The organism is Mycobacterium paraterrae (genome assembly GCF_022430545.2).
In the GTDB taxonomy this organism is placed as follows: domain Bacteria; phylum Actinomycetota; class Actinomycetes; order Mycobacteriales; family Mycobacteriaceae; genus Mycobacterium; species Mycobacterium paraterrae.
The window spans coordinates 4,852,157-4,965,957 of the sequence record NZ_CP092488.2 but is presented as its reverse complement, the minus strand read 5'-3'; the positions used below and the strand labels follow the sequence as shown (position 1 = coordinate 4,965,957).

General features: G+C 65.2%; 113 protein-coding genes, 1 tRNA gene and 3 pseudogenes (2 of these 117 running past the window's edge). 87 read left to right on the top strand and 30 right to left on the bottom strand.

Translation table 11 applies throughout. The features are described 5' to 3' along the window. Positions 1–296, bottom strand: a pseudogene (locus MKK62_RS23895) (acetyl-CoA acetyltransferase); its annotated part reaches 73 nt to the left of the window's first position; the annotation flags it as partial. Positions 297–571: 275 nt separating this feature from the next. Between MKK62_RS23895 and MKK62_RS23890 the strand changes: the two are divergent. The 5 genes and pseudogenes from MKK62_RS23890 to MKK62_RS23870 all read left to right on the top strand — a co-directional run. Beyond that, complete coding sequence (locus tag MKK62_RS23890; protein WP_008256180.1) at positions 572–1,096, top strand: TetR/AcrR family transcriptional regulator; 525 nt, start codon at positions 572–574, stop codon at positions 1,094–1,096. A gap of 53 nt (positions 1,097–1,149) precedes the next feature. Then, positions 1,150–1,587, top strand: a complete 438-nt coding sequence (locus tag MKK62_RS23885) for a PaaI family thioesterase (protein WP_046286743.1) — start codon at positions 1,150–1,152, stop codon at positions 1,585–1,587. Beyond that, positions 1,587–2,498: an alpha/beta fold hydrolase gene (locus MKK62_RS23880; RefSeq protein WP_046286740.1), complete on the top strand. Its 912-nt coding sequence runs from the start codon at positions 1,587–1,589 to the stop codon at positions 2,496–2,498. Before MKK62_RS23885 ends, MKK62_RS23880 begins: the two co-directional genes overlap by 1 nt. 92 nt (positions 2,499–2,590) lie before the next feature. Further along, positions 2,591–3,169 (top strand): TetR/AcrR family transcriptional regulator, encoded by a 579-nt coding sequence (locus MKK62_RS23875; protein ID WP_174682934.1) that lies wholly within the window; start codon positions 2,591–2,593, stop codon positions 3,167–3,169. Positions 3,170–3,316: 147 nt separating this feature from the next. Next, positions 3,317–3,741: pseudogene (locus tag MKK62_RS23870) on the top strand (IS1380 family transposase); the annotation flags it as partial. A gap of 68 nt (positions 3,742–3,809) precedes the next feature. Here the strand turns inward: MKK62_RS23870 and MKK62_RS23865 are convergent. Continuing rightward, entirely contained in the window at positions 3,810–4,775 is a 966-nt protein-coding gene (locus MKK62_RS23865; protein ID WP_059087303.1) for a helix-turn-helix transcriptional regulator, read from the bottom strand. Between the two features lie 162 nt (positions 4,776–4,937). Here MKK62_RS23865 and MKK62_RS23860 point away from each other — a divergent pair, with 162 nt between their 5' ends. The 7 genes from MKK62_RS23860 to MKK62_RS23830 all read left to right on the top strand — a co-directional run bounded on the left by MKK62_RS23860 (position 4,938) and on the right by MKK62_RS23830 (position 12,737). Continuing rightward, entirely contained in the window at positions 4,938–5,258 is a 321-nt protein-coding gene (locus tag MKK62_RS23860) for a 2Fe-2S iron-sulfur cluster-binding protein (RefSeq protein ID WP_012394830.1), read from the top strand. Positions 5,259–5,329: 71 nt separating this feature from the next. Next, positions 5,330–6,670 (top strand): cytochrome P450, encoded by a 1,341-nt coding sequence (locus MKK62_RS23855; RefSeq protein WP_046285458.1) that lies wholly within the window; start codon positions 5,330–5,332, stop codon positions 6,668–6,670. Next, on the top strand, positions 6,667–7,869 hold the full coding sequence (locus MKK62_RS23850) for an NAD(P)/FAD-dependent oxidoreductase (RefSeq protein ID WP_046285459.1): 1,203 nt from the start codon (positions 6,667–6,669) through the stop codon (positions 7,867–7,869). The genes MKK62_RS23855 and MKK62_RS23850 overlap by 4 nt, the downstream gene beginning before the upstream one ends. A 261-nt stretch (positions 7,870–8,130) precedes the next feature. Next, entirely contained in the window at positions 8,131–8,541 is a 411-nt protein-coding gene (locus tag MKK62_RS23845) for an SCP2 sterol-binding domain-containing protein (RefSeq protein WP_016889191.1), read from the top strand. A 48-nt stretch (positions 8,542–8,589) separates the two neighbouring features. Further along, entirely contained in the window at positions 8,590–10,206 is a 1,617-nt protein-coding gene (locus MKK62_RS23840) for a fatty acid--CoA ligase (RefSeq protein WP_081288818.1), read from the top strand. 46 nt (positions 10,207–10,252) lie between these two features. Next, positions 10,253–11,359: an NDMA-dependent alcohol dehydrogenase gene (locus MKK62_RS23835; protein ID WP_046188899.1), complete on the top strand. Its 1,107-nt coding sequence runs from the start codon at positions 10,253–10,255 to the stop codon at positions 11,357–11,359. A gap of 277 nt (positions 11,360–11,636) precedes the next feature. Continuing rightward, positions 11,637–12,737: a BtrH N-terminal domain-containing protein gene (locus MKK62_RS23830; protein WP_046188921.1), complete on the top strand. Its 1,101-nt coding sequence runs from the start codon at positions 11,637–11,639 to the stop codon at positions 12,735–12,737. Positions 12,738–13,070: 333 nt separating this feature from the next. On the opposite strand, the gene MKK62_RS26545 is transcribed toward MKK62_RS23830, so the two are convergent. Further along, entirely contained in the window at positions 13,071–13,355 is a 285-nt protein-coding gene (locus tag MKK62_RS26545; protein WP_012394823.1) for a hypothetical protein, read from the bottom strand. A 36-nt stretch (positions 13,356–13,391) separates the two neighbouring features. Between MKK62_RS26545 and MKK62_RS26540 the strand changes: the two genes are divergently transcribed. Further along, positions 13,392–13,700, top strand: coding sequence for a PaaI family thioesterase (locus MKK62_RS26540; RefSeq protein WP_012394822.1), 309 nt, complete (start codon positions 13,392–13,394; stop codon positions 13,698–13,700). A 162-nt stretch (positions 13,701–13,862) separates the two neighbouring features. On the opposite strand, the gene MKK62_RS23820 is transcribed toward MKK62_RS26540, so the two are convergent. After that, positions 13,863–14,552 carry a TetR/AcrR family transcriptional regulator gene (locus MKK62_RS23820; RefSeq protein WP_012394821.1) on the bottom strand — a complete coding sequence of 230 codons (690 nt, stop codon included), beginning with the start codon at positions 14,550–14,552 and terminating at the stop codon, positions 13,863–13,865. Positions 14,553–14,691: 139 nt separating this feature from the next. Here MKK62_RS23820 and MKK62_RS23815 point away from each other — a divergent pair, with 139 nt between their 5' ends. Then, positions 14,692–15,495, top strand: coding sequence for a metal-dependent hydrolase (locus MKK62_RS23815; RefSeq protein WP_016889186.1), 804 nt, complete (start codon positions 14,692–14,694; stop codon positions 15,493–15,495). 166 nt (positions 15,496–15,661) lie between these two features. Here the strand turns inward: MKK62_RS23815 and MKK62_RS23810 are convergent, their stop codons facing one another. Continuing rightward, positions 15,662–16,294: a TetR/AcrR family transcriptional regulator gene (locus tag MKK62_RS23810; protein ID WP_109370774.1), complete on the bottom strand. Its 633-nt coding sequence runs from the start codon at positions 16,292–16,294 to the stop codon at positions 15,662–15,664. Between the two features lie 129 nt (positions 16,295–16,423). Between MKK62_RS23810 and MKK62_RS23805 the strand changes: the two genes are divergently transcribed. The 10 genes from MKK62_RS23805 (at position 16,424) to MKK62_RS23760 (ending at position 28,888) form a co-directional block, all read left to right on the top strand. After that, positions 16,424–17,290, top strand: coding sequence for an SDR family NAD(P)-dependent oxidoreductase (locus MKK62_RS23805; RefSeq protein WP_012394818.1), 867 nt, complete (start codon positions 16,424–16,426; stop codon positions 17,288–17,290). Position 17,291: 1 nt separating this feature from the next. Further along, the gene (locus MKK62_RS23800; RefSeq protein ID WP_012394817.1) at positions 17,292–18,215 is read left to right on the top strand and encodes a hypothetical protein; all 924 of its coding nucleotides are present in this window, start codon (positions 17,292–17,294) and stop codon (positions 18,213–18,215) included. Further along, complete coding sequence (locus MKK62_RS23795) at positions 18,212–19,711, top strand: flavin-containing monooxygenase (protein ID WP_046189498.1); 1,500 nt, start codon at positions 18,212–18,214, stop codon at positions 19,709–19,711. Before MKK62_RS23800 ends, MKK62_RS23795 begins: the two co-directional genes overlap by 4 nt. Before the next feature lie 49 nt (positions 19,712–19,760). Beyond that, the gene (locus MKK62_RS23790) at positions 19,761–21,278 is read left to right on the top strand and encodes a flavin-containing monooxygenase (protein WP_046189499.1); all 1,518 of its coding nucleotides are present in this window, start codon (positions 19,761–19,763) and stop codon (positions 21,276–21,278) included. Then, positions 21,275–22,240 carry an alpha/beta hydrolase gene (locus MKK62_RS23785; RefSeq protein ID WP_083070860.1) on the top strand — a complete coding sequence of 322 codons (966 nt, stop codon included), beginning with the start codon at positions 21,275–21,277 and terminating at the stop codon, positions 22,238–22,240. The genes MKK62_RS23790 and MKK62_RS23785 overlap by 4 nt, the downstream gene beginning before the upstream one ends. Before the next feature lie 61 nt (positions 22,241–22,301). Beyond that, the gene (locus MKK62_RS23780) at positions 22,302–23,837 is read left to right on the top strand and encodes a flavin-containing monooxygenase (RefSeq protein WP_046190475.1); all 1,536 of its coding nucleotides are present in this window, start codon (positions 22,302–22,304) and stop codon (positions 23,835–23,837) included. A 115-nt stretch (positions 23,838–23,952) separates the two neighbouring features. Then, positions 23,953–25,410, top strand: coding sequence for a cytochrome P450 (locus MKK62_RS23775; RefSeq protein ID WP_046190476.1), 1,458 nt, complete (start codon positions 23,953–23,955; stop codon positions 25,408–25,410). After that, on the top strand, positions 25,407–26,060 hold the full coding sequence (locus MKK62_RS23770; RefSeq protein WP_046190477.1) for a transglutaminase-like domain-containing protein: 654 nt from the start codon (positions 25,407–25,409) through the stop codon (positions 26,058–26,060). Before MKK62_RS23775 ends, MKK62_RS23770 begins: the two co-directional genes overlap by 4 nt. Before the next feature lie 14 nt (positions 26,061–26,074). After that, a complete protein-coding gene (locus tag MKK62_RS23765; protein WP_046190478.1) occupies positions 26,075–27,700 on the top strand; it encodes a fatty acid--CoA ligase in 1,626 nt (541 codons plus the stop codon). A gap of 66 nt (positions 27,701–27,766) precedes the next feature. Then, entirely contained in the window at positions 27,767–28,888 is a 1,122-nt protein-coding gene (locus MKK62_RS23760; RefSeq protein ID WP_016889182.1) for an acyl-CoA dehydrogenase family protein, read from the top strand. Between the two features lie 139 nt (positions 28,889–29,027). Here the strand turns inward: MKK62_RS23760 and MKK62_RS26615 are convergent, their stop codons facing one another. Further along, positions 29,028–29,327, bottom strand: a complete 300-nt coding sequence (locus MKK62_RS26615; RefSeq protein ID WP_231743115.1) for a transposase — start codon at positions 29,325–29,327, stop codon at positions 29,028–29,030. 519 nt (positions 29,328–29,846) lie between these two features. On the opposite strand from MKK62_RS26615, the gene MKK62_RS23750 reads away from it, so the two are divergent. Further along, positions 29,847–30,383, top strand: coding sequence for an HD domain-containing protein (locus tag MKK62_RS23750; protein ID WP_046190487.1), 537 nt, complete (start codon positions 29,847–29,849; stop codon positions 30,381–30,383). A gap of 10 nt (positions 30,384–30,393) precedes the next feature. On the opposite strand, the gene MKK62_RS23745 is transcribed toward MKK62_RS23750, so the two are convergent. Next, positions 30,394–30,861, bottom strand: coding sequence for an NUDIX hydrolase (locus tag MKK62_RS23745; RefSeq protein WP_046190479.1), 468 nt, complete (start codon positions 30,859–30,861; stop codon positions 30,394–30,396). Between the two features lie 6 nt (positions 30,862–30,867). Further along, positions 30,868–31,671, bottom strand: coding sequence for an XRE family transcriptional regulator (locus MKK62_RS23740; RefSeq protein WP_046190480.1), 804 nt, complete (start codon positions 31,669–31,671; stop codon positions 30,868–30,870). A 254-nt stretch (positions 31,672–31,925) separates the two neighbouring features. Here MKK62_RS23740 and MKK62_RS23735 point away from each other — a divergent pair, with 254 nt between their 5' ends. The 4 genes from MKK62_RS23735 to MKK62_RS23720 all read left to right on the top strand — a co-directional run bounded on the left by MKK62_RS23735 (position 31,926) and on the right by MKK62_RS23720 (position 37,128). Next, entirely contained in the window at positions 31,926–32,270 is a 345-nt protein-coding gene (locus tag MKK62_RS23735; protein WP_011893911.1) for an SCO3933 family regulatory protein, read from the top strand. 89 nt (positions 32,271–32,359) lie between these two features. Next, positions 32,360–33,793: an FtsK/SpoIIIE domain-containing protein gene (locus MKK62_RS23730; protein ID WP_012394805.1), complete on the top strand. Its 1,434-nt coding sequence runs from the start codon at positions 32,360–32,362 to the stop codon at positions 33,791–33,793. Continuing rightward, on the top strand, positions 33,790–35,295 hold the full coding sequence (locus MKK62_RS23725; protein ID WP_012394804.1) for a replication initiator: 1,506 nt from the start codon (positions 33,790–33,792) through the stop codon (positions 35,293–35,295). The genes MKK62_RS23730 and MKK62_RS23725 overlap by 4 nt, the downstream gene beginning before the upstream one ends. A gap of 186 nt (positions 35,296–35,481) precedes the next feature. Next, positions 35,482–37,128: a recombinase family protein gene (locus MKK62_RS23720; RefSeq protein WP_082698416.1), complete on the top strand. Its 1,647-nt coding sequence runs from the start codon at positions 35,482–35,484 to the stop codon at positions 37,126–37,128. On the opposite strand, the gene MKK62_RS23715 is transcribed toward MKK62_RS23720, so the two are convergent. Next, a tRNA-Leu gene (locus MKK62_RS23715) sits at positions 37,110–37,195 on the bottom strand. The genes MKK62_RS23720 and MKK62_RS23715 overlap by 19 nt on opposite strands. Before the next feature lie 135 nt (positions 37,196–37,330). On the opposite strand from MKK62_RS23715, the gene MKK62_RS23710 reads away from it, so the two are divergent. Both MKK62_RS23710 and MKK62_RS23705 read left to right on the top strand, forming a co-directional pair. Then, positions 37,331–38,644 (top strand): M20/M25/M40 family metallo-hydrolase, encoded by a 1,314-nt coding sequence (locus MKK62_RS23710; RefSeq protein ID WP_240263964.1) that lies wholly within the window; start codon positions 37,331–37,333, stop codon positions 38,642–38,644. A gap of 26 nt (positions 38,645–38,670) precedes the next feature. Beyond that, complete coding sequence (locus MKK62_RS23705; RefSeq protein WP_240263416.1) at positions 38,671–39,201, top strand: YbhB/YbcL family Raf kinase inhibitor-like protein; 531 nt, start codon at positions 38,671–38,673, stop codon at positions 39,199–39,201. A 5-nt stretch (positions 39,202–39,206) separates the two neighbouring features. On the opposite strand, the gene MKK62_RS23700 is transcribed toward MKK62_RS23705, so the two are convergent. Genes MKK62_RS23700 through MKK62_RS23690 form a run of 3 tightly spaced genes read right to left on the bottom strand, consistent with a single transcriptional unit; the run spans position 39,207 to position 41,520 of the window. Continuing rightward, entirely contained in the window at positions 39,207–40,280 is a 1,074-nt protein-coding gene (locus MKK62_RS23700; protein ID WP_434084988.1) for a quinone-dependent dihydroorotate dehydrogenase, read from the bottom strand. Between the two features lie 2 nt (positions 40,281–40,282). Further along, positions 40,283–40,534 (bottom strand): DUF5703 family protein, encoded by a 252-nt coding sequence (locus MKK62_RS23695; RefSeq protein ID WP_240263417.1) that lies wholly within the window; start codon positions 40,532–40,534, stop codon positions 40,283–40,285. After that, positions 40,531–41,520: a YncE family protein gene (locus MKK62_RS23690; protein ID WP_240263966.1), complete on the bottom strand. Its 990-nt coding sequence runs from the start codon at positions 41,518–41,520 to the stop codon at positions 40,531–40,533. Before MKK62_RS23690 ends, MKK62_RS23695 begins: the two co-directional genes overlap by 4 nt. Before the next feature lie 186 nt (positions 41,521–41,706). Here MKK62_RS23690 and MKK62_RS23685 point away from each other — a divergent pair, with 186 nt between their 5' ends. From MKK62_RS23685 to MKK62_RS23645, 9 genes are all read left to right on the top strand, one after another. After that, positions 41,707–42,021: a hypothetical protein gene (locus MKK62_RS23685; protein ID WP_240263418.1), complete on the top strand. Its 315-nt coding sequence runs from the start codon at positions 41,707–41,709 to the stop codon at positions 42,019–42,021. Positions 42,022–42,092: 71 nt separating this feature from the next. Further along, a complete protein-coding gene (locus tag MKK62_RS23680) occupies positions 42,093–42,923 on the top strand; it encodes an undecaprenyl-diphosphate phosphatase (RefSeq protein WP_240263967.1) in 831 nt (276 codons plus the stop codon). Positions 42,924–42,981: 58 nt separating this feature from the next. Then, positions 42,982–43,674, top strand: a complete 693-nt coding sequence (locus MKK62_RS23675) for a histidine phosphatase family protein (protein WP_240263419.1) — start codon at positions 42,982–42,984, stop codon at positions 43,672–43,674. A gap of 71 nt (positions 43,675–43,745) precedes the next feature. Beyond that, positions 43,746–44,333, top strand: a complete 588-nt coding sequence (locus tag MKK62_RS23670; RefSeq protein ID WP_240263420.1) for a DUF3090 domain-containing protein — start codon at positions 43,746–43,748, stop codon at positions 44,331–44,333. After that, positions 44,317–45,132, top strand: a complete 816-nt coding sequence (locus MKK62_RS23665) for an SCO1664 family protein (RefSeq protein ID WP_240263421.1) — start codon at positions 44,317–44,319, stop codon at positions 45,130–45,132. Before MKK62_RS23670 ends, MKK62_RS23665 begins: the two co-directional genes overlap by 17 nt. Positions 45,133–45,143: 11 nt before the next feature. After that, a complete protein-coding gene (locus MKK62_RS23660; RefSeq protein WP_240263422.1) occupies positions 45,144–45,650 on the top strand; it encodes a DUF2505 domain-containing protein in 507 nt (168 codons plus the stop codon). 22 nt (positions 45,651–45,672) lie between these two features. After that, positions 45,673–46,452 carry a 3'(2'),5'-bisphosphate nucleotidase CysQ gene (locus tag MKK62_RS23655; RefSeq protein ID WP_240263424.1) on the top strand — a complete coding sequence of 260 codons (780 nt, stop codon included), beginning with the start codon at positions 45,673–45,675 and terminating at the stop codon, positions 46,450–46,452. A 165-nt stretch (positions 46,453–46,617) separates the two neighbouring features. Further along, complete coding sequence (gene mshC, locus MKK62_RS23650) at positions 46,618–47,871, top strand: cysteine--1-D-myo-inosityl 2-amino-2-deoxy-alpha-D-glucopyranoside ligase (RefSeq protein WP_240263425.1); 1,254 nt, start codon at positions 46,618–46,620, stop codon at positions 47,869–47,871. Positions 47,872–47,887: 16 nt separating this feature from the next. Beyond that, the gene (locus MKK62_RS23645) at positions 47,888–48,769 is read left to right on the top strand and encodes an SDR family oxidoreductase (RefSeq protein ID WP_240263426.1); all 882 of its coding nucleotides are present in this window, start codon (positions 47,888–47,890) and stop codon (positions 48,767–48,769) included. A gap of 120 nt (positions 48,770–48,889) precedes the next feature. Here the strand turns inward: MKK62_RS23645 and MKK62_RS23640 are convergent, their stop codons facing one another. Next, positions 48,890–49,768, bottom strand: a complete 879-nt coding sequence (locus MKK62_RS23640; RefSeq protein ID WP_240263428.1) for a PAC2 family protein — start codon at positions 49,766–49,768, stop codon at positions 48,890–48,892. A gap of 479 nt (positions 49,769–50,247) precedes the next feature. Between MKK62_RS23640 and metH the strand changes: the two genes are divergently transcribed. From metH to MKK62_RS23610, 6 genes are all read left to right on the top strand, one after another. Then, positions 50,248–53,997 carry a methionine synthase gene (metH, locus tag MKK62_RS23635; protein WP_240263430.1) on the top strand — a complete coding sequence of 1,250 codons (3,750 nt, stop codon included), beginning with the start codon at positions 50,248–50,250 and terminating at the stop codon, positions 53,995–53,997. 60 nt (positions 53,998–54,057) lie between these two features. Then, positions 54,058–55,491, top strand: a complete 1,434-nt coding sequence (locus MKK62_RS23630; protein WP_240263968.1) for a sugar porter family MFS transporter — start codon at positions 54,058–54,060, stop codon at positions 55,489–55,491. A gap of 27 nt (positions 55,492–55,518) precedes the next feature. Next, complete coding sequence (locus MKK62_RS23625; RefSeq protein WP_240263432.1) at positions 55,519–55,800, top strand: phosphoribosyl-ATP diphosphatase; 282 nt, start codon at positions 55,519–55,521, stop codon at positions 55,798–55,800. Beyond that, entirely contained in the window at positions 55,801–56,682 is an 882-nt protein-coding gene (gene hisG, locus MKK62_RS23620; protein ID WP_240263433.1) for an ATP phosphoribosyltransferase, read from the top strand. It abuts the gene before it with no gap. Positions 56,683–56,767: 85 nt separating this feature from the next. Next, positions 56,768–57,256 carry a DUF4126 family protein gene (locus MKK62_RS23615; RefSeq protein ID WP_240263434.1) on the top strand — a complete coding sequence of 163 codons (489 nt, stop codon included), beginning with the start codon at positions 56,768–56,770 and terminating at the stop codon, positions 57,254–57,256. Further along, positions 57,253–58,623 carry an FAD-containing oxidoreductase gene (locus tag MKK62_RS23610; protein WP_240263436.1) on the top strand — a complete coding sequence of 457 codons (1,371 nt, stop codon included), beginning with the start codon at positions 57,253–57,255 and terminating at the stop codon, positions 58,621–58,623. Before MKK62_RS23615 ends, MKK62_RS23610 begins: the two co-directional genes overlap by 4 nt. Before the next feature lie 4 nt (positions 58,624–58,627). Here MKK62_RS23610 and MKK62_RS23605 read toward each other — a convergent pair whose 3' ends face one another. After that, positions 58,628–59,512 carry a RecB family exonuclease gene (locus MKK62_RS23605; RefSeq protein ID WP_240263437.1) on the bottom strand — a complete coding sequence of 295 codons (885 nt, stop codon included), beginning with the start codon at positions 59,510–59,512 and terminating at the stop codon, positions 58,628–58,630. A gap of 74 nt (positions 59,513–59,586) precedes the next feature. Between MKK62_RS23605 and MKK62_RS23600 the strand changes: the two genes are divergently transcribed. Further along, on the top strand, positions 59,587–60,444 hold the full coding sequence (locus tag MKK62_RS23600) for a tRNA (adenine-N1)-methyltransferase (protein WP_240263438.1): 858 nt from the start codon (positions 59,587–59,589) through the stop codon (positions 60,442–60,444). Between the two features lie 3 nt (positions 60,445–60,447). Here MKK62_RS23600 and MKK62_RS23595 read toward each other — a convergent pair whose 3' ends face one another. From MKK62_RS23595 to MKK62_RS23585, 3 genes are read right to left on the bottom strand one after another with little or no spacing between them, the layout of a single operon-like run. Next, complete coding sequence (locus tag MKK62_RS23595) at positions 60,448–60,741, bottom strand: DUF503 domain-containing protein (RefSeq protein ID WP_240263439.1); 294 nt, start codon at positions 60,739–60,741, stop codon at positions 60,448–60,450. A 6-nt stretch (positions 60,742–60,747) separates the two neighbouring features. Next, positions 60,748–61,290, bottom strand: coding sequence for a lipoprotein LppK (gene lppK, locus MKK62_RS23590; protein ID WP_240263440.1), 543 nt, complete (start codon positions 61,288–61,290; stop codon positions 60,748–60,750). A gap of 10 nt (positions 61,291–61,300) precedes the next feature. Continuing rightward, positions 61,301–61,801, bottom strand: a complete 501-nt coding sequence (locus MKK62_RS23585) for an MTB12 family secreted protein (protein WP_491562399.1) — start codon at positions 61,799–61,801, stop codon at positions 61,301–61,303. Positions 61,802–61,953: 152 nt separating this feature from the next. Here MKK62_RS23585 and arc point away from each other — a divergent pair, with 152 nt between their 5' ends. Further along, the gene (gene arc / locus MKK62_RS23580) at positions 61,954–63,780 is read left to right on the top strand and encodes a proteasome ATPase (RefSeq protein ID WP_240263442.1); all 1,827 of its coding nucleotides are present in this window, start codon (positions 61,954–61,956) and stop codon (positions 63,778–63,780) included. A gap of 87 nt (positions 63,781–63,867) precedes the next feature. On the opposite strand, the gene MKK62_RS23575 is transcribed toward arc, so the two are convergent. Together MKK62_RS23575 and MKK62_RS23570 are read right to left on the bottom strand one after the other, a co-directional pair. Further along, complete coding sequence (locus tag MKK62_RS23575) at positions 63,868–64,506, bottom strand: hypothetical protein (RefSeq protein ID WP_434085116.1); 639 nt, start codon at positions 64,504–64,506, stop codon at positions 63,868–63,870. Positions 64,507–64,530: 24 nt separating this feature from the next. Continuing rightward, positions 64,531–64,710: a hypothetical protein gene (locus tag MKK62_RS23570; protein ID WP_240263443.1), complete on the bottom strand. Its 180-nt coding sequence runs from the start codon at positions 64,708–64,710 to the stop codon at positions 64,531–64,533. A 15-nt stretch (positions 64,711–64,725) separates the two neighbouring features. Between MKK62_RS23570 and dop the strand changes: the two genes are divergently transcribed. The 5 genes from dop to MKK62_RS23545 all read left to right on the top strand — a co-directional run bounded on the left by dop (position 64,726) and on the right by MKK62_RS23545 (position 69,041). After that, positions 64,726–66,234 carry a pup deamidase/depupylase gene (gene dop / locus MKK62_RS23565; protein ID WP_240263444.1) on the top strand — a complete coding sequence of 503 codons (1,509 nt, stop codon included), beginning with the start codon at positions 64,726–64,728 and terminating at the stop codon, positions 66,232–66,234. 105 nt (positions 66,235–66,339) lie between these two features. After that, positions 66,340–66,534: a ubiquitin-like protein Pup gene (locus MKK62_RS23560; RefSeq protein ID WP_062540654.1), complete on the top strand. Its 195-nt coding sequence runs from the start codon at positions 66,340–66,342 to the stop codon at positions 66,532–66,534. Next, a complete protein-coding gene (gene prcB / locus MKK62_RS23555; protein ID WP_240263445.1) occupies positions 66,531–67,421 on the top strand; it encodes a proteasome subunit beta in 891 nt (296 codons plus the stop codon). The genes MKK62_RS23560 and prcB overlap by 4 nt, the downstream gene beginning before the upstream one ends. Continuing rightward, complete coding sequence (gene prcA, locus MKK62_RS23550) at positions 67,418–68,179, top strand: proteasome subunit alpha (RefSeq protein WP_240263446.1); 762 nt, start codon at positions 67,418–67,420, stop codon at positions 68,177–68,179. The genes prcB and prcA overlap by 4 nt, the downstream gene beginning before the upstream one ends. Positions 68,180–68,189: 10 nt before the next feature. Then, positions 68,190–69,041 (top strand): DMT family transporter, encoded by an 852-nt coding sequence (locus MKK62_RS23545; RefSeq protein WP_240263447.1) that lies wholly within the window; start codon positions 68,190–68,192, stop codon positions 69,039–69,041. A gap of 15 nt (positions 69,042–69,056) precedes the next feature. Here the strand turns inward: MKK62_RS23545 and MKK62_RS23540 are convergent, their stop codons facing one another. Further along, positions 69,057–70,592: a PE-PPE domain-containing protein gene (locus tag MKK62_RS23540; RefSeq protein ID WP_240263448.1), complete on the bottom strand. Its 1,536-nt coding sequence runs from the start codon at positions 70,590–70,592 to the stop codon at positions 69,057–69,059. 240 nt (positions 70,593–70,832) lie between these two features. Between MKK62_RS23540 and pafA the strand changes: the two genes are divergently transcribed. Next, a complete protein-coding gene (gene pafA / locus MKK62_RS23535) occupies positions 70,833–72,191 on the top strand; it encodes a Pup--protein ligase (RefSeq protein ID WP_240263449.1) in 1,359 nt (452 codons plus the stop codon). A gap of 72 nt (positions 72,192–72,263) precedes the next feature. On the opposite strand, the gene MKK62_RS23530 is transcribed toward pafA, so the two are convergent. Beyond that, positions 72,264–72,911: a TetR/AcrR family transcriptional regulator gene (locus tag MKK62_RS23530; protein WP_240263970.1), complete on the bottom strand. Its 648-nt coding sequence runs from the start codon at positions 72,909–72,911 to the stop codon at positions 72,264–72,266. Between the two features lie 110 nt (positions 72,912–73,021). Between MKK62_RS23530 and MKK62_RS23525 the strand changes: the two genes are divergently transcribed. From MKK62_RS23525 to MKK62_RS23495, 7 genes are all read left to right on the top strand, one after another. Continuing rightward, the gene (locus MKK62_RS23525; RefSeq protein ID WP_260060451.1) at positions 73,022–73,300 is read left to right on the top strand and encodes a WhiB family transcriptional regulator; all 279 of its coding nucleotides are present in this window, start codon (positions 73,022–73,024) and stop codon (positions 73,298–73,300) included. A 36-nt stretch (positions 73,301–73,336) separates the two neighbouring features. Then, a complete protein-coding gene (locus MKK62_RS23520; RefSeq protein WP_240263451.1) occupies positions 73,337–74,335 on the top strand; it encodes a helix-turn-helix transcriptional regulator in 999 nt (332 codons plus the stop codon). Beyond that, positions 74,332–75,303, top strand: coding sequence for a helix-turn-helix transcriptional regulator (locus MKK62_RS23515; protein ID WP_240263452.1), 972 nt, complete (start codon positions 74,332–74,334; stop codon positions 75,301–75,303). Before MKK62_RS23520 ends, MKK62_RS23515 begins: the two co-directional genes overlap by 4 nt. Positions 75,304–75,353: 50 nt before the next feature. Further along, the gene (tatA, locus tag MKK62_RS23510; RefSeq protein ID WP_240263453.1) at positions 75,354–75,596 is read left to right on the top strand and encodes a Sec-independent protein translocase subunit TatA; all 243 of its coding nucleotides are present in this window, start codon (positions 75,354–75,356) and stop codon (positions 75,594–75,596) included. A gap of 39 nt (positions 75,597–75,635) precedes the next feature. After that, a complete protein-coding gene (tatC, locus tag MKK62_RS23505) occupies positions 75,636–76,595 on the top strand; it encodes a twin-arginine translocase subunit TatC (protein WP_240263454.1) in 960 nt (319 codons plus the stop codon). Continuing rightward, complete coding sequence (locus MKK62_RS23500; RefSeq protein ID WP_240263455.1) at positions 76,579–79,356, top strand: DEAD/DEAH box helicase; 2,778 nt, start codon at positions 76,579–76,581, stop codon at positions 79,354–79,356. The genes tatC and MKK62_RS23500 overlap by 17 nt, the downstream gene beginning before the upstream one ends. Before the next feature lie 73 nt (positions 79,357–79,429). After that, positions 79,430–80,203, top strand: a complete 774-nt coding sequence (locus MKK62_RS23495) for a DUF4333 domain-containing protein (RefSeq protein ID WP_240263456.1) — start codon at positions 79,430–79,432, stop codon at positions 80,201–80,203. Here the strand turns inward: MKK62_RS23495 and MKK62_RS23490 are convergent, their stop codons facing one another. Further along, on the bottom strand, positions 80,204–81,163 hold the full coding sequence (locus tag MKK62_RS23490; protein ID WP_240263457.1) for a 5'-3' exonuclease: 960 nt from the start codon (positions 81,161–81,163) through the stop codon (positions 80,204–80,206). It abuts the gene before it with no gap. Positions 81,164–81,196: 33 nt separating this feature from the next. On the opposite strand from MKK62_RS23490, the gene MKK62_RS23485 reads away from it, so the two are divergent. Both MKK62_RS23485 and MKK62_RS23480 read left to right on the top strand, forming a co-directional pair. After that, positions 81,197–82,330 carry a M24 family metallopeptidase gene (locus MKK62_RS23485; RefSeq protein WP_240263458.1) on the top strand — a complete coding sequence of 378 codons (1,134 nt, stop codon included), beginning with the start codon at positions 81,197–81,199 and terminating at the stop codon, positions 82,328–82,330. A gap of 38 nt (positions 82,331–82,368) precedes the next feature. Further along, positions 82,369–83,034, top strand: coding sequence for a GNAT family N-acetyltransferase (locus tag MKK62_RS23480; protein WP_240263459.1), 666 nt, complete (start codon positions 82,369–82,371; stop codon positions 83,032–83,034). A gap of 4 nt (positions 83,035–83,038) precedes the next feature. Here the strand turns inward: MKK62_RS23480 and MKK62_RS23475 are convergent, their stop codons facing one another. Beyond that, entirely contained in the window at positions 83,039–83,452 is a 414-nt protein-coding gene (locus MKK62_RS23475) for a F420-dependent biliverdin reductase (RefSeq protein ID WP_240263460.1), read from the bottom strand. Positions 83,453–83,487: 35 nt separating this feature from the next. Here MKK62_RS23475 and dprE2 point away from each other — a divergent pair, with 35 nt between their 5' ends. Beyond that, complete coding sequence (gene dprE2, locus MKK62_RS23470; RefSeq protein WP_240263461.1) at positions 83,488–84,237, top strand: decaprenylphospho-beta-D-erythro-pentofuranosid-2-ulose 2-reductase; 750 nt, start codon at positions 83,488–83,490, stop codon at positions 84,235–84,237. Positions 84,238–84,248: 11 nt separating this feature from the next. Here the strand turns inward: dprE2 and MKK62_RS23465 are convergent, their stop codons facing one another. Both MKK62_RS23465 and MKK62_RS23460 read right to left on the bottom strand, forming a co-directional pair. Continuing rightward, positions 84,249–85,586: a lipase family protein gene (locus MKK62_RS23465; RefSeq protein WP_240263462.1), complete on the bottom strand. Its 1,338-nt coding sequence runs from the start codon at positions 85,584–85,586 to the stop codon at positions 84,249–84,251. A 61-nt stretch (positions 85,587–85,647) separates the two neighbouring features. Then, on the bottom strand, positions 85,648–86,358 hold the full coding sequence (locus tag MKK62_RS23460; RefSeq protein ID WP_240263463.1) for an NUDIX hydrolase: 711 nt from the start codon (positions 86,356–86,358) through the stop codon (positions 85,648–85,650). A 50-nt stretch (positions 86,359–86,408) separates the two neighbouring features. Here MKK62_RS23460 and nadA point away from each other — a divergent pair, with 50 nt between their 5' ends. From nadA to MKK62_RS23440, 4 genes are read left to right on the top strand one after another with little or no spacing between them, the layout of a single operon-like run. Continuing rightward, positions 86,409–87,482: a quinolinate synthase NadA gene (nadA, locus tag MKK62_RS23455; RefSeq protein ID WP_240263464.1), complete on the top strand. Its 1,074-nt coding sequence runs from the start codon at positions 86,409–86,411 to the stop codon at positions 87,480–87,482. After that, entirely contained in the window at positions 87,479–89,065 is a 1,587-nt protein-coding gene (locus tag MKK62_RS23450; RefSeq protein ID WP_240263465.1) for an L-aspartate oxidase, read from the top strand. The genes nadA and MKK62_RS23450 overlap by 4 nt, the downstream gene beginning before the upstream one ends. Then, positions 89,065–89,922, top strand: a complete 858-nt coding sequence (gene nadC, locus MKK62_RS23445) for a carboxylating nicotinate-nucleotide diphosphorylase (RefSeq protein ID WP_240263466.1) — start codon at positions 89,065–89,067, stop codon at positions 89,920–89,922. The genes MKK62_RS23450 and nadC overlap by 1 nt, the downstream gene beginning before the upstream one ends. Before the next feature lie 23 nt (positions 89,923–89,945). Beyond that, positions 89,946–90,974 carry an alcohol dehydrogenase catalytic domain-containing protein gene (locus tag MKK62_RS23440; protein WP_240263467.1) on the top strand — a complete coding sequence of 343 codons (1,029 nt, stop codon included), beginning with the start codon at positions 89,946–89,948 and terminating at the stop codon, positions 90,972–90,974. An 8-nt stretch (positions 90,975–90,982) separates the two neighbouring features. Here MKK62_RS23440 and MKK62_RS23435 read toward each other — a convergent pair whose 3' ends face one another. After that, complete coding sequence (locus MKK62_RS23435) at positions 90,983–91,393, bottom strand: nitroreductase family deazaflavin-dependent oxidoreductase (RefSeq protein WP_240263468.1); 411 nt, start codon at positions 91,391–91,393, stop codon at positions 90,983–90,985. 84 nt (positions 91,394–91,477) lie between these two features. Here MKK62_RS23435 and hisD point away from each other — a divergent pair, with 84 nt between their 5' ends. The 9 genes from hisD to MKK62_RS23390 all read left to right on the top strand — a co-directional run bounded on the left by hisD (position 91,478) and on the right by MKK62_RS23390 (position 100,373). Then, positions 91,478–92,803 (top strand): histidinol dehydrogenase, encoded by a 1,326-nt coding sequence (hisD, locus tag MKK62_RS23430; RefSeq protein ID WP_240263971.1) that lies wholly within the window; start codon positions 91,478–91,480, stop codon positions 92,801–92,803. After that, positions 92,803–93,927, top strand: a complete 1,125-nt coding sequence (locus MKK62_RS23425; protein ID WP_240263469.1) for a histidinol-phosphate transaminase — start codon at positions 92,803–92,805, stop codon at positions 93,925–93,927. Before hisD ends, MKK62_RS23425 begins: the two co-directional genes overlap by 1 nt. Next, positions 93,924–94,538, top strand: coding sequence for an imidazoleglycerol-phosphate dehydratase HisB (gene hisB, locus MKK62_RS23420; protein WP_240263470.1), 615 nt, complete (start codon positions 93,924–93,926; stop codon positions 94,536–94,538). The genes MKK62_RS23425 and hisB overlap by 4 nt, the downstream gene beginning before the upstream one ends. Beyond that, positions 94,535–95,155 carry an imidazole glycerol phosphate synthase subunit HisH gene (hisH, locus tag MKK62_RS23415; protein ID WP_240263471.1) on the top strand — a complete coding sequence of 207 codons (621 nt, stop codon included), beginning with the start codon at positions 94,535–94,537 and terminating at the stop codon, positions 95,153–95,155. Before hisB ends, hisH begins: the two co-directional genes overlap by 4 nt. A gap of 1 nt (position 95,156) precedes the next feature. Next, positions 95,157–95,891: a bifunctional 1-(5-phosphoribosyl)-5-((5-phosphoribosylamino)methylideneamino)imidazole-4-carboxamide isomerase/phosphoribosylanthranilate isomerase PriA gene (gene priA / locus MKK62_RS23410; protein ID WP_240263472.1), complete on the top strand. Its 735-nt coding sequence runs from the start codon at positions 95,157–95,159 to the stop codon at positions 95,889–95,891. A 7-nt stretch (positions 95,892–95,898) separates the two neighbouring features. Then, positions 95,899–96,711: an inositol monophosphatase family protein gene (locus tag MKK62_RS23405; RefSeq protein ID WP_240263473.1), complete on the top strand. Its 813-nt coding sequence runs from the start codon at positions 95,899–95,901 to the stop codon at positions 96,709–96,711. After that, a complete protein-coding gene (gene hisF, locus MKK62_RS23400) occupies positions 96,701–97,498 on the top strand; it encodes an imidazole glycerol phosphate synthase subunit HisF (protein WP_240263474.1) in 798 nt (265 codons plus the stop codon). Before MKK62_RS23405 ends, hisF begins: the two co-directional genes overlap by 11 nt. Beyond that, positions 97,495–97,842: a phosphoribosyl-AMP cyclohydrolase gene (hisI, locus tag MKK62_RS23395; protein ID WP_240263475.1), complete on the top strand. Its 348-nt coding sequence runs from the start codon at positions 97,495–97,497 to the stop codon at positions 97,840–97,842. Before hisF ends, hisI begins: the two co-directional genes overlap by 4 nt. A 191-nt stretch (positions 97,843–98,033) precedes the next feature. After that, positions 98,034–100,373, top strand: coding sequence for a putative bifunctional diguanylate cyclase/phosphodiesterase (locus tag MKK62_RS23390; protein WP_260060450.1), 2,340 nt, complete (start codon positions 98,034–98,036; stop codon positions 100,371–100,373). A 15-nt stretch (positions 100,374–100,388) separates the two neighbouring features. Here MKK62_RS23390 and MKK62_RS23385 read toward each other — a convergent pair whose 3' ends face one another. Next, positions 100,389–100,847, bottom strand: coding sequence for a peroxiredoxin (locus MKK62_RS23385; protein ID WP_240263477.1), 459 nt, complete (start codon positions 100,845–100,847; stop codon positions 100,389–100,391). Positions 100,848–100,905: 58 nt separating this feature from the next. Between MKK62_RS23385 and MKK62_RS23380 the strand changes: the two genes are divergently transcribed. The 10 genes and pseudogenes from MKK62_RS23380 to MKK62_RS23335 all read left to right on the top strand — a co-directional run bounded on the left by MKK62_RS23380 (position 100,906) and on the right by MKK62_RS23335 (position 111,570). Then, a complete protein-coding gene (locus MKK62_RS23380) occupies positions 100,906–102,447 on the top strand; it encodes an anthranilate synthase component I (RefSeq protein ID WP_240263972.1) in 1,542 nt (513 codons plus the stop codon). Then, entirely contained in the window at positions 102,440–103,069 is a 630-nt protein-coding gene (locus MKK62_RS23375) for a TIGR02234 family membrane protein (RefSeq protein ID WP_240263478.1), read from the top strand. The genes MKK62_RS23380 and MKK62_RS23375 overlap by 8 nt, the downstream gene beginning before the upstream one ends. Before the next feature lie 95 nt (positions 103,070–103,164). Further along, positions 103,165–103,983: an indole-3-glycerol phosphate synthase TrpC gene (gene trpC / locus MKK62_RS23370; RefSeq protein WP_240263479.1), complete on the top strand. Its 819-nt coding sequence runs from the start codon at positions 103,165–103,167 to the stop codon at positions 103,981–103,983. Positions 103,984–104,034: 51 nt separating this feature from the next. Next, positions 104,035–105,303: a tryptophan synthase subunit beta gene (gene trpB / locus MKK62_RS23365; protein WP_240263480.1), complete on the top strand. Its 1,269-nt coding sequence runs from the start codon at positions 104,035–104,037 to the stop codon at positions 105,301–105,303. Next, a complete protein-coding gene (gene trpA, locus MKK62_RS23360; RefSeq protein ID WP_240263481.1) occupies positions 105,300–106,112 on the top strand; it encodes a tryptophan synthase subunit alpha in 813 nt (270 codons plus the stop codon). Before trpB ends, trpA begins: the two co-directional genes overlap by 4 nt. Next, positions 106,109–107,299, top strand: a pseudogene (locus tag MKK62_RS23355) (prolipoprotein diacylglyceryl transferase); the annotation flags it as partial. The gene trpA and the pseudogene MKK62_RS23355, both read left to right, overlap by 4 nt. 2 nt (positions 107,300–107,301) lie before the next feature. Next, a complete protein-coding gene (locus MKK62_RS23350) occupies positions 107,302–107,733 on the top strand; it encodes a DUF2752 domain-containing protein (protein ID WP_240263482.1) in 432 nt (143 codons plus the stop codon). 59 nt (positions 107,734–107,792) lie between these two features. Next, positions 107,793–109,211: a pyruvate kinase gene (pyk, locus tag MKK62_RS23345; protein WP_240263483.1), complete on the top strand. Its 1,419-nt coding sequence runs from the start codon at positions 107,793–107,795 to the stop codon at positions 109,209–109,211. A gap of 25 nt (positions 109,212–109,236) precedes the next feature. After that, positions 109,237–110,097, top strand: coding sequence for an acyl-CoA thioesterase II (locus tag MKK62_RS23340; RefSeq protein WP_240263484.1), 861 nt, complete (start codon positions 109,237–109,239; stop codon positions 110,095–110,097). Between the two features lie 78 nt (positions 110,098–110,175). Further along, positions 110,176–111,570 (top strand): bifunctional lysylphosphatidylglycerol flippase/synthetase MprF, encoded by a 1,395-nt coding sequence (locus MKK62_RS23335; protein WP_240263485.1) that lies wholly within the window; start codon positions 110,176–110,178, stop codon positions 111,568–111,570. Between the two features lie 4 nt (positions 111,571–111,574). Here MKK62_RS23335 and MKK62_RS23330 read toward each other — a convergent pair whose 3' ends face one another. From MKK62_RS23330 to MKK62_RS23320, 3 genes are all read right to left on the bottom strand, one after another. Then, a complete protein-coding gene (locus MKK62_RS23330) occupies positions 111,575–112,084 on the bottom strand; it encodes a DUF4190 domain-containing protein (protein WP_240263486.1) in 510 nt (169 codons plus the stop codon). Between the two features lie 118 nt (positions 112,085–112,202). Continuing rightward, positions 112,203–112,775, bottom strand: a complete 573-nt coding sequence (locus tag MKK62_RS23325) for an HdeD family acid-resistance protein (RefSeq protein ID WP_240263973.1) — start codon at positions 112,773–112,775, stop codon at positions 112,203–112,205. Positions 112,776–112,848: 73 nt separating this feature from the next. Next, on the bottom strand, positions 112,849–113,801 hold the 3' portion of the coding sequence (locus MKK62_RS23320) for an adenylate/guanylate cyclase domain-containing protein (RefSeq protein ID WP_240263487.1). It continues 373 nt past the right edge of the window; only the last 953 of its 1,326 coding nucleotides appear in the window; its start codon lies off the right edge, out of view — the gene reads right to left on this strand; it ends in the stop codon at positions 112,849–112,851.

The following is a 113,801-nucleotide window of genomic DNA, read 5'->3' as shown; positions in this document are numbered from 1 at the left end:
GCCATCGCCTCGGCAATCTGCGGATCGTCGCTGCGTGCGACGACTCTTCGCCCGTCGGACAGGTGCGCGATGATCGGTGTCCATCGAGGTCGCCCGTCTCGGTCGTATTCGACCGTGTACCCGTCCACTGTCGCGCGACCGGTCGCCTCGTCGACGCCTGCGACGGCCAGCCGCGATGAATCGATCTGAGCTTGTTCGTCTGCCGTGTCGATCAGTCGCCACCCGGTTGGTGGAGGGGTGGCCGACCACACACCGACCGAATGTTTCGTCGAATACCAACCGAGGCCGGTGACGACGTCGTCCCCGCGATGGGTTACTTCGCCTACGCCGACCACCACCGGAGTACGCGCTTCTACCGACAATCGATCACTCGCTCAGGGCCACGGGCTGTTGTGAGACACGAATGCGATGGTGTCATATCTGCAGTCAAGCCACAATGGTGTGCGCCCGCGGCATACTGGCTGTTGTGTCGACGAAGTTGGTGCGATGGGGTGCCGCCGCGCCGTCAGATCGTGGTTCCGCTCGCGACCGATTGCTAGATGCTGCCGAGCGGTGCCTAGAGAGTTGCGGCGTGGTAGGCACGACCATGGAGGACATCGGCAGAACAGCGGGTGTCTCCAGGGCAACGGTGTATCGCTACTTCCCTAATCGGGAGGCGGTGATGTCGGGCGTCATCATTCGCGCCGCCGAGCGCTATCTCGATCGCATCAACCCCCGGATCGCGGAGCATACCGATCTGGGCTCCGCTCTCGTCGATTTCGTGGAATACACAGTTGAGGCCGCGCGCCGCGAAGAGATCATCGGATTGTTGTTCGGCAGCGACGAGGAACTCGCCGGCGTTGGCCTCGCGGCGGGGACCTCGACGTCACTCTTCGAACTCGTCACCGAGTTTCTCCGTCCCATCTTCAGGAGACACTGGAGTTACGTAGAACCGGGCGTCTCCGTCGACGACGCCGCCGAGTGGGTTCTCCGCACGATACTGAGCCTGCTGACTGTTCGAGGACCGCGGGAGCGCAGTCGTGACGGGCTCCGGACATTTCTTTCAAGGTTTCTCCTTCCCGCAATCCTGGCGAGCGACCATTGTCGACCGATGTGACAGACAAGGCGTAATGTCTCAACCACAGCTGAGGTAGGAGGCCGGACATGTCTGTGCAGTTCACCACGTTCAACCAGCAGGTCGCTGAACAACTGCAGAGCGCAGCAGAAACCACGGGCGGGTTGGCCGGTTACCTCGGCTTCCGGCACACTGACTTCACTGCTGGACGGCTCGTCGCGGAGATGGACGCACGCGACGACCTGAAGACGCCTTTCGGCAACTTGCATGGCGGCTGCTTGTCGGCCATGGTCGACCATTGCCTTGGAGTGGTGTTTTATCCCGTGATTCCGATGGGATCCTGGGTCGCGACGACGGAGTTCAAACTGAATTTGCTTCGTCCAGTTTCCAGCGGAACCTGTGTAGCCACGGCTGAGATCATCTCGCTGGGCAGAACCAGCGGTGTGGCACGTATCGACATCTGCAACGACGGCAGAGCGGTGTGTGCGGCGCAGGGCACCGTCACCGTCGTCGCACCGAAGGCCATCTCTTGATGTCTGCAAACAGAGCACATGATTTGTCCGCTCCTGTCGTCGAGCGCGTGCCCACGGTGGATGGGCTCTCGCTGGCGGTCGACTTCTACCGCTGTGACGGACCGCGGGCGGTCGTGTTGCTCCTTCACGGCGGTGGTCAGAGCCGGCACGCCTGGGATGTCACCGCCCAACGATTGCATCAGCGGGGCTACACCGTTGCCGCCTACGACGCAAGGGGACATGGTGACAGCGACTGGGATCCAGACGGACGCTATGACATCGAACGGCTGGGGTCCGACCTGTTGGCCGTGCGCGCGTACGCCGGCTCCGCCCGCCCAGTTGCCGCGATCGGGGCATCGTTGGGCGGTTTGACCATCCTCGGCACGCACTTGCTCGCCCCATCGGAGCTATGGCAGGCCGTCGTCCTGGTTGACATCACTCCGCGAATGCAGATGCACGGCGCCCGCCGAGTCCTATCGTTCATGTCGGCCCATCCCGAAGGTTTCGACAGCCTAGAGTCGGCCGCTGACGTGATCGCCGCCTACAACCCGCACCGCCCTCGCCCCGAAAACGTCGACGGCCTTCAAAAAGTCCTCCGCCGACGTGGAGACGGTCGCTGGGCCTGGCGATGGGATCCGGCGTTTGCGACGTCGAATTTTCAGTTCCTGCAGAGTGATTCAGACGACGGCGCAGAGGAGTTCGAGATGATGAGCGCATTCCTTGTCGATGGCGCGCGACAGGTGTCCGCGCCGGCGCTGCTGGTCCGCGGCCTGCTGTCGGACATAGTCTCCGAAGAGACAGTGAAGGATTTCCTCACCTTGGTTCCCCACGCGCAAACCGTTGACGTGTCAGGCGCGGGCCACATGGTTGCTGGCGACAACAACGACGCATTCTCGACGGCGGTCGTCGACTTTCTCGACCGTACCGTTTGACGCCAGTCGTCGGGCTGCGCGGGAGATCCCAGTTCGCCACCTATTCTGCTCGTATGCCAACTGATTCGGCGCGGATGTCGTTTCGCCGACATATCCGCGAGCAGGTCTTGAGGGCGACACGGGAACTCACCATTGAGAAGGGCTGGGAACAAGTCCGAGTGAGTGAGGTCGCCGAACTTGTCGGCGTCTCCCGACCGACGCTATACAAGGAGTTCGGCGATAAGCAGGGACTTGGTGACGCGCTCGTGGTGGCCGAGGGTCAGCGCTTCCTGGAGGGTATCCACGCCATTCTCGCCGAACACACCGGCGACGTTCAGGGCGGCATCACCGCAGCGGTGCGGTTCACCCTGCGTGAAGCAGAAGCCAGTCCGCTCCTGAAGTCGGTGCTGACGTCCAACCACTCAGGGGATGATCGCGCCGGTGCGCCGACGACGGGCGTTCTTCCTCTCCTGCCGACATCGGCGTCCCTGCTCCAGCTCTCCTCCGCGGCTTTGGTCGCGTGGTTTCACGACCACTTCGCCGATCTCGACTCCGAAGACGTCGAGGAGGTCGCAGACGTTCTGGTGCGGCTCACCGTGAGTCACGTCGTTCTTCCCTCCGCGGACATCGCCACCACGGGTGCGCGGATCTCGCGGGTGGCGCTCCGCTACCTCGGCGTTGGCTATAGATAGCTGTGACTTGAGCGGTCTTGGCCTCGATCCACTGACAATGGACTGTTTGTCGGGGTGTCGGGATAAGGAAAGTGCGTTCTGAGCTGGGAAGATTGATATTGTTCAGGCAACAATCGGTCCAGTTCGAGAACGGCACTTCCGGCGCGAGTGTCCCACACGTTCACCCCGCGGTCCGATGTGTTCGATGAGGATATCTGGTGTCGTGCGCGGGCCTGGTGCCGGTGATGGCGCTGGCTGAGCAGGCAGGCCTATCGGAGTTGTTGGCCAACAAGATTCACATCGCAGCTCCCAGGGTCAAGTCGAGGTCGGCCAATCCGGCTCCGAAACTGGCCACCCTGATCGCGAGCATGTAAGCGGGCGCGGATTACATCGATGATGTCGACCTGGTCCGCGCTGGCGGCATAAATCCCTTTTTCCGCCGGGTGTATCCCCCGTCAACGATGGGAACGCTGTTGCGGGAGTTCACTTTCGGTCATGCCCGCCAATTGGATTCGGTGCTGGCCGAGCATCTGGCCGGCTTGTGTGACCGGGTGAATCTGCTGCCCGGCGCGCAGGCTCGGGCCTCCATCGAACACCCGGGGAGAGGCGACGCTGCAGAAAGACGCCGCAAAGGTCGGATCTCCGGACCCGCCGGGACAGCTCAATGTGGTGAGAGCCGGAACTCGCTCGGAGAGCGGCCGGTCCATCGCTTGAAGGCGTGTGAGAAGTTGGCGAGGTCGCTGTATCCGAGATCCGTGGCTATCTCACTCACCGATAGGGATCGGTCGAGTAGCTGCAGCATCGCGCGCTCGCGCAGGAATGCTTGGCGCAACTCGCGAAAGGTGGTCTCCTCTTCGGAGAGGCGCCGCTTGAGTGTGCTGGTGGACATTGACAGCTCATGTGCGAACCAATGTTTACTTCGGCGTCCGGGCTCCTTCTGCAGCAGCCGTCTCACCTTCTCCGAGAACGACGTGGTTTCGCTCCGCTGGTCGAGAGTTCGCTGCAGATCGACGATGGCGAGTCGGTATGCGACGGGATCGGAGAACCGGCACACCTCGTTGAGCGTGTCCGCGGGAACATGGAGGAAGGACATCGGAGCGTCGAAGAACAGGCGCCCGGCGGTAAGGTCGTCCTCGCGATCTTTCAAGGCGGCGGGCGCTGGCCAACTCAAGTGGAGTGTGAGGGTCGGCGCCGCACGGACGAGCATGTCCAGCAGTCGCAACAACGCCAACCCGGCGTACGTGACGGCGAGGCAGTCCAGGGCCCGATCGCTGGTGTGTCCCCAGAGCCCGACGGTGAGGCCTTGGTCATCTGGATGAAACTGTGCTTTGACAGCCGTCGTGATCAACGGCAGATAAGTCAGCAGCTCTACGATCTCGGCCACTGAGCCCGCGCTGACCAGCGGAACACTCAGCGGGCCGAAGGACGTCAACTGTGCCTGTTCGGCTAACGCAAATCCGAGCAGCGTTGCCTGATCGATGTCTAGACCGGGGTACGCCTCACGAAACCACCGTAACGGGGCCTGGACATCACGCTGAATCAGCGTCGCCTCGTCGGTTCCTTCGCGAGCCATGATGTTGCGAAGCCGCGCGACGGCGTCTGGGTCAAACGCCGGGCTCTCGAGCATTTGCACGAATGCGAGTGGGGGCACACCCGCGTCATTGGGGTTCACTGACCATGGCCCCTTTGAGCCGAAATCACAAGTTTCTGACTCCGGCGAACATAGCCGCAGCGCTCATCTGGCGCAAGACTTGTGTCAAGTAACTGAGGACACGCAAGGAGCCTGGCTATGGCAGTTGTCACATTTGTCTCCCACGGCGGCGAGAAGTATGAGGCGCCTCTCGAGGAAGGTCAGTCACTGATGCGGGTCGCGACCAACAATGCGGTGCCCGGCATCGACGGCGACTGCGGAGGCGAAGCCGCGTGCGGCACCTGCCATGTGATCGTCGATCCGCAATGGTCCGATCGGGTCGGCCTCTCCGGGGCCAATGAAGAGGAGATGCTCGCGATGAACCCCGAGCGTCAGCCGACCTCCCGGCTGTCCTGCCAGATGCAGGTCTCTGAGGCGTGGGACGGTTTGATCGTCCATCTGCCCGAGTTCCAACTGTGATGACGAAAGAGAGGTGAGACGTGAGCAATATTCGCGAGGCAGTCACTGCCAAGGCTCAGGCAACAATTCCGATGGACCGAATAATCCAGGGCGCCCACCTCTACGACAGAACGCGGCGCTGGGTCACCGGCACCAACGGTGAAAAAATCTTCATCGAGCGACCGATCCCGCCGGCTGACGAGGTTGAACTGACCGACATCGACCTTAGCAATCCTTTCCTCTATCGTCAGGGTCGCTGGAAGTCCTATTACGAGCGCCTACGCAACGAGGCTCCCGTGCACTATCAGGCCCACAGCGCGTTCGGCCCGTTCTGGTCGGTGACGCGGCATGCCGACATCGTGGCCGTCGACAAGAACCACGAGGTCTTCTCCTCCGAGCCGTTCATCGTCATCGGGAGCCCGCCGCGCTTCCTCGACATTGCGATGTTCATCGCGATGGACCCCCCGAAACACGACCGGCAACGGCAGGCTGTCCAGGGTGTGGTCGCACCGAAGAACCTGCGTGAGATGGAGGGCCTCATCCGCGAGCGGGTGGTAGACGTGCTCGACGCTCTGCCGCTTGGCGAACCGTTCAACTGGGTGCAGCACGTCTCGATCGAGCTAACCGCGCGCATGCTGGCCACGCTGCTGGACTTCCCGTACGAGCAGCGGCGCAAGCTCGTCCAATGGTCCGATCTCGCCACCTCCATGGAGCAAGCCAACGGTGGGCCCTCGGACAACGACGAGATATTTCGCGGCATGGTCGATATGGCTAGAGGTCTCAGCGCTCACTGGCGGGACAAGGCAGCCCGGAAAGCTGCCGGAGAGCTGCCCGGCTTCGATCTGATCACCATGTTGCAGAGCGACGAGAGCACCAAGGACCTGATCGATCGCCCGATGGAGTTCTTGGGCAACTTGGTATTGCTGATCGTGGGTGGCAACGATACGACCCGCAATTCCATGAGCGGTGGTGTTCTGGCGCTGAACGAGTTCCCTGACCAGTTTGAGAAGCTGAAGGCGAACCCCGAGCTGATCCCCAACATGGTCTCGGAGATCATCCGGTGGCAAACCCCGCTCGCGCATATGCGCCGGATCGCCAAGGCCGACACTGTGCTCAACGGGCAGTTCATCCGCAAGGGCGATAAGGTCCTGATGTGGTACGCCTCGGGCAACCGCGACGAGCGCGTGTTCGATCGGCCCGATGACCTGATTATCGACCGGGCCAACGCCCGTAACCACATCTCCTTCGGTTTCGGCGTGCACCGCTGTATGGGTAACCGGCTGGCCGAGATGCAGTTGCGGATCCTGTGGGAGGAGCTGCTTCCGCGGTTCGAGAACATCGAGGTCGTCGGTGAGCCCGAGTACGTGCAGTCCAACTTCGTGAGGGGGATCAGTAAGCTGATGGTCCGCCTCATCCCGAAAGGTGGCGCATGACCGTGCAGCGAGCGGTCATCGCGGGGGCCAGCCACGCGGGCACCCAGCTCGCCGCCAGTCTTCGCCGAGAAGGGTGGGACGGCGAGATCGTCCTCGTCGGCGATGAGTCGGCGTTGCCCTACCAGCGGCCCCCGCTGTCCAAGTCGTACCTGGCCGACAAATGCGAACTGGCCGAACTCGCGATCCGCAACTCGGATTTCTACGCCAAGCAGCGGATCCGACTCCTGGATGCGACGGTGGCGGCGATCGACCGCTCGGCTGGTCATGTCGTGCTGAGTACCGGCGACGCACTGCCCTACGACAAGCTCGCGCTGTGCACTGGCGCCCGGCCTCGTCGGCTCCCCACCCCGGGAGCGGACCTGGCCGGAGTCTTCTACCTACGCACCGCCGCGGACGGCGAGATGATCCGAGAGGCCGCCGGCCCCGGGCGTCGGGCGGTGATCGTGGGCGGCGGCTACATCGGACTGGAGACAGCCGCCTCGTTGCGTGCACTGGGTCTGGAGGTCACCCTGCTCGAGGCGACCGGGCGCGTCCTTGAACGGGTCACCGCCCCGGAGGTATCGGAGTTCTTCGACCGGATCCACCGGGAGGAGGGCGTCAACATCCGGACGGGCACGCTGGTCGAGGCTCTGTCCGGCGACGGCAGGGTCCGCGAAGTAATCCTGGCCAGTGGCGAATCAATTCCCGCCGACCTCGTCATTGTCGGCATCGGCGTGGAGCCGAACACCGAGCTCGCCGCCACCGCGGGCCTGGTCGTCGACAACGGCGTCGTGATCGACGATCGGGCCCGGACTAGCGACCCCGACATCGTGGCCGCCGGGGACTGCGCCAGCCACGACATGGCCCGTTACGGCCGTCGCATCCGCCTGGAGTCCGTGCCGAGCGCGGCCGAGCAGGCCAAGGTCGCCGCCGCGACCGTCTGTGGGAAGTCCAAGAAGATTGCGGCCCTTCCATGGTTCTGGTCAGATCAATACGACCTCAAGCTCCAGATCGCCGGTCTCAACACCGGGTACGACGAGGTCGTCCTCAGCGGCGACCCGACCCGGGACCGCGACTTCACCTGCTTCTACCTCCGTGCCGGCGAGCTCATTGCCGCCGACTGCATCAACCGTCCCCGCGACTTCATGTTCAGCAAGCGGGTCATCACGCAGCAAGTCGCCGTCGAACGGGCCGAACTGGTGCTCGCCGGCTCGGACTGAGGTGCCGGCGGTGCGTAGGCGGTGGGAACGACGACGGCGGATGCGACGCGTGTCTTGGAGAGGTACTTCAGTGACAATTGCCATCCAGCCCCGCTGGCAAAGGAACGCTAGCGGCTGCCCGGCGGTCGCCTTGGCGCAGCGCATCAGGACCTAGTGGGGTTTCCCAACGAGCATGACGATTCTATCCGGAGGAGCAGCGTCAGAAGTCGGTGCCTGTTCTGTTCTGTTCTGTTCTGACAATGAGGTTAGTTGAGGTTGACGGTGGCGGTATTTAGGGACGAGGACGAGGTCTATGCCTTCCTGGGCGGGATCTTTCGGCGGGGTTTGGAGAAGGAAGGTCTGGCGGACAAGCTCGCGAATTCGGGTGTGGTGTTGCGGGTGCATTACACAGATCCGGATGCGGTTGTGACGGTGGACATGCCGAACAAGGTGGTGGAGACCGGAGCGGCCAGTACCGCGGTGCCCAACGTGGAGTTGTTCATGTCGGCAGACACGGGGAACAAGTTCTGGTTGGGGAAGGTGAACTTGACGATGGCGATGGCCAAGGGAACGGTACGTGCGAAAGGTCCGGTGCCGAAGTTGATCAAGTTGATCCCGCAGGCCAAGAACCTGTTCCCCGAGTACCGGTTGATGCTGGAGAGCCAGAATCGGCAGGACCTCATCGATGCGTGACCCTCGCCTCACCGCGGGCTGTAGGGCGGGTGTGCGATGAGGAGCACGATGCAGGACGTTGCGTTGACTGTGCCCGCGATCGTGGCCCATGCTTCGGCAGTTCATGGCGATCGCGAGGTGCTGACTGCGCGCGGACCCCGGCAGATCTCTGGGGTGTCCTATCGCGAGGTGGGTGAGCGTGCGGCACGGTTGGCAAATGCTCTGCGCCAGATCGGCATCCGTGGAGATGAGCGTGTCGCGACGTTACAGTGGAGCAACCAGGAGCATCTGGACTGTTACGCGGCGGTGCCGTCGATGGGCGCGGTGCTGCATACGTTGAACCTGCGGCTGCCGCCGGAACAGCTGACGTGGATCGCCAATCATGCCGAGGATCGGGTGATCATCGTCGACAGTACGGTGCTGGCCCTTTTGGCGGCGGCGTTGCCGTCGATGACCTCGGTGCGCACGGTGCTAGTGACCGGAACCGGCGATCTTGCCGCGGTCGAGGGGTGCGGAAAGGACGTCCTACGGTACGACGATGTGGTGGCCGCCCAGTCGAGTACGTTCGACTGGCCCGACGTCGACGAGCAGTCGGCCGCAGCGATGTGCTATACGAGCGGTACCACCGGGCACCCGAAAGGTGTTGTCTACAGCCATCGTTCGACGTGGTTGCACTCGCAGGCGGCGTGCACCTCGAATGCCTTGGGCATCGGTCATGACGACACGGTGTTGGCGATCGTTCCGATGTTCCACGCCAACGCGTGGGGGTTGCCGTATGCGGCGATGATGGCCGGCGCGCAGCTTCTGCTGCCTGACCGTTTCCTGCAGGCGGGGCCTCTAGTGGAGATGATCGAGGCGGTGCGACCGACGATGGCGGGGGCGGTGCCGACGATCTGGACCGATGTTCTGCACTACCTGCGCGACAATCCCGGCCATGACGTGAGTTCGCTGAAGATGGTGGCCTGCGGTGGTTCGGCGGTTCCGCGGTCGTTGATGACCGCCTATGACGAGCTGGGCATCCGCATTGTGCAGGCTTGGGGGATGACTGAGACTTCCCCGCTGGCCTCGGTCGCTCTGCCGCGGAGTTCTGATACCCCGGAGAGGTCGCTTCACCTGCGCGCAACCCAAGGCCGGGTGGTGGCCGGTGTGCAGGCCCGCATCGTCGATGACAGCGGTGCAGAACAACCGTGGGACGGAAAATCGGTGGGGGAGATTCAAGTCCGCGGCCCGTGGATCACTCAGTCGTATTACGAGAATGACAGTCCGGCGGCGTCGCCGGACGGGTGGTTGCGTACCGGGGACGTCGGGACGATCAGCGCGGACGCGTTCATCGCGCTGACCGACCGCTCCAAGGATGTCATCAAGTCCGGGGGCGAATGGATCTCCTCGGTGGAATTGGAGAACGAGTTGGCCGCTCACCCTGCGGTGCGCACCGCCACGGTGATTGGAGTGCCCGACGACAAGTGGCAGGAACGGCCGCTGGCGGTGGTCGTCCTGGCTGCCGACCGCACCGCCACCGCGGCGGAGCTGACCGAATTTCTGCGTGCGCGGGTGGCCAAGTGGTGGCTACCGGAACGGTGGGCGTTCGTCACCGACATTCCGCTGACTTCCACTGGCAAGTTCGACAAGAAGAAGCTGCGCCGCCAGTTCGGCGACGGTGACCTCATCATCGAGACGCTGGCGTGAATCATCAATCCACTGCGACCGAAACACTGACGTTAAGGAGACACACATGAAGACACGTGCTGCAGTGCTGTGGGGCCTAGGAGAAAAGTGGGAAGTCGAGGACATCGAGTTGGATCCTCCCGGCCCCGATGAAGTGCTCGTCCAGCTGACCGCGACCGGGTTGTGCCATTCCGACGAACACCTCGTGACCGGCGACCTGCCCATTCCGCTGCCCGTCGTCGGTGGCCACGAGGGTGCCGGCACCGTGGTCGAAGTGGGTGCGGGTGTCGAGAACGTCGCCGAGGGCGATTCGGTGATCCTGACGTTCCTGCCGTCGTGTGGGCACTGTTCCTATTGCGCGCGGGGGATGGGGAACATGTGCGACTTGGGTGCCGCGCTCATGATGGGACCCCAGATCGACGGCACTTACCGTTTCCATGCCCGGGGTGAGGACGTCGGCCAGATGTGCCTGCTGGGCACGTTCTCGGAATACACCGTGGTCCCCAAGGCGTCTCTGGTCAAAATCGACCAGGGGACACCGCTGGACAAGGCGGCGTTGATCGGGTGTGGTGTGACGACCGGGTACGGGTCGGCGGTGCGCACCGGTGAGGTGCGTGCCGGGGATACCGTGGTAGTGATCGGAGCCGGTGGCATCGGCATGAATGCGATTCAGGGTGCCCGCATCGCGGGCGCGTTGAACATCGTGGCTGTCGATCCGGTGGCGTTCAAGCGTGAACAAGCCGGCGGTTTCGGTGCGACGCATGCCGTTGCCACGATCGACGAGGCCTGGTCACTGATCAGTGACATCACCCGCGGCAAACTCGCCGATGTCTGCGTCTTGACCACCGATGTCGCCGAAGGGTCCTACATCGGCGAGGCGCTGTCCTTGGTCGGTAAACGCGGCCGTGTGGTCGTTACCGCGATCGGGCACCCCGAAGACACCTCGATGTCGGGTTCACTGCTGGAATTGACGCTGTATGAAAAGCAGATCCGCGGCGCTCTGTACGGTTCGTCGAACGCCGCCCACGACATCCCGCGGCTCGTCGAGCTCTACAACGCCGGACACCTCAAGCTGGATGAGCTGATCACCCGTGAGTACACCCTCGATCAGATCAACGAAGGCTACGCGGATATGCGATCGGGCCGCAACATCCGAGGACTCATCCGATTCTGATAAAGCAGCCGAAGCGCGGGAGCGCGACCACGGGAGCAAGCGAGCTGAGTACAACGGTTGAGTGCTGCGCGTCTGTGGCTCTTACCGTTGACGTGTTGATGCAGGACTAGCGATCGAAAGTCAATGTGCCCCATCGCCATAGGCGGTCGAGATGCGCGGCTGAGGTTGGCTGCGGTCACGCGTGTTGGTGTTGGCACCTACTGTCAGCCGGGAAGCCGTGATGAAACGTAGCTTTTGACGAGTCTCAACAGTGCTACTGACAAGGAAGGAAGCGGCGATGACGAGGATTCAAATTCCCTATCCCCATAGGAGGGGAGGGCACTGTGGTTCCGGTGCGCTTCGTGACCTTACTGAATGGGCCCAACTCGGATGGGGGACAGAAGCACTCAGTGAAGGATTGGTCTTCACCCTCGGCGGAGCCTTGGACTTCTCGTACGTCCGCTCTACGCAGTTGTTCCCCCAGGTGTACCTGGTAGGACGAGGAAGCGACCTGGAACAGGATTACCTCTCCCGGGTTGGCGCAAAGTTCGTCGTGCGATCGACCGATGACCCGGACGTGGGATGGGCATTTGTGACCGACGAAATCGACAAAGGTCGACCCGTCATGGTCTGGGCTGACATCGGCGAACTTCCTTACCTGCGCGTCCGATTGCACATGAGCCGTCACGACATTGTCATCACCGGATACGATGACGAACAACGGGTCGCCTATGTGGTCGATAATGACCGCGAGACAACCCAGACGGTGGCCTACGACGACCTACGCCGGGCGCGGTCCTCGGTCGGGTTTCCCACACCTACCCGGCACACCACATATCACGTCGACTGGCCAGAGCGAGTGCCAGACCTTGGGCCGATCGCGGCCGCTGCACTCGCCGCGAGCGCAGCGTTCATGCGCGGCGGTGCCGTAGGTGCGCCGCTACTGCGCATCGAGGCAGCTGAAGTCGAATCTTCCGGTTTGAAGGGTGTGCAGGACTTCGCCGATGACGTAGGGCATTGGCCAACGCTGTTCGATGACGATGCCCTGACCGCGGCATTGTTCGGGCTCGGGGCGTTCATCGAGAAAGCCGGTACCGGCGGCGGGCTCTTTCGTACGCTGCAGGCAGACGGTTGCCAGAACATCGCCGATCTCCTAGATGACGCCGCCACTGCCGAAGCGGCTGCCGCGGCCCGACATGCTTCCAAAGCGTGGTCTACGCTTGCGGCCGCAGCCACGGATGCCGGCACATCGCTACGGAGTCGTAGTCTAGCTGCGGCCAAAGTCGCCGCGACGATCCCGGACGCCGAAACGCGCCTCGTCGAAGCCCTCGAAACGGCCAGTCGATCCGTTGGCACTGTCGATACCGGCATCGAAGCTCATCTGAAAGGCTATCCGTGAGTGGCACTTCAAATCAATCGAGTTTCCTGAAGACTACTGGTTTCTCGATTGGCAGCATGACGATGTTCAGCGCTTCGCCCAGAACGCGGTCGGTGACGTTCGTGACCCTTGTGCAGAAGGCGAGGTTGACCGTCACCGCTGTGGGGGACAGGATTTGGTATGACCCCTATAGCACCGACGACGACCCCGAGCATTATCGGGCGAGCTATGCGGCGACAGCGTCGAGGGCGTATTGCGGGGCAGGACCAAATGGCTGATAGTGACGGAACTGGAAGGTGTACCGCAGCGATGATCTCGGCGGGCTAACGAGTCCTTTACATACTCTTCGGGCGATCAGCCCAGCCGACGTCGGCGCAGTTCTTCAGTCGCATGGTGGTCCATGCACTGCGTGGTCCTATTTAGGAGGATTTCGTCATCGACGAGCAAGCGGAAGAAGATTCGGCCATCGCGTGGTGGCATAACTTTCAGAATCGTGTTATCGCCGCCGACGGCGACTACCTCGATGCGCACCATCCGTGGTGCCTTGGTTGCGGCACAGACAATCCGCACGGTCATCGCCTGCGAGCGCGTCGGCGTGGCGACGGGGTGGGCGCCAGGCATATCTTCGACGGCCGACATCGCGGCGCACCCGGGATCGCACACGGCGGCGCAGTCATGACGGTTCTTGACGACACGGTGGGCATGCTGCTCTACGTCGTCGGTGAGATGGCCGTCACCCGTAAGCTCGACACCGAGTTCTTCGCGCCGGTATTGCTGGGGGTTCCCTACGAGGTCAGCGCGGAGCTCGTGTCCAGAACCGGCCGGAAACTCGAAGTGCGGACAGAATTGCGCGAGGAAGCCACCGGCCAGCTGGTCGCGTCCGCGTCCGGGTTATTCGTCGTCGTCACGCTGGATCACTTCACTAGCTCCATACAGAAGGCGTCGTCAATACGCTGCACTGCGCGACCACCCTGGGAAGGATGACTCAACCCGTAAATCTGCTCATTTTTCAACCGGCGCAGGCTGCTCAGGATTGAACCGGGGCCGACAGGGGGTTTGCTAAGCAAACGCGTACTCGACCACATCGTGGTGTACCAGCCTTCGGTAGCGTGACGCCGCAGCGTGTCGGCGAAAATACCGCCGGTCTCATCTGTTGTGGCCCGCCGGGGAGTTGATATCGACCTGGATGTGCGAAGCGGCCGGGTCAGGTTTCTGGCCGAGGGTATACAGGCCAAGACTGCCGAGAAAACCCGCACAATGCTCGATAAGCACTTCGGTCGATAGGTTTAGTTGTCCGTCTATCCAGCGACGGAGAATCTCGAACAGGCCCCCGACACCGTAGGTAGCGGCGAGATCTGCGACCTGAATCACCTCGCTGGGTATATCGAGATGCAGGCGGGCCTCTCTGAGGACGAGCTCCGCAAATTCGGACATCAGTTCGCTTCGCAGCTGCCGAAGCAGGGGTTCAGCGCCCGATTCGACAAACAATATGCGGGCCATGCTGGGATCGTTCTCGATCATCTGAACCAGGGCCTTTATCGGAGCGTAAGCGAGTTCTTGAGGAGCAACGGTGTCATCCGGTATCGCCTTGGTGATCACGGCTTGGAAGGTGGTGGAGATCTTGGTGAACATCGCACGCAGGAGCGCGTCTCTGTCGCGAAACTGCTGGTAGAAGTACCGGCTCGTCACTCCTGACTCCGTACACACAGCGGTCACGGTGCACGCGGCGGCTCCCTGCTTGCCCATGAGCGCGACCGCGGCGTCAATCAGCAGTGCGCGGCGCTGCGCATCGCGTTGAGTTGCGGACAGCCCGCCATAAACACGTGCTGGACTCATGCCCTACATTCTGGCAGTCTCATGTGACAAGGCCTAAAGTCAGATCACGCAACGGAGGAAGGACCCCGTCAAGATGCCGGAAGATCGAGCCTCGACCAAGAGCCGTGTATTGCCAAAACCCCGGCGCGTTCGTTTCCCCATGCCCACCTCCACGAAGCGGCGACACTTCGTGGATGGCGACCTGGTGATGAGCCATTTCATCTCGGTGCTTTCTGCGACCTTCCCGGAAGGGGAAGACTTCTTCATCCGCTCGGTCAAGTATTTCCAGAGTTCCATCGACGATCCCCAATTGCTGACAGCGGTCAAGGGTTTCATCGGGCAAGAGGCCACACACCGACACCAGCATCGGCTCCTCAACGAACGGCTCCAGGCCATGGGTTATCCGACCGCGCGGATCGACCGCCACGTCGCACGCCTGATCAAGCGATTGGAGCGGCGCTTTTCGCCAGAAATGCGGCTGTCGATGACCTCTGCATTGGAGCACTACACCGCGACGCTCGCTGAAATCATTCTCACCAGCGATGACGCGCAGAAGCTCATCGGACAGACAGAGGTTCGACCGATTCTGCTGTGGCATGCGTTCGAGGAGTCGGAGCACAAAGCCGTCGCCTTCGACGCCTATCGGCTGATTGGAGGCACCGAGCGCACCCGCGTACGGGGCATGCGGATCGCCTCTGCAATTCTGTTCGGCGAACTCATTCTGCAGACTGCGCTGTCGATGGCCTCTGACAAGGCCTCGTATAACCCGGTCACGTTGGTGCGTAGCCTACGTCGCTTCAGTCGCACCCCGATGTTCACCGCCGATGCGCTGCAGCGATTCCGTTCGTACAACCGCCCCGGCTTCCACCCTGATGATTGGGACAGCACCGCGGTCCTGGAGCGATGGAGCAAGGAACTGTTCGACCAAGACGGCTCACAGAAGGTCATCGCTCAGCCGGGGTAGCAAAAGTGCGTGAGGAGGGCGACGCAGAAAGACACTGTTTCTGCGTCGTTCCTCCAAACAAGCGACAGCGCGCCTGTCGTCACGGATTGGATGCCCGGTGGCGGGTCAAGGCGACAGTCATACAGACAAGTGCAGTCGGCCTCGAAACTCACGGAAAGGTTAAGCCTCAGCCGCTGACGACGTAGCGTTGAGCCAAGGTTTCAGCCAGTCGGCTCGTGTGCGCGACCACTTCCTTTTCGGTCACCGCGAGCAAACCGGAGTGCCAGGCCGTGATGACTTCGACGAACCCCCCCACCGCAACCAAAGTGTCCATACGAAGGGCCGTCTCGTCGGCGTCTTCTCTGAGATGTGGCCGGCTTGCCTCGACGACCAACTGCGTTGCGTCCTGCAGCGCCACAGCGCGGCGATCTTGCAGCGGTGAGCTACCTACATGCTGAGCGAGGAGGATGTGCGCCCGGCCAGGATCGCGTGCGATCCGGTCGACCACGATGGCGATCGCCGCGGTGATGGTTTCGATCGGCGGCCGATCCACACGCTCGTCGAAGAGCGCGGAAACCTCGCCGAGCATGTCATTGCGAACGCCATCCCACGCTGCGACGAGAAGATCCTCGCGCGTCTTGAAGTCCTCGTAGAAGTATCGATCGTTGAGCCCTGTCCGGGCGCACACGCCGCGCATAGTCACTGCGGCCCAACCGCTCTCACTCCAAATCTCGGTCGCAGCCTCGATCAATTGCTGCCGTCGCTCTGCTCGACGCTCAGCACCGGTCCGACCACCCCAGCGCGTGTTTCTCGACCGCACATCAAACATCTTGACAAAACGTCGGGCTCACGACCAAACTGGTGGCATGCGACACCAATGGTGGCTGATGCCCCCAAATCAATGGTCTCCCGCACCGGAAATCAGTGTCGCGATCCGAAAGGCAAGCAGATGAGGTTCTTGCCGTTCGGTAGTTCACCAGGTAGAACCCACCGCGCCCACGCAGTAGTCACAGGCGCAGGGAGCGGTATCGGCCGCGCGTTCGCCGTTGAGCTTGCACGCCGAGGTGGACGTGTTGTGTGTGCGGACAAAGACCCCATCACTGCGAAAGAGTCGGCCGAGTTGGTGAGGCAGGCCGGCGGCGAGGGTTTCGACGTCGTATGCGACGTCACCGACCTTGAGCAGGTCCGTAACCTCGCTGATGCCAGTGAAGACTGGTTTGGCAAGGCGGCGAGCCTGGTGATCAACAACGCCGGAATCGGTGCGGGCGGCAATCGCATCGGCGCTACGTCGGTCGAGGACTGGAACGCTGCGATTTCTGTCAACCTTTGGGGTGTTATCTACGGGTGCGAGACTTTCGTTCCCCGGCTCCGGAGCAACGGCCGTGGCGGAGTGATCAATGTGGCGTCCGCCGCGAGTTTCGGCTCGGCGCCCCGAATGGGGGCATACAACGTGAGTAAGGCCGGAGTGCTCGCTCTGTCCGAGACCTTGGCGGCCGAACTGAGCGGTACTAACGTCAATGTCACAGTGCTTTGCCCCACCTTCGTCAAGACGAACATCGCCAAAAATCCTCAGATTGAGGAGTCGGCGGCGAAACTCGCGACCAACCTGATGAGGTGGACCGGCATTTCGCCGGATCAAGTGGCTCGAACGACCTTGAACGCGCACGATCGCGGACAAATCTATGTAGTGCCCCAACTGGACGCGAAAATTTTGTGGCAACTGAAAAGAGCTTTACCCGGTCAGTTTACGCGGGCGTTGGGGCTGGTGGAGCGCGTGGCCTCATGGAACGATCCAGCCGAACAGAGGGAGCAGTGAAATGGCGTTCGCATATAGCGACATGCTCGAGACGATCAAGAACAAGCAATGGGCTCTCGCCGATATCGATTGGGGCGCCCCTGGTGCGGAGTTGATCACCGACGAACAGCGTCCCAAACTCAAGCAATTCATGTCCGACGTGGTGTGGATTGAGCATGTCGGAGCGCGCGCCTTTGCTGCGATGGCCCCGAAGGCGCCCTTCGAAGCGCTCGGAGACATTTACCGTTACTTTCACGCCGAGGAGCAGCGTCACGCCAACGCCGAACTTGCTCTGATGCGTCGCTGGGGCATGATCGAGGAAGGCGAAAAGCCTGTACCGAATAAGAACATCCGTCTCGTGATCGAGTGGCTAGATCGGTACGCTGAGGCTCTTCCTCTGACTGTCATCGGCGCCGCGATTCCCGCACTGGAGACCGCGCTGGACGGGGCCCTGCTGAAATTTCTCCTTGATGAGGTCGACGACCCAATTTGCGGGGAAGTATTCAATAAGGTCAACAGCGACGAATCGCGGCACCTTGCAGTAGGTTTTCAAGTCCTGAATGACCTCGGCGCCAGTCCCATGCGAATCCATGCAATCCAAACGGTCGGCGCTGTGATGGACCCCCGTATTCTCACTGGCGCGTTGCTGTATATACCGCTTCTCACGCGCATGTTGATGAATCTCAACGCGATGGGGCTATCCGAAGAGAAGCTGTACAACGCGGTGACGCGATATGGCAATGTCGGGGACCGCAGTGAGCACACGCGGAGGGTGCCTGGATATCACATCTTGAAGGCCCACATGTCCTCCTCGATCAAGCGGTCCCAACCCCTTCACTTCGTTTCCCAGCGCTTAGGCAATGCGATCGACATCTTCCCCGTGCAAGTACTCGGGCGACCGCCTTCATGGACGGATGAACTGACCTATGAACCGGTCGCTAAATGACGGACACGGTAACGACTTTGATCGTCGGCGCCGGCTTCGCGGGTATCGGTACGGCGATGAGAATGCTTCAAGCGGGCGTTAACGACTTTGTCATCTTGGAGCGATCACATCGCGTCGGGGGCACCTGGCGTGACAACACTTACCCCGGCGCCGCCTGCGACATTCCGTCATTGCTGTACTCCTACTCGTTCGAGCCGAACCCAGGCTGGACTCGCGCATACTCGGGGAGCGCAGAGATTCTCGCCTATATCGACGCGATTGTCGCGAAATACGATCTTGGGAGGTTCATTCATTTCGGTGCGGACGTGAGTGCACTGGAATTCGACGAGGATGCCGGAGAGTGGGTTGTCGACACGACCGGCGGCAGGCGGTATCGGGGCCGTTCAGTCGTGATGGCTAGCGGACCACTTGCTGACGCCAGTTTCCCGGATATTCGTGGCATCGAGTCGTACGAGGGGAAAAAGATTCACAGTGCTCGGTGGGACCACTCCTATGACATGAGCGGTAAGAGGGTGGCGGTTATCGGGACCGGGGCGAGCGCTGTGCAGATCATCCCCGAATTAGTCGGGTTGGCGGCGTCGGTCAAGGTGTTTCAGAGGACGCCCGGTTGGGTGCTACCGAGGGTCAATTTCCGGCATCCGGCCTGGGCGCGTTCGACTTTCAAGCGCACGCCGGCAACCGAACAGGCCCTACGAGGTGCGTGGTTTTGGGCGCATGAGGTCATGGCCGTGGGCATGGTTTGGGATACCGCTGCAACATCTGTCATCCAAGCGGTCGCAAAGGCGAATCTGCGTCGGCAGGTGAAGGACACCTGGTTGAGACGTCAACTAACGCCGCAGTTCAGACCTGGGTGCAAACGCATGCTTATGACTAGCGACTATTACCCTGCGCTCCAGGCCGATAACTGCAAACTCGTCAGCTGGCCGATCGCCACACTGGCTCCGAACGGAATTCGAACCGCCGACGGCATCGAGCATGAGGTGGACTGCATAGTATTCGCGACAGGCTTCGATGTGTGTAAACGCGGTACGCCATTTCCGATCCGGGGGCGCGACGGGCGAAAACTCGAAGACGAGTGGTCTGAGGGGAGATTTGCCTACAAGAGCGTGAGTGTGGCCGGCTATCCGAATTTGTTCTTCACTTTCGGGCCTAATTCCGGTCCTGGCCACAACTCCGCTCTTCTATATATGGAGGCGGCAATCGATTACATCGTAAAAGCAATCGAGCTCTTGCGCGACCAAGGCAACGGAGTCCATACCCTGGATGTGAAAGAGAATAGCCAAAACGCGTACCACTCCAATATTCAGCGGCGGTTACGGCGCACCACATGGAACTCGGGTTGCAACAGCTGGTATTTGACGGAGGATGGCTATAACGGCACGATGTATCCCGGCTTTGCGACTCAGTTCATTAGGGAACTGTCCCGTCTGGATATGCGCGATTACGAGATCACTCGGCGTGACGATGCTGACCTGAAGTTGACACAAACACGCTGAACCGAAGCAGCGGATATAGGTTGGACATCGAAGCGCACGTGAGGAAGTAATGGGTTCTGAGTCTGGGCAGCACTACGAAATTGCAATAGTCGGAGCCGGGTTTTCTGGGATTGGTACAGCGATCAGCCTGTTGAAGGCCGGATTTACGGATTTTCTGGTAGTCGATGAAGCCGATGGCGTCGGCGGTACATGGCACTGGAATACGTATCCGGGAATAGCGGTCGATATTCCGTCCTATAGTTACCAGTTCTCTTATGAGATGCGAACATCCTGGTCACGAACTTATGCTCACGGGAATGAGCTGAAGGCTTATGCAGAGCGGTGCGTAGAAAAATACGGACTCCAAAATTACATCCGGTTCAACACGACTGTGGACGAGGCTTGTTTCGACGAATGCGCAGCACTATGGCGGCTGAGCTGCTCCTCTGGTCAGAATCTGACCGCGCGTTTTGTGATAAATTGCTCTGGCGTCCTCAGTCGGCCGAAGTGGCCTGATATTCCAGGAGTGCGCGACTTCGCCGGCGTGACGCTGCATACGGCCAGATGGGACCATACGAAAGATCTCACCGGTAAGCGGGTGGCGGTGATCGGGACTGGGGCATCTGCGGTGCAGCTGATTCCCGAAGTCGCGAAGATCGCATCAAGTCTGACGGTATTCCAGCGAACGCCGATTTACTGCTTGCCGAAGCCGGATTTCTCCATACCGAGCTGGGCCGCGACAGTGATGCGGTTGGTGCCGGGGGCACAGCTGATGACGCGCACTGCGAGTCAGGTGTTCGTCGAGTTCACATTTCCCATCGCAGCTCATTTTCACTCGTTGATCCCTGTGTCGGATCTCATGGAAGAGGCGGCGAAACGCTATATGCGTCGGGCGGTCGATGATCCGGTGACTCGAGACCAACTCATTCCTCGCTATTCGTTGGGTTGTAAGCGACCGAGTTTCCACAATTCCTATCTCGCGACGTACAACCGTCGCAATGTTTCGCTCGAGACCAGCGGCATCACCCATGTCGACCATGCCTCGGTTCACACTGAAGATGGCAAGAATTATCCGATCGATGTCATGGTCTTGGCCACCGGGTTCAAAGTGATGGAGTCGGGCAATATGCCGACTTATGTGCTGAAGGGACGCGGTGGAGTGGAGCAGTCTGCTTGGTGGGATGAGCACCGCCTCCAAGCCTTCGAGGGTGTGAGCGTCCCAGGGTTCCCGAATCACTTCAATATCTTCGGCCCCTATGGTTACAACGGCTCCTCGTACTTCACACTCATCGAGGCGCAAAGTCGGCATATCGTCCGCTGTCTTCGTCGTGCGCGCACGCTGAAGGCTGATCACGTAGAGGTCAGACAGCAGGCGAACGACCGCTACTTCGGTGACATGATTAGCCGCCGACATCGACAGGTTTTCTGGCAGCCGAGCTGTTCCAATGCCAACAGTTACTATTTCGACAAACACGGCGATGTTCCGTTGCGTCCGTCAACTACCCTGGAGACTTACTGGCGTAGCCGCACCTTCCGGCTCTCCGATTACCGATTTGAACGTCGCGCAGAATCCGTTGGCGCACGGTGACCAACACTGATGCGGCGGACCGGCGCCCCAGTCTTGCAAGTCATTTCGTGGCAATGACTTCGCGAAACACACTGCGTCCGCTGTCGCAACTCATCCCGTCGAGCGCCCACGGCCTCGCGGTGATGGATCGCGTACTCCGGATGGCGCTTGTGGGATCGCGGCCCCGCCGAAGCGTGGCGGTTCGCACAATAGATACCGAGTTCGCCGGGAATCAGATACGCGGGGATTGGATCACTTCTCCTGCGGTCGATCCACACGCGGTTCCGTTGCTCTACATTCATGGCGGCGCCTACTCCATGTGCTCACCGGCTACCCACCGCGGCCTGCTCGGTGAACTTGCCTCCGCGAGCGGTCGGCCCATCTTTGCCGTGAGGTATCGGCTAGCTCCACGCTATCCCTTTCCCGCTGCCGCCGACGATGCACTGAACGCATACCGCTGGCTCGTCACCGGGCAGCCATCGGCTTCCGGCGAACGCGGTGTTGCGGTGGCCGGGGACTCGGCGGGCGGCCAGCTCACGATGGCCACCGCCCTTGGCGCACGTAGTGACGGACTGCCGCTGCCGGATTCGATGCTTCTCATGTCTCCGGTCCTGGATCTGACATGTGAACTCGCGAGGGCACGCGAACTTCGCCGCCGTGATCCTTTCGCCTCTGCTCGGTCCGCGGCCCGCGCTCTTGACCTGTACGTGGCTGGTGCAGATCACCGCAATGAGCGACTCAGCGTGCTCGACGCAGACCTCAGGTCCATGCCACCGATCCTGATTCAGGTAGGCGGAAGAGAAATGTTGATCGATGACTCGAGGCATCTTGCCGACCGTCTCCGATCGGCCGGATCAAGCGTTGAGATACAGGTGTACCGGGGACAGATCCACGTGTTCCAAGCCATGTTCCGAATCCTGCCCGAGGCTCGTGAGGCGATCCACCGCGCTGGAAACTTCCTGAAAGCTTCGGCCCACCGGTGAAAGTGTTGGGACCGTGGATGCTCCACTGCCACCGCGCCATCAACTGCTTCTTAGCTGTCTCATGACAGGCGGCTTTGCGAGGGATCCCCGAGGACACGATCCGTCGATAGTGATCATCGGGGCCGGCGTCGCGGGTATCGCCATGGCCCATCAGCTGAAGAGAGACGGATTCACCAACTTCACCATGGTGGAACAGGCTGCAGACATCGGCGGCGTCTGGCGCGACAACACCTATCCAGGAGCGGCTTGCGACGTGCCGTCAGCGTTGTACTCACTCTCGGACAAGCCCAACACTCGTTGGTCGAGACGTTATGCAGAACAGCCCGAGATACTCCAATATCTTCGCCGACTCGTCCTGGCCGACGGAATGGACCTGCAGCTGCGCACGCGGACCGAAGTCGTCGAGATGACCTTCGATGAACAGGCCGGCCGTTGGCGTTTGGTGACCGGATCCAGCGAGACGATCTGGTGCGATGTCGTGATTTCGGCCGTGGGGCAGCTCTCGCGACCTCATACGCCGAATATTGCCGGCGAAGACACCTTCGAGGGGCCGCGTTTTCATTCGGCGCGTTGGGACCATTCGGTATCGCTGCGCGGCAAGGAAGTAGCCGTCATCGGGACAGGCGCAAGCGCGATACAGTTTGTGCCACGGATCGCACACGAGGCACAGCGCGTAACGCTGTATCAGCGCACGGCGCCTTGGATTTTGCCGAAGTGGGACAGCAGGTACGGACGTCTTCACCAACAGCTGATTAAGGTTCTGCCGCTGTGGCTGCGTCTTGAGCGTTTCGCGGTATGGCTGATTTTTGAAGTGCTCGCAGTGACGTTGGTCGACGCGAAGCCCTTGTCACGCATTCTCGGCGCGGTCGCCCGCTACCACCTCCATCGGCAGGTTGCCGATCCAATGCTGCGCCGGCAACTCACGCCATCAGATGCGCCGGGGTGCAAGCGGGTGTTGTTCTCGAATGATTACTACCCCGCGATTGCCAACGGTGAAGTCTCGTTGGTGACCAACGCGGTTGCGAAGCTTTGCGACAAGGGAGTCGTGACCGACGATGGCGTACTCCATCGCGCGGATGTCGTCATTTACGGAACAGGTTTCCGCGCTACCGACTTCCTCGCCCCGATGCGTGTTCGCGGCTGGGGCGGAGTGACTCTGGACGAGGTGTGGGGGACGCAGGCGCACGCATACCTGGGCATTACAGTCCCGATGTTCCCGAATCTCTTTCTCCTCTATGGCCCGAACACGAATGTCGGTTCCGGGTCGATCATTTACATGATCGAGTCTCAGGTCCGCTATGTCGGTGCCCTCATCAAGATTTTGGCGAGTGACCCAGGGCGTACGGTCGACGTCAGGCCAGACATCGAGCAAAGCTACAACACACGATTGAGCCGGCGGCTGCGAAGGTCGGTGTGGGCGCTTTGCGCGAGCTGGTACACGACCTCGAGTGGCGCGATCCCGACGAACTGGCCTGGGCCTACATTTGCCTACCGGATCCTCACCCGCAAACCACGCAGTCACGATTATCTATTCAGGCACGTTGAACGCCTTCAGTTAGACGGCCCGAGTGAGAACCGCGCGAGGCTGCGCAGATGATCCGGGTCGCAGGCGGTGTCTAACATTTCACTGTTAACTGTTCGAATATTGACATTCAGCACATCTATGTAAACTACTACCAGATATCCGTGCAGCAGAGCGCCCAGGAGGCATCGTGGCTAATCAGCTTCTCGCAATCACGCGTCACCCCAAGGAGCGGTTGACGTCTGTCCTGTTGGCGCCCGCCCCCCGCGTCGTCGATGACAAATGGCGACAGTGGAGTCGGGACTGGAGAGTCCGGGAACTTGCGCCGGCCCCCGCCGGATCTGGGCTGAGAGCCGTCCTAGGGGACGCTGGACTCCCGTTGCTGGGGCACACTGTCGACTACATCCGATTTGGTTCAGAATTCAGTCGGGAGCGTTACGAACGTTTGGGCTCGGTGTCGTGGATGGGCGCATTCGGTACCAAAATGGTGGTCATCGCCGGTCCAGACGCAACGCGTGAGGCGTTCACAAGCGAAGCCAAGGCCTTTTCTCAAGATGGCTGGTCCTTCCTGATCGATGCTTTCTTCCATCGCGGGTTGATGCTCATGAGCTTCGACGAACATTTGATGCACCGGCGCATCATGCAGGAGGCGTTCACGCGTCCTCGCCTGACCGGATATGTCGGGCAGGTGGCCCCGTGCGTTCGCGCAGCCGTGCCCGCGTGGCCGACCGGTCCGTCGGTCCGGATCTACCCGTTGTTGAAGAATCTCACCCTCGATATTGCCACGGATGTCTTCATGGGTGGCCGCGGCAAGGACGAGAGCGCTGCTGTCAACGAGGCGTTCGTGTCCACTGTTCGCGCGGCGAGTTCCTTTGTGCGAGTTCCACTCCCGGGCACCAGGTTCCGCGCCGGCGTGCATGGGCGGCGCGTGTTGGAGGACTACTTCTCCCGACACCTGCCGGCCGCGCGTGCAGGCGAGACCGACGATCTATTCGCCGCCCTCTGCCAGGCGACCACAGAAGACGGTGAACGGTTCTCCGACGAGGATGTGATCAACCACATGATCTTTCTCATGATGGCCGCCCATGACACCTCCACGATCACCACCACTGCTGTCACCTACTTCCTCGCTAAACATCCTGAGTGGCAGGAGAAGGCAGCGGCGGAGGCGCGGTCCTTCGGTCACGATTCGCCAGATATCGACGAACTGGAGCGGATGACGGTCCTCGATCTGATCCTCAAAGAAGCTCTGCGTCTGCTGGCGCCCGTTCCGCTGGTGATGCGCAAGACCGTCCGTGATGTCGCCATCGACGGCTATCACATCCCCCGTGAAACCTTGTGCGCAATCACACCCGCCGTAAATCACTTCGACCGCAGAATATGGAGCGACCCGGACCGTTTCGATCCGTCGCGCTTCGATGAGCCCCGGCGCGAGGACCAACAGCACCGATTCGCCTGGGTGCCGTTCGGCGGGGGGGCGCACAAATGCATTGGGATGCAGTTCGGCACACTCGAGGTGAAGGCAATCCTGCACCAGATGTTGCGTACCTACGCTTGGACGGTCCCAAACGACTATCACGTGCGTTGGGACAACACCTCGCTGCCCATTCCCGTGGACGGACTGCCTGTGACGTTGCGGCACCGATGAGCGGTGAGAACTCGCCTTACCTGGAGCCCACGGAGTTCCTCGATTGGCAACATGAATCGGTACGCGACTTCGTTGCATCGGCGACCCGCGGCGCGGTCGACGACACCATGAAGGCCATAGCCATCTTCACTGCGGTCCGCGACTCGATTTGGTATGACCCCTACACCGTGACCGATGACCCGCATGCGTATCGCGCCAGCACCATCGCAACTGCAGACCGCGCTTACTGCGTCCCGAAGGCGGTGCTCTTGACGGCGGCCTGCCGAGCAGCAGGCATCCCAGCGCGGCTGGGGTTCGCCGATGTCCGAAACCACCTTCAGACCGAGACATTGCGTGAGCGGATGGGCGGTACCGACGTCTTCGTCTACCACGGATACAGCCTCATGCATCTCTGCGGTGTCTGGGTCAAGGCAACTCCGGCGTTCAATCGCGAGCTATGCGCACGGTTCGGCGTCCCGCCAATTGATTTCGACGGGCGCACAGACGCCCTGCTGCACGGGTTCGCCGGTGACGGCACACAACACATGGAATATCTGAGGGATCGAGGCGCCTTCGACGATCTACCGCTGGCAGAGATCCTGCAAGCGCTCAGAACCCACTACGGGACGCTCATAGGCGATGCGAGTCGCCATCCAGACCTGTTCGCCTGAAGGGCCGATGCGTAATGCACAGCACGATGCAAGACGTCCAGCTCACAATCTCGGCAATTGTCCGCCATGCCGCCTCCATTCACGGAAACAGCGAGGTGATCACCCCCGACGGAATTGGATACCGAAGTATGTCCTACCGTAGCGTCCTGGGGCGAGCGGGCCGACTTGCCAATGCGTTGCGCGGGCTCGGAATAACGGCAGATCAACGGGTGGCCACTTTTCAGTGGAGTAACCAAGAACATCTCGAGGCCTACTGCGCGGTTCCCTCCATGGGCGCGGTGCTGCACACCCTCAACATTCGTTTGGCTCCAGAGCAACTCGCGTACATCGCCAACCATGCCAGCGATCAGATCATCCTGGTGGATGCGTCGGTTGCGCCATTGTTGGCTAGTGCGCTACCAGCGATGGAGTCGGTGCATACGGTCATCGCCACCGGGGGCGGCGACCTCGCTCCGCTGCAGCGATGCGGGAAGACGGTGTTGCGTTACGAGGAGATCCTGGCGCAGCAACCGGAGACTTTCGATTGGCCCGAGATCGATGAGCGTTCCGCCGCGGCCATGTGCTACACCAGCGGGACTACTGGAAATCCCAAAGGTGTTGTCTACAGCCACCGTTCGACCTACCTACATGCACTGACCGCCTGCACGTCGAACGCCCTGGCAGTGAGCGAGGCCGACCGTATCCTGGCCATTGTCCCGATGTTTCACGCCAATGCGTGGGGACTGATCTACGCGGCGTTGATGTCTGGTGCGGACTTGGTATTACCCGATCGCCATCTGCAAGCCGCGCCGCTGGTGTCGATCATCGAAGAGACTCAGCCGACTATCGCCGGTGCAGTGCCGACGATCTGGAACGATGTCGATCGATACCTGGAATCGAATCCCGCCCGGGACATCTCCTCACTTCGGCTGGTTGCCTGCGGCGGATCGGCAGTCCCCGTCTCGCTGATGCGGGCATTCGAAGACAAGTACAACGTGCCTATCGTGCAGGCATGGGGCATGACCGAAACCTCGCCGCTGGCTACCGTCGCACGCGCAGCGCACGGAGTAGGCGAGACCCGTGCGTGGGAGATGCGCGAAAGCCAGGGTCGGCCGATGTGCGGTGTCGAGATCCGGTTGCGTGACGACCACAAGAAGACAGTGCCGTGGGACGGTCGATCAGCGGGTGAAATACAGGCGCGAGGCCCGTGGATCACCGGCGCCTACTTCGGCGACGATGATCCGGACAAGTTCGACGGAGGGTGGCTGCGCACCGGCGACGTCGGCCGGATCGACCCGGACGGGTATCTCACGCTGACCGATCGTGGGAAGGACGTCATCAAGTCAGGTGGAGAATGGATCTCCTCAGTCGAGCTGGAAAACACGCTGATTGGTCACCCGGCGATCTACGAGGCTGCGGTGGTGGCAGTTCCCGACGACAAATGGCAGGAAAGACCGCTCGCCCTGGTCGTGGTTCACCGTGGAGCCGAGGTCGACATCGACCGACTGCGCGCGTTTCTGTTGGACAAGGTCGCCAAGTGGTGGATCCCGAAGCGGTGGAGCTTCGTGTCTGAGATTCCTCGAACAAGCGTCGGAAAATACGACAAGAAGGCCATACGCGCGCGTCACTCCGCCGGCGAGTATCAGATCGAAACGTCCTAAGAAATCAAACCCATTGATATTGAACAGCCGAGAGGGAATCCTGTGACAGCATCAATTTCTCCCTGGATGAGCGCCGAATTGCTCGAGCTTCGTGACCTTGCCGCGAAGTTCTTCTCGACCGAATTGGCACCACATGCGCAACGTTTCGCAGACCAGCACCAAGTTGACCGAGAATTGTGGCACAAAGCCGGCGAACTAGGCCTGCTCTGCATGTCCATACCCGAAGAATACGGCGGGGGAGGCGGCACATTCGCGCACGAAGCCGTCGTACTCGAAGAGCAAGCCCGAGTCGGGGACAGCTCATGGGGCGCAGGGCTGCACAGCGGAATCGTCGCGCACTACATCCTCCAGTACGCGGCCGAAGAACTACGGAGGCAGTGGCTGCCCAAGATGGCCTCAGGCGAAATGATCGGTGCTATCGCCATGACGGAGCCAGGGACCGGTTCTGATCTGCAGAGTGTCAAGACCAAAGCAATTCTTGACGGTGACGAGTACGTGATCACCGGCGCAAAGACCTTCATCACCAACGGTCAGCAAGCCGACCTGATCATCGTCGTCGCCAAGACAGATCCAAGTCAGGGCGCCGCCGGCATCTCGCTGATCGTCGCCGAAGCCGATCGACCCGGATTCCGGCGCGGCAAGGTCCTCGACAAAATCGGCCAACGCGGACAAGACACCTCCGAGTTGTTCTTCGACGACGTAAGAGTTCCCCGCTCGCACCTCCTGGGCGAGACCGAGGGTCAGGGTTTCATTCAGCTGATGACGCAGCTACCTCAAGAGCGGCTCATCGTCGCGGTTGGGGCGGTCGCGGCGATGGAACTTGCCGTGGAGCAGACACTCAAATACACCCGTGAGCGGGAAGCGTTCGGACGGCCCGTCTTCGGCTTTCAGAACACGAAATTCATCTTGGCCGAAGCTGCAACCGAAACGCGCATCGCACGAGTATTTTTGGACTACTGCATCGACCTACACCTCGCGGGCCAACTCGACGTCCAGACCGTCGCCATGGCGAAATGGTGGACCACTGAGCGAGCGATGAAGGTGCTCGATGACTGTTTGCAGCTCCACGGCGGATATGGGTACATGACCGAGTATCCCATCTCGAGATTGTGGGTGGACCAGCGCGTGCAGAAAATCTACGCCGGCACAAATGAGGTGATGAAGGAAATCATCTCGCGTTCCCTATGACCCTGAACGATTAGCCACCTGCACATTACTCACCTGGGAGGAGGATTGATGGCATCTACAGAGGTGCCATATCGCCACGAAATGGGTGGACATTGCGGATCGGGTGCCCTTCGGGAGTTGATACCAGATGCTCCTATCTTCAGGCAATGAGTTCGTTGGTTCTTCTGCTGGGTTGGCGGAGGGCATGGTAGATCTCGCGGGCGATGTAACGCTTGATGCAGCGCATGATCTCGTTCTTGGTTTTGCCTTCGGCCAGGCGGTGAACGAAGTAGTCGCGGGTGGGCTGGTGACGGCGCATGCGCACCACCAGGATGACGTGCAGGGCACGGTTGGCGTCGCGATTGCCTCCCCAATTGAGCCGGTGGCGGATCGTTTTGCCGCTGGAGGCTTCCAGTGGGCTGACCCCGCACAGTTTGGCGAAAGCGGCGTCGCTGCTGATCCGAGCGGGGTTGTCGCCGAGGGCGGTCAGCAGCGTGGCAGCGGTGTCGGGCCCGACGCTGTAGCTCGGGTGCGGCGGTGGCGGTGATGGTGTCGACGTGGCGTTCGAGTCGGGCGGCTGCGGTGTCGAGCTGGTGGCAACGTGCCGCCATCGACTTGATAGCAGTAAAGAAAGTTCTCACATCGCAGGCCAGCGGCGGTCAGGCGGGCGTTGGTCGCGCCTGCTGCCCGCGGCGTCTCGATGCGGCGAGGAGCGAGGAGTCCTGGCTTGTCGTGGTGCCAGGATGCCGTGGCCGTTGAGATGTACAGCGCTCGTCGTCGTGTGCAAGCTTGTGTGGCGGCGGACGGAGGGCGAAGCGTAGCGAGCGGCGCGGACGGGAGCGCCAGCGGACGGGAGCAGAGGGAGCGTAGCGAAGCCCGCAGGTAGCCGCCGGTTCCTCGCGGGCTATGGCGGCCCGGGCTCCGCTGAGCATCAGTTGCGGGTCCGCGCCATGGCGATGGGACTCGTAGGATGGCGGTTGTGAGCGGGATGCTGGCGCAGCGTGCACGGCGAGAGGCCGAGGCACGGCTGGCGGGGCAGCCTCGGCGGCTGGCGCATGTGCGGGGTGTCGCGACGACTGCCGAGCGGCTGACTCGGCGTTTCAATGCGCAGACAGCGGACTGTCTGGTGGCGGCGGCGTGGCTGCACGATATCGGCTACGCACCATCGGTGCGCCAAAGTGGGTTTCATCCGCTCGATGGCGCGGAGTTTGTCCGATCGGCCGGCTTTGGGGAGATGGTCGCCTCCTTGGTGGCGTTTCATACCGGAGCGCGCGTGGAAGCCTCCGAGCGGGGCCTGTCGGGTTTATCGGAGTTCGGCGAGCCGCCCAGCGATGTTCTGGATGCGTTGAACTATTGTGATCTAACGACCGGACCCGACGGGTCGCCGATATCGCCGCAGGATCGACTGGGTGACGTGTTGGCGCGCTATGGGCCCGAGGATCCGGTGCATCGAGCGGTCGGTGCGGGCCGCGAGGATCTGCTGGCGGCGGTGCGGCGGGTACGCCATTGGCTGTAGCAGCCGTAGGTCAGCCGAGGTAGGGGCGGTCGCGGTGCTGCAGGTAGTGCTCGATTCGCAGACGCATCGACGGATGCATGTCCAGGTTGGGGATGTCGTCGGGGGCAGTCCAGGCGATGTCGGTGCTTTCGTGGTCGATGGCCAGCTCACCGCCGAGCACGGTGGCGGTGAAGCACAGGGAAAATTGTTGGCGGACTTCACCGTCGGTGAACGCGACGACGTGGTGAGGGTTGGTGTAGACACCGACCAGGCCGGTGACTTCGACGTCGAGACCGGTCTCCTCTTTGATCTCGCGCACGGCGGTGTCTGCGATGGTTTCGCCGATGTCGTGTCCGCCGCCCGGTAGCGCCCACAGCGTATTGTCGCGGCGTTTGATCAGCAGGATACGACCGTGTTCGTCGGTGACGATGGCCGAAGCCGACGGGACGACACTGTTAGGTGCCGGAGCGTTGGGGTCGTTGTAGTAGTCGATGCGCATCGAGGGTCAGCCTTTCGCGGTCAGGGGTGTGGCGTGGTCCCAGACCTGGGTAAAGGCCTGTTCGAGAGTGGCCCAGAGCCGGGGTTCGTGGTGGCGCGACAGCGCCAGCACCGGGTTGTTGCGCCCGGGTGAGCCGTAGATGTGGAAGTTGACGATCATGGCGTCATCCACCCGAAAGATCGACGTGTACAGCATCGTGTCGTGGGTGCGAATGTCCAGGCCCGGTGTGCCGGCATGCGGGGCGAGTAGTTCCACGGAGGTGCGGCAGCGGGCTATGACGGCTTCGCCGATGCCTTCCTCCTCGCCGCGCAGGATCATGGTGGGCGTGTCGGGGTCACCGACGAGAAACCGCACCGCAACGCCGCGGGCGGCGGCGTCGAGCAGGGTGTCGAGGAATCCGTCGAGGGTGTCGAACAGGAACGTCGCCGCCAGGACGAGGATGTCGATGCCGGTGGTGGCGCCGGCGAAATGCTGCTGCCATGCAGTGATCGGTAACTGGGTGCGGCTGGCATACAGCGTCGCGGTGAACGGACCACCCAGCGACGTCGTCGCCAGCGCGCTCGCGGTAGGGGCAGGATACTGGTTGGGCCACAGGTTGTGCGGTGTGCAGCCAAGCAGCTTAGCGGCGCGGCGGGCGTTGTCCTCGCGGACGTTGTAGTCGATGTTGGCCAGCCAGCGGCGCACCGTCTTGATATCCACGCCCACCGCAGTGGCGAACCTCTGTGGGGAGAGTCCCTTGGCGTGCAGCCGTTGGGTGAGGCGATCGTTGGGGATCGTGGCGGCCTCGGCGTCGCCGTCCTGATCGCCCATCGTCTCAGCGCACATCTTTCCGTGTCATCCCTGTCCATCCTCAGCGCGTGGTTCCTAGTTTGCCATGCGACTGCCGCCGCCCCGCGGCGGTGATGCCCGTCCGATGCCCACGGGCATGTCCCTGTCGTGTCCGAAATGTCTGCGGCAGTGTCGGCAATGCCTGCCAACGTCCCTCGCTACGTCCGCGATGTCCACGTGAACTGAGCCCAGCGCCGCAACGGGCGCAAACAGATCACGAAAGGAACAGCGGGACAATGCGTTTAAGGATCGACACATCAGGCACACGGTTCATCGTCACCCGAGCGGCCGAGCCGCGGCTGAACTTCGAGACCGGCAGCCCAAAAGTGGACACCGCCACCGGCGTGCCACTGTATGCCGCGCAGCTGTTGGCGTTGGATGACACCGGTGGTGAAGTGCTCAACGTCACCGTCGCCGGGGATCCGAAAGTGACAGTCACCCAACCTGTTTCAGTCGCGGGTCTGGTTGCTATCCCTTGGGCTCAAGGTGATCGCAGCGGCGTGGCGTTCCGTGCCGACGCCATCACCCCCACCAACCCCGCGGCTGCGCCGAGCGATCAAGCGTCCCGCGCGCAGAAATAACCCCATTTGCTGGGGCGCGGCGCTCGTGGGTGTCGCGCCCCAGCACGTGAGCTGCTATCGACCATTCACTCACCAGAGGGACGCCTGTCATGGCATCAAACTACAAAAACAGCAAGAACTCTCAATCCAACGACGACGACTGGATCACCGACCTCATCCTCTCACTGTTCAAAGCGGCCGGGTATCTGCTGTGGTGGGCGGTCCTGTTCCCGGCCATCAGCATCCCGATCATCGCCAGCGTGGCGATGGCCATTACCCATGGCTCACGCGCGGGTCTGATCATCGGTATTGCTTTCGCTGCCGCGTATGCGGGCTGGGCGTGGCTGGACCCGCGATCGTTTCACGGATGGGTCACCGAGCCGGTGCGGCGGCGCTGGTTGACCTGGTCGCGCTACACCCGCACCTGGCAATCGGTGTGCACCCTGCACGGCCTGACCGCCACACTTGGCGAACGCACCTTGGTGCCGACCTTGCAGTCGGTGCGCATCGGCAAGACGACCGACGTCCTGGCGCTGCGAGTGGTCACCGGCCACTCCCTGGCTGATTGGCACAAGCAATCGGAGGCGCTAGCCGCCGCCTGGCGTGCCGACCGGATCGCCATCCGCGCGACCGCGCCCGGAGAGCTACGCATCACCCTGATGCGCGGCGACGTGCTGGCCGACCCGATTGCCCTGCCCATGCCCACGACGGCGACTGCGGTGGATGTGGGGTCGGTGCGGGTCGGGATCACCGAAACCCGCCACTGGTGGCACCTACCTCTGCTTGGCCACCACCTGCTCGTGGCTGGCGCGACCGGCGCGGGGAAAGGTTCAGTGTTGTGGTCACTGATCGCTGGCCTCGCCCCCGCCGTGAAAACCGGACAAGTGCGGCTCTGCGTCATCGACCCGAAAGGCGGCATGGAACTGGGCGCCGGAGCACCCATGTTCACGGTGTTCACCCACGACGCCACTGGCACCACCCTGTACCTGCTGCGGCAACTAGTGGAGGTGATGCACGCCCGCGCCAATCGGTTACGGGGCAAGACGCGCATGCACACCCCGACTCCGACTGAGCCGTTATTCGTGGTGGTGATCGATGAGATCGCCGCGCTGACTGCGTATGTGACCGACCGCAAGGTGCGCAGCGAAATTGAACAGCTGTTGGGCCTGCTGCTCTCCCAAGGCCGGGCCGTCGGCATTTCGGTGGTGGCAGCGGTGCAAGATCCGGCCAAAGACACCCTGCCGGTGCGGCAGCTGTTTACCGTGCGAATCGGGTTGCGGTTGACCGAAGCCACCCAAACCACCATGGTTTTGGGCCAGGGCGCCCGCGACGCGGGGGCCGACTGCGATCACATCCCCGACACCACTCCCGGTGTGGGCTACATGATGATCGATGGCACGGCCCAACCGGTGCGGGTACGGGCATTTCACGTCGCCGACCACGACATCGCCACTCTGGCAGCACGATTCCGGCCACCTCGTGCCGCGACCCGAACCAACCAGTCCAACAGCGGGCGCACCGACACCGCCCGGGGTCAACGGTGACTACTGCAACGACAGCCCCCACGCTGGTGTTGCCCGGGGTTCCCGGCTCGATCGACACCAATGCGGTGGTGGATCAGATGGTGCGCCGCGCGTCCTCGACGGGGTTCGAATCGTGGTGGCGGCGCGCGGAATCTGTTGGCTTCTGCGCCCACCCCATCCAACTCAGAGGTACCGACGAGATAGGCCGCGATCGGGTGGTGTGGACACGGTGCAACAACCGCCGCGCTCAGGTATGCCCATCGTGCTCAGACCTGTACGCCCGCGACACGTGGCAGCTCGTGCACGCTGGCACCGCCGGCGGCCACCACAACATCCCCGCAGCAGTGGCCGATCGTCCGCAGGTGTTCGTCACCCTCACCGCACCTAGCTACGGGCCTGTTCACGCCGCCGCGCGTGCAGGCGACAAGAAGCAGCGTGTGTGTCGCGACCACCACCACACTGGCGGCTACCGCCGTTGCCCGCATGGAAAACCACTGTGGTGCAGCACAACCCACGGCGAAGGTGATATCTATGCGGGACAGCCGATCTGCGCGGACTGCTACGACTACACCGGGCATGTCCTGTTCACATGGCACCTGCCCGAACTGTGGCGACGCTTCACCATCACCCTGCGACGCACACTGCGCCGAGAGCTACGCGCTTCGGGCGCCGACCCGGATGCGGTGCAGGTCAGCTTCATCAAAGTCGTCGAACTGCAAGCCCGGCTCATCCCGCACATTCATGCCCTGATCCGCCTCGACCCGCCCGACAGCGATGACTCTGGCGGTCATGACTGGCATGCGCCCCTTGCGGCAACCGAACTGGCCACCATCATCCAACAGGCCGTTCGAACCGTGGCCGTGACGGTCACCGACTCATCCTCAAATACAGCGACACGGGTGATCAGGTTCGGCACACAAGTCGACACCCAACCCATCGACAACCGGCACGCCGGCACGGACGGCTCTGCTGTGCAGGAGGATTCACCACACGGCGGGGTTCTTCCAGGCCGCCGCGTAGCTCGCTACCTCGCGAAATACGTCACCAAATCCTTAGCTGACGTCGGGATCAGCGCGCGACGCATCTCCACCGAGGCCATCGCTGACCTCGATGTCTGCGACCACGTTCGGGCGATCCTGACCGCCATCAGCCAACTCGCCGATAAGGGACTGGCCGGTGTCGGTCGGTGGCTGCACACCCTGGGCTACCGGGGCCACATCACCAGCAAATCCCGCCGCTATTCCACCACGATGACCGCGCTGCGCGAACGTCGCGCGGCCTGGACCCGTGAACAACGTTTAAAAAGCACTGCGCACCAACATGATCTCGGCCTCGACTCCACCGATGGCGATGATCTGGTGGCATGGGAATTCGATCGTGCCGGCCCCACCAGCCTCGGCGACCGGACCCTCATCTACTCCGCGGCCGTCCAACACATCCACACCCGCCGCATCGGACTGATCGAAGTCCGTGGCCAAGCCCGCAATCAACAATGGGATCCGCCAGGGGGAAGCGATGGCTGACAGGTCCCGAGCAGCACGTGCTCGCTCCGGGTGTGACGCTCGTCCCGATGCGCCGACGGTGTCAGAGGGGGGTGTTGAAATTGTTGTGCCCAACCAATATCGACTTCCGTCCGAGGCCAACCGCGCGCTGGTACACGTGATAATGGCTGTGCGGGACCGGATGCTTGGATCAGGGAGGGGAGTGGCGTGAGCCTGAGGTTCGCCTTCTATGGCCGAGTGAGCACGGAGGACGCTCAAGACCCGGAGGCGAGCCGCAGCTGGCAGAAGCGGCGTGCCATGGACCTGATCACTCCGCACGGCGGATTCATCGCCGCCGACTACTTCGATGTGGGACAGAGCCGTTCACTGCCGTGGAAGCGCAGGCCAGAGGCGTCACGTCTGCTTGCTGATGTCGCTTGTCGGGACCGTAGCTTTGATGCCGTAGTGATTGGGGAACCCGCCCGTGCGTTCTACGGGCCGCAGTTCGCGCTCACCTTCCCTGTCCTCACGCACTACGGAGTTGGCCTGTGGGTACCCGAGGTCGGCGGAGCGGTCGATCCCGGCTCCGAGGCACACGACCTGGTGATGACTCTGTTCGGCGGCATGAGCAAGGGAGAGCGCGCTCGAATCCAAATGCGCGTCCGTACGGCGATGTCAGCACTCGCGCAGGACACCGCCAGATATCTCGGTGGTCGACCACCCTACGGTTACCGGCTCGTCGATGCCGGCCCGCATCCAAACCCTGCCAAGGCCAATCTTGGGCAGCGGCTTCACCGCCTCGAACCCGACCCCGCGACATCTTCGGTCGTCGAGCGGATCTACCGCATGTACGCCGACGGAGCGGGCCTGCGCTATATCGCGCAACTGCTCACCGACGATGGTGTACCGTCACCGAGCCAGTACGACCCGGCACGGAATCGGCATCGTGACCCACGAGGATGGTCCCATTCGGCGATCCGCGCGATACTCGACAACCCGGCGTACCGCGGTATCCGTGTTTGGGGCAAGCAGGAGAAATACGAGGTTCTGGTCAACCCCGATGATGTCGCTGCGGGGTATGAGACTCGTATGCGGTGGCGTGATGAGGCCGACTGGATCGCACCAGAACGCCGCACGCATGAAGCGCTGATCCGTGACGAACTAGCGCAGGCTGTCCGTCTTCGGATGCAGGCGCGGCGGGGTCCCGGTCTTGTTTGCAGCAGAGAGTCAACAGTGCCATATGCACTGCGTGGGCTGCTGTTCTGTGCCGCATGTGGACGGCGGATGCAGGGCGCTGCCCGCGTCGGGAAGCGAACAACACGCATCCTCTACCGTTGTGAGCTCGGTAAGTCGCGTTCGGTACCCGCGGACCTGAGTGATCACCCGCGCACCGTCTACCTCCGTGAAGATGAGGTGACTGCGCGACTTGACGAATGGATCGCCACCCTGGCCGATCCGGCCGACTTGGCACGCGGGCAAGACGCGGACCCGGTAGCAGGGGCTGGCTACGCGGCCTTGCAGCGCCAGCTCAGCGAGGCGAATGCGAAGGTTGCTGCTCTGGTTACCGCCGTGGAGTCTGGTGTGGCCGTTGAGGATTTGACTGTTGCATTGCGCCGCCGCACCGCCGAGCGCGACGAGCTGAAGGTCCGTCTTGAGCAAGCGGAGCGACCTCGCGTCATGACTGCCGCACAAATCAGCGAGTTGGTTGAGGAATTGGGCGGGCTGTCAGCAGTGCTTGGTGAGGCAACCGGGGCGGAACGCGCTCAGGTATACGCAAGCCTGGGCCTGCGCCTCGACTACGACCCGCATCTTCAGCGAGTCACGGCGACTGCCGACTTAAGTCGTGTCGCCGGACGTGTCCGAGGGGGGACTTGAACCCCCACGCCCATTAGTAGGGCACTAGCACCTCAAGCTAGCGCGTCTGCCATTCCGCCACTCGGACCGAGCCTGATTTGGCAGCTAAGGCTATCGGATTCCGGCGCCCGCACCCAAACCAGCCCGGCGAGCGGCGCGGCGCGCATCGGTGTGGCCGTCGATGGTAGGAAGGGTGACTGTGACGGTGCCCGGCCAGACTCCAATGGACGACGTCGTGGACGTGGTCAGCACGCTGATCCGCTTCGACACGACCAACACCGGTGACCTCGCCACCACCAAGGGCGAAGCCGAGTGTGCCCACTGGGTCGCCGAGCAACTCGAGGAGGTCGGCTATCAGGTCGAGTACCTGGAGTCCGGCGCCCCGGGCCGGGGCAATGTCTTCGCTCGCCTGAAGGGCGCCGACAGCTCACGCGGCGCGCTGCTGATCCACGGACATCTCGACGTGGTGCCCGCGGAGCCGGCCGAATGGAGTGTGCATCCGTTCTCCGGCGCCGTCGAGAATGGCTACGTCTGGGGCCGAGGCGCGGTCGACATGAAGGACATGGTCGGCATGATGCTGGTCTTGGCCCGCCATTTCCGCCGCTCCGGCATCGTCCCGCCGCGCGATCTGGTGTTTGCGTTCGTCGCCGACGAGGAGAACGGCGGCAAGTGGGGGTCGCAATGGCTGGTCGACAATCGGCCCGACCTGTTCGAGGGCATCACCGAGGCGGTCGGCGAGGTCGGCGGCTTCTCGCTGACCGTGCCGCGGCGCGACGGCGGCGAGCGACGGCTGTACCTGGTCGAGACAGCCGAGAAGAGCATGCACTGGATGCGGCTGACCGCACACGGTCGACCGGGCCACGGCTCGATGGTGCACGACCGCAACGCGGTCACCACGCTCGCCGAGGCGGTGGCAAAGCTCGGGCGCCACGTCTTTCCGGTGGTGCCGACCGACAGCGTCACGCAGTTCCTGACCGCCGTCGGTGAAGAAACCGGATTGACCTTCGACACCGACTCGCCCGACGTGGATGGCGCGGTGGAGAAACTCGGCCCGATCGCGCGAATCGTGAAGGCCACGTTACGTGATACCGCCAACCCGACCATGCTCAATGCCGGATACAAGACCAACGTGGTGCCGGCCACCGCCGAAGCGATCGTTGACTGCCGAATCCTGCCCGGCCGCCTCGCCGCGTTCGAGTCCGAGGTCGACGAGCTGATCGGACCCGACGTCACGCGCGAATGGGTCACCAGCCTGCCGTCGTATGAAACGACGTTCGACGGTGCCCTGGTCGACGCGATGAACGCGGCATTGCTGTCCGTCGACCCCGACGCGCGGACGGTGCCGTACATGCTTTCCGGCGGGACGGACGCGAAAGCGTTCGAGCGCTTGGGTATTCGCTGCTTCGGCTTCGCCCCGCTGCGCCTGCCACCCGACCTCGATTTCGCCGCGCTGTTCCACGGCATCGACGAACGGGTACCTGTGGACGCGTTGAGGTTTGGCACCGAGGTGCTCGCCCACTTTCTGTTGCACTGTTAGCCGATCACACGAGAGGGGATTCACTGATGACCACAGCACCCGACCCGTACGCCGCACTACCGCCGTTGCCGTCGTTTCACTTGGAGTCGGAATCGTTCGCCGATGGGGAGGTGCTGGCGAACCCACACGTCAGCGGCATCATGGGCGCCGGCGGTGACGACGTCAGCCCGCAGCTGTCCTGGTCGGGATTCCCCGAGGGCACAAAGAGTTTCGCCGTGACGGTCTACGATCCGGACGCGCCGACGGCGTCCGGCTTCTGGCACTGGGCGGTGGCCAACCTGCCTGCTTCGGTCACCGAGCTTCCGGCCGGCGCGGGTGACGGCAGCGACCTGCCCGGCGACGCCCTGACGCTCGTCAACGACGCGGGGCAGCGTCGCTACATCGGTGCGGCGCCCCCTGCCGGTCACGGGCCGCACCGCTACTACGTCGCCGTGCACGCCGTCGACGTCGACAAGCTTGACCTACCGGAGGACGCCAGCCCGGCCTATTTGGGCTTCAATCTGTTCCAGCATGCGATCGCGCGAGCGGTGATCCACGCGACCTACGAGCAGGAGTAATCCGCTTAGCCGGAGCCCACCGCGTCGCTCAGCGACGCGAAACCACCGTCGCGCAGCCGAACGGCCAGGCCGTCGTGAATGTGCTTGGCCCACAAGCCGCCGCCGTAGACGAAGCCGGTGTAGCCCTGCAGCAGTGAGGCTCCGGCGGTGATCCGGTCCCAGGCGTCGTCGACGGTTTCGATGCCGCCGACGCTGATCAGCGTCAGCCGGCCGCCGACCCGACCGTACAGCCGCCGCAGCACCTCGCCGGCGCGGGCGCGCAGCGGCGGACCGGAGATGCCGCCGCTGCCGAGCCGCTCGACACCGGGCGTGCGCAGGCCGGCCCGCGACACGGTGGTATTGGTGGCGACGATGCCGGCCAACTTGAGATCGACTGCCAGATCAGCGATCTCGTCGATATCGTGGTCGGCTAGGTCAGGTGAGATCTTGACCAGGACTGGCGTCGACGTCTCCGCCTGCACACCGGTCAGGATGTCGCGCAGGGATTCGACGGCCTGGAGGTCTCGCAGCCCGGGTGTGTTTGGCGAGCTGACGTTGACCACTAGGTAGTCGGCGTACGGTCCGACCAGGCGGGCGCTGGCCCGGTAATCGTCGGCGGCGTCCTCGACCGCGGTCAGCTTGGTCTTGCCGATGTTCACGCCGATCGGCACATCGGAACGATGGCCGGCCAGCCGCTTGGCAAGTGCGGCAGCGCCGTCGTTGTTAAACCCCATCCGGTTGAGCAGCGCGCGATCGTCTGGCAGTCGGAACAGCCGAGGCGACGGGTTTCCCGGCTGAGCGTGAGCGGTGACGGTGCCGACTTCTGCGTAGCCGAAACCCAATGCGCCCCAGACATTGAGGCCGGTGCCGTCCTTGTCGAAGCCGGCGGCCAGACCCAGCGGCCCGGGGAAATTCACGCCGAACACCGTGCTGGCCAGCACCGGGTCCATCGGTGCCAGTCTGCGTCCCAATTGTCGCCGAACGGGCGCCGCGGCGGTGGCGCCGCGCAGCCCGGCGAACACGATGCGATGAATGCGTTCCGCGGGTACCAGGAACAGTAGGCGACGCAGTGCTGCGTATGCCGATGTGTCGGAATCCACCGTTACAGGTCGGGCTGGTCGGGCCGATTGTCGATGCGAGACTTCTTGCGGCGCAGCAAGACTCGCCTACTTCCGTCGTTGTAGAGGCGCACCCGGGTCAGCTCCCAGCCGCGATACTCTGCTTCGATGGACAACCGGGTGGAGGCGCTGAGCCGGGTCACCTCCGGCGGCAGACGCAACGGCGCCCATTCGTATTCGTCGGACAGATCGGTGTTCCACTCCACCGGCATCCGGCCGTGTCTGGCCGCGGTCATCGGGTGCCCGTTGCCGCGTGCTCGATGATCTGGACACCCTCACCGACGCCCGAGGCGACGTATAACGTGCCCGCGGCATCGTCGAAGGCCAGCGCGTTGGGTTGCCGCACGGATGGGTACCGTACCTTCTCCAGTGGTATTCCGGTTGACAGATCGTAACCAATGACAGTATTCGCCGAAGTCTGCGACACCCACGCCAGCCCGCGCGAGCCAGCGACGCCGTACGGGGCGTCGGCGACCGGGTATGCCTGGCGCAGAATCAGCGGGTCGACCCCGAACACCAATAGCTGACCGCCTCGGGTATCGGCCACCAGCAACCGGCCTGCAGGATCGGCGACCATCGTGGTCGCGCCCTGACCAGCCCTCAGTGATTGCCCGATTCGGCCGTCGGCGCCGACGGTCACGACCGAGGTCTGCCCACGGTCTAGGACGGCGACGGTATTCCCTTGCGCAGCAAGCGAATCGACGTGCGCGTGGATCGTGGTGCGGGCGGCTTCCGTCGCGCCCGGCCGGAGGCTGAATAGCTCCCCGTCTGCGGTGCCCAACACCACCGTGCCATCCGCGCGACGGGTAATCGCGGTGAAGTCGGCGTGCTCGGCGTCACGGACGCTCACCAGCGTGGCGTGTCCGACGGACAAGTCGACCGCGAAGTAGCCGCCACGCGTCGACACGTAGGCCGTGCCGTCACCGTCGCCGGCCAGCCCGGTCGCCGGCCCGGATAGCGGTATCACCCGCGATCCAGTTTGCTGAGAGCCCATCATCAGCAGGCTCGACGGGGTGCCCGCGGTGAGTATCACCAACTGGGCGGTCCGGTGGTCGTACACCGCGGCCTGCGCTCGCCCGCCCAAGGGGCGGACCACCCCTGCGGGAGCCCCGGTGAGCGGGGGAGACTGCGCTGCCTGCGCCGGGGAGACCGCGGCGGGAATGTCGTCGAAAGACTTCTTCGAACACCCGGTTGAAGCGATGAGCAAACACACCAGGCCCATAGTGGCCATCCGGCGCATGCGCATACCGCGTTTGAAGTTTGCTGACACAGGGTAGCTCTCCGGTACTCGGGGGTTCGCCGGTGGTGACGGGATGGTCCGATTGGAATTCGATCCTAGGAAAACTTGTCCAACTGGGCGCAAATCTGCCCCAGTTGCCCAGGGCGGGTGCCGGGGTATGGTCGGCCTATGAGCGTTGCCGAACACGGCCGATTCTCAGAGCGAGAGTTCGCTATCGAGGACATGTGGTTGGGTGTCTTCTCGACCAAAATCCTGGCCAGCGGCTTCGGGCAAGTTGGGGACGGGCGAAGTTTCGCGTTCTGCATCGAGGGCCAGAATTTGCTGGTCGAGGTGTACCGGCCGCGCCTGAAAGGCCTCGTTCCGCAACCGGAGGATGTTGTAGCCACGGCGCGCCGAAATGTGGTCGACGTCGACATCACCGACGAGCGCAGCCTCGGTGCCGCAGTTCGTGACGCCGTCGCGGTAGCCGAAGCGGCCTCGTAATACCGGCGGACTGTTTGGCATAGCGAACCCTGCCACCCGGTACGGTCGTCGTCGTGCATGCGGTAGCGGCGATGTCGTGGTTGCAGGTTGTCGTGTTGGCCGTCGTCCAGGGTCTCACCGAGTTCCTGCCGGTGTCATCCTCGGGGCACCTGGCGATCGTGTCCCGGGTTTTCTTCGCCGACGATGCGGGCGCATCGTTCACCGCCGTCACTCAATTGGGCACGGAGGCAGCGGTTTTGGTGTACTTCGCCCGCGACATCGCGCGGATTCTGGTGGCGTGGTTCAAGGGCCTGGCGAACTCGGCTCACCGCGACGTCGATTACCGGCTGGGCTGGTGCGTGATCATCGGCACCATTCCGATCTGCGTGCTCGGGCTGTTGTTCAAAGACCAAATCCGCTCGGGTGTGCGCAACCTGTGGGTGATCGCGGCAGCGTTGGTCGTTTTTTCGGCGGTGATCGCCCTGGCCGAGCGTGTCGGGCGGCAACGCCGCAACGTCGAGCAACTGACGTGGCGCGACGCCGTGGTGGTGGGCGTCGCCCAGACGCTGGCGTTGGTTCCTGGAGTGTCGAGGTCAGGGTCGACGATCAGTGCGGGTCTGTTCCTTGGCCTGGAACGTGAATTGTCCGCCCGGTTCGGCTTCCTGCTGGCGATTCCGGCAGTGTTCGCCTCGGGGCTCTTCTCGATACCGGATGCATTCCATCCAGTGCTGGAGGGCATGAGCGCGACCGGCCCACAACTGGTCGTCGCCATGGTGATCGCATTCGTGGTCGGTTTGGCCGCGGTGGCGTGGTTCTTGCGATTCCTGTTGCGCCACAGCATGTATTGGTTCGTCGGCTATCGCGTGGTGGTCGGCGCAGCGGTGATGATCCTGTTGGCAACCGGGGCGGTGAGCGCGACGTGACCGCCGGCGACGATGCAGAGCGCCCCACGAGCGGCGCCGATGCTGAGGAGCGGCGCCTATGACCGTCATTCTCCTGCGGCACGGCCGATCTACGTCGAACACCGCCCATACTCTGGCCGGCCGTTCCGAAGGCGTCGAGCTTGACGACAAGGGTCGCCAGCAGGCCGCCGACCTGGTCGACCGGCTGGGCGGGTTGCCGATCCGCGCCGTGGTGACTTCGCCGCTGCTGCGATGCCGTCAGACCGTGGAGCCCCTGGTCACCGCGCTCGGCGTCGAACCGCACGTCGACGACAGGCTGGCCGAGGTCGATTACGGCGAATGGACGGGCCGCAAAATCGGCGATCTCGTCAAAGAGCCGCTGTGGGCGGTGGTCCAGGCCCATCCCAGCGCGGCGGTGTTCCCCGGCGGCGAGGGGCTGGCCGAGGTCCAGACGCGCGCGGTCGCCGCGATCCGCGACCATGACGCGAGGCTCGCCGAGCAACACGGTGGCGACGCGCTGTGGCTGGCTTGCACTCACGGCGATGTCATCAAAGCCGTCGTCGCAGACGCGCTGGGTGTGCATTTGGACGGCTTCCAGCGGATATCGGCCGATCCGGCGTCGGTCAGCGTCATCCGCTACACCCGGCTTCGCCCGTTCGTGCTGCACTCCAACCACACCGGCGCGGACCTGACGTCCGCCCTGACACCCCCGCCCGCCCCAGACGCCGACACGCCCGCCGACGATGCCGTCGTCGGCGGTTCTACCGACTGAGCCCTCACGCCGGCCGAAAACCCCGCCTGGATTTACGACTCAGCTGCAATAGCCGGTATTTTGGAAGTGCCATGTCTCGTGCGATCCATGTCTTCCGCTCACCCGACCGCTTCGTCGCCGGGACCGTTGGGCAACCCGGAAACCGCACCTTTTACCTGCAGGCCGTCCACGACGCCAGGGTGGTGTCGGTGGTGCTGGAAAAGCAACAAGTTGCGGTGCTTGCCGAGCGGATCGACGCATTGCTGGTCGAGGTCAACCGCCGCTTCGGCACCCCGGTACCGCCCGAGACCGACAAAGTCGAAGATCTCAGCCCACTGGTGACGCCGGTCGACGCGGAATTCAGGGTCGGCACCATGGGGTTGGGATGGGACTCCGAGGCCCAGACCGTGGTGGTCGAGCTGCTGGCGGTCAGTGACACCGAATTCGACGCGTCGGTGGTGCTCGACGACACCGACGAAGGCCCCGACGCGGTTCGGGTGTTCCTGACTCCTCAGTCGGCGCGCGAATTCGCCACCCGTTCCAACGCCGTCATCTCCGCGGGGCGCCCGCCGTGCCCGCTGTGCGACGAGCCGCTGGACTCCGACGGACACATCTGTGCGCGAACGAACGGCTACCGGCGCAGTGCGCTGCTCGGCCCGGACGATGACGCCGAGGCCTGACGATCGCGAGGTCCTGCGTACCGGCGAGTTGACGGTCCTGGGACGTATCCGCTCCGCGAGCAACGCCACTTTTCTCTGCGAGGCGACGCTCGACGACCACACCGTGCATTGCGTGTACAAGCCGGTCTCCGGTGAGCAGCCGCTGTGGGACTTTCCCGACGGCACGCTGGCCGGTCGCGAGCTCGGGTCCTACCTGGTGTCGGCGCATTTGGGCTGGAACATCGTGCCCTACACCATCATTCGGCACGGTCCCGCCGGTCCCGGCATGCTGCAGTTGTGGATCGACCAGCCGGGTGACACCCCGGATTCGAAACCCGGTCCCGAGTTGGACCTCGTCGACTTGGTTCCGGCCGACCGTTGCCCGCGTGGCTACCTTCCGGTGCTACGGGCATACGACTATGCCGGCGACCCCGTCGAACTGGTGCACGCCGACGACGTCCGGTTGTGGCGCATGGCGGTGTTCGACGTGCTGGTCAACAACGCCGACCGCAAGGGAGGCCACGTGCTGCGCGGCGCGAATGGCGACGTGTACGGCGTCGACCATGGCGTGTGCCTGCATGTCGAAGACAAGCTGCGCACGGTGTTATGGGGATGGGCCGGCAAGACCATCGACGACAACACGCTGGAGAAGGTGTCCTGCCTGATCGACGGGCTGAGTGATTCGCTGGGTGACGCGCTGGCCGAGCACATCACCAGCGCCGAAATCGCGGCATTACTGTTGCGGGCCCGCGCCATGCTGGCTCGCCCGGTGATGCCCGGCCCCGATCGGCACCGCCCGATTCCGTGGCCCGCGTTCTAGCCCGGACACCGATGTCTCGTTCCCTCACGCTGTCGCTCGACGCCCCGGTTGGCGTCGACGAGATCCTGGTGGCGTTCGCCGACGTGGATTACTGGCGGGCGAGACTGGCCGCCTTCGACGGCGGCACCGCGACGCTGGACGGGCTGACCGTCGACCCGGATCGCGCCGTGACCGCGCAACTCACGGTCAGCCTGTTCGCGAATCGGCTTCCCAAGGTCGTCACCGCTTTGGTTCCCGGCGAGTTCGAGATGGCCCGCACCGAGACCTGGCGCCCGGTCGGCGACGGCACAGCGCGCGGCGCGATCACGGTGAAGGTGCCGGGTGCGCCGGTGTCCGCGGTCGGGACGGTGTCGCTGGTGCCCGCGGGAAGCGGTTCGCGGCTGGACTTCAGCACAACCGTGCGGGTGAACATCCCGCTGGTCGGCGGCCAGGTGGAAAGCTTCATCGTCAGCCGCCTCGGCGAGGAAATCAGCGCCGTTCAGCGCTTCACCAACAACTGGATCGTCACGAACCGCTGAAACCGTCAGTGATACTGGACCGGTGACCCCCGAACCCAAGAGCGACGCAGCGCTGGCCGCTGAGCTTGCCGAAGAGGCGGGTCAGCTGCTGCTGAGGGTGCGTGACCGGGTCGGATTCGACCACCCGTGGCTATTGGGCGACGAGGGCGACAGCCGTGCCAACGCGCTGCTGCTCGAGCGGTTGCACGCCGAGCGTCCTGGCGACGCGGTGCTCAGCGAAGAGGCCTACGACGACCTGAACCGCTTGCGGTGCGACCGGGTCTGGATCGTCGACCCACTCGACGGAACGCGCGAATTCTCCTGGGAGGGCCGCGACGACTGGGCCGTCCACGTCGCGCTGTGGCAACGCTACGGTGGGCCCAACGGCGCCATCACCGACGCCGCGGTCGCCTTGCCTGCGATGGGGGAGTTGTACCGCAGCGACACTGTAACTGCGCCCGCCCCAGGGCATTTCGAGCCGACCGGCCCAATCAGGATCACGGCCAGCTCGAACCGCCCGCCCGCGGTGCTGTACCACCTTGCCCGCCAGCTCGACGTCGAATTCGTCCGGATCGGCTCGGCCGGCGCCAAGGCGATGTCGGTGATCCGCGGCGACGCCGACGCCTACATCCACGCCGGTGGGCAGTGGGAGTGGGATTCGGCCGCACCGGCGGGGGTGATTCTGGCTGCGGGCATGCACGCCTCCCGGCTGGACGGCTCGGAGATGATCTACAACCGGCCCGACCCGTATCTGCCCGACTTCTTGATGTGTCGCAGCGAGCTCGCAGATCTGTTGCTGGGCGCGATCCGGGTCGCGAGCTAGCGGTCGCGGAATTCCCGCCCGGTCACCGCGGTTGTCGCTCGCATGGTGTCTGCCGCGCAACCTGGGATTTCACCAGCCCGCTCCACGGCCCGTATCGTCGCCGGGCCTGCCGAATTGCCCGCCTCCTCCCCGGGCCGCTCCACGGCCCGGCCTAAAGTCATCGCTATGCAGTCGTGGGCCCCGGCACCCGTACCGGTCCTGTCGGGACGCGGCCCGGAATTGCGTCTCTACGACAGCGCCGACCGCCAGGTCCGTCCGGTGGCGGCCGGTCCGACCGCCACCATGTACGTCTGCGGCATCACGCCCTACGACGCCACCCACCTCGGCCACGCCGCCACCTATCTGGCTTTCGACCTGATCCACCGCATCTGGCGCGATCTCGGCCACGACGTGCACTACGTGCAGAACGTGACCGACGTGGACGACCCGCTGTTCGAGCGCGCCGACCGCGACGGCATCGACTGGCGCGAGCTTGCGGCCCGCGAAGTCCAGCTCTACCGCGAGGACATGGCCGCGCTGCGGGTGCTACCGCCGCGCGAGTACGTCGCGGCCACCGACGCGGTGGCCGAGGTCGTGGAACTCGTCGAAAAGATGTTGGCCTCGGGGGCGGCCTACATCGTCGAGGACGCCGCATTCCCTGACGTCTACTTCCGTGCCGACGCCACGCCGCAGTTCGGCTACGAGTCCGGCTACGACCGCGACACCATGCTGGCGCTGTTCGCCGAACGAGGCGGCGACCCCGACCGCTCGGGCAAGAGCGACAAGCTCGACGCGCTGCTGTGGCGCGCCGAACGGCCCGGCGAGCCGAGTTGGCCGTCGCCGTTCGGCCCCGGCCGGCCCGGCTGGCACGTCGAATGCGCGGCGATCGCGCTCAGCCGCATCGGCAGTGGCCTGGACATCCAGGGCGGCGGCAGCGACCTGATCTTCCCCCATCACGAGTTCACCGCCGCGCACGCCGAATCCGTAAGCGGCGAAAGGCGATTCGCCGGTCACTACGTCCACGCGGGAATGATCGGCTGGGACGGTCACAAGATGTCCAAGAGCCGGGGCAACCTGGTGCTGGTGTCTCGGCTGCGCGCCGAGGGCGTCGACCCCGCGGCGATTCGACTCGGCCTGCTGGCCGGGCACTACCGGGCCGACCGGTACTGGACAACCCAGGTGCTCGACGATGCGAACGCCCGGCTGCACCGCTGGCGGTCCGCGACCAGCCTGCCCGCGGGACCGGACGCCGTGGACCTCATCGCCCGGGTCCGGCAATACCTCGCCGACGATCTCGATACTCCCAAAGCGCTTGCCGCGCTTGATGGTTGGACGACCGACGCGTTGGAGTACGGCGGCCACGACGCGGACGCTCCGCAAGCGGTTGCCGTGCTGATCGATGCGCTTCTTGGTGTGGAATTGTCGCCAGCGCGCACCTAACAGGTAGGTTGCCGCCATGACGTCAGTGAACTCGCAAGTCATATTCATCACCGGTGGCGCCCACGGGATCGGCGCTGAGGCGGCTCGTCGGCTGCACGCCCGCGGTGCCAAGCTGGTGCTGACCGACCTGGACGCCGCCGCGCTGTCGGCCATCGCCGACGAACTCGGCGGCGAGGAGCATGTCCTGACCGTGGTGGCCAACGTCTGTGACCTTTCCGCTATGGAGTCCGCCGCGGAAGCCGCCGTCAAGAAGTTCGGCGGTATCGACGTGGTCGTCGCCAACGCCGGTATCGCCAGCTACGGCTCGGTGTTGCAAGTCGACCCGAAGGCATTTCAGCGGGTTATCGACGTCAATCTGGTCGGGGTTTTCAACACCGTGCGCGCGACACTTCCGGCGGTGATCGGGCGCAAGGGCTATGTGCTGATCGTCTCGTCGCTGGCCGCGTTCGCCGCCGCCCCGGGCATGAGCCCCTACGACGCGTCGAAGGCCGGTGTCGAGCACCTCGCCCATGCGTTACGCCTGGAGGTCGCCGGCCACGGCGTCACGGTCGGTTCGGCCCACATGTCCTGGATCGACACCGCGCTCGTCCGCGACAGCAAGGCCGACCTGCCGTCGTTCACCGAGCTGCTGGCCAAGCTGCCCTGGCCGCTGAACAAGACCACGTCTGTCGACGCCTGCGCGGACGCCTTCGTCAAGGGCATCGAGCAGCGCAAGCGCCGGGTCTACTGTCCTGGTTGGGTGGCCTGGTTCCGCTGGCTCAAGCCGCTGCTGTCGACCCCGGTCGGCGAGGGCGCGGTCACCAGGACCGCGAAGGAAATCCTGCCGCGGATGGACGCCGAGGTCGCCGCGTTGGGCCGGTCGACCAGCTCGTACAACGCCAAGTTCGACAAGCCTTGAGCCCCGTCACTCGCGCGAGCGTGCGTGTCTGTACACGACACGCCGGGGCGAACCGGCATTCTGTGCACGTTCGTGCCGGGTCGGACGCTCCAACCCCGGGCCGCGACAAGCCCTGACGGCCTAGCGCCCGAAGCCGGGGCGTCGGCGTCGCAGGTAGCGCTCGAACTCGGCGGCCAACGCGTCGCCGTCGATTTTGCCCAGCGCCTCGTTCATGTCGACCTCGGCGTCGCCGCGCTGCTCCAACGACTGGACGTATTCGGCGATCTCGTCGTCGTCGGTCGTCATCTCAGTGACTGCCTGCTCCCACTCCTCGGCCTGGGCGGGCAAATCAGCCAGCGGCACTTCGATGTCCAGCACTTCCTCGACCCGGCGCAGCAGCGCAACCGTCGCCTTCGGATTGGGCGGCTGGGACACGTAGTGCGGCACCGCCGCCCAGAAGGTGACGGCCGGTATCCCGGCCATCACGCAGGCGTCCTGGAACACCCCGGCGATGCCAGTCGGGCCCTCGTAGCGGGTTTCCTGCAGTCCGAACCGGCGGGCCGACTCGGGGGAGTAGGCCGCCCCCGATACCGGCACCGGCCGAGTGTGCGGCGTGTCGGCCAGCAGTGCACCCAGGATCACCACGGTGTCGACGTTCAGCTTGTCGGCCACGGCCAGCAGCTCCGCGCAAAACGTGCGCCAGCGCATGTTCGGCTCGACGCCGTGCATCAGCACGATGTCGCGATCGGTGCCGGGCGGGCGGCAGTGCGAGATCCGCATGGACGGCCACACCAACTCCCGGGTGACCCCGTCGACCTGGCGGATCACCGGGCGATTCACTTGGTAGTCGTAGTAGGCCTCGTCGTCGATTTCGACGATCGGGTCGGCCTCCCAGATGGCGTCGAGATGCTCGAGTGCGTCGCTGGCCGCGTCTCCGGCGTCATTCCATCCCTCGAACGCAGCCACAACGATCGTGTTGTGCAGGTCGGGAAATGAGGCGCTGACGTCTGGCGAGGTCACGCAATTAGCGTACGGCGTGATCATGTTCGAGGCGCGCGGTCGGTGACGATGCCCACGGTGTGCGTGGGAGGAGGAGGCGGCCACCAGGGGCCGGTCGGTGACGATGCCCACGGTGTGCCGCGGGAGGAGGAAGCGGCCACCGAGCCCTCAGCAAGGGCGAAATTTGCATAGCTGAGCTATGCTTGTTGAGATGACGCGACCGAATGCTCACACCCAAGACACCGAGGTCTTGGCGACGAAATACCTTCGGCCGCAGTCTCGTTAACCTTGATAATTGCGACATTGCCGATCCGATGCGCGAAGCGGGGTAAAGGTCACCGCGCGGTCGGGTCGAGCAGGGCGTCCAGACGTCGGGTGACGACGTAGACTTTTCACCGTCGAGAGGCGTTGCAACGGTTATTTCGGGGGGCCGGTGCCCCCAGGAATCCGCCACGCTCGGCAGAGTCAAGGACGCCTTCCGCTACGGAAGGAATGCATGCGTGAACGCGTCTGAGCCGAATGGTTTCGAGCCGAACATCCGCCCCGACTGCACCGACGAACTGAGCGCCGCCCTGCGTCAACGGATCCTGGTGATCGACGGCGCGATGGGGACAGCGATCCAGCGGGACCGCCCTGATGAGGCCGGCTACCGAGGTGACCGGTTCACGGAATGGCCGACGGCGCTGCAGGGCAACAACGACCTGCTCACATTGACACAGCCGCAGATCATCGAGGGGATTCACCGCGAGTACCTCGACGCGGGGGCCGACATCCTCGAGACCAACACGTTCAACGCGAACGCGATCTCGCTGTCGGACTACGACATGGCCGACCTCAGCTACGAACTGAACTACGCCGGCGCCGCCCTGGCCCGCAAGGCCGCCGACGAGTACAGCACCGCAGACAAGCCGCGCTACGTCGCCGGCGCCATCGGTCCGACCACGCGCACCGCGTCGATCTCTCCAGACGTCAACGACCCCGGGGCCCGCAACGTCTCCTACGACCAGCTGGTCGCCGCCTACCTCGAATCCGCTAATGGCCTGGTCGACGGCGGTGCCGACCTGATCATCATCGAGACCATCTTCGACTCGCTGAACGCCAAGGCGGCGGTGTTCGCCGTCGAGACGCTGTTCGAGGAGCGCGGACGCCGCTGGCCGCTGATCATCTCGGGCACGATCACCGACGCGTCCGGGCGGACCCTGTCCGGCCAGGTCACCGAGGCGTTCTGGAATGCGATCAGGCACGCTAAACCGCTCGCGGTGGGACTGAACTGTGCCCTCGGTGCACCCGAGATGAGGCCCTACATCGCCGAGGTGTCGCGAATCGCGGACACCTTCGTCTCCTGCTACCCGAACGCCGGCCTGCCCAACGCTTTCGGCGAATACGACGAATCCCCGGAGCGTCAGGCCTCCTACATCGCCGACTTCGCCGAAGCCGGGCTGGTCAACCTGGTCGGCGGTTGCTGCGGGACGGCGCCGCCACACATTGCCGAGATCGCCAAGGTCGTCGAAGGAAAATCGCCGCGCCAGGTGCCGGAGATCGAGGTGGCCACCCGGCTGTCCGGGCTCGAGCCGCTCAACATCACCAATGACTCCCTGTTCGTCAACATCGGTGAGCGCACCAACATCACCGGCTCCGCTCGATTTCGCAACCTGATCAAGGCCGAGGATTACGACACCGCGTTGTCGGTAGCCCTGCAGCAGGTCGAAGTCGGTGCGCAGGTCATCGACATCAACATGGACGAGGGCATGATCGACGGCGTCGCCGCGATGGACCGGTTCACCAAGCTGATCGCAGCCGAGCCGGACATCAGTCGCGTCCCGGTGATGATCGACTCCTCGAAGTGGGACGTCATCGAGGCGGGCCTGAAGAACGTGCAGGGCAAGCCAATCGTCAACTCGATCTCCATGAAGGAGGGCGAGGAGAAGTTCATCCGCGAGGCACGGCTGTGCCGCAAGTACGGCGCCGCTGTCGTCGTGATGGCGTTCGACGAGAAGGGCCAGGCCGACAACCTGGAGCGCCGCAAGGAGATCTGCGGGCGCGCCTATCGGATCCTGACCGAAGAGGTCGGCTTCCCGCCCGAGGACATCATCTTCGACCCCAACTGCTTCGCGTTGGCGACCGGTATCGAAGAGCACGCCACCTACGGCATCGACTTCATCGAGGCCTGCGCCTGGATCAAGGAGAACCTGCCCGGCGTGCACATCTCCGGCGGCATCTCGAACGTGTCGTTCTCGTTCCGGGGCAACAACCCCGTGCGCGAGGCGATCCACGCGGTGTTCCTGTTCCACGCCATCAAGGCCGGGCTGGACATGGGCATCGTCAACGCCGGTGCGCTGGTGCCCTACGACTCGATCGACCCCGAGCTGCGCGACCGCATCGAGGACGTCGTGCTGAACCGTCGCGAGGATGCGGCCGAACGGCTCTTGGAAATCGCCGAGCGGTTCAATTCCAAACAGAAGGGTGAGGATCCGGTTGCCGCGGAGTGGCGATCCCTCCCGGTCCGCGAGCGGATCACGCATGCCTTGGTGAAAGGCATCGACGCTCACGTCGACGACGACACCGAGGAATTGCGGGCCGAGATCGCCGCTGCGGGTGGTCGCCCGATCGAGGTGATCGAGGGTCCGCTGATGGACGGCATGAACGTCGTCGGCGACCTGTTCGGCTCGGGCAAGATGTTCCTGCCCCAGGTCGTGAAGTCAGCTCGGGTGATGAAGAAGGCGGTCGCCTATCTGCTGCCGTTCATCGAGGAAGAGAAAGTCACCTCGGGAGCCACCGCCGCCAAGGACACCAACGGCACGATCGTGATGGCGACGGTCAAGGGCGACGTCCACGACATCGGCAAGAACATCGTCGGAGTCGTCCTGCAGTGCAACAACTTCGAAGTGATCGACCTCGGCGTGATGGTGCCTGCGGAGAAGATCCTGGCCGCGGCGAAGGAGCACGACGCCGACATCATCGGGCTGTCGGGGCTGATCACCCCGTCGCTGGACGAGATGGTCAACTTCGCCGTCGAGATGGAACGCGAAGGGCTGGAGATCCCGCTGCTGATCGGTGGCGCGACGACCTCGCGCGCCCACACGGCCGTCAAGGTGTCGCCGCGTCGCAGCGGCCCGGTGGTGTGGGTCAAAGATGCCTCGCGTTCCGTTCCCGTTGTCGCCGCGCTCCTCGACGACAAGCAGCGTCCGGCGTTGCTAGAGGCGACCGAGAAGGACTACGCGTCGCTGCGGGAACGGCACGCCCAGAAAAACGAGCGGCCGATGCTCACGCTGGAGAAGGCCCGGGCCAACCGGACGCCGATCGACTGGGATGGCTATACGCCGCCGGAACCGGTGCAGGGCTTGGGTGTGCGCGAGTTCCTCGATTACGACCTCGCCGAGCTGCGCGAGTACATCGACTGGCAGCCCTTCTTCAACGCCTGGGAGATGAAGGGCCGCTTCCCCGACATCCTCAACAACCCGGCCTCCGGCGAGGCGGCCCGCAAGCTCTACGACGACGCCCAGCAGATGCTGGATACCGCGATCAAGGAGAAGTGGCTCACCGCCAACGGTGTCATCGGGTTCTTCCCGGCCAACGCCGTCGGCGACGACATCGAGGTCTACACCGATGACACCCGCACCGAGGTGCTGACCACGCTGCGCAATCTGCGCCAGCAGGGCGAGCACCGGGACGGCATCCCGAACCGGTCATTGGGCGACTTCATCGCCCCCAAAGAAACGGGGCTCCGGGATTACGTCGGCGCCTTCGCCGTCACCGCGGGCCTTGGCGGCCAGGAGAAGATCGCGGAATTCAAGGCAGCCCTCGATGACTACAGCGCGATCCTGCTGGAATCGGTGGCCGACCGGCTCGCCGAGGCGTTTGCCGAAAGGATGCACCAGCGGGTTCGCAAGGAATTCTGGGGATTCCAGCCGGACGAACAGCTGGACAACAACGCGCTCATCGACGAGAAGTACCGCGGAATCCGCCCGGCTCCCGGCTACCCGGCCTGCCCGGAGCACACCGAGAAGGTGACGCTGTTCGAGCTGTTGGACGTGACACAGCGCACCGGCATCGAATTGACCGAGTCGATGGCGATGTGGCCTGGTGCTGCCGTCAGCGGCTGGTACTTCTCGCATCCGCAGTCGCAGTACTTCGTGGTCGGCCGGCTGGCCCAGGACCAGGTAGCCGACTACGCCAAGCGCAAGGGCTGGACCCTGCAGGAAGCCGAGCGCTGGCTCGCCCCCAATCTCGGCTACAACCCGGAGGATTGAGCCCCTTTGGGCGCTGACGAACACGTCGCCGGCCAGCCGCTGCCGGCCGCGCACGAAGACCTGCCCGTCGACCCGCGAGCCGCGCGGGCAGCCTTCGGCGCCGCGATCCGTTACACCTCGGTGGCCGCGATCGGCGGATTCCTGTTCGGCTTCGACATCTCGACGACCAACCGTGCGGTGAAGGCTTTGCAGGCCACCTTCCACATCGGCAACGGGATTCTCGGCTTTGCCGCGGCTTCAGGCGTGCTCGGTGCCGCGCTCGGGGCGGTCTGGGCCGGCCGAATCGGCGACCGGCTGGGCCGGCTGGCACTGCTGAAGCTGTCGGCCGCGTCGTTTTTCGTGTGCGGGCTCGGTGCCGGCTTGGCGAGCAGCATCTGGATGTTCATCGCCTTCCACCTCATCGGCGGTATCGGGATCGGCTTCTCCTCGGTGGCCGCTCCCGCTTACATCGCCGAGGTTTCGCCGCCACGTTTCCGCGGCCGGCTCGGTTCGCTGCAGCAGTTGGCGATCGTCTGCGGTCTGTTCGTGGCACTGGCCTGGACGTGGGTGCCGCTGCACCTCGCCGGTGGCCCGGATAAGCCACTGCTGGGCCTGGTGGCGTGGCGCTGGACCTTTCTCACCGAGTTGGTGCTGGCGCTGGTCTACCTGGTGCTGCTGTTCACCATTCCCGAGTCGCCGCGTTATCTGGTTGCCCGTCAACGTATCTCGCAGGCCACCCAAGTGCTCCGCACGCTGTTGGGTGAACGCGACGCAGAGCGCACGATCGCCCGGATCGCCGACACCCTCGAGCAGGAGAGGCCGCAGTCATGGCGTGATCTGCGCAAGCCGACCGGCGGGCTGTACGGCATCGTCTGGGTCGGTCTGGGGCTGGCGGTCTTCCAGCAGTTCGTCGGGATCAATGTGATCTTCAACTACTCCGATTTACTTTGGGAGACGGTCGGTTTCGGCGAGAAGTCGTCGTTCACCATCGGCCTGGTCACCACCGGGGTCAACGTGCTGATCACGTTGGTGGCGATCGCGCTGATCGACCGGCTGGGACGTCGGCCCCTGCTGCTTGCGGGGTCGACGGGCATGTCGCTGATGCTGATCACGATGACGGTGGTCTTCGCCGGGGCATCCGTCCACGACGGTCGGCCACGGCTCGACGGGGCTGCCGGGATCGTCGCGTTGGTGGCGGCCGACTTGTTCGTCGTCTCGTTCGCGGTGTCCTGGGGGCCGGTGCTGTGGGTGCTGCTGGGCGAGATGTTCCCCAACCGGATCCGGTCGGCGGCGCTGGGTCTGGCCTCGGGAGTGCAGTGGATGGCGAACTGGACCATCGCAGTGACGTTTCCCGCTCTGCGTCACGTGCTTCCGGTCGCCTACGGCTGCTACACGCTATGCGCTGTGCTGTCACTGTTCTTCGTCTGGCGTTGGGTACGGGAGACCAATGGCATGTCATTGGAAGATATGCCCGACGAGGTGCCGCATTCAGGCGGCTCACTCGCAGCCAGCTGAAACCGCCGTGACTTCGATCAGCTGCGCATGAAACAATCGCTGGCCGTGAAGACCTTCGAGGATCTGTTTGCCGAACTCGGCGAACGCGCCCGCACCCGTCCACCGGGCAGCGGCACCGTCGCAGCGCTGGACAGCGGTGTGCACAACCTGGGCAAGAAGATCCTGGAGGAGGCCGGCGAAGTGTGGTTGGCCGCCGAGCACGAATCCGACGAGGCGCTGGCCGAGGAGATCAGCCAGTTGCTGTACTGGGCCCAAGTGCTGATGATCGCGCGCGGGCTCACCCTCGACGACGTGTATCGGAAGCTGTAGATGACCGCGCACGAATCCACGAACCTGCGAGTGGCGGTTCCCAACAAGGGAGCGCTCAGCGAGTCGGCCGTCGAGATTCTGTCCGAGGCCGGATACCGCCGCCGCACCGATCCCAAAGACCTGACCGTCATCGATCCGCACAACCACGTCGAATTCTTTTTCCTGCGGCCCAAGGACATCGCGATCTACGTCGGCTCCGGCGAGCTCGACTTCGGCATCACCGGGCGGGATTTGGCGCGTGAGTCCCGCGCACCCGTGCACGAACGTCTCGCGCTGGGCTTCGGCTCGTCGACATTCCGTTACGCCGCGCCGGCCGGCACCCGGTGGACCATTGACGACCTTGCCGGCAAGCGAATCGCGACCGCCTATCCGAATATCGTGCGAGATGACTTGAAGGCGCGCGGTATTGACGCAACGGTGATCCGGCTCGACGGCGCCGTGGAGATCTCGATCCAACTCGGCGTGGCCGACGCCATTGCAGACGTGGTGGGCTCGGGTCGCACCCTGAACCTGCACAATCTTGTCGCATTCGGCGAAACGGTCTGCGATTCCGAGGCTGTGCTGATCGAGCAGATCGATCCGCACGCGGCGGAGCGGCCGGACGTCGTAGCCCGTGACCAATTTGTCGCGCGAGTGCAGGGCGTGGTATTCGGCCAGCAGTACCTGATGCTGGACTACGACTGTCCCCGTTCAGTTCTCGACCAGGCGACCGCGATCACGCCCGGGTTGGAGTCACCGACGATCTCCCCGCTCGCCGATCCCGATTGGGCAGCGGTGCGCGCGCTTGTACCGCGACGGGGAGTCAACGCGTTAATGGACCAACTGGCCGCGATCGGCGCCAAAGCAATACTGGCGTCCAGTGTCCGGTTCTTCCGCTTCTAACTGCCACGCCTCCCTTCGAGGGCGTTCCTGTGTTAGCGTCCGGCTACATCCGCGGTTGTTGGCCCATCCCTGAGGAGGGGAAGCGATGTCGCACACCACCCATTTCTATGTCTTGCTTCTTGCCCTTGGAATCGGCGTGGTCGCCGGCCTGCGAGCGTTCACCGCGCCGGCAGTGGTGTCATGGGCGGCGGCGTTGCACTGGATCAACTTGAACAACACCTGGGCGTCCTGGGTCGGAAAGTTCATTACTGCCATCATCTTTAGCGTGCTGGCGGCGGGCGAGCTGTTCCTCGACAAGCAGCCCAAGACACCGCCCCGCACCGCACCGCCGTCGTTCATCGCTCGGCTCGTCTCGGGTGGGTTCGCCGGAGCCGTGGTGGGCACCGTGTGGTCGGTGACCTGGAGCGCACTCGGCGCCGGCGTGGTCGGTGCGGCGGCGGGCACGCTGCTCGGATACCACGGGCGAGCCCGGCTGGCCGGCTCATTCGGCCGCGACCTGCCGGCCGCGCTTCTTGAAGACGCCATCGCGGTCGGTGGCGGATTCGCGCTTGCCGCCGTCATTGCCGCTCTGTGACACAGCGTTTCGATGCGATCGTGGTGGGTGCCGGCCAGGCCGGGCCGCCACTAGCCGGGCGACTGACCGCCGCCGGGAAGACCGTGGCGATGGTGGAGCGCAAACTGTTCGGCGGCACCTGCGTCAACACCGGATGCATCCCGACCAAGACGCTGGTGGCCAGTGCCTACGCCGCGCACTTGGCTCGCCGCGGCTCTGACTTCGGTGTACGGACGGGCGAGATCAGCGTCGACATGTCGAAAGTCAAGGCGCGCAAGGACGGCGTCGTGCTCGACGACCGCAACGGTATCGAAGGTTGGCTGGACGGCATGGACGGCTGCACGGTCTTTCGCGGTCATGCCCGGTTCTCCGACCCGCACACGCTGTTGGTCGGAGACGACACGTTGCAGTCCGACCGGATCTTCCTCAACGTCGGCGGGCGTGCCGTAATCCCCGACATCCCCGGTCTGGCCGACGTCGACTACCTCACCAATGTCTCGATCCTCGAACTCGACACGGTGCCCGAACATCTCGTGATCGTCGGCGGCAGCTACATCGCGCTGGAATTCGCGCAGATGTATCGCCGTTTCGGCGCGCGCGTCACCGTGGTCGAAAAGGGTCCGCGGCTGGCCTCCCGCGAAGACAACGACGTATCCGACGCCATTCGGGAGATCTTGGAGGGTGAGGGCATCGACATCATCGTCGAAGCCGACAATGTCCGAGTAGCCAAACGCGACAACGGGTTCGAGCTAACGCCGCGGACCGGCGCCGCACCTATTGCGGGCAGCCACCTGCTGTTGGCGGTGGGGCGACGACCCAATACCGATGATCTCGATCTCGATCGGGCTGGCGTCGGGACCGACGACCGCGGCTACATCACCGTCGACGATCAACTGCGAACCAACGTCGAACACATCTGGGCGATGGGCGACTGCAACGGCAAAGGCGCATTCACCCACACCTCCTACAACGACTTCGAGATCGTGGCGGCAAACCTGCTCGATGACGACCCGCGCAGGGTGAGCGACCGGATTTCTACCTACGCGCTCTACATCGACCCGCCGCTGGGACGCGCCGGGATGACCGTCGAGCAGGTGCGTGCCTCGGGGCGCCCCGCGCTGGTCGGACAGCGGCCGATGACGCGCGTCGGGCGGGCCGTGGAAAAGGGTGAGACCCAAGGCTTCATGAAGGTCGTCGTCGACGCCGAGACAAAGCAGATCCTCGGGGCGGCCATCCTGGGCGTGGGCGGCGATGAAGCCATTCACGGGATCCTCGACACGATGTCGGCGAAGGCGCCCTACACCACGCTGGCCCGCACCATGCACATCCACCCGACGGTGAGCGAGTTGATCCCGACAATGCTGCAGGAGATGTCCCCGCTGGAATAGCCGCTCAGGCGGCTGGCTCGGCGCTGTGCTGCAGCACGGCGCCGGGATTGCCGTCGTCGGTGACCTCCGGCCAGCCCGGGTACGGCGGCGGCGTGCCGCCGAAGGCCGGGCAATGCGTTTGGTGCGCACACCAGTCGCACAGCCTCGATGGGCGGGGTCGGAAATCGCCTGTTGCACCGGCGGATTGGATGGCATGCCAGATCGCCATCAACGTCTTCTCGAAGCGCAGGAGCTCGGCTTCGTCGGGGGAGTAGTCCAACAGCTGTCCGTCGGACAAATAGATCAGCCGCAGGCGTGTCGGCAGCACACCGCGGGAACGCAGCAGCGCCACCGCATAAAACTTCATTTGGAACATGGCCTTGAACTCGGCCAGGGCCCGTGCCTCCGGCGGAGCTTTACCGGTCTTGTAATCCACCACCCGCAACTCGCCCGTTGGCGCGACGTCGATGCGATCGATGATCCCGCGAAGCAGTGTCCCGTCGGCCAGCTCCACCTCGATGCGCTGCTCGCAACTTTGGGGGTCGAACCGGGTCGGGTCCTCCAGGCTGTAGTAACCGGAAATCAGCTTGCGTGCCTCGTCGAGCAGAAGGGTCCGCTGTTCGGCATCCCACAGCTCAGCCAACTCGGGTTCGGCGGCGATCACCTGCTCCCACGCCGGGCCGACCAACGCGTCGACGGTCTGCGGGCCACGCTGCTCGGCGGGTAGACCGTAGAGCTGCTCCAGCGCCGCGTGCACCACTGATCCACGCACCTGTGCGGTGGATGGCGGCTCAGGCAACCGGTCGATGGCCCTGAACCGGTAGAGCAAGGGACATTGCTTGAAGTCCGCGGCCCGCGACGGAGACAGAGCCGGCCGACGCCTGGCCGCAGTTTCCGATTGGTCGCTCATACCCGCAGCCTAGAAGCCGGGTCCGACAACCCCGCGCACCTCAGGCGGCGCGTCTGCTGGCAGGCTTGTCGGCTGTGTCTACAACCGGCCCGTTCGTCATCGGTGATCGCGTGCAGCTCACCGACGCCAAAGGCCGGCACTACACGATGGTGCTCAGCGCGGGCAGCGAATTCCACACCCATCGGGGTGCGATCATGCACGACGCGGTGATCGGCCAGCCCGAAGGCAGCGTGGTCAAGTCGGCGAACGGCGATCAATTCCTGGTGCTGCGCCCGCTGTTGGTGGACTACGTGCTGTCGATGCCGCGCGGTGCGCAGGTGGTCTACCCGAAGGACGCCGCCCAGATCGTGCACGAGGGTGACATCTTTCCCGGTGCACGAGTGTTGGAAGCCGGCGCCGGGTCGGGCGCGTTGACCTGTTCGCTGTTGCGCGCCGTCGGGCCGCAAGGACAGGTGGTCTCCTACGATGTCCGCGCCGACCACGCCGAGCACGCCCGCCGCAATGTCGAGACGTTTTTCGGGTGCCTGCCCGACAACTGGGAGTTGGTGATCGGTGATGTCGTCGACGCCGATTTGCCCGACGGGTCGATCGACCGGGTGGTGCTCGACATGCTCGCGCCGTGGGAGGTGCTCGAACGAGTCTCGCGGGCCCTGGTGGCCGGCGGAGTGCTGATGATCTACGTGGCGACCGTGCCCCAGTTGTCGAAGACGGTGGAAGCGCTACGCGCACAGCAGTGTTGGACCGAGCCTCGGGCGTGGGAGACGATGCAGCGGGGCTGGAACGTCGTCGGCTTGGCGGTGCGACCGCAACACAACATGCGCGGACACACGGCGTTCTTGGTGTTTGCCCGCAAGCTGGCCCCCGGTGCCGTCACGCCGACGCCGATGCGCCGCAAGCAGCGGCCGACCGAGCCGGTGTCACCGCCGGACTAGTAACTAGTCGTCGCTGCGGCGCAGATCCCTTCGCGCCGAGAGTAATTCGAATTCGGGGTGGGAGGCGACGAGTCGCTCGGCGGCGTCTAGCACGTCGACGGTGTGCGCGCGATCAGCCGAGGTAATCGCGACACCGATGCCGGCCCGGCGATGAAGATCCAGCGACCCCGTCTCGGCGGCCGATACGTTGAATTTGCGGCGCAGTTCGGCGATGACCGGGCGCACCAGCGACCGCTTCTGCTTGAGCGAGTGCACGTCACCGAGCAGCAGGTCGAACTCGATCCAGCCGATCCACATGCGTGTTCAGTGACCGGGCGCCGTGGGCGTCGCGGATGCGTCGGCGCGGAACGCCAGCAGCACATCAGCGGTGCGAGCCGAAAGCTGCCAGCCGCCTTGGTAGGGCTTGAATTCCATCGGGAACGCGAAATGCGGGCCCTTCGGATTGGCTGAGCTGATGTCGACGTTGGCTACCACGTCGGCGGGATCGCGGTCGGACCAATTGATGTCGCGCATCTCGAATTTCGCCGGCGCGTAGCCGCCGTTGACCAACGCGGTGGCGAATTGGTCGAAGGCGCCGGCGTTTTCCGGCGTCGCGCCCTCGACCAGGTTCAGCTTCTGGGCGCCGGGCACCGCGGGGTCGGCCAACCGGGACAGCACACCGGCCAACGCCTCGGGCGGTGGCAGCGGTGCGGCCTGCGCTACCGGCGCCGAACTCGGCGGGGCGAAGGTCGGCGACGGCGGCGTCGTCCGCGGTGACGCGTTGTCGTCATCGCCGGCGCAGCCCGGTAGCCCGAGCACCGCCACAACCGCGGCGGTGCACAAGACTTCGGTCAGACCCCGGCGCATCCAGTGCTGGTCAGCGGGACCGCAGCGCCGAGACGAGCGTCATCGCGGAATCGTGGGACAGCTTCCAGCCGCCTTGATTGACGAACCGCAGGTACTCCGGCGTGGGCGCGAGATGCGGACCCGAGGCGGTGATGGTGGCCGTGGCAGAACCCGGGCCCGACGGCGCGATGTTGGTGATGTTGAAGACCAGCGGCAGGCTGCCCTTGGACGCCGCCTTCTGCAGCTCGTGGTCGGCGATACCGACCGGCACCGGGATCCCGCCCTCGACGAGATCACCCTTCTGCGCAAACGACAGACCCGGATCTTGCAGAGTGTTCAGGACCGTGGACAGCTGGTCTGCGGTAGGCACATCTACACCAACGGGCACCGCAGGGTCGAGCGGAAGCGGCGCGCTGAAAACCACCGATTGAACGTCGGCCGACACAGCGGTGCTCGATGCAATATAGGTCACACCCGCGGCGGCAGCACCGATGGCGGCAATCGCCGCCACGCCTGTGGCTAGGGTTTTCACGGTCACGAAGGTCCTCTCGGTAAAGCCGACTAAACACGATGTTAACGCTGTTGCCAGTGTGCCCCATTTCGAGTTCCCGCATGAAACGGAAATCGCCGGTAGCGTTGGGGTATCCACCGCACCACCCCCAGGGGGCGGGAAAGGAGCGCACCATGGGTGAATTTGACCGTGAACCGTTCGGGAGTTCCCGCGAGCCCGAATTCTCCAGCGAAGAAGCCGCCGAGTTGGAGCAGCTTCGTCGCGAGGCCGCGATCTTGCGCGAGCAGCTCGACAACGCGGCCGGATCACATGACACCGGACGCAGTCCACGCGATGTTCACCAGCTAGAGGCGCGCATCGACTCGTTGGCCTCCCGCAACTCCAAGTTGATGGAGACCCTCAAAGAGGCTCGGCAGCAACTACTGGCGCTGCGCGAAGAGGTCGACCGGCTCGGTCAGCCGCCCAGCGGTTACGGCGTGCTGCTGGGCACCCACGAAGACGACACCATCGACGTGTTCACGTCTGGTCGCAAGATGCGGTTGACGTGCTCGCCCAACATCGATGTGAGCTTGTTGCGCAAGGGCCAGACAGTTCGGCTCAACGAGGCTCTAACCGTCGTCGAGGCCGGGAACTACGAATCGGTCGGCGAGATTTCAACTCTGCGTGAGCTCCTGGCTGACGGCCACCGTGCTCTGGTTGTGGGCCACGCCGACGAAGAGCGCATCGTCTGGCTCGCCGAGCCGCTGGTCGCCGAGGACCTGCCCGACGGTCATCCCGACGCGCTGAACGACGACACCCGGCCCCGCCGGCTGCGTCCCGGGGACTCCTTGCTGGTCGACACCAAGGCCGGATACGCCTTCGAGCGCATTCCGAAGGCCGAGGTCGAGGACTTGGTGCTGGAAGAGGTTCCCGATGTCAGCTACGAAGACATAGGTGGCCTGACACGTCAGATCGAGCAGATCCGCGATGCCGTCGAGCTGCCGTTCCTGCACAAAGAGCTTTACCGCGAGTACGCGCTACGTCCGCCCAAAGGCGTGTTGCTCTACGGTCCGCCTGGGTGCGGTAAGACACTGATTGCCAAGGCGGTTGCGAACTCACTGGCCAAGAAGATGGCCGAGGTGCGTGGCGACGACGCCCGCGAGGCGAAGTCTTACTTCCTCAACATCAAGGGCCCCGAGCTGCTCAACAAGTTCGTCGGCGAGACCGAACGCCACATCCGGCTGATCTTTCAGCGGGCCCGCGAGAAGGCCTCCGAAGGCACCCCGGTGATCGTGTTCTTCGACGAAATGGATTCGATCTTCCGTACCCGCGGCACCGGCGTCTCATCCGATGTCGAGACCACTGTGGTTCCGCAGCTGCTCTCGGAGATCGACGGCGTCGAGGGGCTGGAGAACGTCATCGTCATCGGTGCTTCCAACCGTGAGGACATGATCGATCCGGCGATCCTGCGGCCCGGCCGCCTCGACGTGAAGATCAAGATCGAGCGACCGGATGCCGAAGCCGCGCAGGACATCTTCTCGAAGTACCTCGTCGACACCCTCCCGGTGCACGCCGACGATCTCGCCGAGTTCAACGGTGACCGCAGCGCCTGCATTAGGGCGATGATCGAGAAGGTCGTCGAGCGGATGTACGCCGAGATCGATGACAACCGGTTCCTCGAGGTCACCTACGCCAACGGTGACAAGGAAGTCATGTACTTCAAGGACTTCAACTCCGGGGCGATGATTCAGAACGTCGTCGATCGCGCGAAGAAGAACGCGATCAAGTCGGTGTTGGAGACCGGTCAGCCGGGTCTGCGCATTCAGCACCTGCTGGACTCGATCGTCGACGAGTTCGCCGAGAACGAGGACCTGCCCAACACCACCAATCCCGATGACTGGGCGCGGATCTCGGGCAAGAAGGGTGAGCGGATCGTCTACATCCGGACGCTGGTCACGGGCAAGAGCTCGAGCGCGTCGCGGGCGATCGACACCGAGTCGAACCTGGGTCAGTACCTGTAGGGGTCACCTTCGGCCGACACTTAATCCACGCACACGACACGCCGTGTGCTTTCGCAGTGGATTAAGTGTCGAGTCCGGCTGAAAACGTCAGCCCGCCAGCAGCGAATAGCTGTTGGTCAGGTCGTCCTGCAGAACCTGGGCGGCGTGCGTGGTGGTGTCGATGCTCAGGGGACTGGTCAGCGTCCGCGTGTGGAAGGTCCAGCCGTTCGGCAGGCTGAGCCGCTCACCGAGACGGGGCAGGTCGGCGCGCGACAAGTTCGGATCGACGATCTGGCTCCAGGTCTGCATCACCCACCGCCGCAGCGCTGGGTCGTGCAATTCGTAGACCTCTTCGCCGACGTCATACGTGAACACGGTGTGCCGGTGAACCTGGTTGGCGGTGTACGGCGCCGGATTCATGCCCGAAAGCAGGGTTTGAGCCTGCAACGCCATGTCGATGCCACCGAAGTTCTTGACGATCCGCGGGCCTTGTTGTTGCTTCTCGATGGCGTTCATCAGCCAGTACCGCGGCCCGTTGAGAAGAGCGGCGGCGGCGCCGTTCTCGGCCGCGATGGCGCTGGCGTCCAGCGCCGACCACAAGTCGGCGGGCAGGTCGTTCAGGCCGAAGCTGTTGTAGACCGCGGCCTGTGGTCCCGCCTCACCGGGGGTCACGAGAAGGACTTCGCCGTAGCGCTTTCCGCACAGGCCGGTGATGGGTTCGACAGACACCAGGGTGAACGTAGTGATTCCGGTCACCTGCGTCAATGGGACTCACACGGTTGCTTGCGCCGCATTCATCTGGCCGCCACACGCTTTGCGCGACTCGCCTACCGCCGCTGCGCGGCTGGGAGGTACCCGCACCTCGCCCCGCTGCGCGGGGTGCATCGTCGTCACGCCTAGCTGATTGCGCGACTCCTCCTCGCCCCGCTGCGCGGGGTGCATCGTCGTCACGCCTAAGCTCGGGGGATGCAACGAATTATCGGAACGGAGGTCGAATACGGCATTTCGTCGCCGTCGGACCCGACCGCCAACCCGATCCTGACTTCGACGCAGGCGGTGCTGGCCTATGCCGCCGCCGCAGGCATCCAACGCGCCAAACGCACCCGGTGGGACTACGAGGTGGAATCGCCGCTGCGCGACGCGCGCGGCTTCGACCTGAGCCGCTCGGCCGGGCCACCTCCGGTGGTGGACGCCGACGAGGTGGGTGCGGCCAACATGATCTTGACCAACGGTGCCCGGCTCTATGTCGACCATGCTCACCCGGAATACTCCGCTCCGGAATGCACCGACCCGTTGGACGCGGTGATCTGGGACAAGGCCGGCGAGCGTGTCATGGAGGCCGCCGCCCGCCACGTGGCCAGCGTTCCGGGCGCTGCCCGGCTGCAGCTGTACAAGAACAACATCGACAACAAAGGCGCCTCGTACGGGTCTCACGAGAATTACTTGATGAGCCGTCAGACACCGTTCTCGTCGGTGATCTCCGGACTGACCCCGTTTCTGGTGTCCCGCCAGGTCGTCACCGGGTCGGGGCGCGTGGGGATCGGGCCGTCCGGCGACGAAGCGGGCTTTCAGCTCTCACAGCGATCCGACTACATCGAGGTCGAGGTCGGGCTGGAGACCACGCTGAAGCGCGGCATCATCAACACCCGCGACGAGCCCCACGCCGATGCCGACCGCTATCGGCGGCTGCACGTGATCATCGGCGACGCGAACCTCTCCGAAACGTCGACGTACCTCAAACTCGGCACTACCGCGCTCGTCCTCGACTTGATCGAGGAGGGCCCGGCCCATGGGATCGACCTCAGCGACCTCGCGCTGGCTCGTCCGGTGCACGCCGTCCACGCCATCAGCCGCGACCCGGCGCTGCGTGCCACCGTCGCGCTGGCCGACGGCCGTGAACTAACAGGCCTTGCGCTGCAACGTATCTACCTGGACCGGGTGGCGAAGCTGGTCGACAGCCGCGAGCCCGATGCGCGCGCCACCGACGTCGTCGAAACCTGGGCGCACGTCCTCGACCTGCTCGAGCGCGACCCGATGGAGTGTGCCGAGTTGCTTGACTGGCCGGCCAAGCTACGTCTCCTCGAGGGCTTCCGGCACCGCGAGAACCTGAACTGGTCGGCACCGCGACTACACCTGGTCGATCTGCAGTATTCCGATGTGCGACTCGACAAGGGTTTGTACAACCGGTTGGTCGCGCGTGGATCGATGAAGCGCCTGGTCACCGAACAGCAGGTGATCGACGCCGTCGACAACCCGCCCACCGACACCCGGGCCTACTTCCGCGGGGAGTGCCTGCGCCGCTTCGGGGCGGACATCGCGGCGGCGAGTTGGGACTCGGTGATTTTCGATCTCGGTGGTGATTCGCTGGTCCGCATCCCGACGCTGGAGCCGCTTCGCGGATCAAAAGCCCACGTCGGCGCGCTGCTGGACTCCGTGGACAGCGCCGTCGAGCTGGTGGAGCAGCTGACCACCTGACGGGCCGGACACGGGTCCCGTCCGGCGACGATGCAGGCTATTGACCGGTAGGGTAGAGAAACCGACGGGCGTGTTTCACTCCCGATAACGATGCAGGAGGCAGCGATGGCCCAGGAGCAGACCAAGCGCGGCGGTGGCGGTGGCGACGACGACGACCTCACTGCCAGCACGGCCGCGGGCCAGGAGCGTCGCGAGAAGCTGACCGAGGAGACCGACGATCTGCTCGATGAGATCGACGATGTTCTGGAAGAGAACGCCGAAGACTTCGTTCGCGCATACGTCCAAAAGGGCGGACAGTGACCTGGCCTAACCGCGATCGCCTGGCCACAAATTCTGCCCTTCCCGGAACCGCCACTGGCGGCCTTTCCTCTTTCACCGATTACCTGCGCCATGCGGCGCCGGAGTTGCTGCCTGCGAGCATGGGCGGCGACGTCAATGCCATCACGCCGAGTTCCGCGCTGCCGCACGGCACCACGATCGTCGCGCTGAAGTATCCCGGCGGCGTTTTGATCGCTGGTGACCGGCGCTCGACGCAAGGGAACATGATCGCCGGACGCGACGTCCAGAAGGTGTACATCACCGACGACTACACCGCGACCGGAATCGCCGGCACCGCAGCCATCGCCGTCGAGTTCGCTCGCCTCTACGCCGTCGAACTCGAGCACTACGAGAAGCTGGAAGGCGTGCCGCTGACCTTTGCGGGCAAGGTGAACCGGCTCGCAATCATGGTGCGCGGCAACCTCGCCGCGGCGATGCAGGGGCTGGTGGCCCTGCCGTTGCTGGTCGGTTTCGATATCGACGACCCGGATTCGGAAAAGGCGGGCCGCATCGTGTCCTTCGACGCGGCCGGTGGCTGGAATCTCGAAGAGGAGGGCTACCAATCGGTTGGCTCGGGCTCGATTTTCGCGAAGTCGTCGGTCAAGAAGTTGTATTCGCAAGTGACCGATGCGGATTCGGCGCTGCGGGTCGCTGTCGAGGCTCTCTACGACGCAGCCGATGACGACTCGGCGACCGGCGGCCCCGACCTGGTGCGGGGGATCTTCCCGACGGCGGTCACCATCGGCGCCGACGGTGCCGTCAACGTGGCCGAGCAGCGCATCGCCGAGCTGGCTCGAGAAGTCATCCAAAGACGTTCTCGCGGTGACACTTTCGGCCCCGATGCCGATCGTGCGGGAAGTGATTCATGAGTTTTCCGTATTTCATCTCGCCCGAACAGGCGATGCGCGAGCGCAGCGAGCTTGCGCGCAAGGGTATCGGTCGTGGTCGCAGCGTGGTTGCGCTGGCCTACTCGGGCGGAGTGCTGTTCGTCGCGGAGAACCCGTCGCGCTCGCTGCAGAAAATCAGCGAGCTCTACGACCGGGTGGGCTTCGCTGCCGTCGGCCGGTTCAACGAGTTCGATAACCTGCGGCGCGGTGGAATCCAATTCGCCGACACCCGCGGCTATGCCTACGACCGCCGCGACGTGACTGGGCGCCAGTTGGCCAATGTCTACGCCCAGACGCTGGGGACGATTTTCACTGAACAAGCCAAGCCCTACGAGGTCGAACTGTGCGTGGCCGAGGTTGCCCACTACGGCGAAACCAAAGCACCTGAGTTGTACCGGATTACCTACGACGGGTCGATCGCCGACGAGCCGCACTATGTGGTGATGGGCGGTGCGACCGAGCCGATCACGAACGCGCTCAAGGATTCTTACGCCGAGAACGCCAATTTGGCGGATGCGGTGCACATTGCGGTCGAGGCGCTCGAGGCCGGTCGTGCGGAAGGGTCGAACAACAGCGACCAACCCCCGTTGGGCGTGGCGAGCCTGGAGGTCGCCATCCTCGACGCCAACCGGCCGCGCCGTGCATTCCGTCGCATCACCGGCGCTGCACTGGAGCGTCTGGTGCCTGAACGCAACGGCTCCGGGTCGTCCGACGACTCGGCGGAGATTTCGACCACATAGGCGTCGCTCGGTGCTGATCGGATTGTTGCTGGCGCTGGGCTGTTCGGTCTGTTACGGCACGGCGACGGTATTGCAAGCCGCCGCAGCGCGCTCGGTCGACGCCGGCAACCGCGATTCGGGCGTCGATGCCGCCCTGCTGCTGCGCGCACTGCGGCAATGGCGGTATCTGCTGGGCATCGGGCTCGACGGTGCCGGTTTTTTTCTGCAGGTAGCAGCGTTGCGACTGGTTCCGATCTATGTCGTGGCGGCGGCGATCGCTGGATCTTTGGCAGTCACCGCGATTGTCGCGGCGTGGTTGCTGCACACCCGGTTGTCCGGGATTGAATGGACTGCGGTCGCTGTCGTCTGCGCGAGCCTGGCGATGCTCGGCGTCGCCGCCGGACCTGAGGGTGACGGACGCGGCCCGGCCGGGCTGGGTTGGGCGCTGTTGGTGGTCGGCGTAGCCGTGTTCCTGGCCGGCGGGGTTGCGGGCCGACTCGGTGATCGGGCGCGCGCACTGGTGTTGGGATTCGGCGCGGGCGCCGGCTTCGGCGTCGTGGAGATCGCCGTCCGGCTGATCGATTCGATCGACTTCACCGAGGCCACCTTCTGGACCAACCCCGCCGTCTATGCGCTGGTCGTCGGCGGGGCGGCCGGATTCCTGCTGCTCACCTCCGCTTTGAGCCGCGGATCGGTGACCACCGCGGTCGCCGGGATGGTGATCGGCGAGACGGTTGGCCCGGCGCTGGTCGGGGTGGCCTGGCTCGGTGACCGCACCCGCCCGGGCCTGGGCTGGATGGTCGAGGCCGGGTTCGTGGTGGCGGTGCTCGCAGCGCTGGCATTGAGCCGGTTCGGCGAGGCGCCCGAGCCGGTCAAGCCCTGATCCGGCACTGAGGCATCACGAGAACAGGTTCGCGATGTTGACGACAGTGCCCAGGGTGGCGACCAACGCGGGCGTCACGCCGAGTAGCAGGTCGTAGGGAATCAGCGCGGTATTGGCGGCCATCGGGTCGAGGATCGCGTCAAGGTAATTTCCCGCCGCCAGCTGATCGGCAACGATGGCCGCGTCGTAAGCGGGCAGGCTGGTGAGCAGCACGTTGACCGCATCGGCAAACGCTAACGTCGACGCGTATTCACTTGACAGCGTGGCGCTGATGTCGTCGACGATGTCTGTCGGCGACGAGCTAAGCGTCACGTCCGACACTGGGAAGCCAAGAAACGTGAGGAACCCACTGAAGAATTCGCTGAACGTCGGATTCTCAGGGGCGAAGCCATGGGTGTAGATGAAATCGACGAAGGGCTGCAAAGGTGCGATCTGGTCTTGGTAGCTGACCGGGTTCTGCAGATCGTGCAGGGCGTCGGTAAGCCCTTGCTGCCAGCCGCTGCTCAGGGCATCGGAGAGCTGGGTTTGGTCGATGCTGGGAAACAGCCCGAACGTGGTGGGCACGTTGGCTGACCCCTGGTTCCAGCCGTCGGTGATGCTGCCGTAGCCCAGGTTCACGAGGATGCGGGTATCCGGTTCCAGCAAGTCGTACAACGGTTTTCCGACGCCCGGGATCAGCAGCAGCGGCTCTAAGAGTGGCAGATTGTCGTTGGGAATCATGAAGTAATCGGTGAGGCCTTCCCCGGTCAGCGACTCCGATCCCGGCAACAGGATCGCATTGTTGATCTGGGCTGGGGTCAGATCCTCGTAAAAGGTGTGCCCTAAGAAGATCCCGAAGTAGGCGTTGAGGTCCGATAGCAGGTTCGTTGGGTAGTGCGGGAAGTCGGCGGAACCGTCGTACTCGAACGTGTAGATGTCGGTCGGATAGAGGTCCGAAGGCGTCGCAGGTAACAGCGGAGTCCCGAATGCGGTGAACCGCCCGGTGTTGCCAGCCGGAAAATCAAAAGTGGTCTCATAGCCGCCGTTGGGATTCTCGATGTCGCCGACCAACACGAAATGAACGTCGTCACTGGGCACGCCGTCATGGGCGAGCTGCGACATGGTCAGCGAGGCGACGGCCGCACTCTGCGAGTAGCCGAAAACCACCACGGGATTTTCAGCGCTCACCCCTCCGGCCGCTATCCGGGCCTCGATATCGGAAGCCATCATCTGCTGGCCCTGAGCCAGCGACGGGCCAAGCTCCAGACTCTTGATGCCGGTCAGCGGATACAAGCCGTCGGGTATGAACGCCGACTGGGCGGTGCCGGTGAACCCCAAGGGCTGCAGGTACAGCTCGACGGCGGCGTCCACGGATTGTGGCGGCGGTATTGGGTCACCACTGCCGTCGAAGACAAGCGCTATTCCGTCGCCGAGCGGTGATGCTGCCGTGTCGACATCGACGAGTTGGATTGCGTGGGCCTGCACGCGGGGTGCCGGTGGTGCAGCAGTGAGCGTGCCGGCGCCGATCAGCGCGACTCCGAGTGCAGCGTAGAGGCGATATTCCTTGTGCATGGTCGTCCTACTTTCCGAAGAGACCATCCGTCGCCGTTCGGGCAGCGTTCGAGGATCGTAGCTGAGAGCAAGCTTAGAAAAAAGAGTTTGCGCAGATAAGTTAACGGCGTCAATTTCTGGTAGGTCGGCGTCGCGCGAGGGGAGCACGCCCAAGGTATGAAACGAGCGGCTGGGCCGTTTGGCGCATCAATCACGGCGGGGCCTCCCACCCGTCGCGCGTTCAGCAAGTAGGCTCGAATTGTGCAGCGTCGAATCATGGGCATTGAAACCGAATTCGGTGTCACCTGCACCTTCCACGGCCACCGACGCTTGTCGCCCGACGAAGTGGCCCGTTACCTGTTCCGACGCGTAGTTTCCTGGGGTCGCAGCTCCAACGTCTTCCTGCGTAACGGCGCCCGGCTGTACCTCGATGTCGGCAGCCATCCCGAATACGCGACCGCCGAATGCGACAGCCTGACCCAACTGGTCACCCACGACCGCGCCGGCGAGCGGGTGCTCGAAGATCTGCTCATCGACGCCGAACAGCGGCTGGCCGACGAGGGTATCGGCGGCGACATCTATTTGTTCAAGAACAACACGGACTCGGCGGGCAACTCCTACGGTTGCCACGAGAATTACCTGATCGTGCGAGCCGGTGAATTCTCCCGCATTTCCGACGTGCTGTTGCCGTTCCTGGTCACCCGTCAGCTGATTTGCGGCGCCGGCAAGGTGCTGCAGACCCCGAAAGCGGCGACGTTCTGCCTGTCGCAACGTGCCGAGCACATCTGGGAGGGCGTCTCCTCGGCCACGACCCGTAGCCGCCCGATCATCAACACCCGCGACGAACCGCACGCCGACGCCGAGAAGTACCGGCGGCTGCATGTCATTGTCGGCGACTCCAACATGTGCGAGTCCACCACGATGTTGAAGGTGGGCACCGCGGCCCTGGTGCTGGAGATGATCGAAGCCGGGGTCGCTTTCCGGGACTTCTCCCTGGACAACCCCATCCGCGCCATCCGTGAGGTCAGCCACGACGTAACTGGTCGGCGACCGGTACGGCTGGCCGGCGGACGGCAAGCCAGCGCGCTGGACATTCAGCGGGAGTACTACGCGCGCGCCGTCGAGCATTTGCAGACCCGCGAGCCCAACGCGCAGGTCGAGCAGGTCGTCGACCTATGGGGTCGTCAGCTTGATGCCGTGGAAAGCCAGGACTTCGCCAAGGTCGACACCGAGATCGACTGGGTGATCAAGCGCAAACTGTTCCAGCGCTACCAGGATCGCTACGACATGGAGCTGTCCGACCCGAAGATCGCCCAGCTCGACCTGGCCTACCACGACATCAAGCGCGGACGCGGCGTCTTCGACCTCTTGCAGCGCAAGGGTTTGGCAGCGCGGATCACCACAGACGAAGAGATCGACGCGGCCGTCGACCAACCGCCGCAGACCACCCGCGCCCGGCTGCGGGGTGAATTCATCAGCGCGGCTCAGGCCGCCGGGCGCGACTTCACCGTGGACTGGGTGCACCTCAAGCTGAACGACCAGGCGCAGCGCACGGTCTTGTGCAAAGACCCGTTCCGGTCGGTCGACGAGCGGGTCAAGCGGTTGATCGCCAGCATGTAGCCCGACGACGGTGCGGCCCGCAACGCGGTCTGGGGAGGAGTCGGGCAACTGCGTCTAGCGGCGAGCCCTCCTTCAGTCCGCGCCCGGTCGCATGTGCCCTTGGCGGATGAGCGTGGTTACCGCGTTGTCCCAGCGTCTGAGCTGTGCCGGACTGTTGAACGATTCAGGCAGGTGGCGTTCGATGTGGGAGCGCAGCAGCATCGGCCCCAGGCGCAGCAAAAGCACATTCATTGGCGCCCAGACCGGGTCCAGATCCGGCCTGGCCTGATCGCGCTCGACGAGTAGGTCTCGTTGCGCCGCACTGACTTTGAGCAGACCGTCAAATATCTCCGCGCCGATGGACTCACCCTCGACCAATGCTCGGCCGATGTAGGAGATGACGTCGTCCTGCTCCGCCATGACCGTGGTGAGTCGGCGTCCCATTTCGACTAGCGCATCCTGAGGCGCCGGTGGAAGCATGCCCGACTCCAGCGCGCCGCTGACCACGCCGATGACGTAGTCATCGACCGCTTCCACCAATGCGGCCTTGGTGCGGAAGTAGTGCTGCACCAATCCCACCGATGTGCCCGCGGCCTCGGCGACCGTCTTGAGTGACGTAGCAGAAATCCCCTTTGCCGCAAAGCATCTCAGCGCAGCATCCCGGATCCGCTCCGCGCTCGACGGCTCGGCGGGTTTGGCGGCACGCGGCGTGAAGAACCGCGTCGAGGCTGATTCGGCAATGCATGAAATTTAACAGTAGGCTCAGGCAATATGGTCATATCGTCGTCCAATACGTCCATATTGGAACACGCCCCACGACGGGAGAACCAACCGTGCCAGTGACGTTTGACATGCCCCTTCCACTGACCAACCCGCCCTGCTTCGCCGACGCGGACCGATGGTTCGACGGCGGGGACGACCCGGCCCTCAAGGCGTTGTGCCGAGCGTGCCCGCGGCGTTGGGCGTGCGCAGAGGACGCCTTGAAGACACCCGGAGCGCAGGGCATATGGTCGGGGGTGCACATCCCCGAGTACGGGCGGCGTCGCGCGTTCGCGCTGCGCCAGCTGCGTTCGCTCGCCGCGTATGGCAGGCAGGCACGCTCGGATGCCGTCGCGTCCGCGATCCATTGACATTGCCGCGCAAGCTATTGCCCTAATCTCGTACGCGTGGCGGTCTCCAAAGTCGAGCGATTGATGAACCTCGTCATCGCACTGCTGTCCACCCGTAGCTACATCACCGCTGAGAAGATCCGGACGAGCGTGGCCGGATACGCCGACAGCGCCAGCGACGAAGCGTTCTCTCGAATGTTCGAGCGCGACAAGAACGAACTCCGCGATCTGGGCATCCCGCTGGAAACCGGCCGAGTGTCGTCCTACGACCCGGTCGAGGGTTACCGGATCAACCGCGACACCTACGCCTTGCCCGCCGTCGAGCTGACCGGGGACGAGGCTGCCGCGGTCGCGGTGGCCACCCAGCTGTGGGAGTCGCCCGAGCTGATCACTGCCACTCAGGGAGCACTGCTGAAGCTGCGGGCAGCCGGCATCGATGTCGACCCCGATGCTCCGATCGCGATCGCGTCACCGGTGGGCAGCGTCGGGCTGCGGGGGTCGGAGGACGTGCTGAACGCCTTACTGTCAGCGGTGACGGCCCGGCAGGCCGTTCAGTTTCCGCATCGCCCGTCGCGCACCGAGCCGTACACCCTGCGCACCGTCGAGCCGTGGGGGGTGATCACCGAGAAGGGCCGCTGGTATGTCGTCGGGCACGACCGCGACCGCAACGCGACCCGGACGTTCCGGCTGTCGCGCATCGGCGCCGAGGTGACGCCGATCGGACCGCCCGGCGCGGTCACCACTCCCCAGGGCGTCGACCTGCGCGATATCGTCGCCAAGGCCGTCGGTGATGCGCCGACGGGCGTCAAGGCCCAGGTCTGGGTTGCCGACGGTCGCGCGACGGCGCTGCGCCGGATCGGAACGTCGCTGGGCGCGCGGCAACTCAACGGCCGCGACGGCGACGTCATCGAGGTCGACGTCGGCACCTTCGGCCGGCTGGCTCGGGATATCGCCGGCTACGCCGCCGACGCCGTCGTGCTGGAACCGCAGACGTTGCGCGACGAGGTGCTCGACCTGCTGCGGGGTCACGTTCGCGACGAGGAGGAGCGGCGATGACTCCCGTGTCGACGCGCCTGGTGCGGCTGCTGAACATGGTCCCGTATTTCCAGGCCAACCCGCGGGTCACCCGCGCTCAAGCGGCCGCCGACCTCGGCGTCTCGGTCAAGCAACTAGGGGAGGACCTCGACCAGCTGTGGCTGTGTGGGCTGCCGGGCTACGGGCCGGGCGACCTGATCGACTTCGAATTCACCGGCGACACCATCGAGGTGACGTTCTCGGCCGGGATGGACACGCCGCTGAAGCTGACATCGCCGGAGGCGACCGGGCTGCTGGTGGCGTTACGCGCCCTCGCCGACATCCCGGGCCTCGTCGACCCGGAGGCAGCGCGCAGCGCGATCGCCAAGATCGAGGCGGCCGCCGGGGCCGCCGGGCTCGGCAACGACGTCAGCGCGGTCGACGCACCCGCCCCGGCCGAGAGCGCGGCCGCCGCCGCGGTGCGCGCCGCGGTGCGGGACTCCAAGGCGCTGAGCATCGACTACTACGCCGCCTCACACGACACCCTGGCCACCCGGATCGTCGACCCGATCCGGCTCGTACTGGTCGGCGACCAGAGCTACCTGGAGGCATGGTCGCGAGAGGCCGAAGGCGTGCGGCTGTTCCGATTCGACCGCATCGTCGACGCGGCCGTGCTCGACGAGCCCGCCGCACCGCCGGAACCTGCGACCCAGGCTCCGCCGAACACCTCGCTGTTCGACGCCGATCCGTCGCTGCCGTCAGCGAGGCTGCGGCTGGCGCCGGAAGCTTCCTGGATGTTCGAGTACTACCCGATGCGACTACTGAACGAGCTGCCCGACGGCTATACCGAGGCGGCGATGACCTACGCCTCCGAAGAGTGGATGGCGCGCCAGGTGCTCGGGCTGGGATCATCGGTGCAGGTGCTGGGCCCGGACTCGTTGGCCACGCGGGTGTCCGCGGCCGCCGCCGCGGCGCTGGAGGCTTACCAGGCCGCGGCGCGGTCCGGCTGATCGAACCGCGGCTGCGGTAGCATCGTGGAGACATCTGGAGGTAAACACAAGTGAACGCTCTGACTCCGGGTCACCTGGCTATCATCGCGGTCCTGGTGATTGTTCTGTTCGGCGCCAAGAGGCTTCCCGACGCCGCACGCTCACTGGGCAAATCGTTGCGGATCTTCAAGTCCGAGGTCCGCGAACTGCAAAGCGACAACAAGCCCGAAGCGTCCGCCACCCAAGCCGCGCCGGCGCAGCCGGTGCATTCCGAGCGGGTCGAGCCGCCTGCGGCTGACGGTCGCTCGGCCTAGCCTGGCTCCGCCGCCACGGCGCCCGAGCGCCACGCAACTGTGCGCACCACCGGTTTATTCAGGCGGCTAGATCCGCGTTCCCGTCGCAGCCGCACCAATCCCGACGCGACGATGTCGCTGGTCGCTCATCTCACCGAGCTGCGAACCCGGCTGCTGATCTCGCTGGCGACCATCTCGATCACGACCGCGATCGGATTCGTGTGGTACTCCCACTCGCTGTTCGGATTGGAAAGCCTGGGCGAGTGGCTGCGGCACCCCTACTGCGCCCTACCGGCATCAGCGCGCGCCGACATCGCGAACGGACAATGCCGGTTGCTGGCGACCGCGCCGTTCGAGCAATTCATGCTTCGGCTGAAGGTCGCGCTGACGGCCGGCGTGGTAATGGCCTGCCCGATGTGGCTCTACCAACTTTGGGCCTTCATCACCCCAGGGCTGTACAAGAAGGAGAAGCGTTTCGCGGTCGCATTCGTGATGCCGGCGGCGCTGCTGTTCGTGACCGGCGCCGTGCTCGCCTACCTGGTGCTGGCGAAGGCCCTCCAGTTCCTGTTGACCGTGGGCAGCGACGTGCAGGTGACCGCGCTGTCCGGCGACCGGTATTTCGGCTTCCTGATCAACCTGCTGTTGGTGTTCGGGGTCAGCTTCGAATTTCCTCTGCTGGTCGTGATGCTGAACTTCGTCGGAGTGCTGCCCTATCAGCGGCTGAAGTCGTGGCGGCGCGGCCTGATCTTCGCGATGTTCGTCTTCGCCGCTATCTTCACGCCAGGCTCCGATCCGTTCTCGATGACAGCGCTGGGCCTGGCGCTGACCCTGCTGCTCGAATTGGCCATCCAGATCGCCCGCGTGCACGACAAACGTAAAGCCAGGCGCGAAGCGCTCATCGCCGCCGAGGCTCCAGCCGACGACGAGGCCTCGGTCATCGAACCGCCGTCCACGGTCGAGCCACCCTCCGCAGTGGGCGCCCCGTCGAGCATGTCCGGACCTCATGACGACATCACCTGATACTTCCCCCGGCGAATTCGACCGCTTCGCAGCCGAATTGGCGTTCGAGCTCGACCCGTTCCAGCGGCGGGCTTGCGTGGCACTGGAGGGCGGCCACGGTGTCTTGGTGTGCGCTCCGACCGGGGCCGGCAAGACCATCGTCGGCGAGTTCGCGGTGCACCTCGCGCTGGCCTCGGGCGGCAAATGCTTCTACACCACGCCCATCAAGGCGCTGAGCAACCAGAAGCACAGCGACTTCGTCGCCCGCTACGGCAAAGAGCAGATCGGGTTGCTCACCGGGGATGTGTCGGTCAACGCCGAAGCGCCGGTGGTGGTGATGACCACCGAGGTGTTACGCAACATGCTCTACGCGGATTCGCCTGCGCTGCGAGGTCTTTCGTACGTGGTGATGGACGAGGTGCACTTCCTCGCCGACCGGATGCGGGGCGCGGTGTGGGAAGAGGTGATCCTGCACCTGCCCGAGGACGTGCGGCTGGTCAGCCTGTCCGCGACGGTCAGCAATGCCGAGGAGTTCGGCGGCTGGATTCAGACCGTGCGCGGCGACACCACCGTGGTGGTCGACGACCACCGGCCGGTCCCGCTGTGGCAGCACATGCTGGTCGGCAAGCGACTCTTCGACCTGTTCGATTATGACGCGCACGAGCCAGGGGACCGGCGGCACGCGATCGTCGACCCGAACCTGCTGCGCCACATCGCTCATCGCCGCGAGGCCGACCGATTGTCCGATTGGCGAGGTCCGCGGCGCGGCGGGCGTGGAGGCCAGGGACGCTCGGAGCACCGCGGCTTCTACCGCCCGCCGTCGCGTCCCGACGTGATCCGGATGCTCGACGCGGACGGCCTGCTGCCGGCGATCACCTTCATCTTTTCTCGCGTCGGCTGCGACGCCGCCGTCACGCAGTGTCTGCGGTCGTCGCTGCGGCTGACCACCGACGAGGAGCGCGCGCAGATTGCCGAGGTGATCGACCATCGCTGCGGCGACCTGGAAGACACCGACCTCGAGGTGCTCGGCTATTACGAGTGGCGCGAAGCGTTGCTGCGCGGCATCGCCGCCCATCACGCCGGCATGCTGCCGGTGTTCCGGCACACCGTCGAGGAATTGTTCACCGCCGGGCTGATCCGCGCTGTATTCGCCACCGAGACATTGGCTTTGGGCATCAATATGCCGGCCCGCACGGTGGTGTTGGAGCGGCTGGTCAAATACAACGGCGAGCAGCATCTGCCCCTGACACCCGGCGAGTACACGCAGCTGACCGGCCGGGCCGGCCGGCGCGGCATCGACGTCGAGGGGCACGCCGTCGTGCTGTGGAATCCGGGTGACGACACCACCGAACCTGCCGAGGTCGCCGGACTGGCGTCGACCCGCACCTTCCCATTGCGCAGTTCGTTCGCGCCGTCCTACAACATGACGATCAACCTGGTCAACCGAGTGGGAACCGAGCAGGCGCACCGATTGCTGGAACGGTCGTTCGCGCAGTACCAGGCCGACCGCTCGGTGGTGAGCCTGGTTCGCGGAGTCGAGCGTGGCCAGCGGATGCTCGACGACGTCGCCGCCGAACTCGGCGGCAAAGACGCGGCCATTCTCGACTACGCCAGGCTCCGCGAGCAGATCAGCCAGCACGAACGCGCCCAGGCGCGGGCGTCGCGGGTGCAGCGCCGGCAGGCAATCAACAACGCCCTTTCCGCGCTCCGCAAGGGCGACATCATCACGCTCACCCACGGCCGGCGCGGCGGCTTGGCCGTCGTCTTGGAACCAGCCCGTGACGACTCCGACCCCCGGCCGCTGGTGCTGACCGAAAACCGTTGGGCCGGAAGAATTTCCTCGGCCGACTACTCCGGTGAGTCAGCGCCGGTCGGGTCGATGACCTTGCCCAAGCGCATCGAGCATCGGCAACCCCGGGTCCGTCGTGACCTAGCCTCGGCGTTGCGTTCCGCGGCCGCCGGAATCGCCGGCATCGGTGAACGCCGTGGCAAGCGCACCGAGAGCGGTGACGGCGATCCCGAATTGGCGGCGCTGCGAGAGAAGATGCGTCGCCATCCCGCCCATCGCGACGCCGATCGCGAGACCCGGATGCGGGTGGCTGAGCGATACCTGCGGATCGAACGCGACAACGCCGCGCTGGAAAAGAAAGTCGCCGCGGCCACCAACTCGCTGGCGCGCACCTTCGATCGGATCGTGGGCCTGCTCACCGAACGCGGCTTCATCGCGCTCGAAGACGGCGCTCCCACAGTGACCGACGACGGTCGGCTGCTGGCCCGGATCTACAGCGAAAGCGACCTACTGGTCGCCGAGTGTCTGCGCACCGACGCATGGACCGGCCTGAAGGACGCCGAGCTGGCGGCGGTGCTGTCGGCGGTGATCTTCGAGACGCGCGGTGGTGACGGCCCCGGGGGGCCGCGCAACGAGCAAGTCCCGACGTCGCGACTGCGTCAGGCCCTGACGCAAACCCGGCGTCTGTCGGCAACGTTGCGGGCCGACGAGCACCGGCACCGGATCACGCTCAGCCGCGAACCCGACGACGGTTTCGTCGCCGCCATCTACCGCTGGGCCAGCAGCGGCGATCTGGTCACCGCATTGGCCGCCGCCGACACCGAGGGAAGCGGGTCGGCGCTGTCACCCGGAGATTTCGTCCGCTGGTGCCGGCAGGTGCTTGACCTGCTCGACCAGGTGCGCATCGCGGCGCCGCAGCCGGAGTTACGGGCGACCGCCAAGCGGGCGATCGATGCGGTTCGGCGCGGCGTCGTGGCAGTTGACGCCGGGTAGGCTGAGCCGAGGTTACGGTTGCTAGGCGACCGACGCGAGGACCGCAATCGCCGACTGAGAGGACTGGGACACGATGAGTGGACCGCAGGGAACCGACCCGACGCAAGGGTGGCAGCCGCCTCAGGGTGAAGGTCAGTACTCCGGCGAGGACCACACCCAGCAGGCCTCGCCGTGGCAGCAGCAAGCCGGCGGCGAACACGGCTGGCAACCCGCTGGCGGCGAACAGCAGACCTGGCAAGCGCCCGCGTACACGCCCACCGAGTACGGGCAGTATCAGCAGCCGCCGACCCAGTACTACCCGCAGTATCCACAACAGGGATATCCGCAGCCGGGCCAGTACGCTGCCGGCCAGACCGCCGCGTACGGACAGCCCCCGCAGTACGGCCAACCGGGGCAATACGGCCAGCCGGGTCAATACGGGCAGCCCGGCCAATACCCGCAACAGCCCGGGCAGCCCGGGCAATACGGGCAATACCCGGCGCCTTATGGGCAACCGCCCGCCGGGCCGCAGCGGTCGAAGAAGACGATCGGCACGATCGCCGCGGTGCTGGCCGCCGTCGTGGTGGCGGTAATCCTGGTCCTGGGCTTCTGGGCGCCCGGATTCTTCGTCACCACCAAGCTCGACGTCGGCAAGGCCGAGGCCGGCGTTCAGCAGATCCTCACCGACGGCACCAATGGCTACGGCGCGAAGAACGTCAAGGACGTCAAGTGCAACAACGGTCAGAACCCGACCGTCAAGAAGGGCGCCACGTTCGACTGTGACGTCAGCATCGACGGCACCAAGCGCTCGGTGACCGTGACATTTCAGGACAACAAGGGCACCTACGAAGTCGGTCGGCCCAAGTAATCACGGTCCGGGCAGCGCGTCGAGCGCTTTTTGCAGCCGCGCGACCGACGACCCAACCCCCAGGCGGGTCGCGAGATCGGCGACCCGCGCCGGATCGGCGGCGACCAGCGGTAGCGCATCGGTGGCAGTCGACAGCGTGACCGGAGCGTCGGTGGCCACCGCCACCACCGGGCCCGCGTCCTCGATGTAGTCGGCGGCGGCCCGCAGTTTCGCCCGGATGCCCTTGGCCAGTGCGGATTTCGGGTCATCGACGGCGGCCAGAATGCCCTCCAGCGAGCCGTGCTGGGCCAGCAGCGTAGCCGCGGTTTTCTCGCCGACGCCGGGCACGCCGGGCAGGCCGTCGGACGGGTCGCCGCGCAGCAGCGCCAGTTCGGCATAGCCTTCGCCGGCCCGATCGGCCGGCACGCCGTAGCGCTCCGCCACCTCGGCCGGGCCCAGCAGCGTCGCGTTGGTCAGACCGCGACCCAGGTAGAGCACCCGGATCTGGACCGGATCGTCGCGGACCACCTGCAGCAGATCGCGGTCTCCGCTGACCACCACCACCGGGTCGCGACGCTCCTGGGCGGCCAGCGTGCCGATCACATCGTCGGCCTCGTAACCCTCGGCGCCGCCGGTGCAGATGCCGAACGCGTCGAGCAACTCGGCGATCATCTCGACCTGCGGCGACAAATCGTCGGGTACTTCCTCGACATCGACTTGGCCGCTTGGGTTTTCTTGGTCGACCCGATGCGCCTTGTACGACGGGATGCGGTCGACCCGGAACTGCGGTCGCCAGTCCAGATCCAGACACACCACCAGGCGGCCGGGCCGGTGCCGGGTGATCACGGTCGCCATCGAATCGACGAAACCGCGGACCGCGTTGACCGGCCGGCCGTCCGGAGAGGTGATGGAGGAGGGGACGCCGAAGAACGAGCGGAACCACATGCTCGCGCCGTCGAGCAACAGCAGCGGTGCGGACATGCCCGTCATCGTCGCACAGCTAATCTGGCACCCATGGGATCTGACCGCTTCGATGCCGAGGTCTACCGTCGCCGGATCGCGGCGGCGACCGCCGCCACCGCCAAGGCGGGCCTGGCCGGCCTGGTGATCAGCCCGGGATACGACCTGCGCTATCTCGTCGGCTCGCGCGCCCAGACGTTCGAACGTCTCAGCGCGCTGGTGCTACCGGTCGCCGGCGATCCCACCATCGTCGTGCCGCGACTGGAGCTGGCGTCGCTGAAGCAGTCCGCGGTCGCCGATCTCGGTGTCGCGGTTCGGGATTGGGTCGACGGCGACGATCCCTACGCGTTGGTCGCCGAGGCTCTCGGTGGTGCTCCGGTCGCGGCGGCCGTCACCGACTCGATGCCCGCGCTGCACCTATTGCCGCTGGCCGACGTCCTGGGCACGCTGCCGGTGTTGGCCACCGATGTGCTGCGCCAACTGCGGATGGTCAAGGACGCCGCCGAGGTCGACGCCCTGCGCAAGGCGGGTGCGGCCATCGACCGCGTCCACGCGCGGGTGCCCGAATTTCTGGTGCCCGGCCGTACCGAGGCCGACGTCGCCGCCGACATCGCGGAAGCCATTGTCGCCGAAGGACATACCGAGGCGGCGTTCGTCATCGTCGGCTCCGGCCCTCATGGCGCCGACCCACACCACGAATATTCCGACCGCGAGATCGAGGTCGGCGACATCGTCGTCGTCGACATCGGCGGCCCCTATGCGCCCGGGTACAACTCGGACTCGACCCGCACCTACAGCATCGGCGAGCCCAGTCCCGAAGTGGCGCAGCAGTATTCAATCCTGCAGCGGGCGCAACAGGCCGCTGTCGACTCAGTGCGTCCTGGTGTCACCGCCGAGGAGGTCGACGCCGCGGCCCGCGACGTGCTCAACGAAGCCGGGCTCGGCGAATATTTCGTGCACCGCACCGGCCACGGCATCGGGTTGTCGGTGCACGAAGAGCCCTACATCGTCGCCGGCAACGACCTGCCGCTGCAGGCCGGTATGGCGTTCTCCGTCGAACCCGGGATCTATTTCCCGGGCCGGTGGGGGGCTCGCATCGAAGACATCGTGGTGGTGGCCGAAGACGGCGCCCAGTCGGTCAATCACCGTCCCCACGAACTGGTCGTTGTGCCCGTAAACCGTGACTAGTCAAGCGCTGTGACCGCCGTGAGTATTACGCTCTAGCGATGACCGACCACGACCGCGCCGCCGCCCGCCGAGAGATCACCAACGCGCTGATGAACGCGCTGGAACGCCGACACGAAGTCCTGGATTTGATCGTCGAAGCCGACGACCGGCCTTCGGCGGTGGACGCCATCGTCGAGTTGCTGGGCACCTCACGGCTGGGCGCCGAGGCCGTGATCGGGATGTCGTTCGACCAGCTGACCAAGGACTCGCGCAAGAAGATCATCGCCGAACTCGAAGACCTGAACAACATCCTGAGCTTCACCTTCAAGGACCGCCCGGCCAGCGCGGGTGAAACCCTGGCGCTGCGCCCGTTCTCCGGCATCGCCGACCACGACATCTTCGCCGCGCGCACCCAGGAGATAGGCGCCAAAGGCGACGGCTCTGGTGCTCCCGCCGCCGGCATCGAGGACGAGATCCGTTCGGCGCAGGAACGATTCGACGCCGAGGAGGCCGCCTGGTTTGTCGCGGTGGACGGTGACGAGAAGGTCGGCATGGTGTTCGGCGAGCTCAATGGGCACGAGGTCCACGTCCGGATCTGGATCCACCCGGACTACCGCCACCGCGGCTACGGCACTGCCGCGCTAGCCAAGTCGCGACCGGAGATGGCGGCGTACTTCCCGGCGGTGCCACTGGTGATCCGCGCGCCGGGCGCCACACTCGTATAGCGGGCTACTCGCCCTTGCGGGTCAACAGATCAGAGGACCCCAGCACTCGCTGCACCTGAACCTCGATCACCACCCGCCGCGGGTTCTCCCGCGGCGTGCGGTAACGCTGGGCGTAGCGCAACTCGGCGTCACGCACAGCGTCGACATCGCCGTTGACCGTCGAGCTGCCCTCCAGTGACAGCCAGCGGGCCCCGTCGACCTGACTGAGCACGGCCACTCCGCCGCGCTCGGCGTTGACCGCCTTCTGCGAGCCGCCGGTCGTGATCACCCGGGCGATATGCGTCTTCGGGTCGAAGGTGAAACCGACCGCGACCACATGCGGCGAATTGTCGGCTCGCAGCGTGGTCAGCATGGCGAGGTGACGTTCGGTCAGAAACGCCAGCGCATCGTTGGTGAGCCTTGCCGTGGAGTTCGCCATCACCGCTCACGCTAGCGCAGGACATAATCGCTGCCGTGGATGACACGGGCGCACACACAGTGCTGATTCTCGGCGGCCGCAGCGAAATCGGCACTGAGCTCGCGGTGCGGTTGGCGCGCGGCGCCTCCGTCGTGCTGGCGGCCCGCAACGCCGGCCGGCTCGACGAGCAGTTCGCCGCTATTCGTGCGGCCGGAGCCGCGAACGTGACTTCTGTCGAGTTCGACGCCGACGACCTGGCGTCGCACGGACCGCTGATCGATTCGGTGATCGCCGGATACGGGCCGATCGACGTCGCGGTGGTGGCCTTCGGGATCCTGGGTGACCAGGCACGCGCCGAGCGTGACGCCGCACACGCGGTCGCCGTCGTCCACACCGATTACGTCGCGCAGGTCAGTGTGCTCACTCATCTGGCCGCGGCGATGCGCCAATCCGGTCGGGGAGCGCTGGTGGTGTTCTCCTCGGTGGCCGGTATCCGGGTGCGCCGAGCGAACTACGTCTACGGGTCGGCCAAGGCGGGGCTGGACGGCTTCGCCAGCGGACTGGCCGACGCGCTGCACGGCAGCGGTGTGCGGCTGCTGATCGTGCGACCGGGATTCGTGATCGGGCGGATGACCGCCGGGATGACCCCGGCGCCGCTGTCCAGCACTCCCGCCCAAGTGGCCGCGGCGACCGCACGAGCGCTGGCCAGGGGCCGCCGGACAGTGTGGATCCCGTGGATGCTGCGGCCGGTGTTCTTCGGCTTCAGGCTGCTCCCGCAGTTCGTCTGGCGCCGGATGCCGCGCTGACCCTCAGGCCGTCACAGCGGGCGTCGACGCACCGACTTCCCGGTGATCACCTTGGCCGCGATGATGCCCAGCCGTGCCATGCCGACGTAGGTGACCGGGTTGAACATCGTCGGCCATTTCGTCCGGATCAGGTGCTCACTGACCGGCCGGCGGGCGAACCGGTCCTGCAACCAGCGCAGCGCCATCGGCGCCGACAGCGGATGGAGCAGCAGGTGTTCGTTGAATGCGTCGCGGTGGTAGGTGACGCTGGCGCCGCCCGCTGAGTAGGCGTCGGCGAGCCGGTCGATGTCGTCGACGTCGATCAGGTAGTCGTGTACCGCCTGCACGATCAGCACCGGCGGGGTTGGCACCTTGGCGCCCAGCCGGATGCTGTCGAAGACGTGTTGCACTTCCGGCATGGTCAGCACTTCGTCGAGCGGACGGTCGAGATAGTCGGCCATGTCCTTCTTGACCATACGAATGACCGCGCCGACGGTTGTCATGCTCTCTAGGCGCCGCAGCAGCTCACGGCCCTCGTCGCTGGCGTGCTCGTCGATCACCTTGTTCAGCTCGGGATAAATGTGCACCAGCGCGGCCACCACGAGGGCGGGCAGCCCGGACAGGAAGCTGCCGTTGAGCCGGCGGAAGGTGTGGCCAAGGTCACCGACCGGCGAGCCAAGGACCGCGCCGCAGATCTGTAGCTCGGGCGCGTAGTCGGCACACAGTTCGGCGGCCCACGCGGTCGCCAGCCCACCGCCCGAGTAGCCCCACAGCGCCACCGGCGCCGACGTCGACAGCCCGAGCCGGTCGGCGTTGAGCGCCGCGCGAATGCCGTCGAGAATGAAGTAGCCGGGCTCGAACGGCGCCCCCCACATGCCGTTGCGGCCTTCGTGGTCGGGGATTGAGACCGCCCAGCCCTCGGCCAGCGCGGCCGAGATCAGCAGGAACTCCAGCTGAGCCAACGAGCCCAGGGCGAAGGCGCGTCGCCGCAGTGCGTAGGACGGGAAGCAGCGCGACGACACGGCGTCGATCGCGCATTGGTAGGACAGGATCGGGCAGGGCCGCTCGGGGGTGGCGTCGGCAGGCACCAGCACGGTCGTCGCCGTCGCTTCCGGCTGCCCGTTCATGTCGGTGGTGCGGTAGAGCAGCTGGGTGGCCATGATCTGCTGCGGGATCAAGCCCAGAAAGGCGAGCTCAACGTCGCGGGAACGCAGTACCGTGCCGGGTTCGGCGTGCTGGAATCCGGGCGGCGGCTCGTAGAACGGGTCCTTCGACGGCAGTTGAGGACGCGCTTTGGGCTGCAGTTCCTCGTGCGGGGCGACTCCGATCCACTCCGCACCAGTGGCCGTCGCCAGGTTCCCGATGTCCATCCGGGCATTCTGTCTTAAGAGGGCATTAAGAATCCAGTCGGATCGCCGGTGAGTCGCCGCGTCACGCTGAACCGGGAGGTCGCAGCGCCGCGAATTCGTCGGTGACGCGCAACTGGGAATCGGTGAAACGGTACAGGGCGGCCGGACGACCGCCGCTGCGGCCGGACTGGGCCACGGTGCCGGTCGGGCTGATCACCTTGCGTCGGGCCAGTACGCGCTGCAAGTTGGTCGTGTCGACCTGGTAACCCAGCGTGGCGCTGTAGATGTCACGCAATGTCGACATCGCGAATTCCGTTGGCGCAAGGGCGAAACCGATGTTGGTATAGGACATCTTCGCGACCAGGCGGGTGCGGGCGTGTTCGACCATCGGGCCGTGGTCGAAGGCCATCGGCGGCAGCGACGTGACGGGGTGCCAGCTGGTGTCCGGCGGCAATTCCGGCGTCGCGGGGGAGGGCACCAGACCGAGGAAGGTGGAGGCGATGGTCCGGGTGTCCGGCAGTCGCTCGGGTTCGGAGAACACCGCGAGCTGCTCGAGGTGAGCGACCTCACGCAAATCGACTTTCTCGGCGAGCTGGCGCCGCACCGAGGTTGTCATGTCCTCGTCGTGGCGTAACCGGCCGCCGGGCAGTGACCAGGCACCCCGCTGGGGATCGCGGGCGCGTTGCCATAGCAGCACGTTGAGCTCCGGTTTTTGCGCCTTGGCGCCGTACCCCAGTCCACGAACCTGGAATACGACGGCAAGCACTTCGTGCGCAGTGCTACCATTGACCATGTTTTCGATTGTAAGTCGAAAACCCCTGCCGGGAGGCGAAAGGATCGACTATGGCAGTCGTGAATCGCACTGACGTGCGGTCAAACGAACTGGACACTGGTGTGGCGAACGATCTGGCCGCGGGAATCACGAACTCTTCCACGGGTTTCGGCGGCATCGACGGCGACGAGCAATGGGCGGCGGAAATCCGCCGGCTGGCCGATCTGCGGAATGCCACGATTCTGGCGCACAACTATCAGTTGCCAGCCATCCAGGACATCGCAGACCACGTCGGCGACTCGCTCGCATTGTCGCGGGTTGCGGCCGAGGCGCCCGAAGACACCATCGTGTTCTGCGGCGTGCACTTCATGGCCGAGACCGCCAAGATCCTGAGCCCCGACAAGACGGTGCTAATCCCGGACCAACGCGCCGGTTGTTCGCTGGCCGACTCGATCACCCCCGAGGAGCTGCAGGCCTGGAAGGACGATCACCCCGGCGCGGTCGTGGTCTCCTACGTCAACACCACCGCCGCGGTGAAGGCGCTGACCGACATCTGCTGCACGTCGTCCAACGCCGTCGACGTGGTCGCGTCCATCGACCCGGATCGCGACGTGCTGTTCTGCCCGGACCAGTTCCTCGGGGCGCACGTGCGTCGCGTGACGGGCCGCGACAACGTGCACGTCTGGGCCGGCGAATGCCACGTACACGCCGGGATCAACGGCGACGAACTCACCGAGCAAGCGCGCGCCCATCCCGACGCCGAGCTGTTCGTCCATCCCGAATGCGGTTGTGCGACCTCGGCGCTGTACCTCGCCGGCGAAGGCGCATTCCCCGAAGACCGGGTCAAGATTTTGTCTACCGGCGGCATGCTGGATGCGGCACGCGAGACCCGCGCTCGGCAGGTGCTGGTCGCCACCGAGGTCGGGATGTTGTATCAGCTGCGAAACGCCGCCCCTCACACCGACTTCCAGGCCGTCAACGACCGCGCGTCATGCAAGTACATGAAGATGATCACTCCTGCCGCGCTGTTGCGTTGCCTGATCGACGGCGCCGACGCAGTCGACGTCGACCCCCAGACCGCGGCGCGGGCCCGCCAGAGCGTGCAGCGGATGATCGCGATCGGTCAACCGGGCGGCGGCGAATGAATATCCACGCGGCCTGGGAGGAACACGCTGACGTCGTGGTGATCGGCACCGGTGTCGGCGGGCTGGCCGCAGCGCTCGCCGCCCACCGGGCCGGGCGCCGGGTGATAGTGCTCAGCAAGGCCGCCCGCAAGCCCGGCGTCACCGCAACCCACTACGCGCAAGGTGGGATCGCGGTCGTGCTTCCCGGTACCGACGACTCGGTCGCCGCGCACGTGGCCGATACCCTCGCGGCCGGAGCCGGGCTGTGTGACCCCGACGCGGTCAGCTCGATCGTGGCCGACGGCTACCGGGCGGTCAGCGAATTGGTCAGCGACGGAGCGCGATTCGACGAGGCGGCGACCGGTGGTTGGGCGCTCAGCCGCGAAGGCGGGCATACGCGCCGACGCATCGTGCACGCCGGCGGCGACGCCACCGGGGCCGAGGTGCAGCGCGCTCTCGACCATGCCGCGGCCACGCTGGATATCCGGATCAAGCACGCCGCGCTGCGGGTGCTGCACGACACCGCATCCGGAACCGACGCGGTGACCGGCGTGCTGGTGGCCGACCGGCGCGGCATCGGCGTCGTACACGCCCCGTCGGTGATCCTGGCCACCGGCGGGCTCGGTCAGCTGTACGCGGCCACCACCAACCCCAAGGGTTCCACCGGCGACGGCATCGCGCTGGCGCTCTGGGCGGGTGCGGCGGTGAGCGACATCGAGTTCATCCAGTTCCACCCGACCATGCTCTTCGACGGCCGCGCCGGTCGCCGGCGGCCGCTTGTGACCGAAGCCATTCGTGGCGAGGGCGCGACATTGATTGACAGTCAAGGCAATTCGGTGACCGCGGGCGTGCATCCAATGGGTGACCTGGCGCCGCGCGATGTGGTGGCCGGCGCGATCGACGCCCGGCTGCGCATTCTGGGTGACGAATGCGTATTCCTCGACGCCCGGGGTATCGACGACTTCGCCCGCCGATTTCCGACGGTCGCCGCAGCCTGCCGGGCGGCGGGCATCGACCCTGTCCGTCAGCCCATCCCGGTGGCCCCCGGAGCGCACTACAGCTGCGGCGGCGTCATCACCGACGTCTACGGCCGCACCGACCTGCCGGGACTGTTTGCCGCTGGCGAGGTGGCCCGAACGGGAATGCACGGCGCCAACCGGCTGGCCTCTAACAGCCTGCTGGAGGGCCTGGTCGTCGGAGGCCGAGCCGGGCGGGCCGCAGCCGAGCACGCCGGACTCTTCGGGCGGGCCCGTGCCACAGCGATCGAGCCGGCTGACTGCGGCGCGCTGGCGCGCGACGACCTTCAGCGGGCGATGAGCCGCGACGCCTCGGTGGTGCGCGACAGCGACGGACTGCAACGACTGGTCGATACCTTGTCGGATGCACCGCCCGGCGTGGTGACCACGCGTGCCGGCCTGGAGGACGCCGCGCTGACGGTGGCGGCCCGGGCGGTAGCGACCGCCGCCCTCGCTCGCGAGGAGAGCCGAGGCTGCCACCACCGCGCCGAATTCCCCACTCCCACAACCGCTCCAGCCCGCAGCTTCGTCATCCGACTGAACGCGGACTGCAGCCCGCTGGTCGACGACTTGGCGGCGGTCAGCTGATGAGCCTCTCGGAGAGAGAGCTCACCGAGGCTCGCGCCATGATCGCCCGCGCGCTCGACGAGGACTTGCGCTATGGGCCGGACATCACGACGGCGGCGACCGTGCCAGACGGCGCGTCGACCACCGCATCGCTGATCACCCGCGAGCCCGGTGTCATCGCCGGCGTCGACCTCGCGATCCTGGTGCTCGACGAGGTGCTCGGGGCAGATGGATACCGGGTCGTACACCGCGTCGACGACGGAACCCGTTTGCAGCCCGGTGATTCGGCGCTGACGGTGCAAGCCCGAATGCACGGCCTGTTGACCGCCGAGCGCACGTTGCTGAATCTGGTGTGTCATCTGTCCGGGATCGCCACCGCGACCGCGGCGTGGGTGGACGCGGTCGACGGCACCAAGACCGAAATCCGCGACACCCGAAAGACGTTGCCCGGCCTGCGGTCGTTGCAGAAGTACGCGGTACGAGTCGGCGGCGGCGTGAACCACCGACTGGGCCTGGGCGACGCAGCGCTCATCAAGGACAACCATGTCGCCGCCGCGGGATCGGTGGTGGCGGCGCTGCGCGCCGTGCGGGCGGCCGCACCCGACCTACCGTGCGAGGTCGAGGTCGATTCGCTGGAACAACTCGACGAAATCCTGGTCGAGAAGCCGGAATTGGTTCTGTTGGACAACTTTCCCGTCTGGCAGACCCAGATCGCGGTGCAGCGCCGCGACGCCCGGTCGCCAGGCACCAAACTCGAGTCCTCCGGCGGCCTTTCGCTGGACACCGCGGCCGATTATGCCGGCACCGGCGTCGACTACCTGGCGGTCGGGGCGCTCACACATTCGGTGCGGGTGCTCGACATCGGTCTGGACATTTAAGCCACACCGGGCAGGATGCTGGCATGCGGCAGCTGACGTTCGAGGCGACGGACCGGTACGCATGGCATGAGGTGCCCGACCCGGAAATCACCCTGGCGCGGCAAGCTTTGGTCAGGCCGCTGCACGTGGCCTGCTGCGACCTCGACGTCGCGGTGGCTCGCGGCGCGGCGCCGCTGCCGCCCGGCTACGCGGTGGGACATGAGGGCGTAGCGGAGGTCGTCGCCGTCGGCGACGATGTCACCGCGGTCCAGCTACGCGACCGGGTGATCGTCCCGTTCCAGATCAGTTGCGGCAGTTGCCGGGAGTGCCGTCGAGGCGTCACCAGCTCGTGCGGCTCGCTGCCGTTGATGGCGATGTACGGGTTGGCTCCGCTGGCCGGTCTCGACGGCGGTGGGTTCATGTCGGACTTGGTCCTGGTGCCCTACGCCGATGCGATGCTGATTCCGTTGCCGGCGACGGTCGACCCGATCGCCGCCGCGTCGTTATCGGACAACATTCCCGACGGCTGGCGGGCGATCGGCCCGTACGCCGCCGAGCTGGCCAGCCTGGATGCCGCCGATCGTCGGGTGCTGGTGGTCGGCAAGCTGTCGATCGGGCTTTATGCGGCTGCGCTCGCGGTCGCGCTCGGCTGCCGCGTCGACTACGTCGACACCGATCCGTCCCGCCTCGCCGCAGCGGAGCAGACCGGCGCGACCGTTCACGATGTCGCCAAGCCGGACAAGTCCTGGGAGCCGTATCCGGTCACGGTGCACACCACCGGCGACCCGAAGCTGCTGTCGGCGACGCTGCGGGCGACGTGGCCCGACGGTGTGTGCACCGACACCGGAATCTACTTCCAACCGAGCGTGGAGATGCCGATGCTGCAGGCCTACACCCGCGGCGTGCGCTTCGCGACCGGCCGGGTCAGCGCCCGCGCGGTCATCCCGCAGATCTTGGACGTGCTGGCCGGCGGCTGCGACCTGGCGCCGGTCGTCGATCGTGCCGTCGCGTGGGATGACGCGCCCTCGGCCTGGCCGGAGATGACCGGCAAGACCGTCTTCAGCCGCGCGTAGGCCATCGCTCAGGCGATGTCGGCGACGAAGACGCCGACCCGTCCAACCTGACGTTTGGCCAAAAACGGCAACCCCGTGCCGTCGCTGCCGGCGGGCAGGACTCGCGGGTTGGTGATGTGGACGGTCGAGCGGATGAAGTGCACGTCGGCCTCGCCCGCGGCGAGCACGTTCTTCACCCAGTTGGTCTTGCCGTGGATCAGACCGATGGCCAGGATGTTGCCCTTGCGGTAGGCGGTGACAATCGTCTCGTAGGGCTTGCCCGACGTGCGGCCGCGGTGCTTGATCACCGAGAACCCCGGAATGAAGCGCGCAAATGGGCGCACCAGCGGGTTGAAGTATTTGATCTGGAAGCGCTCCAAGCCCGGCGGGACGAGCATCGGAACGCCCGGGACATTGTTGGGATGGTCCTTCGCAGACATGGCGACTCCCTCTTCTCGGGTGTGTCGTCAATGTACCGGTCCGATATGCGGTTGCTCTGCTCTGGGACAATGGACAGCGTGACTGTGATGGCGCGCATCGACCTGCGAGGTGCAGACTTGTCCGCCGCCCGACTGCGGGCGGCATTGCCCCGCGGCGGAGTGGACGTCGACGCCGCCCTGTCCACGGCGCGTCCCATCGTCGATGCGGTCGCCGACCGTGGAGCCGAGGCCGCCTTGGCATACGGCGAATCACTGGACGGGGTGCGTCCGCCGTCGGTGCGGGTGCCCAGCGCCGAGCTGGACTCCGCCCTGGCCGGGCTGGACCGCGATGTCCGGTCCGCGCTGGAGGTGGTGATCGAACGCACCCGCGCGGTCCACGCCGACCAGCGGCGCTCCGACGTCACGACGACGCTCGGCCCGGGCGCCACCGTGACCGAGCGCTGGGTGCCGGTCGACCGCGTCGGCTTGTACGTGCCCGGCGGCAACGCGGTGTACCCGTCGAGCGTCGTGATGAACGTGGTGCCGGCTCAGGCCGCAGGCGTCGGCTCGCTGGTGGTGGCCAGCCCGCCGCAGGCCAAGGAGCACGGCCGGTTCGCGGGTTTGCCGCACCCGACGATCCTGGCCGCAGCCCGGCTGCTCGGCGTCGACGAGGTGTGGGCGGTGGGCGGTGCGCAGGCGGTGGCGCTGATGGCTTACGGCGGCACCGATACCGACGGCGCCGAGCTGGCCCCGGTCGACATGATCACCGGACCGGGCAACATCTACGTGACGGCGGCGAAACGCCTCGTCCGGTCGCGGGTGGGCATCGACGCCGAAGCCGGACCGACCGAGATCGCCATCCTCGCCGACGACACGGCCGATCCGGAGCACGTCGCCGCCGACCTGATCAGCCAGGCCGAACACGACGAAATGGCCGCCAGCATCCTGGTGACTCCCAGCAGCGAGCTGGCCGACGCCACCGACGCCGCGCTGGCCGGCCAGCTGGAGACCACCGTGCACCGGCAGCGGGTGACGACCGCGCTCGCCGGGCGTCAGTCGGCGATCATCCTGGTCGATGACATCGAAGCCGGGATTCGCACCGTCAACGCGTACGCGGCCGAACACCTGGAGATCCAGACCGCCGATGCGGACCAGGTAGCAACCCAAATCCGTTCGGCCGGAGCTATTTTCGTGGGCGCCTATTCTCCGGTCAGTCTCGGTGACTATTGCGCGGGCTCGAATCACGTGCTGCCGACCGCGGGCAGCGCCGCGCACTCCAGCGGCCTGTCGGTGCAGACGTTCCTGCGCGGCATCCACGTCGTCGACTACAGCGAGGCGGCGCTGAAAGACGTCTCCGGACATGTGATCACGCTGGCCGCGGCCGAGGACCTGCCCGCACACGGCGAAGCGGTACGGCGGAGGTTCGGTTGATGGCCGATCGCCCCACACTCGACGACTTGCCACTGCGCCAGGACCTGCGAGGTAAGTCGCCCTACGGAGCGCCGCAACTCGACGTTCCGGTTCGGTTGAACACCAACGAGAATCCGCACCCGCCGAGTCAGGCGCTCGTCGACGACGTCGTCGCTTCCGTCCGCGATGCGGCGGTCGACTTGAACCGCTATCCCGACCGGGACGCGGTAGCGCTGCGGACCGACCTGGCCGCCTATCTCACCATGCAGACCGGCGTTGCGCTTGGCGTCGAAAACCTGTGGGCAGCAAATGGATCCAACGAGATCCTGCAGCAGCTACTGCAGGCGTTCGGCGGGCCCGGGCGCACTGCGATCGGCTTCGTGCCGTCGTATTCGATGCACCCGATCATCGCCGACGGCACGCGCACCGAATGGATCGAGGCGCTCCGTGCGGCCGACTTCAGCCTCGACACCGGCGCCGCGGTCGGCGAGATCGTCGAGCGCCAGCCCGACGTCGTGTTCGTCACGAGCCCCAATAATCCGACCGGGCAGAGTGTTTCGCTGTCGGATCTGCGGCGGCTATTGGATGTCGCACCCGGGATCGTGGTCGTCGACGAAGCCTACGGAGAATTCTCCGCCCGGCCCAGCGCGGTGGCGCTGCTCGAGGAGTACCCGACCAAGCTGGTCGTGAGCCGGACCATGAGCAAGGCGTTCGCCTTCGCGGGCGGCCGGCTGGGCTACCTGGTTGCCACCCCGGCCCTGGTCGAGGCGATGCTGCTGGTCCGACTCCCGTATCACCTGTCGTCGGTGACCCAGGCCGCCGCCCGGGCCGCGCTGCGCCACGCCGACGACACGCTGGCCAGCGTCTCGGCGCTGATCGCCGAGCGGGAACGCGTCGAGGCGGCGTTGAGCGGGATGGGTTTTCACGTCGTTCCCAGCGACTCGAACTTCGTGCTGTTCGGGCGTTTCGCCGACTCGCCAGCCACCTGGCAGCGATACCTCGACGCGGGCGTACTGATCCGCGACGTCGGCATCCCGGGATACCTGCGCACGACCATCGGATTGCCCGCGGAGAACGACGCATTGCTGTCGGCCAGTGCCGACCTGGCCGCCACCGAATTGGCCCAATTCCTAGGAGCGTCATGAACGCCGGCCGTCGTGCGCGCATTGAGCGCACCACCAACGAATCCGAGATCGTCGTCGAGCTCGATCTCGACGGCACCGGTGACGTGCACGTCGACACCGGTGTCCCGTTCTACGACCACATGCTGCACGCGCTGGGCAGCCACGCCAGCTTCGATCTGACCGTGCGCGCCAAAGGCGACGTCGACATCGAGGGCCACCACACCATCGAGGACACCGCGATCGTGCTCGGTCAGGCGTTGGGGCAGGCGCTCGGTGACAAGAAAGGCATCCGACGGTTCGGCGACGCCTTCATCCCGATGGACGAGACGCTGGCGCATGCGATCGTCGATGTCTCCGGGCGGCCCTACTGCGTGCACACAGGTGAGCCGGACCACCTGCGGCACACCACGATCGCGGGAAGCGCGGTGCCGTACCACACCGTGATCAACCGGCATGTCTTCGAGACGCTGGCGAACAACGCGCGGATTGCGCTGCATGTGCGGGTGCTCTACGGTCGCGACCCGCACCACATCACCGAGGCACAGTACAAGGCTGTCGCCCGGGCGCTGCGCCAGGCCGTCGAGGCCGACCCTCGGGTCACCGGTGTGCCGTCCACCAAAGGTGCTCTGTGACAGCGAAATCCGTGGTGGTGCTCGACTATGGCTCGGGTAACTTGCGTTCGGCGCAGCGCGCCCTTCAGCGAACCGGCGCCGACGTCGAAGTGACCGCCGATCTCGAACAGGCAGTCGCCGCAGACGGACTGGTGGTTCCAGGTGTCGGTGCGTTCGAGGCGTGCATGAGCGGGCTGCGCGCCATCAACGGGCAACAGGCGATCGCCGATCGGGTCGCCGCCGGGCGCCCGGTGCTCGGAGTCTGTGTCGGCATGCAGATCCTGTTCGCCCGTGGCGTCGAGTTCGGGGTGGAGAGCACCGGCTGCGGGCAGTGGCCCGGAGCGGTGACCCGGCTGGACGCGCCGGTGATACCGCACATGGGCTGGAACGTCGTGGGCGCGGCGCCGGGTAGCGCGTTGTTCAAAGGCCTGGATCCCGACGCCCGGTTCTACTTCGTGCACTCCTACGCGGCGCAGCGGTGGGAGGGAAGTGACGACGCCCTGCTGACGTGGGCCAGCCATGGGGTGCCGTTCCTGGCCGCGGTCGAAGACGGTCCCTTGGCCGCCACCCAGTTTCACCCCGAGAAGAGCGGTGACGCCGGAGCGGCCATATTGAGCAATTGGGTTGAAGGGTTGTGACGTGTCGTTGATTTTGTTGCCCGCCGTCGACGTCGTCGAGGGCAAGGCGGTGCGCTTGGTCCAGGGCAAGGCCGGCAGCGAAACCGACTACGGCTCAGCGCTGGACGCTGCGCTGACATGGCAACGCGACGGCGCCGAGTGGGTACACCTGGTGGATCTGGACGCGGCGTTCGGCCGGGGATCCAACCGTGAGCTGCTGGCCGAGGTGGTTGGCAAGCTCGACGTGCAGGTCGAGCTGTCCGGCGGTATCCGCGACGACGACTCGCTGAATGCCGCGCTCGCAACCGGTTGTGCCCGAGTCAATGTCGGGACCGCCGCACTGGAAAATCCGCAGTGGTGCGCGAAGGCGATCGCCGAGCACGGCGACAAGGTCGCGGTCGGCCTCGACGTGCAGATCGTTGACGGTGAGCACCGGTTGCGGGGACGGGGCTGGGAAACCGACGGCGGCGATCTCTGGCAGGTGCTGGACCGTCTCGACAGCGAGGGGTGTTCGCGCTTCGTGGTCACCGACGTCACCAAGGACGGCACGTTGACCGGTCCCAACCTCGACTTGTTGCGCTCGATCGCCGACCGTACCGATATTCCGGTGATCGCGTCCGGCGGTGTGTCGAGCCTGGACGATCTGCGTGCCATCGCGACCCTGACCGGCAGCGGGGTCGAGGGCGCCATCGTGGGAAAGGCGTTGTACGCCGGTCGATTCACGTTGCCGGAAGCGCTGGCGGCGGTCGCAGGCTAGGAAAGCAATGGATCTCGGTAAGCAGGTGGCCGTCTGGGTCGAGCACGCGGCGGCGATTCTCGATGCCGCGGCCAAACCGTTTGTCGCCGGCCATCGCGCGGATTCCGCGGTCAGCAAGCGCGGCGACGATTTCGCCACCAAAGTCGACCTGGCAATCGAGCGCCAAGTGGTCGACGCGCTGACCTCAGCTACCGGCATCGGGGTGCACGGCGAGGAATTCGGCGGTGCCGACGTCGATTCGGAGTGGGTCTGGATCCTCGACCCGGTGGACGGCACATTCAACTATGCTGCCGGATCCCCGATGGCCGCCATTCTGCTCGGCCTGCTGCACGACGGAGATCCGGTCGCCGGGCTGACCTGGCTGCCCTTCATGAACGAGCGCTACGCCGCGGTCGTGGGCGGACCACTGATGAAAAACGGTGTGCCCCAACCAATGCTGGAGCAAGGCGACCTCACGGCGTCGATCATCGGTGTCGGCACGTTCAATGCCGACTCGCGCGGCCGGTTCCCCGGCCGCTACCGGGTGGCCGTGCTCGAGGAGCTCAGCCGAGTGTCGTCGCGAATGCGCATGCACGGTGCCACCGGCATCGATCTGGCGTACGTCGCCAACGGAGTCCTCGGCGGCTCGATCAGCTTCGGTGACCACGTCTGGGATCACGCCGCCGGGGTCGCCCTCGTGCGCGCCGCGGGCGGCATCGTCACCAACTTGGCCGGTGAACGATGGACACCCGAGTCGCGTTCGGCACTGGCCGCCGCGCCCGGTGTACACAGCCAGCTGCTCGAGATGCTGCAGACCGTAGGACGACCCGATGAGTACTGAAATCCCCACCGGCACAAGCCTTGCCACCCGCGTCATTCCCTGCCTGGATGTCGACGACGGCCGAGTGGTCAAGGGCGTCAACTTCGCGAATCTGCGCGACGCGGGCGATCCGGTCGAACTCGCCGCGGCCTACGACGCCGAGGGCGCCGACGAGCTGACCTTCCTGGACGTGACCGCATCGTCGTCGGGCCGCACCACGATGCTCGACGTCGTCCGCCGCACCGCCGAGCAGGTGTTCATCCCGCTCACCGTCGGCGGCGGCGTGCGGACAGTCGCCGATGTCGACGTGCTGTTGCGCGCGGGCGCGGACAAAGTGTCGATCAACACCGCGGCCATCGCACGCCCGGAACTGTTGGCCGAGATGGCGGCGCAGTTCGGCTCGCAGTGCATCGTGCTGTCGGTCGACGCTCGCACGGTGCCTCCCGGGTCGGCGCCCACACCGTCGGGCTGGGAAGTCACCACCCATGGCGGCCGGCGCGGCACCGGCATCGACGCCGTCGAGTGGGCGGCCCGTGGCGCCGAATTGGGGGTCGGTGAAATTCTGCTGAATTCGATGGACGCCGACGGGACCCGGGCCGGGTTCGACCTGGCGATGCTGCGGGCCGTTCGTGCGGCCGTGAGTGTGCCGGTGATCGCCAGCGGCGGGGCCGGCGCGGTCGAACACTTCGCGCCCGCCGTCGCCGCCGGAGCCGATGCGGTATTGGCGGCCAGCGTGTTTCACTTCCGGCAGCTGACGATCGGGCAGGTGAAGCAGGCGATGGCCGCGGCAGGGATCACCGTGCGATGACACTCGATCCCGACATCGCGGCCCGCCTCAAACGCAACCCCGATGGATTGTTCACTGCCATCGTGCAGGAGCGCGCTACCGGCGACGTGCTGATGGTGGCCTGGATGGACGACGACGCGTTGGCCCGCACCCTGGAAACCCGTGAAGGCACTTACTTCTCGCGTTCCCGAGGTGAGCAGTGGGTCAAGGGCGCCACCTCCGGCCACACTCAGCGGGTCCATTCGGTGCGCCTGGACTGCGACGGTGATGCGGTGCTGGTGGTCGTCGATCAGGTGGGCGGGGCATGTCATACCGGTGACCACAGCTGCTTCGACGCCGACGTATTGCTCGAATCGGACGACTGACGGCGGGCGCGCCGTTTTCTGAGCGGGTGTCCGCCGCACCACACTGCTTCGCCGAGAAACCGGACGATCACCCCGACACGGCCGTAAAACACGCAATGATCTGCGCAGATGGCGTCGCTGCGGGATAATTTGCTTGCTAATTTTCGATCGCGGCGCCGGTGGCCGCGCGGACGAACGTCGGATAACAGACCATGGGTGCAGTGGTGGGAATCCCGAGCGCTAATCAGCGACTCCTGCGGATCGCGGCGGCGCCCATCGTCGTATTCCTGGTATTCGCCGTGTGGTTCCTGGCAGGCTGGGGTGGCGCGCCGGTGTCCAAGGCGATGCACGCGGCGGGCGGTCTGACGTTTCCCACCTTTGCCGGAATCAGCGCTGCTATTGCGGCGCGCCGGGGGCACGGCCGCCAGCGTCAAGCGTGGCTGGTGATGGCTCTCGGTCTTGCCGCGTTGGAATTCGGAGCGATAACGGTCCTGTGGCACCGATTTCTACGCGGCTCGGTGCTGCCGCTGTACCCGCCCGGTGCAATGATGGGATTCCTGCTTTTTCCGACGGTCGCCTGCATTGCATTGCTGTTGTTTCCATCGGGATACACCGGCGTCGCCCGTTTCCGAATGTTGCTCGACGGCGCCATCGTCGGTTCCTCGCTATTTGTCGTGGCGTGGGTGACGCTGCTGCGCAATGCCTACCCCGCACCGGGTGTGAGCCGCCTCGACGAATTCTTGTCGATTGCCTCGCCGATCGCTGGTGTGGTTACCGTTACGGTGGCAATTCTCGGATTGGCCCGCGCGAATGCGCACTACCGCCGGACCCTGACGGTCTTGACGATCGGCCTGACGCTGATCGCGGCCGCTGGCGGGGCCTACGTGTTTCTGCTCGCCCGCCACATCTACCTGTTTGACACCCCGCTCGGCTTGGCATGGCCGGCCGGGCTCGTCCTGATCGGCATCGCGGCGCTCGACTGCCCGGCTGAGGCGCCGGAACCCCGACCCCAATCGACGGCCAGCGGGGCATCATCGTTGTGGCTGCCTTACATTCCGCTGGCGATCGCCGGTGGACTCGAACTCACCGAATTCCGGGCCAGTTTCGAGTCGGACCCGGCGCTGGCGGCCGCGCCCTGGCTGGTTCTTGCGGTGTTGGCCCGGCAGTTCCTGGTGGTGGCCGAGAACCGCCGCTTGCTGCACAGCGCGTCCGACAGAGCGCTGCGTGACCCGCTGACCAACCTGGCCAACCGGGTGTTGTTCCACGACCGACTCGACCACGCCATCGCGCTGTATCACCGCGATCGCCGCTCGGTGGCGGTGCTGTCGATGGATCTCGACGACTTCAAACTGATCAACGACAACCTCGGTCACGCGGCTGGCGACGCGCTGCTGGTGCAGGCCGGCCAACGCCTGACGAACTGCGTGCGTTCCGGTGACACCGTCGCGCGACTCGGCGGGGACGAGTTCGCGGTCCTCATCGAGGATGCCGGGGAGAACGCGCATCTGATCGTCTACCAGATCATGGAGGCGTTCGAGCGCCCGTTCAGCACCGACGGCGAGGTCATTTTCATGCGGCCCAGCGCGGGCTTGGCTGTCGCCGGACTCGACGATCCGGATCTGCGCGCGGCGGGTCTGCTCAAACAGGCTGACATGGCGATGTATTCGGCCAAACGGCTCGGCGGCGGCCTGCAGACCTTCAGCCCAGACATGCACGTCGATGACGACGTCGCTGGATCGTTCTCCACCTTCGACAGCCAGTCTCCGCGGGGCGGGCTGGTCGAGGTGCGCTTACTCAGCGATCTGCGTCAAGCGATCAGTCACCGCGCGCTCACCGTGCTGTACCAGCCGAAGGTCGACCTGCTGACGACTCGCGTGGTCGGTGCCGAGGCGCTAGTCCGCTGGCCGCATCCGGTGTTCGGAATGGTGCAGCCGCATCAGTTCCTGCCGTTGGTGCGCCAGCACGGGCTGATGCGAAGCTTCACTGACTTGATCCTCGATCAGGCGCTGAGCGATGCCGCGCATTGGCGGCGTCGGGGCATCGCGTTGCCCGTTGCGGTCAACCTGTTCCCGCCGCTGGTCGGCGATGTCAATCTGCCGGCGCGGATATTCGAGGCTTTGACGCGATACGAGTTGCCTGGCGAGTCGCTGATCGTCGAGATCACCGAGGACCTGTTGCTGGACAACATCGAACGAACTCGGCACGTGCTAGAAGTGTTGCGCAACAACAACATTCACATCTCGCTCGACGATTTCGGCAGCGGCTATTCGGCGTTGACCTATCTCCGCAAGCTGCCGATCGACGAGGTCAAGGTCGACTACGACCTGATCAGTCACGTGCTGACGGACCCGCGCGCTGAAGCGATCGTCCGCGCAGTCATCGACTTGGCGCATGCACTCGAGGTGACGACCGTCGCCGAAGGAGTGGAGAACGCCGACATCGCGCAATGGCTTCGCGACCGGGGATGCGAGGTCGCGCAAGGCATGTTGTACAGCCCGCCGATCACCGGCGCCGAGATGATGGAGTTGCTGGTCTCGCCGGCTCCGCACTGACGGGCGTCAGGTCGGCTATCCGCGGGCGCGCAGTGTCTGTAATGCCTTGTCGGCGTGGGACTCCATGCTGAGCTCGCTGGAGATCACGTCGAGCACTGTGCGGTCGGTGTCGATGACAAACGTGGTGCGCTTGACCGGAAGCAGCTTGCCCAAAAGTCCCCGCTTGACCCCGAATTGGTTGGCGATCGCGCCGTCGGTGTCGGACAGCAGCGGGTAATCGAAACCCTGCGTGTCGGCGAACTTCGCTTGCTTGGCAACGGGATCGACGCTGATTCCGACTCGGTTCGCTCCGACGGCCGCGAATTCCTGAGCCAGGTCGCGGAAGTGGCAGGCCTCTTTCGTGCAACCGGGCGTCATGGCTGCCGGGTAGAAGAACAACACCACAGGCCCATCGGACAGCAAGGCGCTGAGCCGGCGCGGCGTGCCGGTCTGGTCGGGAAGTTCGAAGTCAGCCACGGTGTCACCGGTTTTCATGGGCGTCACGCTACGCCAGGCCAGCGACGCAACTTTGCCCATCTGGGAAGATGGGCCCGTGCACGCCAACCTCGCCGCCGCCACCACATCGCGGGAAGCCTTTCGCGCGCTGGCCGCCGAACACCGCGTGGTGCCCGTGACCCGCAAGGTGCTGGCGGACGCCGAGACTCCGCTGTCCGCGTACCGAAAGCTGGCCGACAACCGGCCCGGCACCTTCTTGCTGGAGTCGGCCGAGAACGGACGGTCGTGGTCGCGATGGTCGTTCATCGGCGCCGGTGCTCCCTCGGCGCTGACCGTTCGCGACGGCAACGCAGTGTGGCTGGGCGCGGTGCCACAGGACGCACCCACCGGCGGGGATCCATTGCAGGCACTGCACCAGACTCTGGAGCTGTTGGCCACGGCCGTGCTGCCGGGGCTGCCGCCGCTCTCGAGCGGCATGGTCGGCTTTTTCGCTTACGACCTGGTGCGACGTCTAGAACGGCTGCCGGAGCTGGCGGCCGACGATTTGAACCTGCCGGACATGTTGCTGCTGCTCGCCACTGACCTGGCCGCCGTCGACCACCACGAGGGCACGATCACGCTGATCGCCAACGCGGTGAACTGGAACGGCACCGACGAGCGCGTGGATGAGGCCTACGACGATGCCATCGCCCGGCTGGAGGTAATGACGACCGCGCTCGAGCAGCCGTTGCCGTCGACCGTGGCGACGTTCACCCGGCCCGAGCCGCAGCACCGCTCCCAGCGAACGGTGGAAGAGTACGGCGAAATCGTCGAGCGCCTGGTCGCAGAAATCGAGCGGGGCGAGGCGTTCCAGGTGGTTCCGTCGCAGCGTTTCGAAATGGACACTCACGTCGAGGCAATCGACGTGTACCGGATGCTTCGCGTCTCCAACCCCAGCCCGTACATGTATCTACTGCATGTGCCCAATGGCGAAGGCGGGACTGCCTTTTCGATTGCCGGGTCGAGTCCTGAGGCTTTGGTCACCGTGCAGGAAGGGTGGGCGACCACTCACCCGATCGCCGGGACCCGGTGGCGCGGTGAAACCGAGGACGAGGACCAGCTGCTCGAAAAGGAACTGTTGGCCGACGAGAAGGAACGCGCCGAGCACCTGATGTTGGTCGACCTCGGCCGCAACGATCTGGGCCGGGTGTGTGTGCCGGGAAGCGTCCGGGTCGAGGACTACAGCCACATCGAGCGCTACAGCCATGTGATGCACCTGGTCTCGACGGTGACGGGGCAGCTGGCCGAGGGCCGCAGCGCACTGGACGCCGTGACGGCCTGCTTTCCCGCGGGCACGTTGTCGGGGGCGCCGAAGGTCCGCGCGATGGAATTGATCGAAGAGGTGGAGAAAACCCGGCGCGGCCTCTACGGCGGTGTAGTCGGGTATCTCGATTTCGCCGGGAACGCCGACTTCGCGATCGCGATCCGGACCGCCCTGATGCGTGACGGCACCGCCTACGTGCAGGCCGGCGGCGGCGTGGTGGCCGACTCCAACGGGCCTTACGAGTACACCGAGGCGACCAATAAGGCGCGGGCGGTGCTCAGCGCGATCGCCGCTGCGGAAACCCTCAGCGGTCCCGACGTGAACCGCAATGGCTGATGCACAGCCCGCCGCCGGGCGCCGGGCCCTCCGGGCGGCGCAGGTGTTGCTGGTCGTCTGCGCCGCCGGGCTGTGGGCGGCTTCGCGGCTGACCTGGGTCGAGCTGAACACCTTCGACGGGCTGGGCCCACCGAAGGTCGTCACGCTGTCCGGGTCGGGGTGGTCGTCGGCGCTGCTGCCCCTGGCGCTGCTGCTGCTGGCCGCCGCGCTGGCCGCCCTTGCGGTGCGGGGGTGGGCGCTGCGGGCGCTTGCGGTGCTGGTGGCCGTCGCCAGCTTGGCGACGGGGTACCTGGCCATCAGCACCCTGGAAACGCCAGACATCGCTCTGCGGGGTGCCGACCTGGCGCGCGTGCCGCTAATCGAGTTGGTCGGCAGCAAGCGGCACTACCCGGGGCCGGTGACCACGCTGGTGGCGGCGGTGGGCATTGTGGTCGCCGCGGTGCTGCTGATGCGCACCGCGGCCTCCGCCGGGGGAACCGGCACGAAGTATCTGGCGCCCGCCGCCCGTCGCTCCGTGGCGCGACGAGGGGACGAGGCCCCGTCGGAACGAACGATGTGGGACGAGATCGACGAGGGCCGCGACCCGACCGACGCGCCGGATGATCCGCCGACGAGAACCTGACACCGAGGGTCGGTGATGAACGCCACCGTGGCGCTCGCTACCCTCGAAGCACGCCGTCAATACTCTGGCGGCGGCCGGGGAGAGGAACCGACAGCATGAGTTCGGCTAGCGTGCTCGACTCCATCATCGAAGGAGTCCGTGCCGACGTTGCCGCCCGTGAAGCGGTTCTGAGCATGCCGGAGATCAAGGCAGCCGCCGAAGCCGCCCCGCCACCTCGTGATGTGTTGGCGGCGCTGCGCGAACCCGGTATCGGTGTGATCGCCGAAGTGAAGCGGGCCAGCCCGTCGGCGGGGGAGCTCGCGTCGATCGCTGACCCGGCCGCGCTGGCGTGTGCCTACGAAGAGGGCGGCGCCCGGATTATCAGCGTGCTGACCGAAGAACGCCGCTTCCACGGCAGCCTCGCCGACCTCGACTCGGTGCGCGCCGCGGTGTCAATCCCGGTGCTGCGCAAAGACTTCGTGGTGGGCCCCTACCAAATTCACGAGGCCCGGGCGCATGGCGCCGACATGCTTCTGCTGATTGTCGCCGCGCTCGACCAGCCGGCGCTGGAGTCGATGCTGGAGCGCACCGAATCGCTGGGCATGACCGCACTCGTCGAGGTACACACCGAAGCCGAGGCGGACCGGGCCCTGAAGGCGGGGGCCCGCGTGATCGGCGTCAACGCCCGCGATCTGCGTACTCTGCGAGTCGATCGGGATTGCTTCGCGCGCATCGCCCCGGGGCTTCCCTCCGACGTCATCCGGATCGCCGAGTCCGGTGTGCGGGGCAGGGCCGATCTGCTGGCGTACGCCGGCGCAGGTGCCGACGCCGTGCTGGTGGGCGAAGGTCTGGTAACCAGCGGAGACCCCCGCGCTGCCTGCGCCGACCTGGTGACTGCCGGCAAGCACCCGTCGTGCCCCAAGCCGGCCCGCTAGCGCGGCGCGGTGGACGAACCCCATGCACCGCTGACCCGTTGAGTATTGGTAATGGCTGACATCTTGCGTCCCGAACTCCCGCGTTCTAGCGCGGCAATCGCCGAGCCCACCACCCACGATCCCGACGCTCGTGGCCATTTCGGTGTCTACGGTGGTCGTTTCGTTGCGGAAGCGCTGATGGCCGTCATCGAGGAAGTCACCGCGGCCTACGAGAAGGTGCGCACCGACCAGGCATACCTCGACGAACTGGACCGCTTGCAGACGCACTACACCGGCAGGCCGTCGCCGCTGTACGAGGCGACTCGACTCAGCGAGCATGCCGGTGGCGCCCACATCTTCCTCAAACGAGAAGACCTCAACCACACCGGTTCTCACAAAATCAACAACGTGCTCGGCCAGGCGTTGCTGGCCCGCCAGATGGGCAAGACCCGGGTGATCGCCGAGACCGGCGCCGGTCAGCACGGGGTGGCGACCGCGACGGCGTGCGCATTGCTCGGACTGGATTGCGTGATCTACATGGGTGCCGTCGACACCGCCCGGCAGGCGCTCAACGTGGCCCGGATGCGTCTGCTAGGCGCCCAGGTCGTGTCGGTCGAGTCGGGGTCGAAGACGCTCAAGGACGCCATCAACGAGGCGTTTCGCGACTGGGTCACCAACGCCGACAACACCTATTACTGCTTCGGTACTGCCGCTGGGCCGCATCCGTTTCCGACGATGGTCCGCGATTTTCAGCGGGTGATCGGCCTGGAGGCACGGGTCCAGATTCAGGATCAGGCCGGTCGCCTGCCAGACGCCGTCACCGCTTGCGTGGGCGGGGGATCGAACGCGATCGGCATCTTCCATGCCTTCCTCGACGATCCGGGTGTCCGTCTGGTCGGCTTCGAGGCCGCGGGCGACGGCGTCGAAACCGGCCGGCACGCCGCCACGTTCACCGGCGGGACGCCCGGCGCGTTCCAGGGTTCGTTTTCGTTCCTGTTGCAGGACGAGGACGGGCAGACGATCGAATCGCATTCGATCTCGGCCGGCCTGGATTATCCCGGCGTGGGCCCCGAACACGCATTCCTGAAAGACATTGGGCGAGCTGAATACCGCCCGATCACCGACAGCGAGGCAATGGATGCGTTCCGGCTGTTGTGTCGCACCGAGGGCATCATCCCGGCGATCGAGTCGGCCCACGCGGTTGCGGGCGCGCTCAAGCTCGGCGTCGAGTTGGGAACCGGCGCGATCATCGTCGTGAATCTGTCCGGCCGCGGTGACAAAGACGTCGAGACCGCAGCCAAGTGGTTTGGCTTGCTCGCGGACGGCGACGGGCAAGCATGACCGTCCAGCAAAGCGAAAAGAGCCGGCTCCGAGCGCTTTTCAACACCTGCCGGGATGAACACCGGGCGGCGCTGATCGGATACCTGCCGACCGGGTATCCGGACGTTGCCGGATCGATCGACGCGATGAAGGCGCTGACCGAATCCGGCTGCGACCTCATCGAAGTCGGTGTCCCGTATTCGGATCCCGGGATGGACGGCCCGGTGATTGCAAACGCCACGGAGGTGGCTCTGCAGGGCGGCGTGCGGGTGCGCGACACGCTGTCCGCCGTCGAGGCCATCAGCGCAGCGGGCGGTCGCGCTGTGGTGATGACGTACTGGAACCCGGTCCTGCGCTACGGAGTTGACGCTTTTGCTCGTGACCTGGCCGCGGCGGGCGGATATGGCCTTATCACGCCGGACCTCATCCCCGACGAGGCCGACGAGTGGCTCGCGGCCTCCGAGCAGCACCAGCTGGACCGCATCTTCCTGGTCGCACCGTCATCGACACCGCAGCGTTTGGCCGACACCGTCGAGGCGTCGCGCGGTTTCGTCTATGCCGCGTCGACAATGGGCGTGACCGGTGCCCGGGACGCGGTGTCGAACGCCGCGCCGGAATTGGTCGGCAGGGTCAAAGAGGTTTCCGACATCGCGGTCGGGGTCGGGCTGGGCGTCCGGTCGCGCGAACAGGCCGCCGAGATCGCCCGCTATGCCGACGGCGTCATCGTGGGCTCGGCGCTGGTCTCCGCGTTGTCCGATGGTCTGCCTACCATGCGTGCACTCAGCAAAGAACTCGCTGAAGGTGTCCGCCAGGGGATCTCGGCGCCGTGACGACAACCGTCATCGCGTATTTCCCCAGCCCTCCGCAGGGCGTGTGGCATCTGGGCCCCATTCCGATCCGGGCCTATGCGCTGTTCATCATCGCCGGGATCATCGCCGCACTGCTGATCGGCGACCGACGCTGGGAGGCCCGCGGCGGCGAACGTGGCGTGATCTACGACATCGCGTTGTGGGCCGTGCCCTTCGGTCTGGTCGGCGGTCGGTTGTATCACCTGGCGACCGACTGGCGAACATATTTCGGCGACGGTGGCGCCGGACCCGTTGCCGCGCTGCGTATCTGGGACGGCGGCCTGGGAATTTGGGGCGCGGTGGCGCTGGGCGGAGTGGGCGCGTGGATCGCCTGCCGGCGCCGGGGTATTCCGCTGCCGGCGTTCGGGGACGCGATCGCGCCCGGCATCGTCCTCGCGCAGGCGATCGGTCGCCTCGGCAACTACTTCAACCAAGAGCTCTACGGCCGCGAGACGGGCATGCCGTGGGGCCTGGAGATCTTCTATCGCCGCGACCCGGCCGGCTTTGTCGATGTGCACTCGCTGGACGGGGTTTCCACCGGGCAGCTCGCGATGGTCGTTCAGCCGACCTTCCTTTACGAATTGCTCTGGAATCTGCTGGTTTTCGTCGTTTTGCTGTATCTCGATCGCCGGTTCACCATCGGGCACGGCCGGCTGTTCGCGACCTATGTCGCGGGGTATTGCATCGGCCGGTTCTGGGTCGAGCTATTGCGCGACGACACGGCCACTCATATCGCGGGTATCCGAATCAACTCGTTCACGTCTACGTTCGTGCTCATCGGCGCCGTGGTGTATTTGGTGTTGGCCCCGAAGGGTCGCGAAGATCCGGCGACGCTGAGCGGCTCGGCCGCCGAGCTGCTGGAGCCGGACTCCGTGGACGACGCCGCGGCCGGCGAGACACCGGGCGAGGCGACCGCGACGGCCGGAGCTGCTGAGACACACGACGAGGCGACAACGACCGACCAACCGGACCCCGATGCTGCCGCCGTTGTCGCCGAGGCCGATGCCGCCGAGGTCGACCCGCCTGTCGTCGTTGTCGAGCCCACCGAGGACCGAGACGACAAGGCCGTGTCCGACGAGGCGGAGGACGCCGGCGACGCAACTGCCGCCGAAGCCTCCGAGGGCGACACCGAGGAGCGGCAGCCGGCCGACAAGAAATCGGCCGACGACTGATGTCCGGCCCAGCGGGGGGATTCGGCGCTGACCCGCCCGCTGCGCGCCGGCACCGCTACACCGTGCTTGGATCGGCTGCACTGCTGGCCGCCGCGCTCGGTTACATCGGACTGGCTGACCCGCACAAGCCGGGTTCTTTCCTGCCGGCCTGCCCGTTCCGGTTGCTCACCGGATGGAACTGCCCGGCGTGCGGTGGGCTACGGATGGTCCACGACGTGCTGCACGGGCATCTGGCCGCCGCGATCAACGACAACATTGTCCTGCTGATCGGCCTCCCGCTGCTGGGCGGTTGGGCCCTGTTGCGCCGGCGCCGCGAGCAGTGGCCGCTGACACTCCCGGCGGCCGCAACCGTCATCGTCACACTGGTGACGTGGACGGTGGTCCGCAACCTGCCCGGATTCCCGCTGGTTCCGACGTTGCTCACCCATTAGCTCGCTGCCCGAAGCGGAACTGACGCGAGATGGTCAGATCGCGCGGCTATGCTTTCGTCGTGGCAAGGCGCGGAAAGATCGTCTGTACGCTCGGTCCGGCCACCAGCTCCGACGAGTCGGTCCGGGCGCTGGTCGAAGCTGGGATGGACGTTGCCCGGCTCAACTTCAGCCACGGTGACTACAGCGACCACAAAACGTCCTACGACCGGGTGCGTGCAGCCTCCGATGCCACCGGCCGCGCGGTAGGCGTACTGGCCGATCTGCAGGGACCCAAGATCAGGCTCGGACGCTTCGCCGACGGCCCGACCTACTGGGCCAACGGCGAAACGGTGCGAATCACCGTCGCGGACTGCGAGGGCAACCACGACCGGATCTCGACGACGTACAAGCAGCTGGCGCAAGACGCCGTCCCCGGCGACCGGGTGCTGGTGGACGACGGCAACGTCGGATTGGTGGTCGACCACATCGACGGTGACGACGTGGTCTGCACGGTCACCGAGGGCGGGCCGGTCAGTAACAACAAGGGCATGTCACTGCCCGGCATGAGTGTCTCGGCGCCCGCACTGTCGGAGAAAGACGTCGACGACCTCGAGTTCGCCTTACATCTCGGTGTCGACATGGTCGCGCTGTCGTTCGTCCGCTCCCCGTCGGATGTCGAGCTCGTACACGAGGTGATGGACCGCGTCGGCCGGCGGGTGCCGGTGATCGCCAAGCTGGAGAAGCCGGAGGCGATCGACAACCTCGAGGCCGTTGTGCTGGCCTTCGACGCGGTGATGGTCGCGCGCGGCGACCTGGGCGTCGAGCTGCCGTTGGAAGAGGTGCCGCTCGTCCAGAAGCGGGCCATCCAAATGGCAAGGGAGAACGCCAAACCCGTGATCGTGGCGACTCAGATGCTGGAGTCGATGATCGAGCATTCGCGGCCGACTCGGGCCGAGGCGTCCGATGTCGCCAACGCCGTCCTCGACGGGGCCGACGCGGTGATGCTGTCCGGCGAGACGTCGGTCGGCAAGTATCCGTTGGCGGCGGTCCAGACCATGGCACGCATCATCTGCGCGGTGGAGGAGAACTCGACCGCCGCTCCACCGCTGACGCATGTGCCCCGGACCAAGCGCGGCGTGATCAGCTATGCCGCCCGCGACATCGGCGAGCGGCTGGACGCCAAGGCGCTGGTGGCCTTCACCCAGTCCGGTGACACCGTCCGGCGCCTTGCGCGACTGCACACGCCGCTGCCGCTGCTGGCCTTCACCCCGCTGCCGGAGGTGCGTAGCCAGCTGGCGATGACGTGGGGGACGGAGACTTTCATCGTGCCGATCATGCAGACCACCGACGGCATGATCCGCCAGGTGGACAAGTCGTTGCTGTCGCTGGGGCGCTACAAGCGCGGCGACCTGGTGGTGATCGTCGCAGGCGCTCCGCCGGGCACGGTGGGGTCGACCAACCTGATTCACGTGCACCGCATCGGCGAAGAGGACGTCTGATCTAGGCCACTAGGCTTACCTCTCGATGTCCGACTTCGACGAACTGATAGAGGTCCTCGACCTGCACCACGAGGGCGACGAGTTATTCGTCGGTACCCACCCCAGCAAGAACCCGCCGCGCACCTTCGGTGGACTGATGATGGCGCAGGCCTTCGTCGCCGCCAGTCGCACGCGCGCCCGCAACCTACCGCCCAACGCGCTGTCCGCCCACTTCATCAACGGCGGTGACACCAGCAAGGACATGCAGTTCCAGGTGGTCCGGCTGCGGGACGAACGCCGCTTCGCCAACCGTCGCGTCGACATCACCCAGGACGGAATCCTGTTGACCACGGTGATGATCTCCTACCTCGCCGGCGGCAGCGGTCTCGAGCACCATGTCGAACCGCCCGACGTCGCCGATCCCGAAGACGTCCCACCGCTGCGGGAGCGGTTGCGGGGCTATGAGGACCGGGTGCCCCTGTTCGTGAACGCGTTGCAGCCCATCGAGTGGCGATACACCAACGAGCCGTCGTGGGTGATGCGCGATCGAGGCCACCAGCTGGACTACAACCGGGTGTGGGTCAAGGCCGACGGGGAGTTGCCCAGCGACCCCGTATTGCACACCGCCGCACTGCTTTACAGCTCCGACACCACCGTCTTGGATTCGATCATCACAACGCACGGCCTGTCCTGGGGATACGATCGCATCTTCGCGGCGACGGTCAACCATTCGGTCTGGTTCCACCGCCAGGTGAACTTCAACGACTGGGTGTTGTATTCGACGTCCTCGCCCGTCGCGGCGGATTCGAGGGGCCTCGGTACCGGCTACTTCTTCGACCGTTCGCGGCGCCCGGTGGCCAGCGTGGTTCAAGAGGGCCTGGTCAAATATTTTCCCGACAAGAGCTGACGCGCCGGGCAACTATCGGCACACAGTTGAGGCGTACCGTCGAAATCGGGTTGGACAACCGAGCTCGCGGGGGTACGCGTGAAGGAGTCGTCACTCAAGCTCGTAAGCCGAGTCCGTTCGGATCAGCAAGTCAGCCACGTCGATTCGACGGCCGCGCGGTGGTCGGCCGTGGCTGCCTTGGTGCTCGCCGGCTGCTGGCCGATCGTGATCATCGTGCGCACCCATACATACACGGGGTCGCACGCGCCGGGCCGACTCGGGTGGTCGGTGGCGATACTGGCCGCGGTTGCGTTCATCGTCCGTGGACTCTTCCTGACGCGACCAGTCACCATGGGTCACGCTGCCCTGGCGGCCATCAGCCTCACAGCCGGCATTGCCGCCCACCTATTGGGTTTCAAGCTCCTCGGCGGCGTCCTGATCGCCGGTTCCGGCCTCGCGCTGATGTGGCCGATCACCGCGCGGGCACGGCCCGGGGACCTGGCGCGCATATGGAAACTGGTCGATGCCAGCAACCGCGACCCGTTGGCTCCGTTCACCATGCAGGCCGGTAAGTGCTACCTGTTCAGCCCCGACGGCGGGGCGGCCCTGGCATACCGGACTCGGCTCGGATACGCGGTCGTCAGCGGCGACCCCATCGGCGACGATGCGCAGTTTGCCCAACTGGTCGCCGATTTCGTCGCCCATTGCCGCCTGCATGGCTGGCGAATTGCGGTGCTCGCGTGCAGCGAGCGCCGGTTACCGCTCTGGCGTGACCCGCGCGTTGTCGGAAGAGCTTTGCGGCCGATACCGATCGGGCGTGATGTCGTGATCGACGTAGGGGATTTCACGATGGAAGGCCGCAGGTTCCGCAACCTACGCCAAGCCGTTCGCCGCACTCACAACTGCGGGATCACCACTGAGATCATCGCCGAACAAGACCTCGACGAGCGGCAGCTGGCCGAGCTGAGCGGAGTCCTGCGGGCATCGCCGAGCGGGGCGCGCTTCGACCGCGGATTCAGCATGGGCCTCGACGGCGTGCTCGAAGGCCGTTTCCCAGGACTGCAATTGGCCGTCGCGCGGGATGCATCAGGCCGCGCGCAAGGATTCCACCGATACGCGACCGCTGGTGGCGGCCGAGAGGTCAGCCTCGACGTGCCGTGGCGGCGCCGCGGTGCGCCGAACGGAATCGACGAGCGGCTCACTGTCGACATGATCAAGGCAGCCAAAGATGCTGGTGCTCAACGAGTGTCACTGTCCTTCGCAGCTTTCGCCGACCTATTCGAAGAGCGGCAACGGAATTTGGCGCATACCGTCTTCTACTGGCTGATCCATCGCCTGGACCCGTTGATCGCGCTTGAGTCGTTGTGTAAATACCTGCAAAAATTCCACGCCATGGGCGAACGTCGTTATGTGCTGGTGTCGCTCAGCCAGCTGGTGCCGTTGCTTTTCGTGATGATGTCGCTGGAATTCGTGCCGCGCCGGCGACGCCTGTAGCGGCTCACGGCGCCGACTTCGGCGTCAGGGTGACACTCAACCGGTCCTGCACACTGTGCCGGAACTGATCCGCGCAATGCTGTTCGGCGGCCTGGTTGTTGCCGGCCCTTTGGATACAGTCGATGAAGTCACCGCCCCGGACGTCTTTCCAAACCGTCGTCCAGATCGCAATGAACGCCAGACCGACGACGATCGCCAACGCGCCCAACACGATCCCGGCAATCGCGACACCACCATTGTTGGCTATGCCGCGGTTGGCCCGCCCGCGGCCGAGAACGCCGAGGATCACCGCCGCGGCGCCCAACGCAATGGGCGCGAACACCGTCGCCACGCTCAGCAGGCCGATGACGGCCAACACCAGCGCGGCCATACCGAAGCCGTTCTTGGGCGGCGCCGCGGGCGGGAAGGCATAGGAGGGCGGCGGGTAGCCGGGCGGATACGGATACAGCGGACCGGGATGCGGTGTTTCCGCGGGGTTCTCCCGTCCCACCGGCTGGTCCGACGTTCCGGTCATCGCACGCTCTCTGTCGACAAGGTTGGCCGTCAGCCAGGATACGCGCGGAGCTGGATACGCAACACGCAATTCCCGCTTGCGGCACAACCGAATTCGACGTCACCGAGCGCGCCGAACCTCAGGCCGCGGGTGTTGAACCGCCTGCCAGAGTCTTCTCCAGCCGCCTGGAGGCGTTTCGAATGCCGAACGACGAGACGATCTCGAAGACGCCGATCACGATCAGCCAGATCGCCACCACCAGCGTCAGGATCTCGATCGACTCCAAGGGGGATCCCAGCATCACGATGCCGGCCAGCAGGCTGACCAAGCCGAGAAATATCTGCCAGGCGCGACCGGGCAGGTGCGGATCACTGATTGCCGAGATCGATGTGGCGACGCCGCGGAAAATGAAGCCGACCCCGATCCAGATCGCCAGCAGCAAAATTGCGTAGCCCTGGCCGAAGTGCCGAAAACACAGCACGGCCAACACCAGTGAGGCGGCACCGCTGATGAATGACAGCACTCGGCCGCCGGCCGAGACGTGCAGCGCGAATGCGAAGAACACTTGCGCGGCACCGGTGACCAGCAGATAGATGCCGAAGAGCGCGGCCGCGAAGACAATCGAATGCCCGGGTAGAACGTAGACCAGGATGCCCAGGGCCAGCGAAAGGATCCCGGACAGCAGGGTCGACTTCCACAGATGCGGCAACAACTTTGGAGCAGCGGTGGTTTCCATGCCGAGGATTTTCCCACATCCGACCACCGAGGTGGAAGCTTTGCGGGCGTCAAACCCTCGCTGTTTGAGGTGCCTTCGTCAGAATGTCACCGGAGCCGGTGTCGGGCTTACGCCCGATCAGGTACCACGTGCGCATGCATCCCTTGCCCTTGATTTCGATGTCGCCGCGCTCCTGCAGGATGAACCCGTCCTTCAGCCGTTGATAAACGTCCTCTGGAACCTGGATTCGGCCGACCGAGTCGGTGGCTTCCATCCGCGATGCGACGTTGACCGCGTCACCCCAGACGTCGTAGAAGAATCTGCGCGAGCCCACGACGCCGGCGACGACGGGCCCGCACGCCAGCCCGATTCTCAAGGGTAGCGGGTTGCCGCGCGAATCCTTCAGCCCGCGTACGACTTCGGCCATGTCGAGCGCGAACACTGCCAGCGCCTCAACGTGATCGGCTCGGGGATTGGGCACCCCACTGACGACCATGTAGGAGTCGCCGCTGACTTTGATCTTCTCCAAACCGTGCTTGTCGACCAAGGCGTCGAAATCGCCATAAAGCTTGTCCAGGAACAGGATCAGCTGATCTGGGGGAATGTCACTGGCCCGCTCGGTGAAACCGGCGATGTCGGCGAACAGCACGGAGGCTTCGTCGTATTTGTCGGCAATGATGTTGTGCGCCGGGTCTTTCAGACGTTCGGCGACGGTGGCCGGCAAGATGTTGGCCAACAGTGCCTCGGAGCGTTCGTATTCCACTTCCATCGCCGCTTCGGCGCGAACGATCTCACGCACCGCGTACCAGACGGTCGTCACCACCATCACGCAGGCCGAGATCGTGGTGACCACGAAGCTCAGCGACAGCGCCCACACCGGTTGGGCTCCGGTGTCGCGCGGGACTAGGAACTGCAACGTGATCACCATGCCCGCGGCGATCGCGGCCAGAATCGCGGCAAGAAAAATGCGGTCGACGCCCAGTTGCAGCACCACCAGGCACGCCGCAACCAAAAAATAGAACT

Excerpts from the sequence above, each read along its gene's own strand:
- MKK62_RS23450 (WP_240263465.1), top strand. The coding sequence starts at position 87,479 with ATGAATATCCACGCGGCCTGGGAGGAACACGCTGACGTCGTGGTGATC.
- MKK62_RS23840 (WP_081288818.1), top strand. The coding sequence starts at position 8,590 with ATGCAGGACGTTGCGTTGACTGTGCCCGCGATCGTGGCCCATGCTTCG.
- MKK62_RS23500 (WP_240263455.1), top strand. The coding sequence starts at position 76,579 with ATGACGACATCACCTGATACTTCCCCCGGCGAATTCGACCGCTTCGCA.
- dop (WP_240263444.1), top strand. The coding sequence starts at position 64,726 with ATGCAACGAATTATCGGAACGGAGGTCGAATACGGCATTTCGTCGCCG.
- hisF (WP_240263474.1), top strand. The coding sequence starts at position 96,701 with ATGAGTACTGAAATCCCCACCGGCACAAGCCTTGCCACCCGCGTCATT.
- MKK62_RS23670 (WP_240263420.1), top strand. The coding sequence starts at position 43,746 with ATGTCTCGTGCGATCCATGTCTTCCGCTCACCCGACCGCTTCGTCGCC.
- hisI (WP_240263475.1), top strand. The coding sequence starts at position 97,495 with ATGACACTCGATCCCGACATCGCGGCCCGCCTCAAACGCAACCCCGAT.
- MKK62_RS23760 (WP_016889182.1), top strand. The coding sequence starts at position 27,767 with ATGAGCGCCGAATTGCTCGAGCTTCGTGACCTTGCCGCGAAGTTCTTC.
- MKK62_RS23705 (WP_240263416.1), top strand. The coding sequence starts at position 38,671 with ATGACCACAGCACCCGACCCGTACGCCGCACTACCGCCGTTGCCGTCG.
- trpB (WP_240263480.1), top strand. The coding sequence starts at position 104,035 with ATGGCTGACATCTTGCGTCCCGAACTCCCGCGTTCTAGCGCGGCAATC.
- MKK62_RS23595 (WP_240263439.1), bottom strand. The coding sequence starts at position 60,741 with ATGTGGATCGGCTGGATCGAGTTCGACCTGCTGCTCGGTGACGTGCAC.
- MKK62_RS23880 (WP_046286740.1), top strand. The coding sequence starts at position 1,587 with ATGTCTGCAAACAGAGCACATGATTTGTCCGCTCCTGTCGTCGAGCGC.
- MKK62_RS23485 (WP_240263458.1), top strand. The coding sequence starts at position 81,197 with ATGGGATCTGACCGCTTCGATGCCGAGGTCTACCGTCGCCGGATCGCG.
- arc (WP_240263442.1), top strand. The coding sequence starts at position 61,954 with ATGGGTGAATTTGACCGTGAACCGTTCGGGAGTTCCCGCGAGCCCGAA.
- MKK62_RS23850 (WP_046285459.1), top strand. The coding sequence starts at position 6,667 with ATGACCGTGCAGCGAGCGGTCATCGCGGGGGCCAGCCACGCGGGCACC.
- MKK62_RS23525 (WP_260060451.1), top strand. The coding sequence starts at position 73,022 with ATGCCCCTTCCACTGACCAACCCGCCCTGCTTCGCCGACGCGGACCGA.
- hisB (WP_240263470.1), top strand. The coding sequence starts at position 93,924 with ATGAACGCCGGCCGTCGTGCGCGCATTGAGCGCACCACCAACGAATCC.
- MKK62_RS23625 (WP_240263432.1), top strand. The coding sequence starts at position 55,519 with ATGAAACAATCGCTGGCCGTGAAGACCTTCGAGGATCTGTTTGCCGAA.
- MKK62_RS23790 (WP_046189499.1), top strand. The coding sequence starts at position 19,761 with ATGGGTTCTGAGTCTGGGCAGCACTACGAAATTGCAATAGTCGGAGCC.
- MKK62_RS23515 (WP_240263452.1), top strand. The coding sequence starts at position 74,332 with ATGACTCCCGTGTCGACGCGCCTGGTGCGGCTGCTGAACATGGTCCCG.
- MKK62_RS23675 (WP_240263419.1), top strand. The coding sequence starts at position 42,982 with ATGACCGTCATTCTCCTGCGGCACGGCCGATCTACGTCGAACACCGCC.
- trpC (WP_240263479.1), top strand. The coding sequence starts at position 103,165 with ATGAGTTCGGCTAGCGTGCTCGACTCCATCATCGAAGGAGTCCGTGCC.
- mshC (WP_240263425.1), top strand. The coding sequence starts at position 46,618 with ATGCAGTCGTGGGCCCCGGCACCCGTACCGGTCCTGTCGGGACGCGGC.
- MKK62_RS23475 (WP_240263460.1), bottom strand. The coding sequence starts at position 83,452 with ATGGCGAACTCCACGGCAAGGCTCACCAACGATGCGCTGGCGTTTCTG.
- MKK62_RS23375 (WP_240263478.1), top strand. The coding sequence starts at position 102,440 with ATGGCTGATGCACAGCCCGCCGCCGGGCGCCGGGCCCTCCGGGCGGCG.
- MKK62_RS23710 (WP_240263964.1), top strand. The coding sequence starts at position 37,331 with ATGGACGACGTCGTGGACGTGGTCAGCACGCTGATCCGCTTCGACACG.
- MKK62_RS23425 (WP_240263469.1), top strand. The coding sequence starts at position 92,803 with ATGGCCGATCGCCCCACACTCGACGACTTGCCACTGCGCCAGGACCTG.
- MKK62_RS23665 (WP_240263421.1), top strand. The coding sequence starts at position 44,317 with ATGACGCCGAGGCCTGACGATCGCGAGGTCCTGCGTACCGGCGAGTTG.
- MKK62_RS23350 (WP_240263482.1), top strand. The coding sequence starts at position 107,302 with ATGTCCGGCCCAGCGGGGGGATTCGGCGCTGACCCGCCCGCTGCGCGC.
- MKK62_RS23330 (WP_240263486.1), bottom strand. The coding sequence starts at position 112,084 with ATGACCGGAACGTCGGACCAGCCGGTGGGACGGGAGAACCCCGCGGAA.
- MKK62_RS23695 (WP_240263417.1), bottom strand. The coding sequence starts at position 40,534 with ATGACCGCGGCCAGACACGGCCGGATGCCGGTGGAGTGGAACACCGAT.
- MKK62_RS23435 (WP_240263468.1), bottom strand. The coding sequence starts at position 91,393 with ATGTCTGCGAAGGACCATCCCAACAATGTCCCGGGCGTTCCGATGCTC.
- MKK62_RS23740 (WP_046190480.1), bottom strand. The coding sequence starts at position 31,671 with ATGGGCGATCAGGACGGCGACGCCGAGGCCGCCACGATCCCCAACGAT.
- nadC (WP_240263466.1), top strand. The coding sequence starts at position 89,065 with ATGAGCCTCTCGGAGAGAGAGCTCACCGAGGCTCGCGCCATGATCGCC.
- MKK62_RS23495 (WP_240263456.1), top strand. The coding sequence starts at position 79,430 with ATGAGTGGACCGCAGGGAACCGACCCGACGCAAGGGTGGCAGCCGCCT.
- MKK62_RS23800 (WP_012394817.1), top strand. The coding sequence starts at position 17,292 with ATGGCGTTCGCATATAGCGACATGCTCGAGACGATCAAGAACAAGCAA.
- MKK62_RS23820 (WP_012394821.1), bottom strand. The coding sequence starts at position 14,552 with ATGAGTCCAGCACGTGTTTATGGCGGGCTGTCCGCAACTCAACGCGAT.
- MKK62_RS23735 (WP_011893911.1), top strand. The coding sequence starts at position 31,926 with ATGCGTTTAAGGATCGACACATCAGGCACACGGTTCATCGTCACCCGA.
- MKK62_RS23685 (WP_240263418.1), top strand. The coding sequence starts at position 41,707 with ATGAGCGTTGCCGAACACGGCCGATTCTCAGAGCGAGAGTTCGCTATC.
- MKK62_RS23860 (WP_012394830.1), top strand. The coding sequence starts at position 4,938 with ATGGCAGTTGTCACATTTGTCTCCCACGGCGGCGAGAAGTATGAGGCG.
- MKK62_RS23780 (WP_046190475.1), top strand. The coding sequence starts at position 22,302 with ATGACAGGCGGCTTTGCGAGGGATCCCCGAGGACACGATCCGTCGATA.
- MKK62_RS23730 (WP_012394805.1), top strand. The coding sequence starts at position 32,360 with ATGGCATCAAACTACAAAAACAGCAAGAACTCTCAATCCAACGACGAC.
- MKK62_RS23865 (WP_059087303.1), bottom strand. The coding sequence starts at position 4,775 with ATGCTCGAGAGCCCGGCGTTTGACCCAGACGCCGTCGCGCGGCTTCGC.
- MKK62_RS23540 (WP_240263448.1), bottom strand. The coding sequence starts at position 70,592 with ATGCACAAGGAATATCGCCTCTACGCTGCACTCGGAGTCGCGCTGATC.
- MKK62_RS23385 (WP_240263477.1), bottom strand. The coding sequence starts at position 100,847 with ATGAAAACCGGTGACACCGTGGCTGACTTCGAACTTCCCGACCAGACC.
- MKK62_RS23340 (WP_240263484.1), top strand. The coding sequence starts at position 109,237 with ATGTCCGACTTCGACGAACTGATAGAGGTCCTCGACCTGCACCACGAG.
- MKK62_RS23855 (WP_046285458.1), top strand. The coding sequence starts at position 5,330 with ATGGACCGAATAATCCAGGGCGCCCACCTCTACGACAGAACGCGGCGC.
- MKK62_RS23615 (WP_240263434.1), top strand. The coding sequence starts at position 56,768 with ATGTCGCACACCACCCATTTCTATGTCTTGCTTCTTGCCCTTGGAATC.
- MKK62_RS23770 (WP_046190477.1), top strand. The coding sequence starts at position 25,407 with ATGAGCGGTGAGAACTCGCCTTACCTGGAGCCCACGGAGTTCCTCGAT.
- MKK62_RS23765 (WP_046190478.1), top strand. The coding sequence starts at position 26,075 with ATGCACAGCACGATGCAAGACGTCCAGCTCACAATCTCGGCAATTGTC.
- MKK62_RS23805 (WP_012394818.1), top strand. The coding sequence starts at position 16,424 with ATGAGGTTCTTGCCGTTCGGTAGTTCACCAGGTAGAACCCACCGCGCC.
- MKK62_RS23835 (WP_046188899.1), top strand. The coding sequence starts at position 10,253 with ATGAAGACACGTGCTGCAGTGCTGTGGGGCCTAGGAGAAAAGTGGGAA.
- MKK62_RS26545 (WP_012394823.1), bottom strand. The coding sequence starts at position 13,355 with ATGTCGGCCGTCGAAGATATGCCTGGCGCCCACCCCGTCGCCACGCCG.
- lppK (WP_240263440.1), bottom strand. The coding sequence starts at position 61,290 with ATGCGCCGGGGTCTGACCGAAGTCTTGTGCACCGCCGCGGTTGTGGCG.
- MKK62_RS26540 (WP_012394822.1), top strand. The coding sequence starts at position 13,392 with ATGACGGTTCTTGACGACACGGTGGGCATGCTGCTCTACGTCGTCGGT.
- MKK62_RS23390 (WP_260060450.1), top strand. The coding sequence starts at position 98,034 with ATGGGTGCAGTGGTGGGAATCCCGAGCGCTAATCAGCGACTCCTGCGG.
- MKK62_RS23490 (WP_240263457.1), bottom strand. The coding sequence starts at position 81,163 with ATGTCCGCACCGCTGCTGTTGCTCGACGGCGCGAGCATGTGGTTCCGC.
- MKK62_RS23480 (WP_240263459.1), top strand. The coding sequence starts at position 82,369 with ATGACCGACCACGACCGCGCCGCCGCCCGCCGAGAGATCACCAACGCG.
- hisG (WP_240263433.1), top strand. The coding sequence starts at position 55,801 with ATGACCGCGCACGAATCCACGAACCTGCGAGTGGCGGTTCCCAACAAG.
- MKK62_RS23830 (WP_046188921.1), top strand. The coding sequence starts at position 11,637 with ATGACGAGGATTCAAATTCCCTATCCCCATAGGAGGGGAGGGCACTGT.
- MKK62_RS23690 (WP_240263966.1), bottom strand. The coding sequence starts at position 41,520 with ATGGGCCTGGTGTGTTTGCTCATCGCTTCAACCGGGTGTTCGAAGAAG.
- MKK62_RS23795 (WP_046189498.1), top strand. The coding sequence starts at position 18,212 with ATGACGGACACGGTAACGACTTTGATCGTCGGCGCCGGCTTCGCGGGT.
- MKK62_RS23605 (WP_240263437.1), bottom strand. The coding sequence starts at position 59,512 with ATGAGCGACCAATCGGAAACTGCGGCCAGGCGTCGGCCGGCTCTGTCT.
- trpA (WP_240263481.1), top strand. The coding sequence starts at position 105,300 with ATGACCGTCCAGCAAAGCGAAAAGAGCCGGCTCCGAGCGCTTTTCAAC.
- MKK62_RS23440 (WP_240263467.1), top strand. The coding sequence starts at position 89,946 with ATGCGGCAGCTGACGTTCGAGGCGACGGACCGGTACGCATGGCATGAG.
- MKK62_RS23405 (WP_240263473.1), top strand. The coding sequence starts at position 95,899 with ATGGATCTCGGTAAGCAGGTGGCCGTCTGGGTCGAGCACGCGGCGGCG.
- MKK62_RS23645 (WP_240263426.1), top strand. The coding sequence starts at position 47,888 with ATGACGTCAGTGAACTCGCAAGTCATATTCATCACCGGTGGCGCCCAC.
- MKK62_RS23460 (WP_240263463.1), bottom strand. The coding sequence starts at position 86,358 with ATGGTCAATGGTAGCACTGCGCACGAAGTGCTTGCCGTCGTATTCCAG.
- prcA (WP_240263446.1), top strand. The coding sequence starts at position 67,418 with ATGAGTTTTCCGTATTTCATCTCGCCCGAACAGGCGATGCGCGAGCGC.
- MKK62_RS23745 (WP_046190479.1), bottom strand. The coding sequence starts at position 30,861 with ATGCGCATCGACTACTACAACGACCCCAACGCTCCGGCACCTAACAGT.
- MKK62_RS23465 (WP_240263462.1), bottom strand. The coding sequence starts at position 85,586 with ATGGACATCGGGAACCTGGCGACGGCCACTGGTGCGGAGTGGATCGGA.
- nadA (WP_240263464.1), top strand. The coding sequence starts at position 86,409 with ATGGCAGTCGTGAATCGCACTGACGTGCGGTCAAACGAACTGGACACT.
- MKK62_RS23680 (WP_240263967.1), top strand. The coding sequence starts at position 42,093 with ATGTCGTGGTTGCAGGTTGTCGTGTTGGCCGTCGTCCAGGGTCTCACC.
- MKK62_RS23660 (WP_240263422.1), top strand. The coding sequence starts at position 45,144 with ATGTCTCGTTCCCTCACGCTGTCGCTCGACGCCCCGGTTGGCGTCGAC.
- MKK62_RS23815 (WP_016889186.1), top strand. The coding sequence starts at position 14,692 with ATGCCCACCTCCACGAAGCGGCGACACTTCGTGGATGGCGACCTGGTG.
- MKK62_RS23560 (WP_062540654.1), top strand. The coding sequence starts at position 66,340 with ATGGCCCAGGAGCAGACCAAGCGCGGCGGTGGCGGTGGCGACGACGAC.